The organism is Halostagnicola kamekurae (genome assembly GCF_900116205.1).
Lineage (GTDB): Archaea > Halobacteriota > Halobacteria > Halobacteriales > Natrialbaceae > Halostagnicola > Halostagnicola kamekurae.
Genome location: NZ_FOZS01000002.1, coordinates 108,666 through 221,253, shown reverse-complemented (window position 1 = coordinate 221,253; position 112,588 = coordinate 108,666). Strand labels below are relative to the sequence as shown.

General features: G+C 60.6%; 108 protein-coding genes, 8 tRNA genes, 1 other RNA gene and 1 pseudogene (2 of these 118 only partly in view). 56 read left to right on the top strand and 62 right to left on the bottom strand.

What is annotated here, in order from left to right; genetic code table 11:
* The 5 genes from BM348_RS08940 to BM348_RS08920 form a co-directional block, all read right to left on the bottom strand.
* Positions 1-386, bottom strand: partial view of a helix-turn-helix domain-containing protein gene (locus tag BM348_RS08940; protein ID WP_092904134.1) — the 5' portion only. The gene continues 283 nt to the left of window position 1, outside the view; the window shows 386 of its 669 coding nt (coding positions 1-386); it begins with the start codon at positions 384-386; its stop codon lies off the left edge, out of view.
* Positions 387-482: 96 nt separating this feature from the next.
* On the bottom strand, positions 483-2,441 hold the full coding sequence (locus tag BM348_RS08935) for an AMP-dependent synthetase/ligase (RefSeq protein WP_092904132.1): 1,959 nt from the start codon (positions 2,439-2,441) through the stop codon (positions 483-485).
* 124 nt (positions 2,442-2,565) lie between these two features.
* On the bottom strand, positions 2,566-3,483 hold the full coding sequence (locus BM348_RS08930) for an MBL fold metallo-hydrolase (RefSeq protein ID WP_092904130.1): 918 nt from the start codon (positions 3,481-3,483) through the stop codon (positions 2,566-2,568).
* 105 nt (positions 3,484-3,588) lie between these two features.
* Positions 3,589-4,044: a hypothetical protein gene (locus BM348_RS20615; RefSeq protein WP_139231170.1), complete on the bottom strand. Its 456-nt coding sequence runs from the start codon at positions 4,042-4,044 to the stop codon at positions 3,589-3,591.
* Between the two features lie 486 nt (positions 4,045-4,530).
* Positions 4,531-4,603: transfer RNA gene (locus BM348_RS08920), tRNA-Arg, on the bottom strand.
* A gap of 290 nt (positions 4,604-4,893) precedes the next feature.
* Between BM348_RS08920 and BM348_RS08915 the strand changes: the two genes are divergently transcribed.
* From BM348_RS08915 to BM348_RS08905, 3 genes are all read left to right on the top strand, one after another.
* Positions 4,894-6,342 (top strand): single-stranded DNA binding protein, encoded by a 1,449-nt coding sequence (locus BM348_RS08915; RefSeq protein WP_092904126.1) that lies wholly within the window; start codon positions 4,894-4,896, stop codon positions 6,340-6,342.
* A 64-nt stretch (positions 6,343-6,406) separates the two neighbouring features.
* Positions 6,407-6,838, top strand: coding sequence for a histone family protein (locus BM348_RS08910; protein WP_092904124.1), 432 nt, complete (start codon positions 6,407-6,409; stop codon positions 6,836-6,838).
* 3 nt (positions 6,839-6,841) lie between these two features.
* Positions 6,842-7,855, top strand: a complete 1,014-nt coding sequence (locus BM348_RS08905; protein WP_092904122.1) for a histone deacetylase family protein — start codon at positions 6,842-6,844, stop codon at positions 7,853-7,855.
* Between the two features lie 64 nt (positions 7,856-7,919).
* Here the strand turns inward: BM348_RS08905 and cca are convergent, their stop codons facing one another.
* Positions 7,920-9,383, bottom strand: a complete 1,464-nt coding sequence (cca, locus tag BM348_RS08900) for a CCA tRNA nucleotidyltransferase (RefSeq protein WP_092905492.1) — start codon at positions 9,381-9,383, stop codon at positions 7,920-7,922.
* Between the two features lie 95 nt (positions 9,384-9,478).
* Between cca and BM348_RS08895 the strand changes: the two genes are divergently transcribed.
* Positions 9,479-9,582 (top strand) — tRNA-Asn (locus BM348_RS08895).
* 187 nt (positions 9,583-9,769) lie between these two features.
* Here the strand turns inward: BM348_RS08895 and rnpB are convergent.
* Positions 9,770-10,205, bottom strand: an RNA gene (rnpB, locus tag BM348_RS08890) — RNase P RNA component.
* A 102-nt stretch (positions 10,206-10,307) separates the two neighbouring features.
* Here rnpB and BM348_RS08885 point away from each other — a divergent pair.
* On the top strand, positions 10,308-10,910 hold the full coding sequence (locus tag BM348_RS08885) for a TIGR00296 family protein (RefSeq protein ID WP_092904120.1): 603 nt from the start codon (positions 10,308-10,310) through the stop codon (positions 10,908-10,910).
* A gap of 118 nt (positions 10,911-11,028) precedes the next feature.
* On the opposite strand, the gene BM348_RS08880 is transcribed toward BM348_RS08885, so the two are convergent.
* Both BM348_RS08880 and BM348_RS08875 read right to left on the bottom strand, forming a co-directional pair.
* A complete protein-coding gene (locus tag BM348_RS08880; protein ID WP_092904118.1) occupies positions 11,029-12,186 on the bottom strand; it encodes a nicotinate phosphoribosyltransferase in 1,158 nt (385 codons plus the stop codon).
* Between the two features lie 143 nt (positions 12,187-12,329).
* The gene (locus tag BM348_RS08875; RefSeq protein ID WP_245779424.1) at positions 12,330-13,976 is read right to left on the bottom strand and encodes an Hvo_1808 family surface protein; all 1,647 of its coding nucleotides are present in this window, start codon (positions 13,974-13,976) and stop codon (positions 12,330-12,332) included.
* Positions 13,977-14,125: 149 nt separating this feature from the next.
* Between BM348_RS08875 and BM348_RS08870 the strand changes: the two genes are divergently transcribed.
* On the top strand, positions 14,126-14,701 hold the full coding sequence (locus BM348_RS08870) for a cysteine hydrolase family protein (RefSeq protein ID WP_092904114.1): 576 nt from the start codon (positions 14,126-14,128) through the stop codon (positions 14,699-14,701).
* Between the two features lie 24 nt (positions 14,702-14,725).
* Here BM348_RS08870 and BM348_RS08865 read toward each other — a convergent pair whose 3' ends face one another.
* Entirely contained in the window at positions 14,726-15,643 is a 918-nt protein-coding gene (locus BM348_RS08865; RefSeq protein WP_092904112.1) for a cation diffusion facilitator family transporter, read from the bottom strand.
* A gap of 233 nt (positions 15,644-15,876) precedes the next feature.
* On the opposite strand from BM348_RS08865, the gene BM348_RS08860 reads away from it, so the two are divergent.
* Positions 15,877-16,671, top strand: coding sequence for an NAD+ synthase (locus tag BM348_RS08860; RefSeq protein WP_092904110.1), 795 nt, complete (start codon positions 15,877-15,879; stop codon positions 16,669-16,671).
* Between the two features lie 27 nt (positions 16,672-16,698).
* Here the strand turns inward: BM348_RS08860 and BM348_RS08855 are convergent, their stop codons facing one another.
* The gene (locus BM348_RS08855) at positions 16,699-17,400 is read right to left on the bottom strand and encodes an enoyl-CoA hydratase/isomerase family protein (RefSeq protein ID WP_092904108.1); all 702 of its coding nucleotides are present in this window, start codon (positions 17,398-17,400) and stop codon (positions 16,699-16,701) included.
* A gap of 60 nt (positions 17,401-17,460) precedes the next feature.
* Between BM348_RS08855 and BM348_RS08850 the strand changes: the two genes are divergently transcribed.
* From BM348_RS08850 to BM348_RS08840, 3 genes are all read left to right on the top strand, one after another.
* Positions 17,461-18,126, top strand: a complete 666-nt coding sequence (locus BM348_RS08850; RefSeq protein ID WP_092904106.1) for a DUF7114 family protein — start codon at positions 17,461-17,463, stop codon at positions 18,124-18,126.
* 95 nt (positions 18,127-18,221) lie between these two features.
* Positions 18,222-18,293, top strand: a tRNA-Thr gene (locus BM348_RS08845).
* 198 nt (positions 18,294-18,491) lie between these two features.
* Complete coding sequence (locus tag BM348_RS08840) at positions 18,492-19,397, top strand: universal stress protein (protein ID WP_092904104.1); 906 nt, start codon at positions 18,492-18,494, stop codon at positions 19,395-19,397.
* 189 nt (positions 19,398-19,586) lie between these two features.
* On the opposite strand, the gene BM348_RS08835 is transcribed toward BM348_RS08840, so the two are convergent.
* Complete coding sequence (locus tag BM348_RS08835; RefSeq protein WP_092904102.1) at positions 19,587-20,699, bottom strand: S1C family serine protease; 1,113 nt, start codon at positions 20,697-20,699, stop codon at positions 19,587-19,589.
* Positions 20,700-20,950: 251 nt separating this feature from the next.
* On the opposite strand from BM348_RS08835, the gene BM348_RS08825 reads away from it, so the two are divergent.
* The 3 genes from BM348_RS08825 to BM348_RS08815 all read left to right on the top strand — a co-directional run bounded on the left by BM348_RS08825 (position 20,951) and on the right by BM348_RS08815 (position 24,272).
* Positions 20,951-21,940: a metallophosphoesterase family protein gene (locus tag BM348_RS08825; RefSeq protein WP_092904098.1), complete on the top strand. Its 990-nt coding sequence runs from the start codon at positions 20,951-20,953 to the stop codon at positions 21,938-21,940.
* Positions 21,941-22,070: 130 nt separating this feature from the next.
* On the top strand, positions 22,071-23,795 hold the full coding sequence (locus BM348_RS08820) for a thiamine pyrophosphate-binding protein (protein ID WP_092904096.1): 1,725 nt from the start codon (positions 22,071-22,073) through the stop codon (positions 23,793-23,795).
* 129 nt (positions 23,796-23,924) lie between these two features.
* Positions 23,925-24,272 (top strand): hypothetical protein, encoded by a 348-nt coding sequence (locus BM348_RS08815; protein ID WP_139231169.1) that lies wholly within the window; start codon positions 23,925-23,927, stop codon positions 24,270-24,272.
* 312 nt (positions 24,273-24,584) lie between these two features.
* Here the strand turns inward: BM348_RS08815 and BM348_RS08810 are convergent.
* The 8 genes and pseudogenes from BM348_RS08810 to BM348_RS08775 form a co-directional block, all read right to left on the bottom strand.
* Positions 24,585-25,046: pseudogene (locus BM348_RS08810) on the bottom strand (helix-turn-helix domain-containing protein); the annotation flags it as partial.
* A 681-nt stretch (positions 25,047-25,727) separates the two neighbouring features.
* A complete protein-coding gene (locus tag BM348_RS08805) occupies positions 25,728-26,018 on the bottom strand; it encodes a DUF7563 family protein (RefSeq protein ID WP_245779423.1) in 291 nt (96 codons plus the stop codon).
* Positions 26,019-26,204: 186 nt separating this feature from the next.
* Positions 26,205-26,312, bottom strand: a tRNA-Ile gene (locus BM348_RS08800).
* Between the two features lie 63 nt (positions 26,313-26,375).
* Positions 26,376-27,275 carry a PGF-CTERM sorting domain-containing protein gene (locus tag BM348_RS08795; protein ID WP_245779422.1) on the bottom strand — a complete coding sequence of 300 codons (900 nt, stop codon included), beginning with the start codon at positions 27,273-27,275 and terminating at the stop codon, positions 26,376-26,378.
* Between the two features lie 164 nt (positions 27,276-27,439).
* Entirely contained in the window at positions 27,440-28,342 is a 903-nt protein-coding gene (locus BM348_RS08790) for a DUF7283 family protein (protein ID WP_092904088.1), read from the bottom strand.
* Positions 28,343-28,479: 137 nt separating this feature from the next.
* Complete coding sequence (locus BM348_RS08785; RefSeq protein ID WP_092904086.1) at positions 28,480-30,189, bottom strand: secretion system protein; 1,710 nt, start codon at positions 30,187-30,189, stop codon at positions 28,480-28,482.
* Between the two features lie 4 nt (positions 30,190-30,193).
* On the bottom strand, positions 30,194-32,134 hold the full coding sequence (locus BM348_RS08780) for a type II/IV secretion system ATPase subunit (protein ID WP_092904084.1): 1,941 nt from the start codon (positions 32,132-32,134) through the stop codon (positions 30,194-30,196).
* Positions 32,135-32,232: 98 nt separating this feature from the next.
* Positions 32,233-32,697 carry a DUF7311 family protein gene (locus tag BM348_RS08775; RefSeq protein WP_092904082.1) on the bottom strand — a complete coding sequence of 155 codons (465 nt, stop codon included), beginning with the start codon at positions 32,695-32,697 and terminating at the stop codon, positions 32,233-32,235.
* A gap of 166 nt (positions 32,698-32,863) precedes the next feature.
* On the opposite strand from BM348_RS08775, the gene BM348_RS08770 reads away from it, so the two are divergent.
* The 4 genes from BM348_RS08770 (at position 32,864) to BM348_RS08755 (ending at position 38,808) form a co-directional block, all read left to right on the top strand.
* Positions 32,864-33,916: an ATP-binding protein gene (locus BM348_RS08770; RefSeq protein ID WP_092904080.1), complete on the top strand. Its 1,053-nt coding sequence runs from the start codon at positions 32,864-32,866 to the stop codon at positions 33,914-33,916.
* Between the two features lie 217 nt (positions 33,917-34,133).
* Positions 34,134-34,601, top strand: a complete 468-nt coding sequence (locus tag BM348_RS08765) for a DUF7285 family protein (protein ID WP_092904078.1) — start codon at positions 34,134-34,136, stop codon at positions 34,599-34,601.
* The gene (locus BM348_RS08760) at positions 34,601-35,707 is read left to right on the top strand and encodes a DUF7284 family protein (protein ID WP_092904076.1); all 1,107 of its coding nucleotides are present in this window, start codon (positions 34,601-34,603) and stop codon (positions 35,705-35,707) included. Before BM348_RS08765 ends, BM348_RS08760 begins: the two co-directional genes overlap by 1 nt.
* Positions 35,704-38,808 carry a DUF7286 family protein gene (locus tag BM348_RS08755; RefSeq protein ID WP_092904074.1) on the top strand — a complete coding sequence of 1,035 codons (3,105 nt, stop codon included), beginning with the start codon at positions 35,704-35,706 and terminating at the stop codon, positions 38,806-38,808. Before BM348_RS08760 ends, BM348_RS08755 begins: the two co-directional genes overlap by 4 nt.
* A gap of 52 nt (positions 38,809-38,860) precedes the next feature.
* Here BM348_RS08755 and BM348_RS08750 read toward each other — a convergent pair whose 3' ends face one another.
* Positions 38,861-39,898, bottom strand: a complete 1,038-nt coding sequence (locus BM348_RS08750) for an outer membrane protein assembly factor BamB family protein (RefSeq protein ID WP_175507140.1) — start codon at positions 39,896-39,898, stop codon at positions 38,861-38,863.
* A 402-nt stretch (positions 39,899-40,300) separates the two neighbouring features.
* Between BM348_RS08750 and BM348_RS08745 the strand changes: the two genes are divergently transcribed.
* From BM348_RS08745 to BM348_RS08735, 3 genes are all read left to right on the top strand, one after another.
* A complete protein-coding gene (locus BM348_RS08745) occupies positions 40,301-41,023 on the top strand; it encodes a queuosine precursor transporter (RefSeq protein WP_092904070.1) in 723 nt (240 codons plus the stop codon).
* Positions 41,024-41,095: 72 nt separating this feature from the next.
* Positions 41,096-42,193 carry an aminopeptidase gene (locus BM348_RS08740; protein ID WP_092904068.1) on the top strand — a complete coding sequence of 366 codons (1,098 nt, stop codon included), beginning with the start codon at positions 41,096-41,098 and terminating at the stop codon, positions 42,191-42,193.
* A gap of 453 nt (positions 42,194-42,646) precedes the next feature.
* Positions 42,647-43,261, top strand: coding sequence for a DUF309 domain-containing protein (locus tag BM348_RS08735; RefSeq protein ID WP_092904066.1), 615 nt, complete (start codon positions 42,647-42,649; stop codon positions 43,259-43,261).
* Between the two features lie 91 nt (positions 43,262-43,352).
* On the opposite strand, the gene BM348_RS08730 is transcribed toward BM348_RS08735, so the two are convergent.
* Both BM348_RS08730 and azf read right to left on the bottom strand, forming a co-directional pair.
* Positions 43,353-43,652 (bottom strand): hypothetical protein, encoded by a 300-nt coding sequence (locus BM348_RS08730; protein ID WP_394328090.1) that lies wholly within the window; start codon positions 43,650-43,652, stop codon positions 43,353-43,355.
* Between the two features lie 138 nt (positions 43,653-43,790).
* A complete protein-coding gene (azf, locus tag BM348_RS08725) occupies positions 43,791-44,534 on the bottom strand; it encodes an NAD-dependent glucose-6-phosphate dehydrogenase Azf (protein WP_092904062.1) in 744 nt (247 codons plus the stop codon).
* A gap of 148 nt (positions 44,535-44,682) precedes the next feature.
* On the opposite strand from azf, the gene BM348_RS08720 reads away from it, so the two are divergent.
* Together BM348_RS08720 and BM348_RS08715 are read left to right on the top strand one after the other, a co-directional pair.
* Positions 44,683-45,096 (top strand): dihydroneopterin aldolase family protein, encoded by a 414-nt coding sequence (locus BM348_RS08720; protein ID WP_092904060.1) that lies wholly within the window; start codon positions 44,683-44,685, stop codon positions 45,094-45,096.
* A 175-nt stretch (positions 45,097-45,271) separates the two neighbouring features.
* Positions 45,272-45,673 (top strand): DUF5790 family protein, encoded by a 402-nt coding sequence (locus BM348_RS08715; RefSeq protein WP_092904058.1) that lies wholly within the window; start codon positions 45,272-45,274, stop codon positions 45,671-45,673.
* Positions 45,674-45,679: 6 nt separating this feature from the next.
* Here the strand turns inward: BM348_RS08715 and BM348_RS08710 are convergent, their stop codons facing one another.
* Positions 45,680-46,435, bottom strand: coding sequence for a creatininase family protein (locus tag BM348_RS08710; protein ID WP_092904056.1), 756 nt, complete (start codon positions 46,433-46,435; stop codon positions 45,680-45,682).
* 109 nt (positions 46,436-46,544) lie between these two features.
* Between BM348_RS08710 and BM348_RS08705 the strand changes: the two genes are divergently transcribed.
* Positions 46,545-46,889 (top strand): DUF5789 family protein, encoded by a 345-nt coding sequence (locus BM348_RS08705; RefSeq protein WP_092904054.1) that lies wholly within the window; start codon positions 46,545-46,547, stop codon positions 46,887-46,889.
* A 14-nt stretch (positions 46,890-46,903) separates the two neighbouring features.
* Here BM348_RS08705 and BM348_RS08700 read toward each other — a convergent pair whose 3' ends face one another.
* On the bottom strand, positions 46,904-48,940 hold the full coding sequence (locus tag BM348_RS08700; RefSeq protein ID WP_092904052.1) for an ABC transporter ATP-binding protein: 2,037 nt from the start codon (positions 48,938-48,940) through the stop codon (positions 46,904-46,906).
* 89 nt (positions 48,941-49,029) lie between these two features.
* Entirely contained in the window at positions 49,030-49,521 is a 492-nt protein-coding gene (locus tag BM348_RS08695) for a DUF192 domain-containing protein (RefSeq protein WP_092904050.1), read from the bottom strand.
* Between the two features lie 62 nt (positions 49,522-49,583).
* Between BM348_RS08695 and BM348_RS08690 the strand changes: the two genes are divergently transcribed.
* Positions 49,584-49,657 (top strand) — tRNA-Val (locus BM348_RS08690).
* Positions 49,658-49,968: 311 nt separating this feature from the next.
* Here BM348_RS08690 and BM348_RS08685 read toward each other — a convergent pair.
* Positions 49,969-50,415 (bottom strand): DUF7344 domain-containing protein, encoded by a 447-nt coding sequence (locus BM348_RS08685; RefSeq protein WP_092904048.1) that lies wholly within the window; start codon positions 50,413-50,415, stop codon positions 49,969-49,971.
* 206 nt (positions 50,416-50,621) lie between these two features.
* Between BM348_RS08685 and BM348_RS08680 the strand changes: the two genes are divergently transcribed.
* The 3 genes from BM348_RS08680 (at position 50,622) to BM348_RS08670 (ending at position 52,213) form a co-directional block, all read left to right on the top strand.
* Positions 50,622-50,695: transfer RNA gene (locus BM348_RS08680), tRNA-Phe, on the top strand.
* 238 nt (positions 50,696-50,933) lie between these two features.
* Positions 50,934-51,566, top strand: a complete 633-nt coding sequence (locus tag BM348_RS08675) for a hypothetical protein (protein ID WP_092904046.1) — start codon at positions 50,934-50,936, stop codon at positions 51,564-51,566.
* A 173-nt stretch (positions 51,567-51,739) separates the two neighbouring features.
* Positions 51,740-52,213, top strand: coding sequence for a hypothetical protein (locus tag BM348_RS08670; protein ID WP_092904044.1), 474 nt, complete (start codon positions 51,740-51,742; stop codon positions 52,211-52,213).
* Positions 52,214-52,377: 164 nt separating this feature from the next.
* On the opposite strand, the gene BM348_RS08665 is transcribed toward BM348_RS08670, so the two are convergent.
* From BM348_RS08665 to BM348_RS08650, 4 genes are all read right to left on the bottom strand, one after another.
* Entirely contained in the window at positions 52,378-54,240 is a 1,863-nt protein-coding gene (locus tag BM348_RS08665) for a hypothetical protein (RefSeq protein ID WP_092904042.1), read from the bottom strand.
* A 77-nt stretch (positions 54,241-54,317) separates the two neighbouring features.
* A complete protein-coding gene (locus BM348_RS21825; protein ID WP_245779421.1) occupies positions 54,318-54,956 on the bottom strand; it encodes a hypothetical protein in 639 nt (212 codons plus the stop codon).
* A gap of 151 nt (positions 54,957-55,107) precedes the next feature.
* Entirely contained in the window at positions 55,108-55,305 is a 198-nt protein-coding gene (locus BM348_RS08655) for a hypothetical protein (RefSeq protein WP_139231168.1), read from the bottom strand.
* Positions 55,298-55,723, bottom strand: a complete 426-nt coding sequence (locus tag BM348_RS08650; protein ID WP_139231167.1) for a hypothetical protein — start codon at positions 55,721-55,723, stop codon at positions 55,298-55,300. Before BM348_RS08650 ends, BM348_RS08655 begins: the two co-directional genes overlap by 8 nt.
* A 751-nt stretch (positions 55,724-56,474) precedes the next feature.
* Here BM348_RS08650 and BM348_RS08645 point away from each other — a divergent pair.
* The 4 genes from BM348_RS08645 to BM348_RS08630 all read left to right on the top strand — a co-directional run bounded on the left by BM348_RS08645 (position 56,475) and on the right by BM348_RS08630 (position 60,404).
* On the top strand, positions 56,475-56,738 hold the full coding sequence (locus BM348_RS08645) for a hypothetical protein (protein ID WP_092904035.1): 264 nt from the start codon (positions 56,475-56,477) through the stop codon (positions 56,736-56,738).
* Between the two features lie 76 nt (positions 56,739-56,814).
* Positions 56,815-58,209: a bifunctional DNA primase/polymerase gene (locus BM348_RS08640; protein ID WP_092904033.1), complete on the top strand. Its 1,395-nt coding sequence runs from the start codon at positions 56,815-56,817 to the stop codon at positions 58,207-58,209.
* Between the two features lie 79 nt (positions 58,210-58,288).
* Positions 58,289-58,630, top strand: coding sequence for a hypothetical protein (locus tag BM348_RS08635; protein WP_139231166.1), 342 nt, complete (start codon positions 58,289-58,291; stop codon positions 58,628-58,630).
* Between the two features lie 196 nt (positions 58,631-58,826).
* Positions 58,827-60,404 carry a hypothetical protein gene (locus BM348_RS08630; protein ID WP_092904029.1) on the top strand — a complete coding sequence of 526 codons (1,578 nt, stop codon included), beginning with the start codon at positions 58,827-58,829 and terminating at the stop codon, positions 60,402-60,404.
* Positions 60,405-60,562: 158 nt separating this feature from the next.
* Here the strand turns inward: BM348_RS08630 and BM348_RS08625 are convergent, their stop codons facing one another.
* The 3 genes from BM348_RS08625 to BM348_RS08615 form a co-directional block, all read right to left on the bottom strand.
* Positions 60,563-61,342: a hypothetical protein gene (locus BM348_RS08625; RefSeq protein ID WP_092904027.1), complete on the bottom strand. Its 780-nt coding sequence runs from the start codon at positions 61,340-61,342 to the stop codon at positions 60,563-60,565.
* Positions 61,342-61,989 carry a hypothetical protein gene (locus BM348_RS08620; protein ID WP_092904025.1) on the bottom strand — a complete coding sequence of 216 codons (648 nt, stop codon included), beginning with the start codon at positions 61,987-61,989 and terminating at the stop codon, positions 61,342-61,344. The genes BM348_RS08625 and BM348_RS08620 overlap by 1 nt, the downstream gene beginning before the upstream one ends.
* 68 nt (positions 61,990-62,057) lie before the next feature.
* Complete coding sequence (locus tag BM348_RS08615; protein WP_092904023.1) at positions 62,058-63,083, bottom strand: tyrosine-type recombinase/integrase; 1,026 nt, start codon at positions 63,081-63,083, stop codon at positions 62,058-62,060.
* 414 nt (positions 63,084-63,497) lie between these two features.
* Here BM348_RS08615 and BM348_RS08610 point away from each other — a divergent pair, with 414 nt between their 5' ends.
* From BM348_RS08610 to BM348_RS08590, 5 genes are all read left to right on the top strand, one after another.
* Positions 63,498-64,421, top strand: a complete 924-nt coding sequence (locus BM348_RS08610) for a winged helix-turn-helix domain-containing protein (protein WP_092904021.1) — start codon at positions 63,498-63,500, stop codon at positions 64,419-64,421.
* 199 nt (positions 64,422-64,620) lie between these two features.
* Positions 64,621-65,322, top strand: a complete 702-nt coding sequence (locus tag BM348_RS08605) for a class I SAM-dependent methyltransferase (protein WP_342714160.1) — start codon at positions 64,621-64,623, stop codon at positions 65,320-65,322.
* A gap of 366 nt (positions 65,323-65,688) precedes the next feature.
* Positions 65,689-66,624, top strand: a complete 936-nt coding sequence (locus tag BM348_RS08600) for a CPBP family intramembrane glutamic endopeptidase (RefSeq protein WP_092904019.1) — start codon at positions 65,689-65,691, stop codon at positions 66,622-66,624.
* Entirely contained in the window at positions 66,624-68,324 is a 1,701-nt protein-coding gene (locus BM348_RS08595) for a serine hydrolase domain-containing protein (protein WP_092904017.1), read from the top strand. The genes BM348_RS08600 and BM348_RS08595 overlap by 1 nt, the downstream gene beginning before the upstream one ends.
* Entirely contained in the window at positions 68,321-68,728 is a 408-nt protein-coding gene (locus BM348_RS08590; protein ID WP_092904015.1) for a hypothetical protein, read from the top strand. The genes BM348_RS08595 and BM348_RS08590 overlap by 4 nt, the downstream gene beginning before the upstream one ends.
* Positions 68,729-68,814: 86 nt before the next feature.
* On the opposite strand, the gene BM348_RS08585 is transcribed toward BM348_RS08590, so the two are convergent.
* Together BM348_RS08585 and BM348_RS08580 are read right to left on the bottom strand one after the other, a co-directional pair.
* Positions 68,815-69,075: a hypothetical protein gene (locus tag BM348_RS08585; protein WP_092904013.1), complete on the bottom strand. Its 261-nt coding sequence runs from the start codon at positions 69,073-69,075 to the stop codon at positions 68,815-68,817.
* A complete protein-coding gene (locus BM348_RS08580; protein ID WP_092904011.1) occupies positions 69,068-69,859 on the bottom strand; it encodes an alpha/beta fold hydrolase in 792 nt (263 codons plus the stop codon). The genes BM348_RS08585 and BM348_RS08580 overlap by 8 nt, the downstream gene beginning before the upstream one ends.
* A 174-nt stretch (positions 69,860-70,033) precedes the next feature.
* Between BM348_RS08580 and BM348_RS08575 the strand changes: the two genes are divergently transcribed.
* Both BM348_RS08575 and BM348_RS08570 read left to right on the top strand, forming a co-directional pair.
* The gene (locus BM348_RS08575; RefSeq protein ID WP_092904009.1) at positions 70,034-70,720 is read left to right on the top strand and encodes a helix-turn-helix domain-containing protein; all 687 of its coding nucleotides are present in this window, start codon (positions 70,034-70,036) and stop codon (positions 70,718-70,720) included.
* Positions 70,721-70,810: 90 nt separating this feature from the next.
* Positions 70,811-71,617, top strand: coding sequence for an alpha/beta fold hydrolase (locus BM348_RS08570; RefSeq protein WP_092904007.1), 807 nt, complete (start codon positions 70,811-70,813; stop codon positions 71,615-71,617).
* A gap of 17 nt (positions 71,618-71,634) precedes the next feature.
* Here BM348_RS08570 and BM348_RS08565 read toward each other — a convergent pair whose 3' ends face one another.
* A complete protein-coding gene (locus BM348_RS08565) occupies positions 71,635-72,315 on the bottom strand; it encodes a helix-turn-helix domain-containing protein (protein ID WP_092904005.1) in 681 nt (226 codons plus the stop codon).
* 86 nt (positions 72,316-72,401) lie between these two features.
* On the opposite strand from BM348_RS08565, the gene BM348_RS08560 reads away from it, so the two are divergent.
* The 3 genes from BM348_RS08560 to BM348_RS08550 all read left to right on the top strand — a co-directional run bounded on the left by BM348_RS08560 (position 72,402) and on the right by BM348_RS08550 (position 75,889).
* Positions 72,402-73,751: a cytochrome P450 gene (locus BM348_RS08560; protein ID WP_092904002.1), complete on the top strand. Its 1,350-nt coding sequence runs from the start codon at positions 72,402-72,404 to the stop codon at positions 73,749-73,751.
* Positions 73,748-74,638 (top strand): CPBP family intramembrane glutamic endopeptidase, encoded by an 891-nt coding sequence (locus BM348_RS08555; RefSeq protein WP_092903999.1) that lies wholly within the window; start codon positions 73,748-73,750, stop codon positions 74,636-74,638. Before BM348_RS08560 ends, BM348_RS08555 begins: the two co-directional genes overlap by 4 nt.
* 645 nt (positions 74,639-75,283) lie before the next feature.
* On the top strand, positions 75,284-75,889 hold the full coding sequence (locus BM348_RS08550; RefSeq protein WP_245779420.1) for a hypothetical protein: 606 nt from the start codon (positions 75,284-75,286) through the stop codon (positions 75,887-75,889).
* 480 nt (positions 75,890-76,369) lie between these two features.
* Here BM348_RS08550 and BM348_RS08545 read toward each other — a convergent pair whose 3' ends face one another.
* Positions 76,370-76,942 carry a carboxymuconolactone decarboxylase family protein gene (locus tag BM348_RS08545; protein ID WP_092903997.1) on the bottom strand — a complete coding sequence of 191 codons (573 nt, stop codon included), beginning with the start codon at positions 76,940-76,942 and terminating at the stop codon, positions 76,370-76,372.
* A gap of 491 nt (positions 76,943-77,433) precedes the next feature.
* On the opposite strand from BM348_RS08545, the gene BM348_RS08540 reads away from it, so the two are divergent.
* Both BM348_RS08540 and BM348_RS08535 read left to right on the top strand, forming a co-directional pair.
* Positions 77,434-78,231 carry a DNA-directed RNA polymerase subunit epsilon gene (locus tag BM348_RS08540; RefSeq protein ID WP_092903995.1) on the top strand — a complete coding sequence of 266 codons (798 nt, stop codon included), beginning with the start codon at positions 77,434-77,436 and terminating at the stop codon, positions 78,229-78,231.
* Positions 78,232-78,360: 129 nt separating this feature from the next.
* Positions 78,361-78,987 carry a DsbA family oxidoreductase gene (locus BM348_RS08535; protein WP_092903993.1) on the top strand — a complete coding sequence of 209 codons (627 nt, stop codon included), beginning with the start codon at positions 78,361-78,363 and terminating at the stop codon, positions 78,985-78,987.
* Between the two features lie 48 nt (positions 78,988-79,035).
* Here the strand turns inward: BM348_RS08535 and BM348_RS08530 are convergent, their stop codons facing one another.
* The gene (locus tag BM348_RS08530) at positions 79,036-79,878 is read right to left on the bottom strand and encodes an NAD(+)/NADH kinase (RefSeq protein WP_092903991.1); all 843 of its coding nucleotides are present in this window, start codon (positions 79,876-79,878) and stop codon (positions 79,036-79,038) included.
* Between BM348_RS08530 and BM348_RS20610 the strand changes: the two genes are divergently transcribed.
* The 3 genes from BM348_RS20610 to BM348_RS08520 all read left to right on the top strand — a co-directional run bounded on the left by BM348_RS20610 (position 79,856) and on the right by BM348_RS08520 (position 80,869).
* The gene (locus tag BM348_RS20610) at positions 79,856-80,053 is read left to right on the top strand and encodes a hypothetical protein (protein WP_139231165.1); all 198 of its coding nucleotides are present in this window, start codon (positions 79,856-79,858) and stop codon (positions 80,051-80,053) included. The two genes, BM348_RS08530 and BM348_RS20610, sit on opposite strands and share 23 nt — an antisense overlap.
* Before the next feature lie 51 nt (positions 80,054-80,104).
* Positions 80,105-80,353: an amphi-Trp domain-containing protein gene (locus BM348_RS08525; protein WP_092903988.1), complete on the top strand. Its 249-nt coding sequence runs from the start codon at positions 80,105-80,107 to the stop codon at positions 80,351-80,353.
* Between the two features lie 87 nt (positions 80,354-80,440).
* On the top strand, positions 80,441-80,869 hold the full coding sequence (locus BM348_RS08520; RefSeq protein ID WP_092903985.1) for a universal stress protein: 429 nt from the start codon (positions 80,441-80,443) through the stop codon (positions 80,867-80,869).
* A 16-nt stretch (positions 80,870-80,885) separates the two neighbouring features.
* Here the strand turns inward: BM348_RS08520 and BM348_RS08515 are convergent, their stop codons facing one another.
* Together BM348_RS08515 and BM348_RS08510 are read right to left on the bottom strand one after the other, a co-directional pair.
* The gene (locus tag BM348_RS08515) at positions 80,886-81,539 is read right to left on the bottom strand and encodes an HVO_0476 family zinc finger protein (protein ID WP_092903983.1); all 654 of its coding nucleotides are present in this window, start codon (positions 81,537-81,539) and stop codon (positions 80,886-80,888) included.
* 55 nt (positions 81,540-81,594) lie between these two features.
* Positions 81,595-82,551, bottom strand: a complete 957-nt coding sequence (locus BM348_RS08510) for an aminopeptidase (RefSeq protein WP_092903981.1) — start codon at positions 82,549-82,551, stop codon at positions 81,595-81,597.
* A 181-nt stretch (positions 82,552-82,732) separates the two neighbouring features.
* Here BM348_RS08510 and BM348_RS08505 point away from each other — a divergent pair, with 181 nt between their 5' ends.
* On the top strand, positions 82,733-83,746 hold the full coding sequence (locus BM348_RS08505) for a type II glyceraldehyde-3-phosphate dehydrogenase (RefSeq protein WP_092903979.1): 1,014 nt from the start codon (positions 82,733-82,735) through the stop codon (positions 83,744-83,746).
* Positions 83,747-83,835: 89 nt separating this feature from the next.
* Positions 83,836-84,231 (top strand): Hsp20/alpha crystallin family protein, encoded by a 396-nt coding sequence (locus BM348_RS08500; protein WP_092903977.1) that lies wholly within the window; start codon positions 83,836-83,838, stop codon positions 84,229-84,231.
* A gap of 85 nt (positions 84,232-84,316) precedes the next feature.
* On the opposite strand, the gene BM348_RS08495 is transcribed toward BM348_RS08500, so the two are convergent.
* The 3 genes from BM348_RS08495 to BM348_RS08485 form a co-directional block, all read right to left on the bottom strand.
* A complete protein-coding gene (locus BM348_RS08495; RefSeq protein WP_092905483.1) occupies positions 84,317-85,186 on the bottom strand; it encodes an ATP-grasp domain-containing protein in 870 nt (289 codons plus the stop codon).
* Between the two features lie 167 nt (positions 85,187-85,353).
* Positions 85,354-85,884, bottom strand: coding sequence for a 50S ribosomal protein L16 (locus tag BM348_RS08490; protein ID WP_050050409.1), 531 nt, complete (start codon positions 85,882-85,884; stop codon positions 85,354-85,356).
* 384 nt (positions 85,885-86,268) lie between these two features.
* On the bottom strand, positions 86,269-86,505 hold the full coding sequence (locus BM348_RS08485) for a MarR family transcriptional regulator (RefSeq protein WP_092903975.1): 237 nt from the start codon (positions 86,503-86,505) through the stop codon (positions 86,269-86,271).
* 362 nt (positions 86,506-86,867) lie between these two features.
* On the opposite strand from BM348_RS08485, the gene BM348_RS08480 reads away from it, so the two are divergent.
* Positions 86,868-88,148: a CBS domain-containing protein gene (locus BM348_RS08480; RefSeq protein WP_092903973.1), complete on the top strand. Its 1,281-nt coding sequence runs from the start codon at positions 86,868-86,870 to the stop codon at positions 88,146-88,148.
* 261 nt (positions 88,149-88,409) lie between these two features.
* Here the strand turns inward: BM348_RS08480 and BM348_RS08475 are convergent.
* Positions 88,410-88,482, bottom strand: a tRNA-His gene (locus BM348_RS08475).
* Positions 88,483-88,620: 138 nt separating this feature from the next.
* Here BM348_RS08475 and BM348_RS08470 point away from each other — a divergent pair.
* The gene (locus BM348_RS08470) at positions 88,621-89,076 is read left to right on the top strand and encodes a DUF5814 domain-containing protein (protein ID WP_092903971.1); all 456 of its coding nucleotides are present in this window, start codon (positions 88,621-88,623) and stop codon (positions 89,074-89,076) included.
* 36 nt (positions 89,077-89,112) lie between these two features.
* Here the strand turns inward: BM348_RS08470 and BM348_RS08465 are convergent, their stop codons facing one another.
* The 3 genes from BM348_RS08465 to BM348_RS08455 form a co-directional block, all read right to left on the bottom strand.
* Positions 89,113-89,517: a CopG family transcriptional regulator gene (locus tag BM348_RS08465; protein WP_092903969.1), complete on the bottom strand. Its 405-nt coding sequence runs from the start codon at positions 89,515-89,517 to the stop codon at positions 89,113-89,115.
* Positions 89,518-89,656: 139 nt separating this feature from the next.
* Positions 89,657-90,283: an RPA family protein gene (locus tag BM348_RS08460; protein ID WP_092903967.1), complete on the bottom strand. Its 627-nt coding sequence runs from the start codon at positions 90,281-90,283 to the stop codon at positions 89,657-89,659.
* Position 90,284: 1 nt separating this feature from the next.
* Positions 90,285-91,214: a replication factor A gene (locus BM348_RS08455; protein WP_092903965.1), complete on the bottom strand. Its 930-nt coding sequence runs from the start codon at positions 91,212-91,214 to the stop codon at positions 90,285-90,287.
* Between the two features lie 213 nt (positions 91,215-91,427).
* Here BM348_RS08455 and BM348_RS08450 point away from each other — a divergent pair, with 213 nt between their 5' ends.
* On the top strand, positions 91,428-91,739 hold the full coding sequence (locus BM348_RS08450; protein WP_092903963.1) for a DUF7091 family protein: 312 nt from the start codon (positions 91,428-91,430) through the stop codon (positions 91,737-91,739).
* Positions 91,740-91,880: 141 nt separating this feature from the next.
* On the opposite strand, the gene BM348_RS08445 is transcribed toward BM348_RS08450, so the two are convergent.
* From BM348_RS08445 to BM348_RS08435, 3 genes are all read right to left on the bottom strand, one after another.
* Complete coding sequence (locus BM348_RS08445) at positions 91,881-93,059, bottom strand: MFS transporter (protein WP_245779419.1); 1,179 nt, start codon at positions 93,057-93,059, stop codon at positions 91,881-91,883.
* Between the two features lie 126 nt (positions 93,060-93,185).
* The gene (locus BM348_RS08440) at positions 93,186-93,422 is read right to left on the bottom strand and encodes a CDGSH iron-sulfur domain-containing protein (RefSeq protein WP_092903959.1); all 237 of its coding nucleotides are present in this window, start codon (positions 93,420-93,422) and stop codon (positions 93,186-93,188) included.
* 111 nt (positions 93,423-93,533) lie between these two features.
* Positions 93,534-94,094 carry a hypothetical protein gene (locus BM348_RS08435; protein WP_092903957.1) on the bottom strand — a complete coding sequence of 187 codons (561 nt, stop codon included), beginning with the start codon at positions 94,092-94,094 and terminating at the stop codon, positions 93,534-93,536.
* A 192-nt stretch (positions 94,095-94,286) separates the two neighbouring features.
* Here BM348_RS08435 and BM348_RS08430 point away from each other — a divergent pair, with 192 nt between their 5' ends.
* The gene (locus tag BM348_RS08430; RefSeq protein WP_092903955.1) at positions 94,287-94,574 is read left to right on the top strand and encodes a hypothetical protein; all 288 of its coding nucleotides are present in this window, start codon (positions 94,287-94,289) and stop codon (positions 94,572-94,574) included.
* An 871-nt stretch (positions 94,575-95,445) separates the two neighbouring features.
* Here the strand turns inward: BM348_RS08430 and BM348_RS08420 are convergent.
* Entirely contained in the window at positions 95,446-96,045 is a 600-nt protein-coding gene (locus tag BM348_RS08420; protein ID WP_175507139.1) for a ParB N-terminal domain-containing protein, read from the bottom strand.
* A gap of 484 nt (positions 96,046-96,529) precedes the next feature.
* Here BM348_RS08420 and BM348_RS08415 point away from each other — a divergent pair, with 484 nt between their 5' ends.
* Positions 96,530-97,297 (top strand): sensor domain-containing protein, encoded by a 768-nt coding sequence (locus tag BM348_RS08415; protein ID WP_092903948.1) that lies wholly within the window; start codon positions 96,530-96,532, stop codon positions 97,295-97,297.
* Positions 97,298-98,656: 1,359 nt separating this feature from the next.
* Positions 98,657-99,157, top strand: coding sequence for a hypothetical protein (locus BM348_RS21820; protein ID WP_245779418.1), 501 nt, complete (start codon positions 98,657-98,659; stop codon positions 99,155-99,157).
* Positions 99,158-100,013: 856 nt separating this feature from the next.
* On the opposite strand, the gene BM348_RS08405 is transcribed toward BM348_RS21820, so the two are convergent.
* Positions 100,014-100,086 (bottom strand) — tRNA-Pro (locus BM348_RS08405).
* Positions 100,087-100,169: 83 nt separating this feature from the next.
* Here BM348_RS08405 and BM348_RS08400 point away from each other — a divergent pair.
* The gene (locus BM348_RS08400; protein ID WP_092903946.1) at positions 100,170-100,424 is read left to right on the top strand and encodes a pro-sigmaK processing inhibitor BofA family protein; all 255 of its coding nucleotides are present in this window, start codon (positions 100,170-100,172) and stop codon (positions 100,422-100,424) included.
* A 148-nt stretch (positions 100,425-100,572) separates the two neighbouring features.
* On the opposite strand, the gene BM348_RS08395 is transcribed toward BM348_RS08400, so the two are convergent.
* The 5 genes from BM348_RS08395 to BM348_RS21655 all read right to left on the bottom strand — a co-directional run bounded on the left by BM348_RS08395 (position 100,573) and on the right by BM348_RS21655 (position 107,457).
* Positions 100,573-101,781 (bottom strand): chemotaxis protein CheC, encoded by a 1,209-nt coding sequence (locus BM348_RS08395; RefSeq protein WP_092903944.1) that lies wholly within the window; start codon positions 101,779-101,781, stop codon positions 100,573-100,575.
* Between the two features lie 6 nt (positions 101,782-101,787).
* Complete coding sequence (gene cheY / locus BM348_RS08390) at positions 101,788-102,144, bottom strand: chemotaxis protein CheY (protein WP_049953660.1); 357 nt, start codon at positions 102,142-102,144, stop codon at positions 101,788-101,790.
* Positions 102,145-102,269: 125 nt separating this feature from the next.
* On the bottom strand, positions 102,270-103,943 hold the full coding sequence (locus tag BM348_RS08385; protein ID WP_092903942.1) for a type II/IV secretion system ATPase subunit: 1,674 nt from the start codon (positions 103,941-103,943) through the stop codon (positions 102,270-102,272).
* Between the two features lie 8 nt (positions 103,944-103,951).
* On the bottom strand, positions 103,952-104,710 hold the full coding sequence (locus tag BM348_RS08380) for an ATPase domain-containing protein (protein WP_092903940.1): 759 nt from the start codon (positions 104,708-104,710) through the stop codon (positions 103,952-103,954).
* Positions 104,707-107,457: a FlaD/FlaE family flagellar protein gene (locus BM348_RS21655; RefSeq protein ID WP_245779417.1), complete on the bottom strand. Its 2,751-nt coding sequence runs from the start codon at positions 107,455-107,457 to the stop codon at positions 104,707-104,709. The genes BM348_RS08380 and BM348_RS21655 overlap by 4 nt, the downstream gene beginning before the upstream one ends.
* 469 nt (positions 107,458-107,926) lie before the next feature.
* Between BM348_RS21655 and BM348_RS08370 the strand changes: the two genes are divergently transcribed.
* A complete protein-coding gene (locus tag BM348_RS08370; RefSeq protein WP_092903938.1) occupies positions 107,927-108,556 on the top strand; it encodes a DUF7500 family protein in 630 nt (209 codons plus the stop codon).
* A gap of 436 nt (positions 108,557-108,992) precedes the next feature.
* Here BM348_RS08370 and BM348_RS22195 read toward each other — a convergent pair whose 3' ends face one another.
* The 4 genes from BM348_RS22195 to BM348_RS08350 form a co-directional block, all read right to left on the bottom strand.
* Positions 108,993-109,127, bottom strand: coding sequence for a hypothetical protein (locus tag BM348_RS22195; protein WP_281244684.1), 135 nt, complete (start codon positions 109,125-109,127; stop codon positions 108,993-108,995).
* A gap of 75 nt (positions 109,128-109,202) precedes the next feature.
* Entirely contained in the window at positions 109,203-110,924 is a 1,722-nt protein-coding gene (gene flaJ / locus BM348_RS08360; RefSeq protein WP_092903934.1) for an archaellar assembly protein FlaJ, read from the bottom strand.
* A 134-nt stretch (positions 110,925-111,058) separates the two neighbouring features.
* Complete coding sequence (locus BM348_RS08355) at positions 111,059-112,141, bottom strand: FlaD/FlaE family flagellar protein (RefSeq protein ID WP_092903931.1); 1,083 nt, start codon at positions 112,139-112,141, stop codon at positions 111,059-111,061.
* An 11-nt stretch (positions 112,142-112,152) separates the two neighbouring features.
* On the bottom strand, positions 112,153-112,588 hold the 3' portion of the coding sequence (locus BM348_RS08350; protein ID WP_092903929.1) for a flagellin. It continues 62 nt past the right edge of the window; 436 of the gene's 498 nt are visible here — the last part of the coding sequence; the start codon falls outside the window, past its right edge — the gene reads right to left on this strand; its stop codon occupies positions 112,153-112,155.

Below are 112,588 nucleotides of genomic sequence, written 5' to 3'. Positions count from 1 at the left end.
GCCTGGAACGCCTCGATGCGCTCTTGCTCGCGGAACCTGATCTCGAACGTCCACCCCTCGTCGGTCCCGATTCCCTCGAGGAGAGTCGCACGCGACTCGAGGAGGGCGTCCGCGAGTCCGGGAACCGAGTCGGACCACGTCACCTTGTACAGTCGGCCGTCGTCGAACCGGTCCATCTCGGTCACCGTTTCGACGGCGCGGTCCGACCGAATCCGCGGTTCGATCTCGTCGTAGTTGCCGTCGCTCCAGACGAAAATGAACGGCATGAGCCCGTGATGAGTCGGGACGACGCTCTCGAACTCGATCGCCAGGCCGGGATGCTCCCGAAGGACGGCCCCGAACGAGAACTCCGCGGACGAAATCGTGAACTCGGCGACGAAGGTCATGCCGACGGCGATACAACGGAGTCTGGTAAAACCGTTTCGTCGAAATCAGCGCTCGCGGCGCAACGATTCGCGTACAAACCAGCAAGTGGCGCGTCGTCACCCCGCCGCGTATATCTCGTCGACCCGGTCGTCGAACCGCTCTAAGATGACGCGACGTTTCTTCTTCATCGTCGGCGTGAGCATGTCGTTCTCCTCGGTGAACTCCTGGGGGACCAGTCGGAACTGCTTGATCGTCTCGTGTTTCTCGAAGTTCTCGTTGACGCGGTCGACTTCCTCCCGTACGTACGCTTTCACCCGCTCGTCGCGACACATCGCTTCCGGATCGTCCGGCAAATCAATCCCTTCACGTTCAGCCCACTCGCGAACGTGCGCCGTGTTCGGAACCAGCAGCGCGCCGACGAACTTCTCCCCGTCGCCGACGACCATACACTGTTCGACGACCTCGCTCGCGGCGAAAGCGTCCTCGATCGGCGCGGGCGCGACGTTCTTTCCGGTCGAGAGCACGAGCAACTGCTTCGCGCGCTCGCGGAACTCGAGGTAGTCGTCGGGACGCAGGTGGACGATATCGCCCGTTCGGAACCAGTTCGTGCCGTCCTCGTCCTCGGTGAACGCCCGGTCGGTCGCGCCGGGTCTGTTCCAGTAGCCCTCCGTGACGTTGTCCCCGCTGACGAGCAGTTCGCCGACTTGGCCGCGGTCGTCCTCGAAGGTGTCGTCGTCCGTGACCGATTCGTCGATTTCGATGTCGACGCCGGGGAGTCGCGGTCCGATCGTACCGATCTTCGGCTCCTCCATCGGGTTACAGGAGACGACCGGCGCGGTCTCGGTCAGTCCGTACCCCTCGTAGATCGGGAGTCCCATTCCGTGATAGAGCGTCGCCAGATCGGGCGAGAGGCTTCCGCCGCCGCTGATCAGCATCTCGACTTCGCCGCCGAGTGCCTCCCTGACCGTCGAAAAGACCAGTTTGTCCGCGAGCGAGTGCTTGAGCGAGAGTACCGGCCCCGGCGAATCCGCGTTCTGGTACTCTCGACCGACCTCGGTCGCCCAGTTGAAGATCCGCTCTTTGACCGGCGACTCGCTGGCCTGCTCGCGGATGGCATCGTAGATTTTCTCGTAGACCCGCGGCACGCTCGTCGCGCTCTGTGGCTGGACCAGCCCGAAGTCCTCCTGAAGCGTCTCCGTGTCCTCCGCGTAGGCGACGCAGGAGCCGCTGGCGAACATGAGGAAGTGCCCCGCCGTCCGTTCGAAGACGTGTGCGAGCGGGAGATACGAGACGACGGTCGTCTCCTCGTCGATCGACGGAACGTCCGCGGCTTTGTCCGGACGCGGGCCGTAGCGCTTTCGAACCTGGTTCACGTTCGACCGGAAGTTCCGGTGGGTGAGCTGGACGCCCTTGGGCTGGCCGGTCGTGCCGCTGGTGTAGATCAGGCTCGCCAGATCGTCCATCGCAGGCTCGTCGACCCACTCCTCGTAGGCCTCGAGGTCGAACGCGTCCTCGCCGCGGTCGTGGACCTCGGCGAGGGTCACGATATCGTCGCGGTCGTCGTACCCCTCGAGGCGGTCGATCGAGACGATGAACTCGAGGTCCAGGTCGGCTTCGACCTCGAGGACGCGCTCGAGGAGTCGTTCGTTTTCGACGACGACGCCCGACGCGTCGGGGTCCTCGAGCAGGTAGCGGACCTGATCCGGCGAGGAACTGGTGTAGACGGTCGTGATGACGCCGCCGGCACCGAGCAGGGCGAAGTCCGTCTGGGCCCACTCCATCCGGGTGTTCGAGAAGATGCCGACCCGATCGCCGGTTTCGACGCCGAGATCGCGAAACCCCGCCGCGAGGTTCCGTACGATGGACCGCATTTCCGTGTACGAAATCGGGCGGAATCGCCCGTGATCGGCAGCGGGAAGGACCGACGGAGTGAGCGAGCGATCGTAGATGCCGCCCTTGTACTGCTGGGCCGGCCGGTTTGGGTGGCGCGTTGCGGCGTTTTCGAACATCCGTGCGAGCGTCGTCTCAGCGATTACCTCGTCGTCGTGTTCACGTTCGGCCTCGCGCCAGTTCATGCTCGTATGTCAATAGTTCCCGAACGATAAAACATGTTGAAACGGATCACACACGTTTTCCCGTTTATTCGCCCCGATTTGAACGGATCGCAGGGCCGGGGCACTGCCGTCGCACTCGAAACCGCTACCGGTGATCGAGGTAGCCCAGCACGCCGCGGGTGTTCATCCTCGCTTCGGCTCGCACCGCGCGGTCTCCCCACGGACCGACCGGCACCGCGTTGTCCGCGAAGTACTCGATGACCGCCTCGTCGTCCTCGAGCTCGTCTCGCTTGTCCTCGATCTCCGACACCCACTCCCGTAGCACCTTCGCGTACCGCTCGAGGGCCGCCGACGCGTCGTCGCCGACCGCTCGCGGTCCGAAGTGGGTGTACAGCAGGACGTCCGGGTCGATCGCTTTCAGCGTCTCGACGTCCTCGAGACACTGCTCGAGGTCGAAGTTCGACGGCGGCGAAGTCTCGCGGATCTCGCCGAGTTTCGGCACCCAGATCCCCGCCGCGTCGCCGGTGAACACCGCGTCGTTCGCGGGATCTTCGAAAACCACCTGGTGGGGCGCGTGGCCAGGAGCGGCGTGAACGCGTAGTTCGTGATCCCCCAGGTCGACCACGTCGCCGTCCTCGAGTTCGACGATGCGATCCTCCGGGACCGGCTCCGGATCGGCGTAGAACTCCCACCGATCGCCGACCGCCTGCTTGGTCCCCTCGACCAGCCGGGACGGATCGACGAGGTGGCTCGCGCCGATCGATGGCACGTAGACCTCCGCGTTCGGACACGCTTCGGCGAGCAGCCCCGCACCACCGGCGTGGTCGAGGTGGATGTGCGTGACCGCGATCACCTCGAGGTCCTCGCGGTCGATGCCGATCTCGTCCATCGCCTCGAGGATGCGCTCGTAGTTCGCCCCGACGCCCGTTTCGACGACCGCGGGTCGCTCGCTCTCGAGTACGTAGACCGCGCCGTACTCATCGGTCTCGTACATCCCCGTATCGATGTAGTAGAGATCCGTGCAATCGCCGGCCGTGACTTCCTGCGCGATGCCTGTTTCCATGTCGGAAGCCCCGTCGTGGGATCGAATAAAAGCTGGTATCCCGGTGGACTCGACTGGTATCGGTGGAGCCTGATGGAGCCGTAAGAAAATTCGGTGAGCGCCCCCTTATTTCGTCTCGAGTGACATTTTAGCCACCATCAGAAGGTACGTCACCCCCTCATAGTCCACGAACAGTGTTCCCGATTCGATTTTGTCCTCGGCACCGTCTAATCCGTCGTCGCTGATAGACGCGAGTATTCGGGACTCGTTTTTCCCAAGGTCGTCTTCCATCCCATCGGTATACTCGTCACTTGCCTTTTCGAGTGCCGTAGCAATGGGTTCGTTCTCAGTTATTCCTGCTTCCTTTGGGTCAACTACCTGATTATCATCAGGGGTAGACCCCACAACTGAAACCTGTAAAATGTGACTCGGCGACGGATCGTGTCCGTGCGCCTTATCGTCAGTAGACTCAGGAACCTCGCTCTCTCCAGTGGAAACTTCTTCGTTTCCACCACGTGAAAGACAGCCACTTCCGATCAAAGATGTACAGACACAACCTACGAGGAGGGCTCGACGATTCATGTTTCCCAAGAATGCATTCATGGATAAATATTTTCTCTTATATATTATATTTCCCACCAGCGGCGTGTACAGCGGGCCCGACTATCGGATGCGGTCAAAAGCGGCTGCACACCACTTCTCGCTCGAGCGAAAGCGTTCTATGACACCGTCGTATTTGGAACTATCCTAAAAGTCATCAGTGAAGAAACCGAGCGGAGAGCACAGACAGTATAAAACACTGTCCGGAGATTCGTCGAACCAGTCGCTCGCTTCTCTCGCGGATTGGCGTCGACGGAAACGTCCTGACGGAGTCCAACGCGAACGAAGTGAGCGTTGGGCACGGACGGCGTTTCACGCCGTCCGGAGATTTGAACAGATGAGAGACGGTCCTGCTCACCTCGCTTCGCTCGGTTGTGCGGGCTGCGACTCTCGTGTTCAAATCTCCCTGTATCCGTTTTCCCGAACACGGACGACTCGCTACGCTCGTCGATGTTGTGTTCGGGAAAACGTCCTGACGGAGATTTGAACTCCGGTCCCTGGCTCCGCAAGCCAAGAGGATAGTCCACTACCCTATCAGGACTCAACTCAACGTACCGGTGTTGCAGTTAAAGCCCTTTCGAAAGGAAGCGCTACGAACTGGGGTCCCGAGACCCTCTCCCTCGCTACATCACACCAAGCAACACACTCGCGTCGAACGACGCTCGAGTTTTTATACCAATACGACCGAAAAGCGGCTATGAACGCAGCATCGAACCCCGGAACCGAGCGCTCGAGGCGGCGCGGACGCCACCGCTCGCGACGGGCCGTATCCGCCGTCGAGCGGGCGAATGGACAACGCTTATGCGCGGGCTACGCATGGTTCGGAGTAGAATGAGCGACATCGAGGGGGTTTACGAAGACCTCGAGGCGGACGTCTCGCTCGAGGAGTTTCGCGAGGCCGTCGAAGACAAAGTCGAGCAGATGGGTGGACTCGCGGACGAGGAGACGGCGGCGATGCTCATCGCTCACGAAGTCGGCGAAAGCGAGGTCGGCGGCGTCGCGGACATCGAGCCCGGTATGGAGGAAGCGAAGTTCGTCGCGAAAGTGACGAGCATCGGCGAACTGCGGACGTTCGAGCGCGACGGCGAGGACGAGGACGGCCGCGTCGTCAACGTCGAAGTCGCCGACGAGACCGGCGCCGTCAGAGCCTCGCTGTGGGACGACCACGCCGAGGCCGCGATCGAGCAACTCGAGGAGGGACAGGTACTTCGGATCAAGGGTCGGCCGAAAGAGGGGTTCAGCGGCGTCGAAGTGAGCGTCGACGACTTAGAGCCCGACGACGACACCGAAATCGACGTGCAGGTCTCGGACGTCCACACCGTCGAAAGCCTCTCGCTCGGCATTTCGAACGTCAACCTCGTCGGAAAGGTCCTCGACACCGATTCCGTCCGAACGTTCGACCGTGACGACGGCTCGGAAGGGAAAGTCTCGAATCTCACGCTCGGCGACGAGACCGGGCGCATCCGGGTGACCCTCTGGGACGAGCAGGCCGATCGCGCGACCGAACTCGAGGCGGACGCGACGGTCGAGGTCGTCGACGGCTACGTTCGGGAGCGCGATGGCACCCTCGAACTCCACGTCGGAAATCGCGGCGCGCTCGAGGAAGTCGACGCGGATGTCGAGTACGTCCCAGAAAGCACGCCGATCGAATCGCTCGAGATCGACGATGTCGTCGACATCGCGGGCGTTGTTCGGTCCGCGGATCCGAAGCGGACGTTCGACCGGGACGACGGCTCCGAGGGGCAGGTTCGAAACATCCGCGTGCAGGACGCGACGGGCGACATTCGCGTCGCGCTGTGGGGCGATAAGGCAGACCGCGATATTGGCCCCGGCGACGAGGTCGCGCTCGCGGACGTCGAGATTCAGGACGGCTGGCAGGACGACCTCGAGGCCTCCGCCGGGTGGCGCTCGACGATCACCGTCCTCGACTCCGAGGAGAGTGAGTCGGAGTCGGCCGACTCGTCCGACACCGAATCGGCCGGCCTCTCGTCGTTCGCCGAAGGCGGCGAGGAAAGCGCAGCCGGAGACGGGACGACGAACGCGGACGAACCCGAGACGAGCGAGGGCGCATCGGGCGACGAATCAGCGCTCGCGGAACCGGACGAGGGGGCGGAAACGGAGTTCACGGGCGTCGTCGTGCAGGCGGGAAGCCCGGTCGTTCTCGACGACGGCGACACGACGATGAGCGTCGAAACCAGCGCCGACGTCGGACTCGGCGAAGAAGTCACTGCCCGAGGTGTGATCCGTGACGGCCGCCTCGAGGCGAACGACGTGTTCTGAGCGGCCGAGAGCGCCTCGCGCCGGTACGAAAAGCGTTAAGGGCGTTAACTTCGGGTATGAAAATATGAACGTCGAACTCCCGTTCGCCCCGGTTGATACGATCATCCGGCGGAACGCGGGTGATCTTCGTGTGAGCGCCGACGCGTCGGAAGCACTCGCATTGCGGATTCAAGAACACGGGAGCGAACTCGCGATCGACGCCGCCGAGCGGGCGATCGCGGACGGACGAAAAACACTCATGGCATCCGATTTCGAGGTTGAGACGGTGATCGACAAGGACGATCTCGAGCTGCCGGTCGCGCCGGTCGACCGCATCGCTAGGATCGAGATCGACGACAAATACCGCGTCTCGATGGACGCACGGATCGCACTCGCCGACATCCTCGAGGATTACGCCGACAACGTCGCGCACGCGGCGGCGATCCTCGCTCGCCACGCCGATCGACGGACGATCATCGAATCCGACATCGAGACCTACTTCTCGCTGTTCGAGTGAACGATGCAGTTTGGCTACAGCGAGGACTGTCTCGCACACGACCCCGGTTCGCGTCACCCGGAGACGCCCGACCGCCTCAGGGCGATCCGAGAGCGACTGAAGAAAAAACACGGCGTCGAGTACGTCGAACCGGATCCGGCGACGATCGACACGATCGCCGCAGTTCACGACCGCGAATACATCGAGTCCGTCGACGAATTCTGTGCCGAGGGCGGCGGGAACTGGGATCCCGACACGACCGCCGTCGAAGAGAGTTGGGACGCGATCCGCCGAAGCGCCGGGTCGGCCTGCTGGGCCGCAGACGCCGCCCTCGAGGGCGAAGACGGACGAAAGACGCCGTTCTCGATCGGACGGCCGCCGGGCCATCACGCGGTCGGCGACGACGCGATGGGCTTTTGCTTCGTCAACAACGTCGCCGTCGCAGCCCAGCACGCGATCGATTCGAACGACGACGTCGAGCGCGTAGCGATCGTCGACTGGGACGTCCACCACGGAAACGGAACGCAGGACATCTTCTACGACGACGGCGACGTCTTCTTCGCGTCGATACACGAGGAGGGGCTCTATCCCGGCACCGGCGCAGTCGACGAAATCGGGACTGACGAGGGCAACGGAACGACGATGAATATCCCGATGCCCGCCGGAACCGACGAACTGGGGTATCTGGCGGCGATCGACGGACCGCTCACCGACGCGCTCGAGTCGTTCGATCCGGATCTCCTCCTCATCAGCGCCGGATTCGACGCGCACCGTCACGACCCGATTTCGCGGATTCGCCTGCCGACGGAGGCCTACGCGCTCATGACCGACCGGTTTCGAACGATCGCCGACGAAACCGACGCGGCGCTGGCGTTCGTTCTCGAGGGGGGCTACGGCCTCGAGGTGCTCGCCGACAGCGTCGCGCTTGTCCACGAGACGTTCGACGGCCGAGAGCCGATCGAACCAGAAGGAGCGGTGAGCGACGACGCGGCGTCGGTTATCGAGGACGTACGGGAGGCACACGGGCTGACCGACTGAGGGCTCGAATTTATCGAACTGTTACGCCAGCTTCAAACGGGTCGTTCGTTTCGAAACCGTTCGTTCAGGGCCGCGGATCGTAGTACCGCGCCAGTTCCCGGTCGAACTCGCCGAGCAGTTCGGTAACGTCGTCACCCACGAGAACGTCGTACCCGTCCTCGAGAGCCGTCTCGACGTGTGCGCCTAGTCCCGCCTCGAGCAGTCGCTCGCTCTCGAGAAACGCCGTCGCCGTGGTGAACTCGCGTTCGCGTTCGGTCACGTAGCGGTCGCCGTCGATAAAGGGTCCGTAGGCGTCCGGATCGTCCGCGTAGGCGTCGAAGAAGCCCTCGGCGTGCGATCGGACGTGGACCGGCGGCCCGTCGTGGCGCTCGAGCGCCGGCCGTTCGGTGACCGCGAGTTCGACGAAGACGACGGCGCTGTCGTCGGCGAACGTCGTCGCGCGAAACACGTCGAACCCGCGAGCGTCGAGCTTGCTCGTGATCCCCGACAGGGATTTTCGAAGTTGCGGGTACAGCTGGTCTTCGACGAGGTCCGGCGCGTCGAACCTGACGGCGACCGGCGTCGTTCCGCGGTTCGCCAGGTGAGCGCGGAGTGCGGCGGCGTCCAGCGGCGCGGGTTCGTGGGGTTCGAACAGCGACTCGCGTGGGGACTCGAGAACGTCGCGGGCGTAGTGTTGGAACCGGGCGACGTTGTCGGCCGAGGCGACGGCGGCGACGTTCCGTTCGGGATCGGTGGGGTCGATTACGACGAGCGGGTCGTCGAACTGGACGGGTGCGGTGTCGCTCCCGTCAACACTGGATGAATCCGGTCTCTCCGGATCGAGCCGGACCGGTGGGTTCCAGTCGCTCGCGGCCTCGAGCAGCGGGCGAAAGCCGCCGTACTCGCAGACGAGGAGTTCGGTGAGGTAGCCGCTGAACCCGCGGGTTCTGAGGTCGCTTCCGTAGACGCCGATCCCCTTGCAGAACTGCTTCGTGACCCGAACGTCGGCGGTGATCTCGTCGTCGAGGCGCTCGTTCAGGTACCGGGTGTGAAACGGCGTCCGATCGACCGCGGATCGGATGTCGGTCGCCGACTCGAGTCGAAAACAGGGGACGACATCGACGTCGAAGCCCTCGAACTTCCCTTTCACGTAGGGGTGCTCGGCGAACTCCTCGTGGCCCGAGGGCAACGTTTCGTGGCCGACTTCGAGGCCGTACTCCTCTAACGTCTCCCGGTCGAGGTTGGGCGGAAACCGGACGAAGATATCGATGTCCCGGTCGCCGCTGATCCAGGTGTCGCGTGCGGTCGAGCCCACCTGCAGGACGTCCGCGTCGGGACAGCGGGCCGTGGCTGCGGCATCGGCCCTATCGATGAGCGTCGTCGCGGCCGTCGACAGCGCCTCGCGTTCGGCGTCGTCGGGAATGACTCGCTCGCGAACCCGCGAGACAACGGCCTCGAGACTCGAGTCGGTGGCCGGATCGGCCGGGCCGGACCCGGACTCGAGGGAGTCCGAATCGTCCCTCTCCCGGTCTTCGTCCTCTGCTGTCATCACGACCTGGTACTCGACCACCCCGTGAAAGGGTGTCGAACTCGGTGCAGGCAAAACGAAAGCCCTATCAAATACCCGCCGATACACTAAGATGAGCCGAAGTAGCTCAGTTGGTAGAGCACCTCGCTGTTACGGCGATGCAGGTCATCTGTTCGCCGCAGATACGAGGTTGTCCCAGGTTCGAGTCCTGGCTTTGGCGCTTTTCGATTCTCTCGCGAACCGGTGACCCGACGGGCCGTCGAGCCTGTCGATGCGTTCTCTATCGTCGTAGCCGGCCGCTCGAGCGGTGTTCGACTCGACAAAACGGAACAGCGTCGGCGTTCGCTGACACGAGCCAGTACCACTCGCCGAAACTGAACAGCGCTGGCGCTCGAGTACGAGAAACTGGGTGAGAGGAGTAAGCCCCCTTCTGTTCGTCCCGGCATTCGGCTGAGCGCTCGCGCCGCCCGCCGTGGGCGGTGCGTTCGGGCTACCTGCGGCGCGAACTTGCACCGGTGGGGATTCGCCGTTCCATCGATCCTCGGCCGTCACAGCCGGTCGCATCGAGCGACCCGCGATTTCGAATCGCGTCTAACGGCTGGTGCCCTCTGCGGGTTGACTCCCCTTCCTCTCGGTCGGGTTCGCGCGCATCATCGGTCGGGCCGAGACGTGTCGTTTCTGTTCCAGAGCCAGCGGTCTCCCGCTCCGGATTTGCATCCGGTCACCCGCCCGAACGGTGGGGGGACTTTCCTCGCAGGCGCGACCCGTCCGCGGGGGACGAGCCGCGTTGGACAGCCGACTCGTCGCCGAGTCGACCGCCGCGGCGGCCGGGCTCTCTCTCCCATCTACTATACGAGCAGGCGCCGAATAAGTCCCTCGATTGGTACTATACGGGCGAGCGCTGAATGGAAGCGCTTTAGGGGCTGAACATACATGTGTAGTTGTATGTCCCAGCGACAGGGCGTCGACCTTTCCTACGAAGACGGCGCGCGTGCGGCCGAACTCGCACGAGAAGCCGTCGAATCTTTCGTACGTAACGGTCAACGAGAACATCCAGGCAGCATGCGCGAAGCGTTCTACGAGCGCACGGGCGCGTTCGTCCGCCTCGAGTCGACTCGAGGCCGCGGCAGTCTGCGCGGGTGTGCCGGCGGCTACCGATCGGACGATCAGCTCGGACACGTCATCGTCGACGCGGCCATCGAGGCCGCAAGCGACGACTCGTGTGGCTCCGAGGTGACGCCGTCTGAACTCGACAACCTCACCGTCTCGGTGTGTACCGTCAAGAACGTACTGCTCACCGACGACCCGCTCGCGGATATCGAACTCGGAAGCCACGGCGTCGCCGTCGACGGCGGCGGTAAAAGCGGCTGGCTCTACCCGACCGTCCCCGTCCAGAACGACTGGAGCGAGCGCGAGTACCTCGACCGGGCGTGTCGGAAAGCCCGACTCCCGCCGACGGCGTGGCAGGACGACGACATCGTCGTCACGCTCTTCGAAGGACAGGTCTTCCGCGAGCGCGAGGCCGACGGCAGCGTCGAGCAGGTGTAATCGGCGACTCGATTTCGCGACGATACTCGTCGGTGAGCCGCGGCTTCGTCCGTTCTCAACAGTTCGAATCGCGAAAGCGAACAGAGTTCCGTGAGAACGGCGGTTCTCGATTCCTGCGTTAGCGCGATTCCTCGAATCCAACGGCCGCGGCGTCCGCGAGACAGCGCTCGCTCGCTTCCTCGAGAGTCGGTTCTCTGACAACCTCGCCGTCGCGAACCAATGGTTCGAGCAGCGACTCCGCGTCCGCTGGTGCGTCGCCGTCCGCGAGCGCGACGTGGTGGCCGCCGTCTGCGGTCCGGTAGACGTCTTTCACGCCGGAGAGTTTCCCCCGTTTCGAGACCGGTTCGCCCTCGAGTTCGACGATGTCGAGGCTGAAATCGATCGGTGCCCTGCTCGTGATATGGCTGCCGACGCCGAAGCCATCGGCGACGTCGCGTAGGGTTCGAATCGACGACGGGTCGATGCCGCCGCTGCAAAAGATATCGACGTCTTCGAAGCCTCGAGCGTCGAGTTCCCACCGTATCTCTCGAGCGATATGTCTGAAATCGCCGCGGCGAGAGCCGGTGGTATCGAGGCGAACGCCGTCGAGTCGGTCGCCGAGCGTTTCGGCGGCGAGTAAGCTCTCGCTCTTTTCGTCCCAGAACGTGTCCGTGAGGGCGATCCGAGGGACCGATTCGGGGACCGCCTCGTCGAACGCCCGCCAGGCGTCGGCCTGATTCCCCTCGCCGAAGGCGAACATGAGCGCGTGGGGCATCGTTCCGCTAGCCTCCTGCTCGAGCAGTTCGCCTGCGGCGACGTGCGAGAAGCCGTCGAATCCGGCGAGGATGGCGGCGCGTTCGACCGCCGTCGCGAGCGACGGGTGGACGTGGCGAGCGCCGAACGAGAGCAGGGTCGAATCGGGCGCGGCGCGCCGGGCCTCGAGCGCCGCGGTCGCGAAGCCGCTCGGCTGGGAGAGAAAGCCGAGCAACGTGGTCTCGAGTTCGGCGAACTCGAGGTACGGGCCCTCGATTCTGACGACCGGACCGCCGTCGAAGAGCTGTCCGTCCGGCAAGGCGTCGACGTCGACGGCGCGGCCCTCGAACAGCGTAGCGATATCGGCGATGCCGGTGAGTACCTGAAACTCGCCGGTCGGAAACTGGTCTGCGGTCACTTCGGCGACGACGCGGGGATTCAGCCCCGCGTGCTCGAGGGTCGTCCGCGTCCGATCGAAGTAGGCGTCGGTCGCGGTACCCTCGAGAATCGCCTCCGACGTGACTGTCTCGAACGGGTTCGACATACCCTCGCTTTCCGACGGAGGGCGAAAAAGCTACCCGTCTTCGGGTGCCGGCGGCGGTCGGTACCGCGACTCGGGATGACTGACAAACGACGGCGACTGACACTGGGCCCAGCGTGACAGTCGAGCGGCGACTGGCGCTGGGCTCAGCGTGACAGTCGAGCGGTGAGCGCGGCGACCAGCAGTGCGACGACGGCGACGGCGGAGCCGAACCCGGATATCGGCTCGCCGTCGTTCGCGCTGGAGCCGTCCGGCCCTGCCTCGTCGCCGGCTCCCGAATCTGGCGCAGTTGCGTCCAACTCGAGCGTATCTTCCCCTTCGGGTGCGCTCCCGGCGTCGATTTCGTCGACCGCCTCGACGGAGGGACCGCGGACGATAGTCACGCGCTCGCCATCGTGTTCGAGGTAGTACGCGCCGGGATAGCCGTCTTCGTCCTCGATCGAGAAGGTGTCCCGGTGACCGTCGATGTCTTCCGCGCCGTGTAAGGAGAGCAACTCGAGGTAGCCCTCGAGGAACTGCTCGGCCTCGGTCGTAGACTCCCACTCGGTCTCCCAGACGTAGCCGCTTTCATCGATCGACTCGTCGTCGCCGACGTAGGTGACGAGTTCGTCGCCGGCCCAGCCGTCGGTCACCTCGTGGTCGTAGTCGATGTTCTCGATGGTGCCGGTTGGTCCGTCGGGGAGCAACTCGTCGGGCTCGATAACCGACTCCTCGCCGGCGAGGCCGTCGGCAGCGAACATCGACACCATCGTCGCCTCGCCGAGTGAGTCGTTGGCGACGGCGCCGTCGACCTCGTGTTGGGTCCAGTTCTCGCTCGAGCGATCCTCGACGTCGACGTCGCGCGGCTCGCGCTCTTCGCCGGGACGAATCACCTCAGAAGAGCTCGCTGGCGGGTCATCGTAGGCGCTGTTGAGGGCGTCCCAGTCGCGCGAGTCGCCCTCGCCGAGCACCGCGTCGACGTAGTCGGGGCCGTCGTCGTAGGGGTGGAAAATCGTGAGGTAGAGCCCCCAGTTGGGTTCGGTCTGGTCCCCTTGCGGGTTCGTCGACGGGACGGTACAGGCCCAGTCCTGACTACAGCGCGTTTCGTACCGGTTTTCCACCCAGACGGCGTCGCCTTCGATGAGACCGTTCTTGGCATTGGCCTGATCCTGCGTCTCGCGCTCGTAACTCGTCAGATTGTAGTGTTGATCCTGCAGCGCGTGGACGAGTTCGTGCCCGAGCGTGAGTTCGTCTAAGGCCGGATCGTCCGGGTCCTCCGAGACGATGACGATTTCGTCGGTTTCCGGGTCGTAGTAGCCCGCAACCGAGCCGTCGTAGAACGATTGCTGTTCCTCTACCGCGCTCGTCTCGCGATCGGCCATGAACAGCGCCTCGAGCCGGAGGTTCGACTGGAGACGCTGGTCGGCGGTCGGATCTTCGATCGACGTGTCGTTTTGGGACTGGTACTCCTCCCGAGAGATCACGTCGACCGAAACGTCCTCCTCGAACGTGAGGCCGCGAATCGTCTCGACGCGGGCCATCGACCGGCTGACGACGGCCTCGAGTTCGTCCTCGGAGACGGTCGCGTCGTCGCTGCCGTCGACCGAAAGCTCGTCGTCGTACCAGTAGCCGTCGACGTAGCCCACGGTGCCCTCGGTCGAGGGGTCGGCGGGTCGGTCCCGCGTCGGATCGTCGGCGATCGACAGGAGCGGGAGTCCCGGACCGGCGACGAGCACCGCCAGTACGATCGCCGATGCGAAAACCGCGAGAGCAACACCGCGCGTTCGCGTCCGGTTCATTTCAGCGAGATACACGTCCTTGGCAAGCGGGTGTGAAAAGAACGACGGTCAGTCTCGAGGGCGAGGAGACGCCACGCAGCGAACGCTCAAGGGGATCCAGCGCTTGGCCGTACCCGGCCTGAGAGACCACGAACGCTTTGAGGATCGTTCGCGTAGACTCGCGTATGCACCTCGAGCCAGACAGCACCGCGGTCGTCGTGGTCGACATGCAAAACGGCTTCTGTCACCCCGACGGATCGCTGTACGCACCGGGGAGCGAAACGGTCATCGAACCGATTACCGAACTGGTCTCGCGCGCTCGAACGGCGGGGGCACAGATCGTCTACACGCGCGACATCCACCCGCCCGAGCAGTTCGCGGACGCCCACTACTACGACGAGTTCGAACAGTGGGGCGAACACGTCGTCGAAGGAACGTGGGACGCCGAACTCGTCGACGAACTCGCGGTCGAATCGGACGATCACGTCGTCGAAAAGCACACCTACGACGCGTTCTACCAGACCGAACTCGAGGGCTGGTTAAACGCCCGCGGCATCGACGATTTGGTGCTCTGTGGAACGCTCGCGAACGTCTGCGTTCTGCATACCGGGGGCAGCGCGGGGCTTCGGGACTTTCGGCCGATCATGGTCGAAGACTGCATCGGCGCAATCGAAGCCGACCACCGGGAGTACGCCCTCGAGCACGCCGACTGGCTCTTTGGCGAACTCGTCGAGCGCGAGGATCTCGAGTTCGACGGATAAGCAGCCGTCTCCGTCCTCGGTCCTTCAGGTCCCGTTGGCGTGCCACCGATCCGGCTGATCCTTCCACTCGCCGATTCCCGACGGATCGAGGTGGACGTGCGCGTCCCCGACGTCCTCCAAGTCCCGGAGATCGTCGACGAGCGCCGACTCGATGTCGTGGGCCTCCCGAAACGGCATGTTGCCGTCGACCTCGACGTGGACCTCGACCTCGAGGACGGTGCCGTCGTAGTAGACGGTCAGGTCGTGGACGCCCTCGACGTCGGGATGGGCGCGCAGGGTGTCCGCGATCTGCGCGCGCTGTGTCGGCGTCGCCGCCGCGCCGACGAGATAGTCGAGGTTTTCGCGACCGATGCTGACGCCCTGAGAGATAACGAGGACGCTGACGAGGGCGCCGGCGAGCGGGTCGAGGATCGGAGCACCGAAGAAGACCCCGGCGACGCCCACGAGGGCGGCGATCGAGGTGTAGATGTCGTTGAGACAGTCCACCGCCAGCGCCGTAAGCGCCGTCGATCCGATGTCGGCGTTGACGTACTCCGTGTACCGATAGACGAGGTACATGTCGGCGATGGCGAACGCGAGCGCGCCGAACAAGAGGAGTCGCGCCGCCGGCGGATCGGGATCGAGAAGTCCCTGGGCGGATTCGGAGAGCAACAGCAACCCGAGCAGCGCGATCACCGCGCCGACGAAAATCGCTGTCAGCGGCTCGATCCGCTCGTGGCCGTGCGGGTGGCTGTCGTCCGGCCCGTCGAACGCGGTGCGCCCCCAGACGAGGACGACGACGCTCGCGACCAAATCGGCGACCGAGTGGGCGGCGTCGGCGATCAACGCGACGCTCCCGAAAGCCAGTCCCGCAGCGCCTTCGACGACGATCTTTACGGCGTTGCCGAGAACGTTCGCCCACGAAGCGCGCGCGAACCCGCGTCGATTCGAGTCGCCGTCCATACGAGAATTAGAGCGAGTCTAAACTTGGGTCTTTCCGTTCCGAGCGCGAGCGCGGTACCGTCGGCCAGTCCACGAATACGGGTCATCCGACAGCGGTCTCGCGTATAGAGGGGCAGAGTTCGTCTGGCTTCGTTCGTCCGCTCACGACACGGTTCGTCGTCGAAAATCGGACGATCATACACTTTTTCTCCGCGAGGGCAGCCTATTAAGCGGTACCCGCCATAGACGAACCCATGATCGACCTTCGCTTTTCGGAGGCGGAACTGGCGCGACGGCGCGAACACATCCAGTCGTTCATCCGCGACGCCGTCAACGCCGCCGGAGCCGACGGCGCGGTCCTCGGGCTTTCGGGTGGCATCGACAGCACGACCGTCGCGAACCTCGCCGTCGCGGAACTCGGTGCGAAGCGGGTGCACGGGCTCGTTCTCCCTGCTCGAGTTAGCAGCGAGGAGAACATGAGCGACGCCGAGCGCGTCGCGGTCGATCTGGACATCCCCTACGACGTGATCGAGGTCGAACCGATCGTCGACGCGTTGCTTTCGGCTTACCCCGAGGCCGAGGGCGACCACGTCGCCGTCGGCAACGCGCGAGCGCGGACGCGAGCGGTACTGAACTACCTCGTCGCCAACCACGAGGATCGACTCGTGCTCGGCACCGGCAACCGAAGCGAGGCCGCCGTCGGCTACTTCACGAAGTACGGCGACGGCGCCGTCGACTGCCACCCGATCGGGAACCTCTACAAACAGCAGGTGCGACAGGTCGCGAGCAGCCTCGGCGTGCCGGACGATCTGGTCGAAAAAACGCCCACGGCGGGGCTCTGGGCGGACCAGACCGACGAGTCGGAACTCGGCATCGACTACGATACGCTCGATTCGATTCTGGTAAGCCACATCGACGGCCCGCTCTCGGCGAGGGCGACGAGCCGATTGCTCGAGGTCGACGAGGAGACGGTCGATCGGGTTCGATCGATGTACGAAGCCAGCGAGCACAAGCGGAACGCGCCACCGGCACCCGAACCGCTCGAGTGAACGCCAGTCCGCGGGGGAGCGGTCGGCTTACTCCTCGAGTAGCGCTCGGACGTCCGCCGCGTGGGCCTCGAGCAAGTCGCCGAACGCCTCGGCTTCCGCCCGCTCCTGGGCCGCTCGCTCGCGGTCGTCGCGAATCCGGCGCTTGAGGACGGCGAGCGCGTCGGGAGCGTTGGCGGCCAGTTCCTCGGCGACGGTCCACGGATCAGCCTCGATGCGAGAGAGCAGGCCGACCCGACGGGCCTCTTCGGCGTCGAGTACGCGCCCCGAGAGCGCGAACTCGAGGGCGTCGCCCTCGCCGAGAACTCGTGGGAGTCGAACGGTCCCGCCCCAGGCGCCGAACAGTCCGAACGTGACGCCGGGTTCCCCCAGCGTCGCCGCCGGCGTCCCGACGCGGACGTCACAGGCGAGCGCCAGCTCGAGGCCGCCGCCCCGAACGGGGCCATCGATCCCCGCGACGACGACGCTTTCGGCGTCCTCGAGGGTTCGGGCGACGCGCTGGCCCCGGCGGGCGAACGCCACCGCCCGCTCGCGGTCGAGGTCGGCGACGGCCGAGAGATCGGCGCCCGCACAGAACGCGGGACCCGCCCCCTCGAGGTAGATAACCGGTTCCTCGGCGGCTTTGATCGCTGACTCGAGGTCCTCGAGCGCGTCGGTCGTCAACGCGTTGCGCGCGTCCGGCCTGTCGAAGGTCACACGCCGGATCTGTCCGTCGGATTCGGAGCGAATCATGGCTCGAGTCAGCCGTCCGTTTCCAAAGGTCTTTGGCTGCCCCGTCGTAACCTTCTCTTAATGGATAGGGCCGACAACTGTCGGCGTGCCGCCCGCGATGCAGTCTCGGACGTCGAGCCACCACGGTTGTACGATTTCGTCGAAGAGACGCTCGAAGACGCGTCGATGCTCCCCGGCGTTTTCACGCTCGAGAGCGCCCGCGAACTCGAGCCGGAGAACGACCTCGAGGGGCTCGACCGCCACGCCGCCGGCGTCCAGTTGATCTACGAGGGACTCCGGCTGACGCGAACGCTCGCCCACGAGGATCCGTGGGCCCAACGCGACGGCGAGGAGGGCGAGGGCGGCGACCTCGAGATACTCGCCGCCGACATTCTCGTCGCCCGCGGGTTCTACCTGCTCGCGCGCACCGACGCCGCCGGCAAAGCCGTCAGAACCGTCCAGGAGTTCGGCCGGAACGAGACCAGAGCGGCCGCGGACGGCGACGGCGACACCGTTGGCTCGCTCGAGCGAGACGTCCTCGAACTCGCGGCGCTGGCCGGCGCGTCCGCCGTCGGAACGACGCCCACGCCGGCGCTGCTCGAGACCGCGACGGAGATCGCCGACGCTGCGGGGTCGACGTTCCCACCCGTCGCGGACGTGTTCCCGACACGCGACCTCGAGCCCGCCGATGCGACCCCCGAGGACGGCCACAGCGTCGATCGGGCGACCTCGGCGACGGATTCGTAGTGAGCTGGGGCGTGTGGTGACTCGAGTGAACCGTACCCACGCCCTGCGTCGAATCGAAACGCATAAAGACGGCTCGCATCAACCAGTATATGCGTGCCTGGGTAGCTTAGCGGTAAAGCGCGTCCTTGGTAAGGACGAGAGCCCGGATTCAAATTCCGGCCTAGGCTCTTTCTGCCGCACACGCTTTGTACCCGCGTGGTAGTCGCTACTGGCTACAGAATACATCATGTTCAACGCAGTCAAGATTTCGTATCCCGGCGAGCAGACGCGTGAGTGTATCTATTCATTCAATTAGTTACCCGTTCTCCAAATGTATTTTAAATTTTATAGGAAGCTATTCGGTCGTTCGCCGCGTTCTCTCGAGTATGTCCCAGCCACCAGCGACCAGTCCGGTTCTCGTCGCGGTTGGTGACCCGTCGCACGTCGAGCAACTGGTCCGGACGGCTGGCGATCTCGCCAGAGTCGCGGGCCGCGTCGTCAGGATCGTTTCGGTCACCGTCAAACCGCCCAGTTCGCCGTTCTCGCTGTACACCGACGAGACGATCGTCGAGGAGTATCCCGGGAACAGCCGGGAGATCCTCGAGCGGGCGCTCGAGGTCGCGCCCGACGACGTGGCGGTCGAAAGCGAGGTGGTCGTGGCTCGCTCGGCCGTCGACGGGATCACCACCGCGGTCGCGGAGTCGGAGGCGAGCGCGCTCGTCGTCGGGTGGCGAGACCGCCGCGGTCGGACGGACGCCGTGCTCGGGACGACGGTCGATCAGCTGTTAGAGCGCGTCTCGTGTGATCTGTACGTCGAACGGATCGGCCACGAGGCCGACGGCGTCGACTCGATTCTCCTGCCGGTTGCGGGCGGCCCGCACGTCGAACCGGCCTGTAGAGTGGCGGCCGCCATCGCAGCGCCGAACGATGCGACCGTCTCCGTGCTCTCGGTCGCGCCGACGGACCACGGATCGGGGTCCGCTCGAGAGTACGTCGCCGAGGCGGAACTCGCGCTCGAGAACGCTGGCGGGTCGACCGTTCGAATCGAATCGAAGGTCGAACGGGGGGCGGCGGAAACGGATCCCGCGGACGCGATCGTCGACCGGGCGGCGGCTCACGACGTCCTCGTGTTCGGTGCGACTCGACAGGGCGCGCTCCACCGTCGTCTCGTGGGATCGATCCCGCGGGCGGTCGTCCGACGAACCGATCGGACGATCATCCTCTGTCGGGCCGGCGACGCGGTCGCGGGGCCGATCCTCCGACAGCTCAGGGGGCTCCTGTCGCCGTCGTAACCGGGCTCGAAGGGACACTCGTACCCGCCGCTCGTCTCGTCTTTCCTACTGGTTCCGTCGTTTCCCCAGACTGTCCGTTGCTTTCCCCACCGGCTCTGTCGCTTTCCCCAGACTGTCCGTTGTTTTCCCTCACCAGCTCTGTCGCTTTCCCCAGACTGTCAATCGGTTTCCCACCCGATTCCGTCTCTCTCACGAGTCGTCTCGAGCCGCGAGCGTCACCTCGAGTTCGATCCGCTCGCCGTCTCGAACGACCGTAATGTCGATCGTTTCGCCGGGTGACGTCTCGAGCGCGAGCCGCGCGGAGAGGGCGTCCTGGTTCGGGACCGCCTCGCCCGCTAGCTCGACGATGACGTCGCCGCCGACGGGAACGGCCTCGCCGTCGACGACTGTCGTTCCGTCCGCGGCCTCGAGAACGCCGTCGGCGGGAGAGTCCGGCACCGTTTCGACGACGAGGACGCCGCCCGGTTCGTCGATGTCGTTGGCCTGAGCGATTCGCGGCGACAGCGGAACGACGCTGACTCCGAGGAACGGGTGTTCGTAGGTGCCGTCCTCGATCAGCGCGGGACCGACCCGCTCGAGGAGCGCCGCCGAAATCGCGAGGCCGATGTTCAGCCCGGGTCCGGCCCCCGCCGAGACGACGCCGACGACGTCCGCTCCCTCGAGCGTGACGAGCGGGCCGCCGCTGTTCCCCGGATTGACCGGCGCGTCCGTCTGGATCGCTGCGGGGATGGTAACCCCCGTGGGGCTCGGAAGCGATCGATTGACGCCGCTGACGATGCCGTGGGAGACCGAGGCGTCGAGACCGAGCGGATTGCCGAGCGCGACCACTTGCCGTCCGATCTCGGGGATCGTGTCGGCCACAGTCAAGCTCTCGGCGTACTCGGGCAACCCCTCGGGCTCGAGCACCGCGAGGTCGCTGTAGGGGTCGGTTCCGACGACGCTCGCCGAGCGCCAGTCCTCCTCGACGAACTGCACGTCAAGCTCGTCGGCGGTGGCGACGACGTGCTCGTTCGTCACGATATACTCGTCCTCGTAAACGAACCCGGACCCGATACCGCCCCCCTGCTCGTCTCCCGAAACCCGGACCAGCACTAACCCGTCTCTCGTCTGCTCGTAGAGCGCCGTGTACGGGCTTTCTTCGGTCGCGTCCGCTCCGTCGGTCGGTTGTTGATTACTGTCCTGGCCGCTCGAGGATCCGCCGTCGTCCTGAGCGGCACCGCTCAGGCTGGCGACGCTCCCGGTCGCGACCGCGCTGCCGACCAGTCCCAACACCGTCCGCCGCGTCGTTCGTTGGTTCCGCATAGTCGCCCGTCCACTACGAACGGGTTAAAACGCCGTCCAGCGGGATTGACCGGTTCGACACCTGATTACTCCGCGATCCGGCCACTCGCATCTCGATCGCGTCTCGTTTTTCGGTCGGTACTTGTGTCCTACTCGGATCTCTCGTCTCGATCGATTTTCGTGTCCCGGTCGGCTCTCGCGTCCCGATTCGAGTTTCCACTGCGACGCGCGTGTGAGCTTTACCCGCTTCGAGCCCGTTGTGCAGTTCGCCGATGGATCGACCCCACTCCGGCCAACTGCTTGCACGCCTCGAGCGACCGACGACGCCGACGCCGACGACGCTGGCCGTTCTCTCCGACGTTCACCTCGCGACGGACGCCGCCGGCACGTGGAAGGTGTTCCACCGAACGGAGCGTCACCTTCAAGCCGCGGTTTCTGGGGTGAACGACCGACAAATCGACGGCGTGGTCGTCGCGGGCGATCTCTCGCGCGACGGCACGCCCGAACAGTTCGACCGGTTCGACGAACTCGCCGAGTTCGACCCACCGATGGTCGCGGTGCCCGGCAACCACGACCTGCCGACGGCGTTCGACGATCACCGGTCGGCGTCGATCGCTTCCTTCGAGGAGCGATACACGCCCGGCGGACTGCCGTTTCGAATCCGATTCGGCGGGCTCGAGGTGATCGGACTCAACAGCCACGCCGCCGCCCCGGACGCTCCCGCGAAGACCTGGGACGGACAGGTCAGCGCCGAGCAGCTGATGTGGCTCGACGAGACGCTGGCCGACAGCGACGTCGACGCGACGATCGTCACCGTCCACCACAACCTCCCGGCGACGGGCGACCTGTACGAGCGCTACCGTGCCGAGTTGCCGGTCGGCGGCACGGTTCCCGGCTTTTCGAACCCGGAGCCGCTGGTCGAACTGCTCGCGTCCTACGACGTCCCGCTGGTGGTCACCGGCCACCTGCACTTCCCGGCCATCGAGCGGACCGGCGGCGTGCGCGAACTCACGGTGCCCGCGGTCTCGTCGTTCCCCCATTCTATGCTGCTCCTCGAGATAGACGCGCGCGGAACGGTCGTTCGTTCCGTTCCGCTGACCGACGGCGACGGGATGGTCGAATCGATCGCCCACGGCTACGAAAAGGACCGCGTCCTGCTGTCGGCCGCCCAGCAGGCGACGTTTCCGCTCGTCGACGAACTCGAGTCGGCGCACGACGCCGAGCGGGACCCGCAGCCGACGGATCGCGTGGATCACTCGTAGGCGGAGAGCCGGTCACCTCCCCGCCGAGCACGAGCGCGTGAACGCCGTGGGTCCTCTCGTCGGTGTAGCCCGTCTCGAGCGAATCGACCCCGGCAGAGTTCCTAAGTGATCCGTTCTCGAGACTGTACCTATGCACGTCAGTCGCGCCGTCGTCGATCGGCTGGTCGAAAACGGGATCGACACCGTCTTCGGCATCCCGGGCAAGCAGACGCTCCCGCTGAACGAGGCGATCGACGAACGGGACGATATTCGGTTCGTGATGGCCAGACACGAGACCGCAGTCTCCCAGGAGGCGTGGGGATACGCGGAGGCGAGCGGCGACCCCGCCGCGACCGTCGTCGTCCCTGGCCCCGGGGACATGAACGCGATGAACGGGCTGAAAAACGCGCTCAACGACTGTACGCCTCTGGTTCATTTCGCGGTCGAGACGAGCCCCGAACTCAGGGGCGGCGACCCGATCCACGAGACGCCGCCGGACACCTACGACAACGTCGTCAAAGCGAACGTGCTGGTCGAACGGCCGGAGAGTACCGCGGTCGTCGTCGAGGAGGCCATCGCGACCGCGACGACCCCGCCCTACGGTCCCGTCCGGGTCGGCATCCCGAAACCGTTTCTGCCGAAAGACGTCCCGGTCGCGACGCCCGGCGAGTACACTCGTACCCACCTCGAGAGCGTTTCTCGATCGGATCTCGAGGCCGCAGCGACCGCGCTCGCAGCGAGCGAATCGACGGTCGTCTACGCCGGCGGCGGCGTTCGAACCGCCGACGCGAGCGACGAACTCGACCGCGTCGCCCGCCTCCTCGACGCGCCGATCGTCACCAGCTACAAGGGGAAAGGCGTCGTCCCCGACGATTCGGCGCTCTCGGCGGGAACGCTCTCTGCGAGCGCCCCACCGGAACTTCTCGAGTGTCTCGCGACGGCGGAGGCGGCGCTCGCGGTCGGGACGGACCTCGACGCGGTCGCGACGCGAGCGTGGCAAGTCGAGTTCCCCGAGACGATCGTCCACGTCACGATCGACCCCGCCGACCTCGGGAACGGCTACGAGCCGACGGTGGGAATCGTCGCCGACGCGGCGGAGACGCTTTCGAAACTGGGTGACCTGCTCGAGGAAGGTGACGGAGTCGATGCTAGCGGGGAAACGGCGAGCGACAGCGTCGATGCCGGCGAAGGGATGGCGACCGCGAGCGGCCGCGGACCCGAACGCGCGGCGGCGGTCCGGGCGGCGGCCGACGACCGACTCGAGGAGCTTCGCGGATCGTCCCCACCGCTGACCTCCGTGGGCGTCCTTGAGGCCGTCAGAGCCGCCACTCCGCGAGACGCCATCGTAACCGCCGACGCGGGCGGATTTCGCGTCTGGGGGCTCACGGCGTTCGACGCTTACGGGCCGCGGTCGTACGTCAACCCCGGCTCGTGGGCCTCGATGGGAACGGCTCTCCCCGCCGGGATCGGTGCCCAACTCTCGAACCCGACCGAAGACGTCGTCGTTCTCGTCGGCGACGGCGGACTCATGATGTGCGTGCACGAACTCCACACCGCCGTCGCCGAGGACCTTCCGATCACCGTCGTCGTGGCCCGAAACGAAGATTACGCGCTCATCAGCGAGGAAGCCGGTCGAGCCTATGACCTTGAGGACGGCGCGTACGCCTGGGCCGACGCCCCCATCGATTTCGTCTCGCTCGCGGACAGTTTCGGCATGGCCGGGTGGCGCGCGCGAACGCCCGACGAGATCCGACAGGTGCTCGAAGAAGCGATCGCCGCGGACGAACCGACGCTCCTCGAGGTGCCGACGGATCCGAGGGAACCGCAAGCGGGCGAGTGGATGGCAGAGGTCGACACCGGTTCAGAACAGCGGTAATCGAAACACACCGATCGTCTCCACACGTGCGCGACAGGCATTCCTATGTGTCTACGATGGCACTCCACACGTCTACGATGGCCGATCCACAACGAAACACCGAAAGTGTTTCAGTTGCACGTCGAATCTATGCATCGAAGGTCGTACCTGCGCGGAGTCGTTGCCACTGGGGGAATCGTCAGCCTCGCGGGTTGTACGGAGCTATTGGGTCCGGATCCGTCGATCGAGAACGTCGATGGGGACCAATCGATCTCGGGGGCGTTCTCCGGGACGATGGATATCGAAGTCCTCGTCGAAAACGGCGGTCGCAGCGGTGACGTCCAGATCACGATCACGTTCGAGGACGACGAGGGGACCGTCGTCGGTCGCGAAACCCGTGAGATAACGATAGACTCGAACGAATCCCGCCGCGTGACAGTTTCCGTCGACGTTCCGGGGGACGCCGACGTCTACACCGTCGAAGCCGATGCTGCCTGAACGCGAAGCCTTCGTTCGTACTTCTCTCCCAGTCACTAGTTCCCGTCGAGTAGCTCCTACCAGCACTCAATACGTCCGCTTTACAGGTCGTACACCACAGGCTCGAGGGGGTTTCGCCCGCCCACTATAGAGTGTACACGGTTCAGAATTAGTTGCTCGAGGATTGCATTCGTTCGTTCCCGACCGTTCTCCGACCCGGTGACCGCTGTCGGGTTGGCCAGCGGTCGGAACTCTTCGAAGGCCCTGACTCTCCGTCGATCGTCAGGATGGAGTCCACCTGCCACTACGTCCCGGCCCGTCGTCTGTCGACCGCTCGTCGCTTTTCGGGGCTTCCGTCTCCCGCGCTGGTTCGTATCGGAGCCCCGCCTCTTTCATCAGTCGTCGGCAACTCGGGATCGAATAGGCGACATCGTACCGCTCCTCGAGATGCCGCTGTACGAGGTCGGGATGCCAGGCTGCCGCGTCGTAGTCGGCCGCCGTCGGCGGGTCCTGCAGTGTGCGCTCGAACCGCTCGCGTTGCTCCTCGGTCAGCTTCCGCGGTCGACCGGACCGCCGGCCGTCGGTGACGGCCTGCGCGAGCGAATCCGACTCGAGGCGCTTGAGCCAGCTATAGATCGTCCGCCGCTCGACGTCGTACCACTCGGCTAACTCCGTCTGTGTCACGCCGTTTTTGTACGCGATCGCCGCGAGCAACCGCATCGTCGGTTTCTTCCCCTCGACTTCCTCGAGCGCCCGCTGGAGGTCCTCAAGTGAGAGTTCGTCCAGATGATCCATTGGAACGTCCTACTCGACGTGGGAAGTAAATTCTACGGGTGCTTGGCGACTTCGGATGTTTCCTCTCGTATAACTCACTATATCCACGATTCCGCCGCTCGCCGTCGTCTTTCGACGGGTAGCGTCGATGGGCGCTTTTGGCCTTCGGCTCCTGCGCTCGTTCTTTGTAGGCTGTAAGCGGTCGTCATCCCTCGAGACTGATCGCGCGGTGCTTCGAACCTTCTGATCGTCTCTCGAGCGTCGGCACGGACGTATCCGGTATTGTCGAGGTACTCGAGTTCGGGAACGATTTGGATGACAGCGGCTTCGGCGTTCTCGCTTCCGCGTTTCGCGGAGACTCACACCTGGGAGCTCACTGCGACCCCCTTCGTTTCGCGTAGAACTCTCAGACTGTGAGAAATCCTGATCTGTAGCCGTCTGTAGTGACTGGTATAGTGAACAGGACCAGGACCTGGTAAACGGAAATCGATAACAATATATCCACTAATCGAGATTGCATTGACGAACTGGGTGAACAGTATGACACAGCACAAGCGTATCGTCGGTGTCTGTGAGTGCTGCGGGTCAGTGTATGCCGCAAAAGTGCTCTCGTCGGGACGAATTCGCCCGATTGGACGGGACCAGTGCTCCTGTGGAAGCAAGGGGTTCCAACCGCTCGAGTGATCGGTCCCGTTCGAGGCGTTACCGCTCACCGTTCTCACCTCCGTCAGTCGCGATGGCTCGAGATTCGACGAGCGACCGAACGTTCGATGATAGCTGATCTATCGGAACGCCGAACCGGTCGGGTTGCTCGAGCGGATCGACATCGTCGAGGTCTTCCCCAGCTGCACTCCCTTCGCCGAGTCGGCGAATCGTATCGCAGTCCAGACAGCGGTGAGCGCGGTCGTCGCGATCGGCGTATCCACAACGGGACTCCGGGGTGAGTGACTCTCGGACGTGAGACTGCGCTGTTCGTTTTGATCCGTTCCCCACCGCATCATGCTCGCCACCCCCGTTTTCGGCTTCTAATTTCTCAGGAGGGGGACCACCCGGAACCGGTAGCTGGTTGGTTCAGGTTCAAATACCCGGTTCCTCGAGGTCGAAAAAGGACGTTTCGGGGCGCTTAATTCCCCGGTACCAGCCGAATCGGTATCGGCCACTCTTCGGATTGTTGTCGAGTGGGCCCTGACGGATTCGAACCATCGACCACTCGGTATCCCTCAAACCCGGCACGTTACCGGCGCTTGTTATGAGCCGAGCGCTCTAACCAGACTGAGCTAAGGGCCCTCGTGTCATCGATAACAGGGGGTGAAGTTAACCCTTACTCTTGGCTTGTGATCCGGGACAGCATTACCGACGGCGTCGCACCAGCACGATCGCTACGAGCGCGGCGATAGCGGTCAGGATACCGAAGCCGGGTATCGTCTCGGCGGCAGTGTCACCATCGTCATTATCGTCGGTATCGCCATCGATCGAACTGTTCGTCGAGTCGCCGCTCGAGTCGGTGTTTTCGGGGTCGTCTACATTGCCGTCAGCGTCGTCGAGTTGCAACACGACCACGACCTGTCCGTGGGAGCCGCCCGGGTAGTACGTCCAGCCGCCGCCGGCTTCTTCGTACGATTCGGCGTCATCTATCGGGTCGACGTCCGCGTCCCAGGCTTCGTTTTCCTGTTGGATGTAGCCGACGACGTCGACGTCGTCGGCGTGTTCGCCCGTGACGTTCGCCTCGCCGTATTCGACCGATCCGTCCTCGGGTAGTCCGTGGATTTCCATGCAGTGACTGTCGAGGTAGCCGTCACCCTTTATCAGGTCCGGCGAGTCACCGAACTGGTCGGCATCAAGCGGTCGTTCGTAGTGCTCGGTCAGGGGGTACTCGACCGTGAACGGGTCGGCTGAGGTGTGCCAGTCGAGCGATTCGCCGGTTGGCACTTTGACGGTCGTATTGGGAATGCTCTGGCCGTCGACGACCTCGCCGGCCTCGTTGACCATCGTGACGCAGATCTTTCCGGATCCGTCGCCGAGATACGGACTGCGGTACTTATCGCGCGGGTTGATATAGCTCACCCAGTCGTTCTCCGGGTCGGCCGCCTCGAAATACTCGTCGTCTCGGTCTGGAACCGGTTGCTTGTAGGCTTCTTCTGAAACGTTCTCGGTCGCCGCATCCTGCTGTATGGCCGCCGTACCAGTCGCTGCCGCACTTGGGCCTGCGAACGCGGCAATCCCGCCGATACAGCCGGCTATGATCAGCATACAGGTGGCGATCTGTACTGTCTGTTTCCCTGGTTTCGGGACGTGTATCGTAGACATGCGTAGGGAGGTATGGATCCGCCTCGATCGCGAGGAACGTTTCCACGACAGTTTCGTTCACGATCACCGTTGTAGATATGATGTCGTTACCAGCCGGTAGGCGGCGGTTACGCGTCGACGAGCGTGACGTGATAGCGTCCAGTTCGGTCGTTTTGCTCCACCCACTCCAGATCGTCGGTGGTATCGATACGTCCCTCAGGTTCGTCGCAGACGGCCACTTTCTCGCCGTGATCGGCACGTGTGATCGTTTCGTGACACACGTGCTGCCCGCCGGCTCGCACGTCGATATCGAACGGGTAGTGAATCTGATTGTGCGGGCCATCGTCGGTATGGAGGGAATATCGATGACCTCCCACTCCCTCGTCGACTTTCACGTGTTGTGTTTCGGTTTGTGGCTCGTCTTTGCCCCAGTGCGTCCCCGTCGTGCTAATCGCAATCTGGGTCTCCGTATTGCCCTCGTAGAGGAACTCCATGCTTCGGGTCGTGTCCCCCATCCCCCACTCCTCCGGTTCGACCGAGACGTCGACCGACGGCGACACGACGCCCACCGTTCGAGTTCGTAACTCACTATCCGCCGGAACCCACTCCCCCGAATTGCTCGCGTTGGCAGCCGCGAGATCCTCGAAAAACGCCGTGGTTGCTGCAATGTCAGGATCCTCGAGTTCGTCGCTGTACTCGACCCCGAACGGCGTTCCGGCCGTAACGTTCTCGAGTCGCTCGTTACCCATCACCGGAACCACGGTCCCGTACGCGAGAGTCGCTCGACTCATTCCGTGCTCGTTTCGGAGCGCGACCGTCGGCCCGTGGACTTTCAGCGCAGTCGCGTCGTGTTCGTAGACCGAATTCGCCTCGTAGGTAGCACCCGCGGTGCGTTCGATGGTGTTCGCCGCCTCGGCGGCATCTGGCGGCGGCCCGGTCGGAAGGCCGAGAACGATCCCGGTAACCGCGACGCTGAGGATGCTGAGCGCCAGCCAGACGTACCACGCGTCCGCGGGAGCCTCGAGATCCATACCGGTTCTGGCCGACCGTTCGTACTTAAACTCTCAGGCGACTCGAGTCCGTACGTTCGCGAAAATGCGCTTCGAACGTCTTCTGCGCCGCGAACGCAAGTTTCGGTTTCGTGTGTCAGTTACGCCCCCCGTTCGCGTCAAAACGCGATGTCGATGAGACAGATCGCGAGGAGGTAAATGATCGTCGCGGACGTGAGCGCTCGGCCGACGTGATAGCCGATCAGCGCGCGATCCAGACCGTGTCGAAGCGCCAGCGAAAGCGGAGTCAGTACGAAACACAGCGTGAGCACGAACACGCCGATCGAAAGCGCGAGGGAACTCGGAGCGAACGCCGTCGCGCCGTCGAGGGCGGTCAGGTTCATCTCGGCCATCATCGTCGCCAATCCGACGGTCGAACCGGCCACGAGCGGCCCGAAATAGGCCGCCGTGCTGTCGAGCGTGCTCGTCACCTCCTCGAGATTCCGCCTGGTTTCGCGCTCGAGTTCCTCGAGTTCCTCGAGGTGGTCGGCCATCGAAACGATCGCGCGCCCCGCGGGTCTCCCTTCGTCGGTCGCGAGCGCGAGCAAGGCTGCAGTTCCGTGAGCGCGTGGGCTCGGAATCGACTCGAGCGCACCGTACGTGCCGAAAAACGCTTCCTCGACGCTGACGTGGAGTCGTCGCTGGAGTCCGGCCGCCCGAGCGAACACGTCGCCGGTTTCGTCGGGGACCCGCTCCCCTGCGAGTTCGATGGCCGATTCGACAGATTCGCCTTCGGACACTTGCCGACCGACGAGATAGAGCGCATCGGTGAGGTACCGCTCGACGTCGCGGACGTGGTTCCTCACACGCAAGATCGGGCCATAGACTGCGAGCAATCCGGTTCCGAGACCCAGACCGATACCAGCGATCGGCGCGAGTTCAGGATACCCGACCGCGTTCGCCGCGAGATATGCACTGACTCCGATACAAACGCCACACAGCGATCGGGCCCACAACCGATCGGGCAGGGCCGGATGCGAGCGATCGATTTTCGGCGGCGGAAACGCGACTGGTCGCCGGACGAGTAACCAGAATCCGGCAGCGACGAGTGCACCCGGCAAGACGACGTTGTAGAACAGGACGACCATCCAGATGGTGACGGGAATACCGACCATCGGAATCGAGGGAACGAGCGCGACGACCGCGAGCGGGAGCATGACGCCGAACGCGAACACCCCCGTCGTCGGCCCGCGAATCGCGGCCGTAAACGTTGCCATCTGGTTTCGCGTTCCGTTGAGAACCGCGGCGAGCGCCCGATCGAGCGTCCTCGCTCGTTCGGATTCGGGCGCTTGCTGTGCGGTCGCGAGCAGATGCGCGGATCGCCGAAGCGCCGGAAACCGCTCGTCCCACTCGTCCGCGAACGAGAGCAATCCCGTCCGCGGCGTTCCCATCGAACGATCGATGTGGCCGTCGAGGCTCGCCGCCAGCGGACCGCGCCCCGTCGACGCGGCGAACCGAACCGCGCTCTCGAGTGCCGGCTGGACCTGCATTCGAAGCACTGCGCGCCCGATCAGGTTGGGCGTCTCGCCGAGCGCCTCGGTTCGGCGGAACGCGGCCGCGAGCTTCGGACCAGTGTGGACGACGTGAATGGCGGTTATCGGCACTACCAGCGCGAAAAACCCGACGACCGGCAGTGGAACCGGTGTGACGAACAGCGGAAGCAACAGCGCTACCGAACTGAGGCCAGCACCGTATCCCGCGCGGAGTACCGTGTCGGCCGCGAGGGGCGACTCGATAAACGACAGCGACTCGTCGAGTTCGTCGCTCGCATCGACTCCCCAGGGGTACAGTCTCGCGAGCGCCTCGAGGAGTGGTGAAATCGTGCGCATCGGCCTATACAAGTGGGCGGCCAGCGTAGACCGTTGCAGTCTCTCGAGGGCTCGTTCGTCCGTCAGCGGCCAGTTCGGTGAGTTGTTGCGTTCGCGATTCGATCATGTTTCGAAGGTCCGCGTACGACTCCGCAGGGCCGGTCAACCGCTCGACGAGTCGACTCTCGCCCCGCTCGATTCGACCCGTCGAGACCGCCCGTTCGTCCGCGAGTTCGTACAGCGGCTCGAAGCGGACGTCGTCGCCACTGCCGACGATCTCCTCGATCGCGGCCAACCGGCGCTTCCGGCCGGCGTCGGTGCGGTAGCTCTGGACGGTTACGACCAGATCGGTCGCGCTGAACGAGGACGGCTGGATGCCGAGATCGGACACGACGCGCTCGTACACGGCGGCGCCACTGTCGCCGTGTATCGTTCCCAGAACGGCGTTCGCGTTAGCACCGACTCGCATGGCCTCGTAGAGGACCTGCGCTTCCTCGCCGCGAATTTCGCCGACGACGAGCGCGCCGTCACCGAGACGGAGCGCCGTTCGAAGCGCTTCGACGGGCGTTATTTCCGGGCCGTCTCCGAGCCCGGTTCGGAGCGCTTGCACGTCGCGGCCGACCGTCTGGAGTCGGTCGACCGGCAGTTCGGGCGTGTCTTCGATGACGACGGTTCGCGTTTCCGGCGTCAGTTCGTACAGCAGCGTTCCGAGAAGCGTCGTTTTGCCCGCCCCTCGAGTTCCCGCGATGAGCGTCGCGGCGCTGCGTTCGACAGCGACCGAAAGGAACGCCGCGACCGATGCCGACATCGTTCCGTTCTCGACGAGTGCCGGCAGCGTGAACGTCTCGTCGGCCTGCTTACGAAACGCGAACGCGATTCCGTCCGTGACCGGATCCGTGATCCCGGCGATCCGAACGTCCGCTCCGTTTTCGAGCGCCGCCGTCGCGTCAACCGTCGGCGTGGCTCGAGAGAACGGTCGACCGCTAGTTCGGCGGACGCGAGAGGCAAGCGCCCGCGATCCGCCGGTGGTCAGACGAACGTTCGTCGCCATCGACTCCCCGTCGACTACAACCCGAATCGGGTTCTGCGAGACCGGCGACGTCGCGTAGACGTCGGTAACCCGCGAATCTGCGAACAGGTCCTCGAGGACGCCGTAGCCGCTCGTATGCTTCTCCAAAATATTCGTGAGCCGCGGATCAACCGGGCCGTCGGACACCGATTCGATGGCTCGAGACGGCGCACGGTCGCCGTCGACGTCTCCGTCTGCGATCGCCTCGTAGCCGTCGAGGAGCGTCGCCGTCTTCACGCCGAGCGAAAGGTCGACCAGCTCGAGTTCGTAGAGCGCGACGGCGTCGTCTCTCTCGTAGATCCGTGCGGTCGTTCCCGTCTCGAGCGTTCGGATGTCCCGTAGTCGGGCAGAATCGTCAACAGATCGATCTACGAAATAGTGTGCGATCGGGAGCCCGACGAGCGGGGTCAGGACGTCTTCGTAGCTCTCGACGCCACTCGAAGCCCTGCAAAGTCCGGACTCGACGCCGATGTCGGCCGTCTCGTCGGCGCGTCCGTCAAGTTCGGCTGCGACGGCGAGCGGATCTTCGGCCGCGGCCTCGGCCAGGCGCTCGTCACGAGCGCCGAGGAGTTCGACGAACCGTCCCGCGGCGGCGAGCACGTCGACGCCTCGCGCGGGATACCGGTACTCCAGCCCGTTCGACCGGACGACGATCGATTCCGCGTCGCGATCCGCAAGCGTTTCGACTACCGTTCGTCTGCACTCGTTCGAATCACGGAGGTCGCCCGAACAATCCGCCGCATCGACGTACAGCGTCCGTTCGTCGAACGTCGGCTCGCATCGACAGTCGCTCGCGCTCGCCTGCGATCCCGTTCGAGCGCCTGCGAGTCCCACCGCTTCGGCCAGCGCTCGAGCGGGACGAGTCGACCGAAAACGCAACGTGTCGTGTTTCGACATGGCTCGCTCTCGCTCGGCTTCTGTTTTAAACTCACGGGCAAACGGGTCGATATCGGGCGGACTCGGGATGTGACCATGAGCGATCGAAAGCGGCCATTTCAAGCGCGTTCGATGGTTACTATCGGCTCTCCGTCTGCGTCCGTCTCGAGTCGGAGCACGAGGGTCACGTCGCCGCTCGCGTCGCCGAGCGCCGCACTTTCGTTCGCCCTCGAACCTCTCGAGACGATCGGCACGGCGACCGCTTCGCGGCGTTTCGGTCTTCCCTCGGCCGCGTAGGTAACGATACTCGTCTCGTCGTGGACGCGCTCGATTCGGAGGGTGGCGACGGGAGCGGTCATTATCGACGATTTCGGAAGCGAAAGCGCTACGGTTCGCCGCGGCGGGGGTGCCCCGGCGTGAGACACTTCTTCGCTCTCGAAGAGCGAGACCGCAGCGGTCTCGAGGTCGGCCGTCGCCGCTTCGAGCTGTCGTTCGGTTCGTCGCTCGCTGGCGGCGTCGATCGCCGGGATAGACAGGAGCAACAATCCGACGGTGAGCGTGACTGCGAGTACGTACCTGATCATCCCCGTTTCACGCTCGCTGTCGTTCGTCTCTTGGCTGTCGTTCGTCTCCTCGCTGGTTCACGCCGAGCGATGCTGCTCCTTCGTACATAAACTCGAGTGACTATCGCATCAGTCTGACTGTACAGCGATGCTGTAGTTTATACCGGATACGTCGGCAAACCTCGCTGTGACATTCGTAATCGGCCGCGGCGCGGACGAAGCTGACGGGCCAGTCGGCCACCTCGGACATTACCGCGCCCTCGACGGCAGCGCGGGTGCGCCGTTGTACCTCGATCTGAACGGTCCGCACGCGGCGTTAGTCGTCGGGAAACGCGGTTACGGCAAGTCGTATACGCTCGGCGTTCTTGCAGAGGCACTCGCACAGGCATCCGGCGTCGCCCCCATTCTCATCGATCCCATGGGTGTATTCGACACGCTCGCCGCCTCGCCTGACGACGGGATCTCTGCGTCGGTGCTCGATAATCCCGCCATCGACCCGTCGACGCTCGATCCGCGGTCGTGGTGTGCGCTGGTCGGTCTCGATCCCGAGAGTGGGGCCGGCGGATTACTCTGGCGGGCCGCACAGGAATGTGCGGCGCTCGAGGCGATGCGAGATCGTATCGAGTCGGTCGACGCCCCGCGTTCAGACGTTCGCGCGGCGGTCAATCACCTCGATCTCGCGGCATCGTGGGGTGTATTCGAAAGCGAGGGAATCGGGGAGACAGACCTCTGTGGACCCGAAATAACCGTCATCGACGTTTCCGGCATGGACGGCGCACCGATGAACGCGATCTGTCGCGGCGTCGCCGAAACGCTCTATCGCGCTCGAGTGACGGGCTCGGTCGATCGATTGCCGTGGCTCGTGGTCGACGAAGCTCACACGTTTTTCGACGGCGTGGCCGGGCCCGCACTCGAGGCGATTCTGACGCGCGGGCGGGCACCGGGCGTGAGTTTCGTGGCGGCGACCCAGCGACCGAGCTCCGTCCCCGCGGTCGGGATCTCGCAGTCGGATATCGTCCTTTCCCACCGGCTCACCTCACGGTCGGATCTCGAAGCGCTCGAGCGGGCCCGACCGACGTACATGAACGCGACGATCGAAGAGCGGATGCCCGACGCTCCCGGCGATGTCGTCGTGATAGACGATGCGACGGAGACGACACACGCAGGGCGGGTTCGGGAACGAGAAACCACACACGGTGGAGCCAGCCCGCGTGCGAGTGATGTTTTCGTGGACAGATAACTGTCCGTTATTTCGTGGACAGCTAACCGTCCGTTCTGATTTCTTCACTGGAACTTCCGTCTCGGCTGAGTGGTCCGAACGAGGTTATAGTTTAAGTATAAGTTCGGGACCAACGCCGATATGTCTCGAAACTCCACTGCAGTCGACGGGCGGGGACAGTCTCTTCGCTGTCACCTCGTTCGTTCGCCGCGTCGACTCTCCCGCTCGGGAGGTGAGTATGCTATCTCCACGACCGAATAGGGGACAGACTGAACCGATCGCCGCGCTAATCGCCGTTTCCGCGTTCGCCGTCGGGATCGGAATCTACGGCGCGTACGTGACTGATACGATTCCGGGGACGAGCGAGCGAACACCGGAGCAGACGGCGATCGATCTCGTGTGGACCGACCTCGAGGACGCCGGCGTCTACCTCGCGCACGAGCACCCTCGGAACGTCTCGAGCGAAATCGGACCGGACGCCGTTCCGAACGGAAAGTACAGCCACGTTGCCGTCGAAGTCTACACCGACGGCACTCCGGAAACGGTCGCCGAGGCGCGCTTCGACGATAAGGGCCGCTCCCTCTCGCTCGAGGACGTCGACGACCCACCGAACTCGGCCGGCGTCGCGAGCCGGCGCGTTCCCGTCACGATCGGGTCGAAAGCCGACGTGCGATCCGGGACGCTCACGGTGGAGGTGTGGTCCTGATGTATCGTTCGACTGACCGCGGCGTGAGCACCGTCGTGGATATCACGCTCGCCTTGCTCGTGGTCAGCGCGAGCGTACTGGTGCTCGGATCGGCTCTCTACGGCCCCGACGAGTCACCGCCCGAGGGGCACCCGGAACAGGCCCTCGAGAGCATGAGCGCGACGACGAGCACCGTCGTCTACGACCTCGCCGAGCCGAACGAGACTGGTGTTTCGACGATCGGGAGCGACACCTTCGATCCGCCGGGAAACCGGGATACGACGGTCTCTGACGATCTATACGAAATGACGACATACGGCTCTTCGATCAGTCTGCTGGCGGATGCTGCGCTCGCAAACGTCGGCTTCGACGAGAGCGACTTCTTCGCGTACGGTGCTGTCTACGAAGACGCCGTCGACTCCTCGATCCGAGGGTCACACGTCGGCACTGCAGGGCCGCACATCGGTACTGAAGGATCAGACGGTGGTACTGCAGACAACGTCTACGCGGTCGCAACGTGGACTCCCTACGAGGGGTCGTCGCTCAGCGGAACAGCGACGACGGGTCAACGACCGCCTCCGACCGCCGACGTTTCGAGCGTCAGTACGACGGTCTCGAGTGACGTTCCCGCTCTCGATCCCGAAACACTGGCACGCGAGTTCGAACGCGAGGAAACGAGCGACATCGGAACGCCGCTCGCCGACGACGACGGTGCCGACGGGTACGACGCAGCCGCAACCGTCATCGCCGAAGCGATCGTCGAGGGCTATTTCCCGCTCGAGGAGACCCAGTACGCCCTCGAGTCTTCGCTCACCGAGCGTTCCGTCGCGGTCTACGAGTACAGGCAAGTGGCGGATTCCGTCGGCGTCGACGTCGACGATTACGTCGGCGAACGTGCGCCACACGCGGCGGCGGCAAACGAAACGCTCGTCGGGGAGATCGACTCCGGCGATGGATTGAGCGCTCGGATCGCAGCCGACATGCGAAACGGTCCGATCGGCGGGGAAATTGATCGGATCTGGGCCGAATCGTCGTCCGATACCGTCGTCGACAGGCTCGAGAAAGTCTTTGAACGTATCGTTTCGCCGGAGACAGTCGACGTCACAGTTCAAACGTGGGAGCAATGACCGCCGATCGAGACGACAGTTCGACGGTTTCGATCGACCTCGACGAACGCGGTCGGGTCCCCTTCTCGTTGATCGCCGTCCTCCTTCTGGTCTCGAGCGTGATGATCGTCGCGACGCTCGAAACCCGATCCGAACCGGTCCTCGAACGACAGACCGATCGAGCGATGGACCGGACGCTGGCTGCGACCCAAGGAGAGCTTCGAAGCGCGGTCCTCGAGGCGAGCTATCGGGCCGGAACGGCACCGGTCATCTCCGCGAACGAGAGCGACGTCGATGCGATCGCCGACGCGCCCGATCGGGAGGCCCGGTTCCGAAACTACGTCAAGCTCCTGGTCTACCTCGAGGCAACGGAGACGCTGTCGAACGCCGGTAGTACCGTCGGTTCGGACACCCGAACGAACGTGTCGATACCGCCCGTGACAGCGTCCGGGTCCGGAGCATCGATCGATCCCGACGGGGCGATCGATCGCGTCGCCCTCGACATCGGGCAGTTCGATGACGACACCACAGCTGGAATAGTCAACGCGACGATCGACGGCATCGAGTTTCGCGTGACTCGCGGCGGAACCGAGACGCTCGAGCAAACGCGCTCGATTACGGTGAGCGTCGGTACGCCGGTGTTCGAACTGCACGACCGGCTGACCGAGTACGAAAGCCAGTTGAACGCCGGCTTCTTCGACGAATCGCTCGACTCGAGCGTCGATGGACTCGGACAACATCTCGGTGCGCGTCTGTATCCGTTCGCGTATTTCAAGGCGGGTTGGGATCGCACGCAGCCGACTCGAACGCCCGACCAACACGACTTCGAGGAGGTGATCGACGTCAAGCATACGGAGGTCTTGGCTAACCACGCGATATTCGACGTCCAGAACGATGTCTTCGGGACGCAGGATCCGTACGCCGACAGGACGATGCGACCTGGGTTCGTCTGTATGGCGACCCAAATGGGGAACGACATCGCGAGCGGGAGGCGATCCAATCAGAACGATGGTGAGAACTCACTGGTCGATCCAAATACGAGCGGATTCGGCGTCGACCCAGACGAAGTCGAAAACGAGACGGCGATCGGCGATATCGAAACACAACTCTGTGACGGCGGCGCGGTACAGGAGTGGACCTTCGGCGACACCGCGACGGGAGCGCTCCCCGAAGTGCCGCCACTATCGGAGTTGATCCGCGGTGGACTCGGCGAACTGAGCGTCATGAACGGCTCACAGGAGGTCCCGCTCGGCGACGTTTCACGAGCAGCCTATCTGGAGTACTCCACTGAAGAAGAGATGGATATGATCGAATGGATGGAAGAACAGACCCGCGCGGAGATGGCCGCCGGAAACATTTCACCCAGGACGAGCGGCGACGCCGCCGACCTCCCCGCCGGTTCGGACGAGTACGATCGGAGCGTTCGCGATATCGTGGAGGAACTCTATCAGATCGACCTCGAGCGCGAAACGGACGCGATAGACGTTTCGGGTAGTCTCCCTCCCAGCCGGTCCCCTGACGACCGGGACAATTACACCGAATCTTCGGATTCCACTGTCGTCGATGCCGTCTCAAACGTCCGCGTCGACCACGAAACGTTCGAAAACGGGACCTCGAGCGATCGGACCCTCCACGAGATCGATGTCACGGCCGACCTCGACCTCGAGCGAACCCAGATCTGGGAAGCGGACGATCCGGAGAACACGACGCCGACGACCAGACGTTTCAGCACCGATCGGTCGGTGTCGCTTACGGCACAGATCGATATCGACGGCGCGTACGGATTCTATCGGCAGGGAGCGTACTACGACCATGACGAGTTCCCGGTCGAGGACCGTCCGCTCGACCGCGACTACGAATCAGGGTCTCGAAACGATAGCTGGCGAACTAACTTCGAGAACGGCTTCGAACTGGCGATTACCGAGTTGACGACGGCGGAGTCGCCAGCTCAGGTTTCCGACGATTTCACGGCTGAAATCGAATCGCTCGAGGGTGACGAGATCCCATCGATGGGAGCGCTCGAGGACGATATCGAAACCGACCTAACGAGCGACGAATCGACCTACACCGCAACCCTCGAGGATCTCAAGCCGAACTCGGCGACGGAGCTACTCGAGGAACTCAGAACCGATCTCGAAGACACCCATCGTGACTTCCTCGAGACGCTTGAGGCGGAGCCGTTCGAAGTCGAACGGACGGAACTCCTCGAAACGCCGACGCCGCCATCGCGGGCGATCGACCACGTTCGAACCGAGCACGAGGCCGACTTCGTTTACGACGGATTCGAGGGAGACACCTACGAAAACCCATCGGAAGTAGCCACCGCACAGGTCCGGAAGGCGTACTTCGATCGGATCTACTACTGGCTCGACCTCGTTGCAACCTCCTACGAGGAGCAAGTAGACGAGACGAGCGACTACGTCGACGACGCTGGCAGAAGCGGTACGGAATCGCTCGACGACGTCCTCGCGTTCGCACAGAACGCGATGAACGCGGACGTCTCGTACGAACCGGACGAAATCGACGGCTCGCCGGTGCTCGAGGATGCGCAGTTCGAGGTCACCGGATCGCCGACGTACCTCACCGCCGAGAATATCAGTCAGGACAGGGACCCAGCCATTCGACCGAAAAACGACACGATCACCGACGTCGATGGCGAAACCGAATACGCCTCACTGGCGATCCACACCGACAATCGGGTTGGATGGCCCGGCGTGCCGCTGATTCCGACCCCGCCGTCGTTCTATCTCGCCCAACTCAACAGTTGGAACGTCGACGTTCGTGGCGAGTACGCGCGCTTCGAAGCGAGCGCGACAGTCGGCGACGCCTCGGGCACCGGTCGACTGTCGGTCATCCGCGAACACCGACCGATCGAACTGACGCTCGAGGATGGAAGCAGTATTGCCGTCGGTTCGAACGAACCGATCGACTTCGATAGTTCGACAGAGGTGATCGTGATGATGCCCGGTGGGGTGATGGCGAGCGGTGCAGTTCCATCTGTGGCGGATCCGGGTGTAACCGGAACTGATGGATTGGATGTTTGTTCCTCTACTTGGAATTACGTTGGTCCAGATTTTAAAAAAGGAGAACTGGATGACCTTGCTTGTAGAGATAATAACTAACTACAGCAACAAGACCTGTCCTTAAACTAGCCTATTACAACTACCGTTTAGGCTATTTTATTGCCACAAGCCTATCTCCATAATCATCGGGGAATAACACCATATCTTTCAGAATTGTTGGACCAGCAGGGTTGCCAGTCAACTGAGATTCATACTCCCACTTTTGATTGCCAGTCTTTGAATCGACTGCAATAAGGACAAACCCGCTGGATACACCTCTAGATGCCCATACGTAGAGCGTACTATCTGCGATAGGAGTCCTCCAGTTAATTCTTCCTGCTAAAGGATCCCATTCCCAATCTGATATTCTTTCGCCAGATTCCATATCTACAGCTGGCAGTTCATTTATTAGTAGTGGACAATATACGACGCTATCTGCCACAGAAACTGAAACGGTGAGATTTAGCTCAAACTCATTAATTATTCGCCCTTCACCTGTCTCACCGTCGATTGTAGTTAGCGCCTTCTGATCTCGTGTAATAACTCTCCCATTTGTAACAGGAAATTTAAGCCCGCCATGGCCCCAATTTGACTGTTGAATCTCATAATCCCACATGAAATTCCCTGATTCCATACTATAGCACTCTATCTGGTAATTTTTCTTATTTTGTTGTGTTTTTATGTATATTCTATTCCTGTCTATTGAAAAAGAAACGATGCTCGAGGATACCTCGATAGATTGCACTTCTTCCCCTGATCCGGTATTTACCCCATATACGTGTCTGTCTGATGACCCATATACCACCCCCTGTTTAATTCGGAGATTGGATAGTGGTTCATGACCACTAGCCCAAATTTGATCTCCATTTCCCGGCTTTAAAGCTTCAATTCCTTCGCCTGAGACAAATACCTGAGTGTCAGAAATAGCTGGTGTTTCAAATTCTCCAGTTTGATAGTTCCAAATTGTCTCCCCCTCACTAATATCAACCGCATAGTATGAATCATCTCTCACACCCACATATGCAACTCCGTTTGAAGCGACAGGGGTTGTCGGCTCCCCTTCAAATTTAATAGACCACTCCTCCTCAGGTTTGCTATCCGGTCCGCTGTTCGGAGCAACAGCGGTATTCGCTGCATCGTAGTGCGCCATCGGCCAACTCCCGTATTCGCTAGCGGTTTCCTCGCTGCCCGTCTCACCTCCATCCGCCTCGCTCCCGTCATTCTCGGTATCACTCGCACAGCCAGCGAGCGTCGCGACTCCCGCCGTCGCTCCGACACAGGCCGTCAACCAGCGACGCCGAGTTGATATCTGTCTATCAACCATAATGTTTCTCTAGTTTAACCTATCTAAAATAATCTTTCCGGTTTTGCCGTGCAATTTGAACTCGAGCGGCTGATAGAAGCAGTACTGAAAGCCAGTGAATCGTGTGATGGATCTATCTACTGAATTCGAATCGGCCATCAAAATAGAATATCTCGAGAAGAACTGGCGAATACTCGCGGGCGTCTCGAATAGTATCGCTTACGTACCTCGACTGGATAGCCGACGAGCATGACAACGACTCGAGCCGCGCCGTCGATCGCACATGTGGCGTTGATCGGACTCTTCGTCACCGCACTGACGACTGCGCAAGTGACGGCCTCGAAGATTCTCGCGTTCGAACTCCCGGTTGCGATTCCCCTCGCGGGTGCCGAACTCGTGCTCCCGGGCGCGGCGCTTGCCTATGCGCTTACGTTCCTCGCGAGCGACTGCTACGCCGAACTCTACGGTCGGAAAGCCGCCCAGATCGTCGTCAACGTCGCGTTCGCGATGAACTTCGTCGTCCTGGCACTGGTCTGGTCGACGATCGCCGCTCCGGCCTCGGCGACCACGCCCGTCGGTGCGGGGGAGTTCGCAGCGGTTCTGGGCCCGGCGGCGAACATCGTCGCCGGGAGTCTGATCGCGTATCTCGTGAGCCAAAACTGGGACGTGATCGTTTTCCATTGGATTCGGGAGTACACCGACGGCGAGCGACTCTGGCTACGAAATATCGGATCGACCGCGAGCAGTCAGGCGATCGATACCGTGATCTTCGTCTCGATCGCGTTCGCGATCGCTCCGCTCGTGTTCGGCGTCGGGAACGCGCTCCAGCCCGAGGCCGTGATCGGACTCATGATCGGACAGTACCTCCTCAAGCTGGCGATCGCCGTGGCCGATACGCCGGTGGTCTACGCGATCGTTGCGCTCGCCCGTTCGCGAAGCGATGACGGGCTCGAGGAACCGACTTCTGCGTAATCTGTGCGGTCTCCCCTCGAGAGCGCGTGAACCGATCCGTACGATTTAGTGGTTTCCGACTGACTCGAAGTTATGGACGAACGCGTACGCGAGCACGCGACGGTGCTAGTCGACTGGAGCGCTCGAGTCGAGGCCGGTGACGACGTCGTCGTCTCAGTCGGCCCGGACGCCCACGAGCTGGCGGTTGCAGTCGCCGAAAAGCTCGGCGAACGAGGGGCGAACCTCTGTTCGACCTACAGTTCGGGCGAGATCGAGCGCGCGTATCTTCGGGCGCACGACGACGAGTTCGACGACGGCGGTGGCCACGAACTGGCACTGTTCGAGAACGCGGACGTCTACCTCTCGCTCGGCGGCGGCCGAAATACGAGCGCGACCGCGGACGTTCCCGGCGAAACGCGACGCGCGTACAGGCGCTCACAGCAGGCGGTGCGCGAGGCGCGATTCGACACGCGGTGGGTGTCGACGGTTCATCCCACGCGGTCGCTCGCACAGCAGGCGAACATGTCCTACGAGGCCTACCGGGAGTTCGCCTACGATGCGATCTGTCGCGACTGGGCGTCGCTGGCCGACGAGATGGGCACCCTGAAGGAACTGCTGGACGAGGGCGAGGAGGTTCGACTCGTCTCGAGCGGGACCGATCTCACGATGGGAATCGGCGATCGAACGGCGGTCAACAGCGCGGCGTCGGTCGCCTACGACTCGCACAACCTGCCAAGCGGTGAGGTGTTTACGGCCCCTAAGGAAGTCGAGGGAACGGTGACCTTCGACGTTCCGATGACCCTGCGCGGCGAGACCGTTCGGGACGTTCGCCTCGAGTTTTCGGACGGCGAAGTCGTCGATTACGCCGCCGAACAGGGGGAAGCCGTCGTCGGCGAGATTCTCGAGACCGACGCGGGCGCTCGCCGACTCGGCGAACTCGGGATCGGAATGAACCGCGGTATCGACCGCTACACAGACAACATCCTCTTCGACGAGAAGATGGGCGAGACGGTCCACCTCGCGGTCGGACGGGCCTACGACGCCTGTCTGCCCGAGGGCGAGTCGGGCAATGAATCGGCGGTCCACGTCGACATGATAACCGACGTCAGCGAGGATTCCAGACTCGAGATCGACGGCGAGGTCGTTCAGCGAAACGGTCGATTCCGCTGGGAGGAAGAGTTTTCCGAGTAACGGAACCCCGGATCGGGAGCATTCGAGCGAGTAGCCGCTTCGAATCGATCTATTGTCGACTTCCGCGTCCGATTATGGGGTGTATTATCGAACTGTGTTCGCGATCAACTGTTGACCCTGTCGAGAAACGGCTTCATACTAATGTCTGAAACGCGCCTTCGATCGCACACCGCCCGACCGGTGGCGGCGAGTAACCGGTGGGACGGCGCGCGATCGTCGACTCGTCCCGCGTTCGACAGTTGTCTGCCCGCCCCGCCGGAGGCGGAACGTATCCGGCACTCCCTCATCGATCTCTCGTCGCCGTCTTACTCTCGCTCGCACTTCGTTAGAGACCGGCCGGATCGATTATCGACCGATCCGATGTGCCAACGGGTGGTTCCTTCGGCGTCGCCGCGTCCGATATCGTCCAGTACCGTTATCGGGTTCTGGATCCTCCGGACAGAAGGGAACGCAATGCGCGACGTACTCCGGGCCGGGATGGCCGTTTACAACGCCGGCGAGGTCCATGCGGCACACGACGTCTGGGAAAGTCGCTGGCTCGACCTCGAGTCCGGCACCGACGACGAGCGACTGCTCCACGGCCTGATCCAGTTCACGGCGGCGGTCTATCACGCCCGGAACGGGAACTGGGAAGGGACCATCGGCCTGGCGACGAGTGCGAACTCGTATCTGGCGGAGCTCCCTGAACCGTATCGCGGAGTTTCGCTCGAGCCCGTTCGAACGTTTCTCGAAGCGCTCGCGGCCGATCCGGAACTCGTCGAGCGAAGATCGCCCATCGAGCTCGTCTTCGAGGAGTCCGTACCGAAACTCGACTCTCTCGACCCCGCCGGGCTGGCCGCTGCAGCACCCGTCCTCGCCGCTGAGTGGGGCTACGACGAGGCGACCCTCGAGCAGGCGGGGACCTACGCGCTATCGGATCTCGAGGCCGGTCGGGACGACAGCCGGTTCGTCTCGCTGCTGTACGATTTCGTTCGCGAGGACGAGACCCGCGGGATCGTGTATCGACGCCTCTCCGGGCACGTCGAGCGCCGGGCGGCGAGAGAATCCGACGTCGAGGGCCTGTTTTAACGAAGCTTCGCCCCACGGCGCTCGAGGTCGTTTCTCGCTGGCCGCTCTCACTCGAGTCGTCGAGCGCAACTCGATACTTTGATCGCCCGCCTCACTCGTCCGTTTCCCCTTCCATCCACCGACACGTCTCCGCGAGCAGGTCACGCAGCGTCCGCGCGTCCTCGAGGGTGAGTTCGACGTCAGCGTGACCCGTGGCGTGGTCGCCGGCCATCGCGTCGATCGTGACCAGCAGGGCTCCGTCATCGGTGGGTTTGACGCTGATATCCGCACGGTCGGGATACTCGCGGGGACCGCCGATCTCGAGGTCGTACTCGCCTCGCGTGACGCCGAACTGGACGCGACCGGGATTCGTGAGGTCGAACGAGTCGGTTGCATCGCCGTCGTCGTTCATGCTCGCGGATTCGCGGTCTCGAGACATAGATCTACGCGTCGATCGGACGCACTGAAATCCAAAATCGCGCGCGATTGCCGGTGGCTCGTCGTCGAATCGCGACTCCTGTTCCGACCGCACTCGTCTGGGTCCGGGCGCTTAGTCGTGGTCGGCCGAGTTGTCCTGTGGTTCGTAGTCGAGGACCTCTCGAGCGCGCTCGAGGGAGTAGTACTTTCGGTCGTTGTCGGAGATGCCGTAGACGATCTCGTAGCCGTAGTCAGCCTGGATGCACCGATCGAAGAGGTGTGCACAGTCGCGGTAGGAAAGCCACATCGCCTGCCCGCGCTCGTAGTCGATCGGTGGGTGGTCTTTCGTGAGGTTGCCGATCCGAACCGAGACGACCGAGAGGTCGTGTTCGTCGTGATAGTACCGGCCGAGGATTTCGCCGGTCGCTTTCGAGACGCCGTAGAGGTTCGTCGGGCGGGGCAGTTCCGTCCCGTCGAGGAGGAATTCGTCGTTCGATCGGTACATATCGGGCGTGCGCTCGTCGGTTTCGTAGGCCCCGACGGCGTGGTTCGACGAGGCGAAGACGACCTTCTCGACGCCGGTCTCGACGGCGGCTTCGTACACCGTTCGCGCTCCATCGATGTTGTTCGTCAGGACGCTGTTCCAGGGTGCCTCGGGACGTGGGTCGCCGGCCAGGTGGACGACGACGTCGATCCCGTCCATCGCCTCGCGGACCGCCTCGTCGTCGGTGATGTCGGCGACGACGAACTCCCCCGGGAGATCCTCGGTCGGCGGGTCGCGATCGAGCAAGCGCCACTCGTACGCGTCGGCGAGGTCGCCCAGGACTGCCTGTCCGACACGCCCGGACGCCCCCGTTAACAGGACGGACTGTGCCATTCGTTTGGTGTGAAACACAGCGTCGATAAGTACCATGCGATTCTGCTTTCGGCGATATCTTAGTTTCCCAACTTCTGTGTCGCTGCGGCCGACCGTTCGCCCCGTCCCTATCGGAACGTCCTTGCGCCCGGCCCTCGAGTCACATCGTATGACCGCAGCAGACGACCCCGACTCGAGCGGAGACGGGCCCTCGAGTACGGGGCCGGAGGATAGAGCGCCGACCGACCCCGAGGCCGCCTGTTTCGAGGCGGGTATCAAGTTCGGGACGCTGTACCACCAGTTCGCTGGGACGCCGGTGTCGCTCGACAGCGCGCCGAGTCTCGCGCGGGCGATGGAGGACTCGATCGAGAACCAGCCCCACTGTCGGTCGGTCTCCGTCGACGTTCAGACCGACGCGCTCGAGGCTGCGCTGACCGAGTCGACGGCAGACTACACCGAACTGACGGGCCGATTCCTCGAGGTCGAAATCGTCGTCGACTACGAGGGCTGTACGGTCGTGACCCGCATGGAGATGGAAGACGGCTATCCGCTGATGGCCATCGAATCGGTCCGGGAGCGCTGACGCCCGCGAATACTGCGACGCTCACTGTAACGACCCGGGCCCTGCCCGACCGCGAAGGGATACGACGTTCGTTTCGAAACACCCGGGCTATTTCGTCGCTACCGGATTTCTCTCCTCCGATTTCACTTTCACTTTCGGGCTACCTTTTAACCCCGGTGGCCGCAAACGTGGTGCTATGAGCCAAGCCTCGCTCGACGACGACGAACTGTTCGGCGAAGCCGCGACCGAAATGCGCGACGACGTCGAAGCCTCTCTCGCGGACGCCTGGGACGCCCTGCCCGACGCCGACGACGTCTGGGAGAGCGACGCCGACAACGTCCTCGGCGCGCTCAACGGGCTCAAGTCCGCCCTCGACGCCGGCGACGCGGAGGACCACCTTCGTGACGCCAAAAAATGGTTCACGATGGGCCAGCGCGCGGACGCCTTCGACGACGCCGACGACCTCGAGGAGGAAATCGAAGAACTCGAAGCGACGATCGACGACATCTCCGAGGCTGGCGAGCAGGTCGGCGAGCTCACGTCGACGATACCCGCTCTGCGGAGCACGCTCGAGAGCGCGGACGAATCCGACGACTGAGAGCGGTTAGTCCGTCGATGGGTCCGGCCTGTTTTCCGGACGGTCCACGTCCCGTTTCTCGACTCCCTCCAGCAGGCGTGCGAGGCTCGTTCCCGCCAGTTCCAGTAGCTCTTCGCCCAGTTGCTCGTCACCCTCACCAGGGTCTCCGACGACGCCGTTTTCGGTGAACTCCGCCGAATCGTGCGCGAGATTCACGTGACTCACCCACTCGCCCCACGAGTCGGCGGCGGCGTCTCTGGCTTCCTCGAGTTGGTCCTCCCGGACCAGTTCGGGTGCGACGTGGGATAGGAGCGCTGTCTCGAGGGGCCCGCCGTGGCCCATCTCGCTCGCGTGCTCGCCGACCGCCTCGAACCAGGTGAACGAGACGGTGTAGGCGTCTTCGGTGCGCGAAATATCGGCCGCGACCTCCCGCAGCGCGTCGACGTTCCCACCGTGACCGTTGACGAAGACGATACGATCGAAGCCGTGCGCAGCGAGGCTCGTCGCCGACTCGCGGACGTAGGCTCGGAACGTGTCCGGCGAGACCCACATCGTGCCCGAAAACTGCCGGTGTTCTTCAGCGATACCCACCGGAATAGCCGGTGCGAGGACGACCTCCCCGTCGAAGCGCTCGAGACCCGCTCGGGCGACCGACTCAGCAGTGATAACATCGGTCCCGAGCGGCGCGTGCGGGCCGTGTTGTTCCGTGCTTCCGACCGGGATGATCGCGAGATCCGTCTCGCAGCCGGCGAGGTCCGTCCAGGTGGCCGACCTGAGTTCCATGCTCGTCTCGAGGAGCGGCTCTCCCTTGTATGCACTGCACACGTTGCTCGCTCGACATCCGCGTCGGCAGGCCAAAACGGTTTCCGGCTGTGTGGCGTAGATTCTATCTATGGCCGACGAGAACCGCGAACTCGGCGTCGAACTGGGCGAACTCGGCGACCGGCTCCGAAACTACGAGTACCCCGCCAGCCAGGACGAACTCCTCGAGGATCACGGCGACGCGGAACTCGAGATGGGCGAGGAAACCGCGACGCTCGAGGAAGTCATCGGGCCGCTCAACGAAGACGAGTACGAGTCCTACGAGGCGGTCGAACAGGCGATCATGAACATGGTCGGCGACGAGGCGATCGGGCGCAAGAACTACAGCGATCGAACGCCGCCCGCGCCGGGCGAGGACCGCCAGGATGAGGGCGCGCCGGACCAGGACGACCAGGAAGGACAGGAATCGTTCTAATACGGGACGCGACGTCAGTCGTCCGTGTTTCGCGCCTGCGTTCGGGCCGTCCGACGCTGGGCGCGCTCGATGAACTCCTGCGGTAGCTCGTCGATTTCGCCGGCCTGCACGCCCCAGAGGTGCGCGTAGAGGCCGTCGTTCTCGAGGAGCTCGTCGTGGGAGCCGCGCTCGACGATGCGTCCGCCCTCGAGGACGGCGATCGTGTCGGCGTCTTTGATCGTCGAGAGTCGGTGTGCGATGGCGAACGTCGTTCGGTCTTCGGTGAGGTCGTCGATCGAGCGCTGGATGAGCATCTCGGTCTCGGTGTCAACGTCGCTCGTCGCTTCGTCTAAAATCAGGATGTCCGGGTCTTTGAGCACCGCGCGGGCGATAGCGACCCGCTGGCGCTGGCCGCCCGAGAGCTTGACGCCTCGTTCGCCGACCATCGTGTCGTAGCCGTCGGGCAAGTTCTGGATGAACTCGTGGGCTTCCGCGGCTTTGGCGGCCTCGACGATCTCGCTGCGCTCGGCGTCGAACGTCCCATAGGTGATGTTTTCCTCGACGGTTCCGTAGAAGAGGTACGACTCCTGGCCGACGTAGCCGAGCGATCTCCGCAGGCTCGGGAGCGACACCTCGCTCACGTCCTGTCCGTCGATCCGTATCTCGCCGTCGTCGACGTCGTAGAGCCGAAGCAGGAGTTTGAGGACGGTCGACTTGCCGGCTCCCGTCGGGCCGACCAGCGCGAGCGTCTCCCCGCCCTCGACCTCGAAGCTGATATCGTCGATGATCAGTTCGGACTCCTCGGCCGGGTGATCCGCTTCGACCGAATCGTCCGCTGCCGTCGGTGCCGTCTCTCGCTGTCGATCCGTCTCGTCCGAGTCCCGCGATTCGTATCCCTCGTAGCTGAACGAGACCGAATCGTACTCGACGCGCCCCGCTTGGACCTCGAGATCGTCGGCCCCCTCTTCGCGGTCGATTCGGCCCGTCTCGTCCATGAGACCGAAGATCCGCTCGCTCGAGGCTTCGGCCCGCTGGTACATATTGATCACCTGCCCGAACTGGGCCATCGGCCAGACGAGCTGTTGGGTGTACATGATGAACGCGACGAAGACCCCGATCTCGAGGCCTCCCGTGAACGGCCCCGGTGGAGCTCCCTGGAGCACCCAATAGCCGCCGACGGCGAACGTCAGGACGAACCCGATCCCGGAGATGAGCTGCAACGCGGGAAAGAACTTGATCCGGAGGTTGATGGCCTCCCAGTTCGTGTCGAAGTACTTCTTCGAGACGTCCTCGACGCGGCCCGACTCGAACCGTTCGGTGTTCGAGGACTTGATCACCTGAATGCCGCCGAGGTTGTTCTCGAGTCTCGAGTTTACCTTCCCGACGCTCGAGCGAACAGCCGCGTACTTGGGCTGGATCTTCTTGACGAAGACGTAGGTAAAGCCGCCGATGAGCGGCACGGGCGCGAGCGAGACCAGCGCCAGTTGCGGGTTGAGCCAGAGCAACAACGCGCTGATTCCGACGACCATCACGACGAGCCTGAACGCCGAGTTGAGCCCCTCGTTGAGAAAGCGCTCGAGCTGGTTGACGTCGTTCGAGAGGACCGACATCATCTCGCCGGTCTGCTTGTCCGAGAAGAACTCCATATCGAGGCGTTGCATCTTGTCGTAGGTCGCGGTTCGAACGTCGTGTTGAATGTCCTGCGAGAAGGCGTTGAACCCCCAGTTCCGGATCCAGTGGAAGATCGACCCCAGCGCGAACGAGCCGGCGATGGCGATGGCGACGAACCAGAACTGGCTCTCCGGGGTCGTCGGGAGCCAGGCCTCGGGCAGGACGACCAGCGGGATTTGCTCGGCGAACGCGGCGTCCCCGAAGATGGCGTCGATGGCGACCGCGAGCAAGAGCGCGGGCAGGAGGTCGAGCGCCCGCGCGAGGATGCTCGAGACGATCCCCACGGTCACCGAAAACCAGTACGGGCGTCCGAACTCGAAGAGGAGCCGTCGCATCGGGTTCTCGATGTTCTCCCGTTGGGCTTCGAAGGGGTCGTCCTCGTCCCAGTCGACGCTGCTCATTGCATTCGCTCAGTGGTCCGCCGCCAATAAGCGTTACCGACGAATCGAAATAGGGAGCGGCGAGACGGTTCATATCTGGCGGGTTTCGGTTACTCGTACTCGATACTAACTTCGTCGCCGGCGTCGATTCCGCGTTCGTCGGCGTACCCGCTTCGAACCTCGAGCACCCACTTCGCCCGGTCCGAATACTCGAGGTCGGTGCCGTCTTCGCCGGCGTCGGGCGCTCGAGCTTCCCGGACCGCCGTCACCTCGCCGTCGTCGTCGATGAAGATGATGTCGATGGCGAAGTCCATGTCGCGCATCACGTAGGTTCGTTCGCCCTCGCCGTCGTGGACGAACAGCATTCCCTCGTCGCCCTCGAGCGACTCGTGGTTGCTCAGCCCGGTGTAGCGTTCCGACCAGGTGTCTGCGACCTCGGCGTCGACGGTCGCCCGCGGGTCGCCGTCGGTGGCGGTGACAGTTACTGTCGCGTGATCCGCGCTCCATGGAGTCGGGAACAGCCCGACCTGCACGAGAACAAAGCCGACGACAATCGCAAGTGCGACTACCAGCAGCAGGCGCGACGCACGGTCCGTGTCCATTATCGATAGGTGCGCAACGAGAAAGTAAAGGTTATTCGCACGGACCGGCTTCGATCAGGTACGGGCTCGTGGTCTAGCTGGTTATGACGCGGCCTTTACAAGGCCGAGGTCGGTGGTTCGAACCCGCCCGAGCCCACTATTGCTGTCGCGAACAATTCGTGAGCGACAGCGATGTGATGCGAGCGGCGGGTTCGAAGGAGACGAGTCGCGCGCAGCGTAGCGAGCATGTCTCGGCGTAGTTCGAACTCGCCCGAGTCCACCTCTAAGTTTACAACCTCTCGACCCGCTCGTATTGAGATCAGTCTTGGCTGCGTGCTCGAGCGAGAGCGAAAAGCCAAGTCTGCACCCTGTGGGGATCAGCGATAGATTACTGCGTCCCAGCACAGAAATCGGACTAGCGGAAGGAGTTAGCTACGTCCGGTTCCGCATAGAAAACGGTCCGCGACGTCAGTGCTTGAGTTTGGCGACGTTCTCTCGAATCTGGGTGATGAGTCCGTCCCCGGGCTCGGACTGGAGTGCTGTGTTCAGCGTCGAGTTCTCTGGTTCGTCTTTGACGACGAGTCGGAGGTACGGCTCGAGTTGCTCGAAATTATCATCGAGAACGACCGTGTGGTTGCTTTCGTCGTGGTCGACGACACCCGCGTCGTCGAGTTTCGGCACGTGACACTGCACGGAGGAGACGTACACGCTTTTGTACTGCTTTTTCGCGACGTCTTCTGGCGGACAGTCGTGTTCCCAGCCGGCGACCTGTTCGGCGATTCTCGAGAGTTCGATCGGATCTTCGTGCCCGCGGAGCGCGTAGAGAAGGTACCGTCGTCGCCGGTTTGCCAGCAGCTCGAGAATCGTGTTCGCTGACAGGTCAGTGCCCTCCTGATTCTTGGTAAGGCCCTCCATAACAAGATATTACCACCCGGTCCGGAAAAGGGTGTCTTGAATATCTATAAATCCGACAGACGGCGATGTGTTCGATGCTGACTCGAGAGCGTAACCAGTGACTACTGGTAGACAGGACGACCACGGGAGGGCGTCGGATGTCGGGACCTACCACGCCCGCCCGGATTCGAAATCCTTTTTTGTACCATCGACGGAGTGTGAGTCGAGCCGCCTTAGCTCAGACTGGGAGAGCACTCGACTGAAGATCGAGCTGTCCCCGGTTCAAATCCGGGAGGCGGCATGGCTTTTTCACTCGCGCCAGATTCACTGGACGAGAACGCCGTATGGTGATTTTATCCCGATTTCCCGGATTAGATTTCATTATGATTCAGCTCGCGCCCCAACGCCTTCGGGCACTTCAGCCTACATTTGAAACGGAGCGCGCTTAGACCTTAGCGTAGTAGATGAGTCGTGTCGTGGTTCCGAAATCGGGGCTACTTGAGGGGAGGTACTATGATGGTCGGTTCATCATTCGACATATGGTCGAAACTTACCTACTGAAATCACTCAAGAGGATTCACGATGACTGCGAGCGCGCACTTCGTGATGACAACTATAGAGTCAATACGTCACTTGCAGAACGATTCAACGAGGTACTTGAAGAGGTCAAAGACGAATATCCGGATAATCAGAGGATTCAAGATATTTCCGAGGCCGAAGGGATTTCTGTAGGCACAAACCTTCATAGAGGGAGTGAAGCCGCTCTGAATACCATACAGGAAATCAAACTGGAAACACTCAAAATCGCAGACACACTCGATTTGGATACTGACGACTTTGAAGATATATCTTCAAGTGGAGAATTTGCAGTTATCAACGTCCAACAGGGCCAATCTCAGGAACAGGCTCAGACCCAAGTCCAGCGCGTAACGGTCGAGAATATTTTTGAGGATATTGATGGTATGATGACTTCGCCTGAAGAGAAAGAGGAACTCCGAGACCTCGTACAGAAGTTTGAGGATGAACTAGAAAGCGACGAGACAGACGCCTCTCGGCTGAGGCAGATAATCGCTAAAGCCCGAGAATACAGTGATGATATCGCGAGAAAACTGATTATGATGGCTACGGAGAGAGGTGTCTACATCCTGCTTGGGATGAGCCTCCTAAATTGAGAGAGTCATCATCCAGCTATCCATCTCGCTCCCCTTCGCTCCTCTCAGGCGATTCTAGAACTATCGAGCAGAAGACGATTGCTCTCTATTGAATCGGCTCCTCGCCGCGCTTAGTGAATCTCAATCCATTGGATGGAACAACATATTAAAACCGCCTCTTTCTGTGTTTATCCATGGTTCTCGATTCGCAGATGGGGCCTCTCATTATTGCCACTGCTACATTCATTGGGGCCTTGGTCGGGTCTCTAACTCAGTTCTTCATTAGAAGGCGAGAACAGTCCGAAAGGCGAAACAAAGTGCGGAAAGCAATCAAGAATGAAGTCGAAGCGATGGAGTGGTTAGATAGGGAGGATGCTTTCGGAATAGGTGCCCTTCCTAAAACGGATATCGAGGGACTGATTTCTCGACAGATGTACGAGGCGCAAGCTAAAGACATCGGTTTACTCGCAGAGGAAGAGATTGAGAAGATAGTCACATTCTATACCTTTCTATCGAGTACAAAAGTCCTCATTTTGGGGTATCAGGAGGAATGGGGTTCGTTGCATGATGCAGATGAGAAAGCAAAGAGAGACAAGATTGAAGCTCATTTGGATAACCTCCATGAAATGAGGGAAGAATTGGTAAGCGAATTGGATAATCGAATCTGAGTTCTATTAGCGGCCCCTATACTGCGCTATTTTATTGATATCTCTTACCACTTAGAATCTTCACTGACCCAACCTCGCCAGTCTTCGAACATATTGCTTTCTGACTATCGACCATCCAGAACCGAAAAGGAGAACGCGTTTAGACCTTTGCGTGCGGGAGCGTACTATTCTCTAAAGATTCCCACATAGAGGGTATCGATGGTCCCCCAGATAGTCTCTCCTCCAAAGAAGACTTTGTACCCAACCTTCGATTCTCTCTCTTCTGGGGCTAACTCTTGTTCAGTAACTTCAGAAAGGCCCTGAATACCATCTTCCTCGATTATCTCTATGATTTCTTGGGCGGAATAGGACGAGGGGGCTGGTTCAGATTTGAGAACCTCACCTGGTTCTCCACGAGTTTTTTCGATACCATCCCCCTGCATCTCAACGCACCCATCTATCAGTCCAAGGTCCAAGCGTTGCTCTGGGTCTATATCCTCGACTTCAACCTGTTCCTGAGGCTCATCCCATATTTCGGCAATAATCTTGGTACTAAGCGTTTCTTCACCTGCTTCCTTAAACTCGCTAAGAACTTCTTCTGCAGTATCTCTATCTAAATCCTCATTCTGATACTCTTCAAAGACATTGTAATGTTCATCAGAGTAGGCTAATGGAAATGGTATCCGTGTTTGGTTAGCCAATTCAATCCTCTTAACAAACTCTAAGAACTCCCGGTCCTCTGGTTGGGGTAGTTGAATCCCCTCGAATGAATCTTCAAGTGACTCAGTGAAAACCTCTCCATCAGGGAACTTGAATTCAATATCGGAAATGTCGTCTCGATTCTGGATATCGAGTAATTCAAGATACTTGGAGACACTCAGCCGGCCTGGGTCGACTGAAAAGTTGAACTGCCCCCTTCCTAGCTCACGAAGGCTATCGGTTTCCTCAAACTGGAGAGAAACCTCAATTGGATAGTCAGGGGTAGGTTCTGTCGCATACTCAATCTCAAAGTGGAGGGTGCTTCCTGAGAGAGACCAAGATGCTACGAGTTCAACGCTTAACCCCTCCTCAAGTTCGAATTCGGAGACCATCTCTGGGACATCTTTTTTAGGGACGATTATCGTACCATCTGTGTTCTGGATAGAGAAATAGGATATTGTCTCCCCACCTCCACTGGCACCAGCCCTATAGAAATCAACAGAGACCCTGTCTCCTTGACTAATAGTTGTGATTTCGTAGGCATGCGTATAGAGCTGATTCACCCGGTCAGCAATATCAAGAGACCAACGCTCAAGGAAGGAAGAAGGTAGCGTCAGGATGTAAGGATTACCACCGGTATCTCCGCTTTCTTTGCAGAGAAAGGATGCGTAGGTGTCCTCAGTCTCCAAATCTTGTGGTTCCGTCTGCTCACTGTCTACTGTAAATCGAGGGGAAGGATTGACCATAACTCTATTCCCATGTTTAACGGCGTTGTACGCTTCTTTGAAATTAAGATAGAACGTAGCAATAGCCTCTAATTCGGCTTCAATATACGAAATTGAACCCTCAATATATTCACTTAGTTCTTCTTCCGACGGTCTCTCAGAAGATTCATCGGGGGGCTGAATACGCCCATCTTGCATCTGTTGATATCCAAATTGTTCGCTAATCCATTCAGTTGCATTCAACTGGCAGTCTTGGTCATCTAAATAGCTGTCAAGAGTATGATTTTGACAGGCTTTGAAGAATGGAACCAAATTGCTTGCGCTCGTTCGAATCAACGATTCAATAAAACTCTCGTCACTTACTGCTTGTGCTCTTAGGTATGTCCCAAATTCTTCAATATATTGGATGGTAGCACGGAATAAGTCCACGGCAGCATAAACCTCTGCAGCCGTCTGGTTTTCTTCCGGTACTGCTTCTAGTCCTGAATCAACAGAGGCAGAGAGTTTCAGGATATGAGCATACGCTACTTCTGGGTCATGCCTCTCGCGAATTGCTTCTTCAGGGTCTTGGGGACCGGTTTCCGTGTTAAACTCTGTTCGCTCAAAAAATCCTGACCCGGACATTATCGTCACTTACCAACACAGTTTGATATGCTTATTCATATTCTGGTCAAGGTTCTCCGAAGTCTCAAATCGGCCTATTACTTGCGTCCCTCGACCCAACTCCGCCAAGATTCGAGCGCATCCGCTTTCTGAGTCTCTGGGTCATCCAGAACGCCGACTTCCTTGAGCATCCTGAATATCGTCTTGTCGCGTTTGCGAATCTCATCAAGGAGGGCGGCTTCCTTCTCGTGGCTTCCGTGTTCCGTCATGATGGTCTCGGTCAATCCGGAGACGTTCTCGACGTAATCGCTGGCCTTACTGACGATGTGGAGTTCGATAGCGATTCGCCGGGTCATCACTCTATCGAGATAATCGACGTCTCCCGAACGCGCTCGAATTCGGTCCTGAATCGAAGCGGAGACATCCCGGACATACTCCTTCTGCTCTCGCGGGAGGGATTGGAAGTAGTGATGGGGGTCGGCGTTCAGGGCGTGAGTCTGAGCGTTCTGGTTTCCCTTCGGCGCTCCAGTCGAGGCTCCTCCATGGTACTTACAACGCCCTTCACCGAGATGGTCCGTTCCCTTCCCGGCCGTAGCGTTGCAGTATCCAGCGAAAACGGTCCCCTCACTCTCGTCGTCCCGTTCGACTTTCTTCCCGTTGCATTGCTCGTCTGGCTCGATTCTCGGAACCTCGTCAGGTTCGTTGCCGAGGTACTGCTCTTCTTGCTCGATGGTCATGGTCTATGGAGTTGATGTTCGTTGTGAGGGGTGAGGGAGGGCGTTAGAGCGTTGAGCATCTCTTCCCCACCATTCGGGAGGGGGATGGCTACGGGGAATCTACGAATCAAATCGTCCCTGCTGTTCTCCATCTGAAACATGGGGGAATCCTCTACCACCAGATATGGGTATCTCCGACTGGCTTCCCTGAGGGGCGTGGGGATTCATCCAGTAGCTCGAACGCCTCTTCGATACTGACTCCGAGTTCTTCGGCGACTTCCTCGGTCGAGACGGCGGGATTGGTGACGGACTTCTCCATCTTCACGACTGTATCTGCATCCTCGGGCGTCACTTCCTGAGCGTCACTCATCGTTTCCCCCATGGTCCCAGCCACCGACGGGAACTTCCTCGGGATTGGCGTCTTTACTGTTCGTCCGACGACCTCCCTGAATCTGGAGTTCCTCCTCCACGGTCAGACCCTCGCGGGAAGCCCGAGAGATTTCAGCCGCGCTCATGTCATCGTTGAGTCGTGGGTCTCTACCTGGTTCGACTCGTTCCCTCTCGACTGTCGCGGTATGAGGGGAATCGCTCTCGGTGAATCCAGACACCGGAATTTCGACTTCCTCCGTCACCGTATTCGGCCCCGACCCTCGGCTGGCGTTCGTCCGAGACTGGTCCGAGTCGAAGAGTTCCGAGACGACCTCCTCGTTGAACCGCTCCTGTAGCACTTTCTTGAGTTCCTCACGAGCCTTCTGCTTCATCGAATCACTGGGTATAGCTTTGCTCATACTCAGGATTATGGCAAACAAGTTAAACAACATTCCGCCGGAGATGGCCTCAAACGGGAGAAAGAGGACGCCTCTCTACGATTTGGGACGGACTCAATCCGAGGAAGCTTCCCCTCTCAGACTGTACTACGCAACCTCCAGCGGTTCCGAGAATTCTCCTTCTGTCGATGAGAGTTCTTTGGGTTCAGCGTCTCCTCGGCGCAGAAACTCATTATGCACCCGACTGGAATGAGTTCGGAGTGGGGTCTCTTCGAGGAAAACCTTCTCACAGGATGGGCAGGGCCATATCTCACCGGGCATATCCGAATCTTCGACTCTGGGGCGAGATAAACAGTCCATGCTCTAAGAGGAGCGAGAGGCGCGCTCTCATCGATTTGTCGAAGAGATGGCCCTTTCCGTTGCCCAACCCCCCTCGATTCACTCTCTGCTTGCCCTCGCAGCGAGAACTGGCGCTGGATGGATTCCGGGACCGTCTATTGGGAGCCTTGTTGATTTCGACCACATATCCCACAATTTCCCGTACCAGTCCATCGTGCATTTTTGCTGAACCTCCGGACGAGAATATACGACTAGAGCGGGCTTCTTCATATACCTCTGCCTGAGTAGGAGATGGTATGATTCTCTGACCTTCCCGGCCCACTTCGATAAATCTCGATACTCACGTCTTCTATTGCGTACTAACGACTTCTGAGCCAAAGAGTCGAACTTGTGTTTGCCAGCAGTTATGACAGTTCGGAGGCCAATCGAATATATGGCGAAAGAACAGACAGAGGTTACGACAATCGGCGTTCAGAAAGACACACATCGAGAACTGAAGGAAGCCAAGCCCGAGGGTGAAACCTGGTCCCGCTTCCTGCAACGAGCCGTCAATTCCCTCGATTCAGACAAGGCTTTCACGGATGGGCAGGAGGAGCGCATCAACGAACTAATCCACGGGGCTGTCGAGGAGCGCTTCGACGAGGACATGTACGGGGAAATGGTAGATGAGGCGCTAGACGATATCCTCGACAAGTAGGTCTGGACAATGAGAGGGATTGAATCCGGGGGCGTGGACCCCCGAACTATGGGTAACGAGGGAGACGCCGAAGGAGATGACCTTCGACATGAGAAAATCAGACTCCAACAGAGAAAATAGTTCCGCGCCGAGAAGCCCCGAAGACGTTCTTAGCAAGGACTTCAGAAGAGGTGGTACTTGCAACCATGAGAATCCGGTCTGCACTTGCTATACATCAGATAGCGAAAGAGCCGCTCTCCTCAAAGAATATATTGGCACCCTGACGGAGAACGGATGGCGGGGCGTTCAATTGATGCCTCTCGATGGGGAGGGGAAGCGCCCGATTATTTCAGGACGTTGCCGGCTGGACTCCGATGAGGCAAAATCACTCTTGGTCGATGCCGAGGACGCAATCCAACTTATCGAGCAAGACGGAGAACGAGGATTTTGCCTCTACGCTGGAAAACCGGAACATGGGACGAGTGGGCTGGTCTTCACCGACCATGATGACCCCGACCTATTCCCTGCCGATTCCGATACGCTCACAGTCATTTCCGGCTCAGGGAGGGGATATCACCAAACCTTCGAGAATGGGGGAGACGTTCAGAACGCAAAGGGGAAGGAAGAATTGAATGGTGCTGGGGAGATTCGAGCCGAGAACCAGTATGTAGTCCTCCCCGGTTCGATTCACCCCTCTGGTGGAATATATCACGTCGAATCGAATCCAGGTATCGGGAAGCTCGAATCCGGTGACCTCCCTCAGGAACTCCTTCCGAGTAACGAGACATCGAATTCCGAACCTATCGAACTCGATACCGAAGTCCCTGACTCCCTCGGAGACATTGAGGCAAACTTCAACGTCGAGAAGCGATATCAGACGATGCTCAATTCAATGGTCTCGGAAACCATTGAGGCAGTCATCGAAGGGAACCTCAGTAAAACCAGGTTCGAAAACGACCGTCACCAAGCGGAGGGATGGTTCGCTGAACAGGTTGGGTTCTATATGGAGAGGAACAGGGAGGTCATTGAACAGGTTCTCACAACCATCTTCAATCGAAATCCGGAGACAGACGCCCACGCTGACGACCCAGACAAGAGTAGCGAGCGGAAATTCCTACGGGATGACCATCACCGAGAACAAATCCTCGATTACGCTACCTCGAAAGACACCGAATACGACCCCGGACTGGGAATTACGAAATACACCCGAGAGGAACGGCCAGAGGTCAGTTATCCAGTCATCGACCGAGTACAGGATGCCCTCAGCGACTTGGTTCTTGCTCGGAAAGGGGAGATAGTCGAACATCCACGGGTTGACCGTAAGGAGACGCAGGTCTATGAAGCACTCAGAAAGATGCAGGACTCCGATGACGTACCCTTAAACGTGAAATCCATCAAGGATGGTCGTAAACGATACTACTACCTCGAAAGCCATGCAATACTGATTCCTGAGGACCGCCGCGAGGAACTCGGTATTGAGGTGGGGATATGATGGTCCTCTTTATCTCCTCCCTCTTTTGTAGTGAGAGGGCCGAATTAGTTAGAAAAACTGATAAAATGGGGTGGAATTCATGAGTGAGACCGAGAACCAGGACAAACTCGAACGCATCCGGAAAGCCCGAGAGGGAGAAGAGAATTCGACCGACCCTCCGGATACCTTCACTTGCCCCATCGAGGGATGCTCTCGTACTGTTATCGGTTCGCCCGACGCCCTTCGGAGTCATGTCCGGCAATCTGGCGAGGAGAGCCATCGCCATAGAACGCTGGATAGCGCGCTTAAAACCGAGCTTGATGAGGTGGCATATCACGCGGAGTGGGGGCCGGGACTTCGAGAGGGGTCCGAAGAGCCGGATTCGATATACGCCGATTACGAAGGGGACTGGGTACCAGGCGCTCCTACCGTCGAATCGTAGCCGAGTTCTCTTTGCTCCTCAGCGCCATCCTCAGGGGCACTTATGGAGATTCGATATTTCGTGTTACCACCCGATAGCAATCGCCTCTCAGTGGTAAAGAGAAGCGAGAATCGATTTCAGAGAAGGAGAAAATGTCCATTGCGAACTCAGAATAGCGTGAGATTGAAGATACGACAGACTAACGATATACTATCAAATGTCGTACGACCAACTAAGGGCCACTTGGGCCGGTCTGAAAAGTGCGTACGGCTTTGCCGCAAATAAGTATCTTCTGAGTGGCCTCCTTCATAATTTCCAGCAGGGTCGAGAAACCTATCTAGTAGATGAGGTTCAGGAGCGGAATGCGGTTGTCTCCATGCTCAATGACTTCGAGGAAATAGTAATCGATGAACTCGAACTTCTCAATGAGGGATTTGCTCAGGAAAAAGAAGAGCTGGCCTCGGAGATAATTGAGCAAGTCGAGCCAGTCAAGCACGAAGTCTACCCCTTTGCGTCATCATATCTATTTCAGGATTTCCCCTCGGTAAACGAAGACCTTCCAGTGCCAGAAAATGCAGTAGGGGGCTCTGAGGTGGTGCGAAAGCGAGAGAAAACATTCCTCTGTATGGTTTTGGCTAGAGAGCAAGTTCGACTGACGGATAGAAGGGGTTCATGGAATGGGGAGTCAAGAGCCGACCTCCGCCAGCGATTACGCCGAGAAATGGGTGAATTTGAATTCGGTTCCCCCAGCAAACATGAGCTTCGATTCCTCTCTACATTTGAGACGCTGAATCTTGCAATCCGAGAAGGGAACAGAACGGATAGAAAATCCCTCTTTACAGGAGAGCCAGATGAGCCAGAGAAGGTCTATCGAGATTTTGTCCACACGTTTCTCCCGTTCTTAGACTATCCTGATTATGATGTCGAGGAGAAGTCAGAGCAAGAACGATTGCGCTCAAAGGTAATCCAGATAGTTCGGCAGGGAGAACTCAACACCGCTGCAGCAGGGAGAAATATTCTACAAGTAATTAGGGAGGAAGAGGAGCGAATCCTTCGCGAGCATTCTACTGAGAAGGGTTTCACTGTATTCTCCCAAAATTGGCACGGAGAGAAATCAACAGACCAATTCAAAAACCAGATAGAAAGGAAGTTCCAGTACCACGTTGCAACGAAAGGGAAACAATACTCATACAGTAAACCGAAATTCGAAGGTCAGGAACCACTCTATCTCACTAAACATACCATATTTACTGAGAAGGAGTACTCGGATGCAGAGGACTTCTATAACAGGGCATTAGAGAGTCTCATTCCAGAGGGCCACTTTGTAGCAGTTATTGAAACTTCGAACACTCGCCCATACTACCCTCAGTCTGAAAACGAGCTTCTTGAGTCGGCCAAGAATCCAGAATATCTTGAAGGGGCTATTGAAGGAATCAAGTTCTTCGAAACCTCAAGTCCTCCTGAGGACGTAATTTCCATTGCATTGGATAATCTAGTTGGTGAGGAGATTGAGGTCAAGGAAATGCTTCGTAGTCTCCGGATTGACGTACTGATTCCGGGGCTCTCTCAGGATGAGGAGCGCGTTTTGAGAGATAACCGAGAACGGATTGAGAAGGAATTTGAAGTCAAAGACATCTTCGATTGGCGAAAAAAGAACCCGGACGACGTTGGAGGATATCTCTACTATCTTGATGAGGAAACGGAGAACTCGGAAGGTGACTGGAAGGAAAATGCAGAGGGACTAGTCGAAACTTCTGAAGAGTGGTTCAGAGCGACGGAAACCGTCCGTAATTAAATCCGGAAGTGGTTCCGCTTCTATTAGTCACTCAGCGCTCTCCTCTGCGGTGCTTATACAAATCCGATATTCCTGTTACCAGCAAAGCCGAATCGCCTCTGAGTGGCGAGGAGGAGCGAGAAGAGCGAGGGAAGAGAGGCGCTCCCTCAGCAATCGGGCTACTCATCATATTCATCCGCAATCCGCGCACCACGTAGAACCTCATAAAGAATCTCGGCAATTCTCGTAGCGTCACCACTCCAGTCTTCAATTTCCTCATCGGTAAAGTCGACTCGAATGGCGTGTGCGCCAGAGTTCCCCTCCTCCTTGAGGTCCCGCAAATCATCGACTGTAGAACGCTCTAATTCCCGTGCGTACTGTCGAAGAGTCGGTACGCCTTCCCGGAGATTCGTAAGGAGGTCATCGAAGGAATAGTGGCGGTTGTTCTCTTGGTCATAGAACATCTCGTTATCTTCTCCTGCATAGTGAGTCTTGAGAATCTGAAAGACCATGTCCTCGAAGAACTTCCGGGTGAGGACCATGGTAGCATCATAGAGACGATATCGATAGGCCTCATTTATATCCGCTACCAGCCGCTCATAGCGGTCATCGCCGTTCTCAAACCCATCTATATCGAGGAAAAGGTCCTCTTCACCTCGGGGGTTATCGAGGGCCTCATCATCTAACCGGGTCTCGACTTCTTCCTCTCCGAAGTGGGTTAATCGATATCCATCGTTCTCCGTGTCAGTAATCCAGTCGCTTCCTCTCAATCTCGAAAAGTACGTCGAAATGCTTGAGGAAGAGATAGAAGACCGGGAACGCTGAATCAATTCTTTAACATCTCCCTGAGTTACTTCGTCTTGCGCCTGTTCGGTCTCAAAATAATATATGACCAATCCGACCTGCTCCTTCTGTCCTGCGCCGTCCTCGAAATGTTCCAAAAATCTGTCGAACTCCATTACTCAGAGTCGTCTTCGAGCAAGTCTCTCAAAAGGGAATACGCTTCCCTTTCACCAGGTCCTCGAAGTTGGATGGTTGCTGACGAACCTTGTCCTTTCTGTTTGAAATAACTCTTCTCCCATGCCCGGTACGTATTACTTGTAGAGATATCCATCATCGAGAAGACGTTCTTGATGTCAGAAGTTTTCATCTTCTCCTTACCGTAGCACTTGTTCCAGATAAGGAGAAGTAGCAATGCAGTATTCCGTTGCCTTTCAACCACGCTGTCACCCAAGCGCTCCACATCATCAACCAATACCATCGGGAGTTCGTCATCCTCAACGGAGACATAGACCAACTCCTCCAATTCATCGATAGATGTCCCCACTCTTTGAGCAATAGAGGATAGGGGGCTATCCTCGGCTGAAGACGCTACTGATTCATCGGGAGGGGAAGACGCATCGTTGGACCCCTGATTCCAGTCGTCGATACCAGATTGCTCTTCCTCTATTTGCGGTTCGGCTTCGAATTCAACCTCATCAAATAACTGTCCGTTCTCTTCGAGGAATTCCACGAAGCCGACGAGACTCTCCTCTATCTCCTCTCTATCCTCTCCGGCGAATTCCGCATTCAGAGGTCCATGGTCAAGCGTAATTGTGATTTCCATACGATATGCTACTACTGCTCATCATGTCGTCATATTTCTTACGCCGAGAAAATGTAAGGTGAGGCCGTTTAGATTCCGTTGATGTAGTCGCGTCTCTGTTCCACCTTCACCTCCTCATCTCGTTTGTCGTAGTGCTTATCCAGAACGTCCTGCCCCACGTTCATCCTATCTGAGACGACCTTTTCCGGCACATCCTCGGTCAGGAAGTGGGTAATTGAGCCTCGCCGGATATCGTGAGGGGAGACGTTGACCGGGCACTTGCTATATCCTCCGTATTCAGCGGCTTCACAGTCATCAGGGTCGCGTCCTTTCGGGCAGTCAGCGTAGTAGCAAGGCCGAGTCACCATGTAGACTGCATCCCGAATGCTTGACCGATTCATCCTCCCGTTCCGGCTCGTGAGAAGCGGCTCCCGGCCATAGTCATCCTCGACTTCGTGGCGGTGATTATCCTGCCAGTCTTCGATAGCCCGGCAGACTTCGGCGTTCAGAGCGATGATTCGCTCCCCTTCCTTCCCGTTCTTGAGAGGAGTTTCGGCCTCCGGACGATGCCGGATAATCAGTCGCTCGTTCTCCTCGTCGTAGTCATCGATATCCAGCGCGTGCAAGGCCCCCAGTCGAATTCCAGTATGCCATAGAATCTCCATGATGACGTGGGGTCGAGAGGCGTACTCGAACTTCCGCTGGTATTCGATGAGCGCCTTCGCTTGGTCGGTATCGAGGATGCTCTCGCTCTGCTCATCGTTCTTATCGAGACTCGGCATCAGAGCCTCGAACTTCTCATGGAGGTCCGTCTCGACTGCATCGATGGACCCACACCAGCGAATGAAAATCCGGAGGGCGTCGAGTTGACCCTCAAGCGAGATTGGCTTCAAATCGCCGTCATCCCTTCTCCAAGTCTTGTACCTCTGCAAGTCCCGACCGGAGAGGGAGTTTATGTTCTCAATTCCCTCGACGTCCTTGCACCATCGGATGAAGTGCTTGAGCCGATAGTGGTAGCCGTCGAGCGTACTTTGCGAGACCTCGTTCTTCCGCGCGTCGAGGTACATCTCCTTCGCCTCAACAGGTGAGATGGGTTCGAGTTCGTTCTTCGTCATAGGGTTCACCGAAGCGCCCCCATGAGCGTGGAGTGGAGCTGTCCCCGGTCCCGCGAGCGGAGCGAGCGGGGCTACGGAAGGCGAGCGCAGCGAAGCCTTCCGGAAGTTCAAATCCGGGAGGCGGCATTAGACTCAGAGTTCAAATACCTGCGGTGCTGTGCGGGCGAGAATTCCGGGATTTTCTCGCGGCCTATTCGTCGAACTTGACCCGCGACTTTCTTCGTCACTGTGCAGATCATCGTCCGCGTGCCAGCTGAGAAGAGACTGCTCACGAGTTCCGCGGGACAGAGAGTTACGTAGTTAATAGAGATACCCAGTTACTGCTGTGCCCATCGGAGGGCCATCTCTTACCCGAGGGTACGGCGACTAGAGGTTTCAATAACGCTGCTGAACTGGGAGTAAATACGAAAGACAATGACAGAGGATCGTTCGGCTACGGATATTTTTCGCCTTCTCGCTGACGACACACGGGTTGATATTCTTCGCGCTGTCGCTGTTGCACAGTATGAGCTCGAAGGGGTCGGGTCAGGGGCTGCTGAACTTGCCTTTTCCGAGATTTACGACCACGTTGATGTGGAGAACACGTCCAAGCTGTCGTACCACCTCGGAGAACTAACAGGGGCCTATCTCCGGAAAAGCGACGATGGGTACTCGCTTTCACACGCTGGTGAGCGCATCGTTCGATTCATCCTGTCAGGAAATTACGAGCAACCGGAGTCGTTCGGGCCTGAACCGGTCGATGGAATGTGCGTCTTCTGTGGCGAGGGGGCGCTGGAAGCGAAGCTCTCGCATCAGTTTTTCCGCATCGACTGTACGGCCTGTGAGCAACAGGTTACGGGGCAACCGATCACGCCCGCACAGGTCAGGACGCGGGACGGCGAGTCGCTCGTGCAGAGCGTCAAGTTACGCAGTGCGGAGGATGCCAGGCAGATCCGGCGGGGGATGTGTCCGGAGTGCGGAGCGCAGCTGTCTGCCGACGTAGTTGCGGTGCCCGAAAGTCCGTTGCCTGATGCTGATTCGTTCGTGGTGACGAGTACTTGTGAGGAGTGTCTCCGGGAGTACAACAGCCCGTTGACCTACAGCGTCGTCTACCACCCGGCGTCGATTGCCTTCCATTGGGATCGTGGAGTCGATGTGACGGCGCGGGGTATCTGGGAGTTTCACGAACACGTCTATGAAGGCCGCTGGACGTCTGAACAGACGGCGTCTGATCCTGAGGAGTACAAAGTCGTATTGCGCTATGGGGACGATGCAGTTCGACTCTATCTTGATTCGGCTGCGATGGTGGTGCGGACGGAGCGCGTGCGAGGCGAGAGCGGTGAGTTTCGACAATCCTGACAGTATCTTTACGAAAGCGGCGTTGAGCAGACGATGGGGCTGGTCGGGGAGTTCTCTGATTATCGGCGTTAAGGGTGTATTATCGTGGTTTCCTACTCAACTCGGGTTTTGAATCAGATCCGATAAATTATCAAATACCCAATAGTTTTATTGCTGTTGCTGGTCCGACCCATAATCGCGGTCAACGGAGGTCCAACACGTGCAATCGAGCAATTCCCACGACGCGACAGGCCAGCAGCATCGAACACACAACGAGAATATCGACCAACAGCAATCAGCACGAAGGCGCTCGAAATCGGCCGACGAGATTGCCGACGCGTATGCAGATGTCGCCGACAAACTCGCACGGTGGCGACGGCTCGACCGGCTCTTTGCCGGTCGGTATCGTCGCCGCCAGTTCGAGCACGCGAACGGCCGAGTGCTGGATGTCGCCTGTGGTACCGGGCGGAATTTCCGCTACCTTCCATCGTCGAGCGAAGTCGTCGGCATCGACATCAGCGCCGAGATGCTCGCCCACGCCCGCAGTGAGCTCGACAGGCTCGAACTGGACGGGGCTGTCCATCAGATGGACGCCCAGGCACTCGACTTCCCCGACGACAGCTTCGATACCGTCATCTCGTCGTTCTCCACGTGCACATTCCCCAACCCGATTGCCGCGCTCCACGAGATGGAACGAGTCTGCACCCCCGACGGCGAGATCCTGCTGCTCGAACACAGACGCAGCGACGCCGCTCCACTTGCCTGGCTCCAGGACTGGCGCGCCGAGTCCCACTACGAGAAGAACGGCTGCCGGCTGAACCACGAGCCGCTGGAAACCGTCGAACAAGCCGGGCTCCCGGTCGAGAACGCAACGACAGCGTTCCTTGGTCTCGTCACCACCATCGACGCCACCCCCAGGTGAACATCCAATGAACGCACACACGACCCACCACTCGCTCACGCATCGACGCAACAACCACCACGTCACAATCCACGAAACCACCATGTCCGTCCCACACCTGACTCATCGCTACCCTGACTCAGACGAGACGTTACATCAGAATTCGGCCGCCATGCCGGGGGTGACGTATGTCTAGTGGGCTCTGGTGAATCGCCATAGGGCGTTGGGTTGGACCTACATAGTGGCACTGTGAATGAGTCCAATCGTTTCGCCAGCAGAGATTCGGGGGAAACTGAAGCCAGAATTGTCCAAGAGTAGTGCATCGAGCACCTGATATAGAGTTGAAAGTCGCCGGAGTCTAGCGATTCACCAGAGCCGTCTAGTGTAATGTCCAGCCTTCGGTCGCTCGTCTGGGGCCAGCAACACGGCCGCGTCCGCGCCATCTGGCGGGTACTCATTCCCGTCCTTGCTGGCTTCCTCGCGTTACGCCTCACAGGCGTAGCCGCGCTCACGTTCGACCTGAACCGCGGTGAAATGATGGTGGTTGCATTCGGCGGGACCACCCTCGTGATGCTGGGCGTCATCGGTATCTCTGCGCGGTATCTCGACCACCGTCCACTCCGCGAGTACGGCTATCGTTTGTCCGGTGACTGTTGGCGGAAGTTCGTCGTCGGCACCGGACTCGGAGTCCTCATAGTTGCGATGACTGTCGTCATCGCGCACTCCACCGATTCCCTGCGAGTGACCAGCGGGACACTCGTCCCGGACGCGGCACTATTTGGGTGGCTGCTCGTCTTCTTCGCCGGGTTCGTCGGCGTCGCGTTCTACGAGGAGTTTATCTACCGCGGCTCGTTCATCACGAACGCGGTCGAGGGGCTCACAGCCCGCGATATCAGTCGCCCCGTCGCAACCGGCGTCGCCTTGGTCGCAAGCACACTCGCGTTCGCACTTATCCACCTTCCTGGGGCAATCGTCGCGGACGCCAACGTCGGACTTGTCGTCGTGAAGACCGGACTACTCGGTGGCCTGTTCGGCGTTGCGTACCTCCGTACCGAGGAGCTTGCGCTCCCGATGGGCCTGCATCTCGGTGTGAATTACGCGCTTATGAACATCTTCGGCATCGGTGCCGCAGAAACCCCCGGCGTCCCGAGCTTGCTCACAGTCGAACACACCGCGACAGGTCTGTGGAGCGCATCTCGCGGTATTCCGCTCTTCGTAGCGATCCTCGCCGGATACGTAATCGTACTCCTGTGGACACGCTGGCGAAACCGCGGCCGTACCGCCCAGCAACGCAACCACCTCACTCACAGCCCTTCCGACTAATGACACGACCACGACTCTCCACAACGGACGATGGCACGGATAGAGCCACGAGACGGTCGTTCCTCGCTGGTCTCGGCAGCGTTGGATTCGTCGCTATCGGAACCGCAACCGGTCGAACGAGCGCCGCGACAGACTCTCAGAGCATCGACTCACAGCCAGGCGAGGGCCCATTCACGGACGCGGACGAACTCGAAGCATTCGTCGATGATGTGATGGCCGAACGGATCGGGACGATGACTCCCGGAGCTACTGTCGCCATCGTCTCGGGAGACGCACCCATTCTCACAAAAGGATACGGCGCTGCCGACGTTGATACTGATGTTCCGGTTCGAGCCGACGAGACGGTGTTTAGAGTCGGGTCAGTCGGCAAGCTCCTGACTTACACCGCCGTCATGCAGGGTGTCGAACAGGGCGTCCTTGACCTCGACACCGACGTCAACTCGTATCTCGGCGACTCTGCTGTCACAGTTTCGGCTACGTACGACGATCCGGTGACGCTCCGGCATCTCGGCACTCACACCGCCGGATTCGAATCCACGCTCGATCCCGACATTGTCGCCGACCCAGATGCTCTCGACTCGTTGGAGGCGTTACTCACCGACCAGCAGCCTTCGCGCATCCGCCCGCCTGGTGAGCTTGTCGGATACTCCAACTACGGTGCAGCGCTCGCCGGCCACGTCGTCGCCAAAGCCAACGACACGACGTTCGAGGAGTACGTTCAGTCGGAACTCTTCGAGCCGCTCGATATGACGCACAGCACATTCGCCCAGCCAGTTCCGGACGACCAGCCTGGCGACATCGCTGCACCACACGTCCGCGACGGTGAGTCGTTCCTGGTCGCCGACGACGTATACATCAATATGCGTCCTGCGGGCTCGCTGAGCGCGACATCAACGGATATGGCCACATTCATGCGTGCACACCTCGACGACGGCGCAGTCGGCGACAGACGGGTCCTTGACGCGGACACCGCCAAGGCGATGCACAGCCGCCACCACGTCCGTCACCCGGCAGTCACGAATTGGCGGTACGGGTTCCATGAGTACGGTGACCCCGACGCCAACCTCATCGGCCACTCGGGTGCGACGGTCAACTTCACGAGCTATCTACTGCTCGCCCCAGACCACGATGTCGGAATCTTCGTCGCCTTCAACAGCAACCCGATTGAGGGTCCGAAAGCGGTCGTTGATGAGATCGTCGCGGAGTACGAACTCCAGCAAGCACCGACTACACCGACACCAACTTCGAGATCGGGCGGTCAGGAGCGCGCCGAAACCGTTGCCGGCGAGTACAGTCTCACGTATCTTCCGCAGAGCGGGCCGCTACAAGTCGTCGATCTGCTCGAACACCTGACCGTCGAGCCCGCAGCCAACGGCCGCCTGCGCACGACAACTCTCGAAGGAGACGCCCGACAGTGGGTTGAGACTGAACCGTACGTGTACGAGGAGGTTGGCGGTCACGATGTCCTCGCCTTCGAGGTCACAGATGGCGAGGTAGACGTACTGAACATAAACAGCGAACCGACCGGCGTCTACCAGCCCGTTCCGTTCCACGAACGCCAACTCCTCACCGGAGGTGTTCTCGGGACGGCACTATCGGGCTTCGGTCTCTCGCTCGTCGGCTGGGGCGGACACAGCGCTTGGCGGCAGTGGAAGCAGTATCGCACCGACGAGGGATCCGACATGGAGGACTCCGAATGACAGATCAGCACGTCTCTCAACAACGAACCGAACAGCAGCACGAGTACGACGAGCGAAGCGGGTTCACATACGGGGTTAAACGCCGACTGACGAGCGCGTCGTGGCTCGCCCGCGCGGCAAGCGTCGGCCTGAGTAGCGTCTCGATTGGGTTCGTCATGCTCTTCATGTTCGTCTTGGAGACCGGCGGCGACCTCACGCTCTTCACGCGACCGCTACCGATGCAGATCGCACTCACGCTCCCGTATCTCATCGGTGCCCTCACGCTCGGTACAACTGTCGGTGCCATGCTGGCATGGCGGTACCGCTACTGGTCACTCACCACACGCATCCACCAGACAGTACTGGCACTGCTGGGTCTCGCGTTCAGTTGGCAGCTCTCGACACTAGGATTTCTCGGGCTGTAGCCATACTGAGAACACGGTTTCACTTCCGCAGTTAATCCCCCAGTCGAAATTACGAGATATTACTGTCGCTATCATCAATTGCACTCCTAGTCGTAGTTGTGCCAGTAACTGATAGCTCGATACAACGAGAACAGAAGGGCGTTGAGAAGGCCCGTGAGTGCAACAACTGCACCTAGCTGTGGACCAGACGTTTCGAACAGACCTCCTGTCCCACCAATCGAACTCACACCGTACTCGAAAGCGATCCCGATAACGACCCACGTGAGGAGGATTGCGGCAATAGAAATCCCGTCAACGACGTATCTCCACACGGGATGTTTCCCGGAGATTGCGGGTGACTCAGACATTAAGAAATGCCTCCGCTTCTGCTGAAATCCGTTCCGGTGCTTCGCTTGGACCGCTGTGACTGACACTATCGAATTCGACAAGGCGGCTGTGCGGTAGCGTCTCGTGAACGCCGCGAGCGCTCTCGCGGAGGAAATCTGGTCCGCCAGTGCCCGTCATCACGAGGACCGGCGCTTGGACATCGAGAACAGCAGGTAGCTGGTACTGTTCGACGGCACGATTCATCCGGACGACCTCTTCGGCGAGCTTCACGCAGTCCGGCCAGACCGGCCACTCGGCCAACCACGCATCGAGGTCGTCGATCCCGTCGGGGTGGAGGACCTGTTCGATGTAGCGTTTCACTGCCTCTCGTCGCTCACCGTCCTCTATGAGCGTCGCCATCCGGTCAGCGAGATCGGCCTCCTTTCGGTAGCTATCGGGGAGGACCGCCGGTTCGTACGCGAGGACTGCTTCGACTGCTGCATCCGCCGCGGCCTCAACTGCCGTCAGCGCGCCGTAAGAGTGGCCGAACAGGATCGGATCGCCGTCAACGGCATCGGCGAGCGCCCGCACGTACTGTACCTCACGGCCCAGTACCTCGTCAGCGCTCGTCTTTGCTGGGTTATCAAGGCAGGTGCCGAATCCCGGTCGCTGCGGGATCACAGCCCCATACTCCTCAAAGTGAGGCAGAATCGGATTCCAGTACTGGCGGGGGGCCATCCCGCCGTGGAGGAAGATCAGTGGCTGTCCGTCACCATGTCGTTCATACGCTATCTCGGGGCCTTCTATAGACTGTGTTGTCACCATGTGGTTCTGTGTTCGAGGACGACGAGGCTAAGCCGCACTCTCAGTCATTCGACCATTTATAAATCGCGGGAAGAGTATACGAGATACCAAAGAGTGGCACAGTAATACTCGAAGAGATTCCCCTCGCCATCGAGTCTTCAACACCTCCGCTAACAATGGCATCAACTATCCCGTATGAGGCTTGTCGCTGAATTCAAGATCTGCTGCGACGCGCTTCCGCTCGTCGAGGTAGCAGCGACAGTGCCCGAGGCGACGCTGATCCTTGAACTGCAGTTCAACCACGGGGAACGACCCCTGTTTCTCGTCACCGTGACAGACGGTTCCGACCAAGTGGTTGCGAACGCGTTTTCCGACGCCTATGATGTCGGTGAATGGACGCTCGTCGGAGAGGCCGGTGACACGCGTCGTTACCAAGTGATGCCAGCACTCAGCTTCGAGGAACAACTCGGCGGTCAGATAAACGACCTTGCGGGCCTTGAGGCGCTCGCCACGGCGGACGCGATCATCGAGCAGATCGAGGTATTACCGGACGGCTGGCGACAAACCGGGTGGTTTGCCGACCGAGAAGCGTTCAACGAGTTCTCGGCGTTCTGGCAACAGAACGCCGATTTCAGATTGTATCGTCTCACTCGTGATGGGGAGTCTAAACCACCTGGCGATGGGTTAACCAATCATCAGCAGGAGGCGCTCCGGACGGCGTACGAGATGGGTCATTTCGACATCCCGCGACGGGCGTCACTAGAAGAAGTCGCTACAGAGCTGGATATCTCTGCCTCATCGCTCTCTGAGCGGTTGCGTCGCGCGGAGACGCAACTCATCGAGGAGACGGTGGCGACGACGTGGCCGCCTCTCCCCGATTGAACCACTCTGCACCGGAACAGGCCCCACTTAAATGGCCGGACGGTTGAGAGATAGCGGTTCCCCAGTCCCGCCCGAACGAAGAGACGTACAATGCAGACGGTCACGTCAGCAGATGGCACCAGTATCGCGTTCGAACGACACGGAGAGGGACCGCCGTTAATCCTCCTTCACGGTGGATCCGCACCTCAGTATTGGAAGCCGGTGGTTCCTCGGTTCGCCGAAGACTATACCGTCATCATTCCCCATCGACGCGGTGTTGGGGAAAGCGGCGACTCTGAGGAGTACAGCCTTGCCCGCGGAGTTGAGGATATCCGTGCGGTCATCGATGCAGTGGACGAAACCCCGATTCTATTCGGGCACTCGTTCGGCGGTCTCTTGGCGGTCGAGACCGCCCGAACTGCACCAGTCGAGAAACTCGTCGCGTACGAACCGGCCGTTCTCGTCGGTGAGTATAGACAACAAGCCGATCTCGCGTCACAGATGCAGGCGCGAATCGATGACGGGGACCGCCGACAGGCAATGAAGTTCTACATCCGCGAAGTTATGCACGGTGGCGACATCGATGATCTCGACGAGTGGCTCGCAGAGTGGCCGCCGTGGCCAGACATCGTCGCTCTGACCGAAAACATCGCGCGGATCACCCGCGCCATCGAACAGTACCGCCTCCCCGACTCGCTAGACATCGACGCACCAGCACTCCTACTGACCGGAACCGAGGGCCCGCCCCACCTTCGAGACGGCATCCGTGCAGTTGACGAAGCCCTCTCGGACAGCCGGTTCGTCGAGTTCGAAGGCGTCGGTCACGGCGGGCCGACAGAAGCCCTTGATCGCGTCATAGCCGAGGTTCGCGCCTTCATCGACGGTAAGGAGGCACCCGCTCCGGAGGGTAGCGACTAACACCGAATTACCCTGCATCATTTCGTAGTTGAACGATCTTCGTAGAGCGATACAAGCCGCGCCTCTGCTTTTCGCAGATGGTCTGCGGCGGTACTTTTCGAACAACCTACCTCATCGGCAACTTCTCGAACGCTCGCTTGGCGCGGGATTTCGTAGTACCCGAGGTCCCGTGCAACGTCAAGCACCTCTTCTTGTCGGTCGGTCAACGCTGTGACTTGTGACTCCCTGTACGCGTCGTATTCCCCGAGGCGGTTGACCGACACAGAGAGATGTTCGGGGAGATTTGCGACCAACCCCTGGAGGGCCTCTTGTTCGCCAGCGATCTCGAAGAGCATCTCACCATCGGTGCCGTATTCGATTGGTGGAACGATGAGCAGTTCAGTATCGGTGAGGAGAGCACGTAGGCGACTGGCGAACCCATGTGCAGACTCTCGAATGTAGACGTAGAAACTGCGGTCATTGACTGGCGTCACGTCGTACTCTTGGATGGTTTCGACGCCATCGAGAGCCACGAGGTACTCCTTATGTCCCTTCTCAATGTTTCCGACGACGTGGAGCAAGGTGGTGACATACTCGGGATTCGAGAAGTTCCAGTGCCGTAGGTGCGCTCGTTGAATCGAGTCTTGTTCGACGAGAAACTGGTGCATCGGGTGTCGCGCCTCGGGCGGGAAGCGAATCTGTAACTGGAGGTATCGCATTGGCAGGGACTGTCGTTCAGAGATAGTAAAAAGGGGTGGACCTGTCCGACAGAACACCGGAGTCCGAGTGTCGAAAATGAGTTCATATGAGCTCGGATGTGACCTACCCACCCGGTCCGCGTGGACTCCCAGTTATCGGCAACACCGTCGATCTGAGCAGAGACATCTTCGCGTTTTTCGAAGAGCTACGCGACGAGCACGGTCGCGTCGCAAGTTACGAAGTGTTTGGGACGGACGCGTGCATGATTGCCCATCCTGATGCCGTCCAGCAGGTGCTCCTCGACGATCACGACGCATTCGAGAAAGGCGAGGTGTTGACGCGAAACCTCGCCGACGCAATGGGCGAAGGACTGTTCGTGACTGGTGGCGAACAGTGGCAGAACCAACGGACACAGGTTCAACCAGCCTTCTACCGGAACAGGTTGAACACGTACGTCCCCGAAATGCGTACCACTGCGGAAGAGACGGTTGAACAGTGGCGTGACGGGATGGTTGTTGACGTGAACCACTGGATGACCAAGACGACGATGGACGTGCTTGGCCGGACGCTGTTCGGTGTTGACGTGACCGAGAACCCGGTTGTCTCGGAGGCATCGGACGCAATCCTCGCCCGGTTCGATACGAGCCGGTTCTGGTCCTTCCTCCCGGACCGCCTTCCGACACCAACGAATCGACGATACAGACGGAAACTCGACGACCTCCAGACCTTTGTTGATGAACTGGCTCAACAGCGTCGTCAGCACCCGCCCGAGAACCGCGGTGATGATCTGCTATCAATCCTCGTGGGGTTCCTCGAAGCGAGCGAACTGACACAGGAAGAACTCCGTGACAATATGGTCACGTTCCTCTTTGCCGGACACGAGACGACGGCGCTCGGACTGACGTACACGTTACTCTGTCTTGCCCAGCACCCAGAGGAGCAAGCTGCCCTCCGAGAAGAAATCGACACCGTCTGTGGTGAAGCGGTGGCCGCCGAGGACCTCCCGGAACTCGAACAGACTGAACGAGTCATCGACGAGGCACTGCGCCTCTACCCGCCAGTGTATATGTTCTTCCGTGAAGCGACGAGGGACGTGGAACTGGAGGGGTACCACATTCCAGAAGGTACGACCCTCGTCTTGCCGCAGTGGGCTGTCCACCGTGACCCAGCGTGGTGGGACGATCCAAAGGCGTTCTGTCCGGATCGGTTCGCGGGCGACACCGATCACCCGGAGTACGCGCATTTCCCATTCGGTGGTGGCCCTCGGCACTGCATCGGCATGCGATTCGCGCGTATGGAAATGAAGACCGTTCTCGCAACGATTCTCAGCGAGTATACGTTCGAACTCGCCTCGAAGCCGAATCCCGACCTGGTCGCCAGTACAAACCTTAAGCCCGGTGAGCCAATCGAGATTGAACTCCACGAACGTGACGACACCGAGGAAGTAGTCCAATGACCGAGAACAGGCTCGCGTTTCAGGGTGGGTGGCGGACAGTGGTCGGATTCGCTGTGGCGTTCGCCCTCGTGACTGCGATCTGGGTCCCACTGAATTCGGCGGTTACTAATCTGTCGGCGTGGGCTACGTTGGCGACTGACCTCGGCAAATTCGCTGTGATCCTCGGATGCGTCTGGATACTCCTACAGATTGACGGGACTCGATTTACCGCATTAGGTCTCTCACGCCGGCATCTCTTCACCGCACTCGCTGCGTTTAGCGGGATCTGGGTGGCGATGAATGTGCTTGGAATCGGACTTGCCGTCGCTACCGGGAATGACTGGGCTGTAAGTATGATCTGGCATCTCCCCGACGAACACCCCGCAATCCAGCAGTATGGGCCCCTGCCGGCGACGTGGTTGGTATTCATTCTGCTCAACTTCCTCGTCATCGGACTCGTCGAGGAAGTCGCGTTCCGGGGGCACTTCCAGTCGAAGATGATCGCCTTGCTCGGCGACGACACTCGGTTGCACATTGCTCTCGGGATCGGTGCGACGACCATCGCGTTCGGCGCGATGCACACCCCCTCAGCGATAGTTGCCGGGAGGTCACTCGGCGGAGTCGTCAGTGCAGCGCTTGCTCCCACCCTCACCGCGGTTCTTTTTGGGGTCTTCTACGAATTGACTCACAACGTCTACTTCGTTGCGCTGTTGCACGGCTTCGGCAACACTTGGCCAATTGTGGTTGAGTGGACGAACTGGTCGGGGAATGCGCTCATCGCCTTCTGGATCGGCACTACCTGTATCTACCTCGGCGTGACGCTCGCATACCGGTATTGGATGAATGATTACGATTCGGGAAAGACGATCAAAAGAAATGGTGCCTCCAGTCCAACACCGGGTGAGTAGATCTCCCGTACTGTGTTGGCTAACCAGCTATGACTAAAGTAGCAGAGGTCGTTGGCTCGCGTCAACTTCTAATCTTGCTTATGGGCGTCTGTCTGATCCTTAACGGTAGCTGGACTCATGGGTATCTTCTGAACAGCAGAGCAGCTGCCGCCCACCGCTGTAGTGTTAATTCTCTCGTTCCATCCTTTCGAAGATGCCGTGCCGAGAGGCGGCATTTTTGTAACGAACAATACGGCGAGCGAAGCGAGCAGGTTCTCGGGCGTAGTTCACAAGCCGGGGGGGTGGCATCCCTTTTCGATGGGTTCTCGATCGCTACGTTCGCTGCGGGAATCTCTCGGTCGGGAAAATCAGGTAAAAACACCTCGACACTCCCATCGGTCGCGTCGAATGAAATCGCACCTCACTTCGCTCGCCGCGGTACGCTAACGCTTCTGAACCGCGTCGGCAAAAAGCTTATGTGGAAATAAACGGGTTAGGTTTTTGATGAGAAGGCGCGCTTTCCTCACGACGTTTACAGGCTCGGCCCTACTGCTTTCTGCTGGCTGTATCTCGAACTCGTCACAATCTCAAGATTCGAGTGACTCCTCATCATCGACTACAACTCATTCTTGTGATGCTGTTGAGATCACCCGAGCGTCCGTATCCGTGGAATACGGGTGTGGTACCGGTCAAATCAGGTCAGGGAGTGTAGAGGGACAAGCAGGGGACTGCAACGCGGAACTAATCCTCGAGATCGTCGACGAGAACGAAACGATCGAGGAAGTTGCCTTCGAAACCAATAACGGTAGGTGGTCGGTCGGTTTCGGCGAGGGACCGGGACAAGTACGGACGATTCCCAGTTCAGGCGACAAGCGTGCACGGATTCGTGGCCCGGATGGGGAGATTCTCGCCTCGGAGAAACTCACCGTTTCTCACTACCTGGATTCACCAGACATCGATGTTTGGCGGCCTGAGTTCGATCCTGAGACAGTGACTGTCGGCGAGGACGTCACGGTGGTATTCAGTATTGCAACGTTCGGTGCTGAGACGTCATTCACTGCCGCACTCCTGGTCGACGGCGAAGCGGTAGAAACTCGCGACGGAACGGTTGACAGTGGCGCAGACTGTCAAGTTGCTAGCGGCCCGGAGTACGAGTTCAGTTACGCCTTCGAGGAACCGGGTGAGCACGAACTGGCGGGCAGAATCACCGTCGACGGTTCGTCAAAGGGAGGTCACACTAGGTCGATTGGAACGGTGACCGTCACCCAGTGAGTCAGGACACAATAGGTTCAAATCTAGGAAGCGGCACTTCTCGAGGCGAACTATTCCGGGAGCCGCGAATGTGAACCTCGAGTCGCCAGAAGACGCGGTCCGAGAACGACAATTCCGACTGTTCGTCTACAGAGATACAGTGAGAGTGCCTGGGGGCTTGTCCTCGAGGTACTTCACAGATGACTCGTCAAGAGCGCACTCGAGTACTGGCCCAATACCGATGACATAGAGCCGCCGTTCGGTGTCACTGGTCAGTTTCGACAGCACTCGAGCCATCGACCCGAGAGCGTTCAGACGAACCAGTCGCTCGAGGGAAGTAGCGCACGGAAGATGGGGATACGCCGGCAGGAAAGCATTCGAGCACTGCAATGATGATGTGGCTTCCTGCCGTGTTTTTCGTGAGGGACTCGAGACGTATAGCAGTAGTGCCAAATTACGTTGGGACTGGGGTGCCATCACACCTGACCGACGCCGACCCGGCTACAGGTTCTCGAGGTCCCAGCCGACGAACGGGGACTCGGGTTCGACTTCGAGCGCCTCGAGGACGCGTGCGAGGCCGAGATAATTGCCTGCGAGCGCGCCGATGCCGAGGACGACCTCGTCGGAATAGTGATCGGTTAGCTGTGCGTGAGTCGTGTCGTCGACGGTCCCCTCGACGAACTGCTCGACGTACTCGACCAGAACGCTGTGATTCGCCTCGAGTGCGTCGTGGCGACCGCGTGAGACGGCGAGGATATCTTCGACCGGGACGCCTTCGTCGAGAGCGATCCGGACGTGTTGGTGCCACTCGTAGGCCGAGTCAGTTCGTGCCGCGGTCGTCAGGATGACGAGCTCTCGCTCGTGTGGAGTTAGCCCGCTCTGGTGCCAAAGGGTCGAGAGGTAGTCGCGAAAGCCCTCGAGGAGGGCGAGATTGTGTGCCAGCGTTCGATAGACGTTCAGTCGTCCGCCCGAGAGCGAGTGGTCGTCGCTGCCGGCTGCGTCCGAGGCGGTCTCGAGCAGCGATCGTTTCTCGGCCGGCACCTCGTCGGGGTCGACGGGATCGAGTCGCGCCATACCGAGTAAAGCCGGACACGGGACAAATACGCGCGGGTCGAGTATGCGGACCGACTCGAATTTGGCTCGAGAACGACGCGTTCCACACCGTGGAGCCGACCCGGATTCCTTTAAGTGCTTCTCGTCACAAGGTATAGATACGAACGGCAGTTCACTTCTCGCGATCGATCCCAGTACTTTCTCGCAGTCGGCCACAGTGTTTGATCTCGATATCCTCGAGTGAATACATCGTTTCGAGTACCTCGAAACTCACCTCCCTTCTCGAGACTCCGAAGGGGGCGGGGAACGTACTCGCCGCTCGGTTATCCTTTAAGTGCTTCTCGTCACAAGGTAAAGATACGAGGAGCTTTTCGCCGATATCGGTCCGCGAGCGGTTGCACTCCGCATCTCCGTCGCCCGTCTAAAGCTATCAGTGTCACGTGCAGTTTCGGTAACAGCTTCGCCGATTCGAGCGAGGGTTTTTCCCTCTCTACGTATGAGCCACGAACGAGATGCACGACGGTGACGCCGGAACGCGCCTCGAGCGAGCCGGGACCGGAGAGCACGCGCCGCGACGCCGCCTCGAGAGCCGCGCAGGTGCGGGATCGGTCTCTCGAGCGGCGCTGCAGCGAGACGCGTCCGTGCGCCAGTGGGGCGTCGTGACGCCGAGTGCGACTGTCATCGGCCGCGCGGAATCACCCGAGGCGGAGCTCTCGGATCGCGTTCGCCGACTGCACGACGAGCAACACGGCGCGACGCCCGGCTACGCCGAACGCGCCCACCGCCTCGACCGCCTCCGGACGACCCAGGCGCTGTGTAACGCACTCGAGGTGACGCCGTGGCAGCGCGACCTCGCGCTCGGCGTGATGGACGAGATCGACCTGACGGCGTTCGGCAGCCAGCGAGCCATCCCGACGGTCGCACTGGTCGTCATCCGCCACGTCGTCGACCGCGACCGACAGGCGTATTTCGGACTGGACGACGTCGACGCGGCGTCGCTATCGCCCGACCGGATGGAGGAGCTCTTCGGTCAGTACCGGGCTCACGATATCACCGACGAACCGACCTTCGAACGGCTCGCGGCCGAACACGGTCTGGATACGACCAGCCTCAACCGGCTTCGGCGAGTCCTCGAGGAGCAACTCGAGGACGAACTTCCGGCCTATGGCAGGAATCCGTGGCGGGACCCGAACCTGCCGGCGACGACGGGGACCGACTCGGCCGAGCCGAGCGAGTCGACTGGATCCGAAGATACCGCAGAGCCCGGCGACGCCGTCGGGACGAGCGAGTCCGACGCCGACGATAGCTGACTCGGTCTCCGTCACCGCATTCGTTGTGACTGGTTCGCGGACGATCTCCGATCTGCCCGCTCGAGGACGACCCGTGACCGGAGTTTCCGGGAGCTATCGACTTTTCCGTGACGGTCCGTTAGGACGGCCATGAGCGAGACAGCGGACCAGTTGACCGTCTACTCCGACTACGTCTGTCCGTTTTGTTACCTCGGGCGGGCGTCGCTCGAACAGTATCGCGAGCGCCGCGAGGAACCGCTCGAACTCGAGTGGCATCCGTTCGACCTCCGTCGGGACAAGCGCAATCCCGACGGGTCGATCGATCACTCGGCCGATGACGGCAAGGACGACGACTACTTCGAGCAGGCGAGACAGAACGTCAGGCGCCTGCAAGCGGAGTACGACGTCGAGATGGAACAGGAACTCGCGACCGAGGTCGACTCGCTGCCGGCGCAGATGGCCTCGTGGTACGTCCAGACCGAGTATCCCGAGCGGTGGGAGGCGTTCGATCGGGCAGTCTTCGACGCGCTCTGGACTGACGGGCGCGACATCGGCGATGCGGACGTTCTCGCGGACCTCGCGACGAGCGTCGACCTTCCACCGGAAGAAATCAGGGCCGCGACCGAGGACGACGGCCTCCGGACCGAACTCGAGGACGCGTTCGATCGCGCCTCCCGCCAGCGGATTACGGGCGTTCCGACGTTCGTCGCTGACGGGACCGCGGCCAGCGGGGCGCTCCCGCCGGATCACCTCCAACGGCTCGTCGAGCAGTCCTAACTCGTTTTCAGCGGTTCAGAGAAATCACCCGCACCGCCCGGCGGAATCTCATTCGAGTTTCTCGAGCGCCTCGAAGAAGTTCACCGGCGGCCCGGCGAGCGTCACGGGGTCGTCAGCGGTGGTCACCGTTACCGACGCTGGCGGCTCGAGTCGCTGTCTGTTGCGGCCGTCGCTGATCGCGTAGGCCGTCTCGGCGTCGCGAACGGCGAGCGTGAGTTCGCTCGTGTGATCGATCACGAGCGGCGGCATCGGATCGGTCGCGGCCATCTGCGTGACGATAAGGGAGTCGACTGCGGGGTGCACCAGCGGGCCCCCTTCGCTCAAGTTGTAGGCGGTCGACCCGGTCGGCGTCGCGACGAGGACGCCGTCCGAATGGCTCTCGGCGTACCGCTGGCCGTCGACGAGGATCTCGATCGTTGCGCCGCCCCCGCTCCCGCGTTTCGGCCCGTGGACCACCACTTCGTTGAGCGCCGGCTCGAGCGTCCAGCCCTCGCCGCGCGCCCGGAGTCGCTTTACGGCTCGGCCGCCGATCGAGCCGGTTGCGCGGCGTTCGGCGATCAGCGACGTCACCGCCTCGAGTGCGTTCTCCGGGGTGACGGCGTTGAGAAAGCCGACCTCGCCGAGATTGACGCCGACGATCGGCGCGTTACCGGCCTCGCGGGCGACGAACAGGAACGTCCCGTCGCCGCCGATGCTCACGACTAAATCGAACTCGTTCATGCGCTCGACGGGAACGCAGCGCTTCCCGAGCGCGTCGCCCGTCTCGTCGTCGACGACCGCCGCGACGCCCTCGCGCTCGAGCGCGTCGACCAATCGGGTCGCCAGCGACTGCGCTCGGTCGTTGTTTCGCTGGGCGACGATCCCGACCGTGAGCTCCTCCTCGGCGTCCATCGTCGCCGGCTACCCGCCCCGTCGCCAAAAACCCACTCGTTCCGCGCCGGATCGAGTCGGAAGCGACGACGCCGGCGCTGATCGGCTGTCGCTCTCGTTTCCGATCGGCGACCAGTCGCGTGCGACGCCGGTGATCGTCGGCGGGACGCCACCGGCGGCTGTAATCGGTTGTTAGCGACGTGTTCGCGGCCCATACTTTTGCGGGGTCGATCCCATATGCTGGCGCATGGCCCAACGAACGACGGCCGATCAGACGATGTCACGAACGGAACTCGGCGCATACCTCGCCGAACTCGCCGACGAGTTCGACCGCGGGGGCGAGGATATCGACGTGGGCGTCGGAAACAAGACGGTGACGTTGCACCCGCCGGACGACGTCTCCGTTTCGATCGACGTCGTCGAGCAGTCCTCGATGCTCCGCGGACAGCGCGAGACCGTCGACGTCAAACTCAGCTGGAAACCCGACCGCCAGTAGGCCTTCGAGTCCCGTCGAACCGCTCGAGACGGACACTGCCGCCCGGAGTGGGAAGTTCTTTTTCCCCTCGCACCAGAGGTCCACCTAATGTACGAGTCGATTCTCTTTCCCACCGACGGCACCGATCACAGCGCGACCGTCGCCGACCACGCCGTCGACATCGCCGAGACGCGAAACGCGTCGCTGCACGTGCTTTCGGTCGTGGACGATCGGGCCTTTCTGGTCCTCGACGACGACCGCGTCGAGGGCGTTCGCGCCGATCTCGAGGAAAACGCGCTCGAGGCGGCCGATCGAGCGGCGACCCACGCCACCGATCACGGCATCGAGACCGAGACGGCCATCCAGACGGGCAACCCCGCCGAGTGCATTCTCGAGTACGCCGATGCACATGGAATCGACCTCGTCGTCATGGGAACCAGCGGCGACGACTACGAGAACAACGTCGTCGGGAGCGTCTCCCAGCGCGTCGTCAGGTCGGCCTCCGTTCCCGTTCTGACGATCGGGCCGGACGCCTGAGAAGTGCGATGGCGCGTTACCACGCCGACCAGGCGGTCGTCGTCTCGTCGTAGGCGTAGACGCGCTGTGCGTCCTTCGCGAGGACGACGTCGCCCTCGAGTTCATTTCGGTCGCGCTCGTAGCCCGTCGCGTCGTCCCGAACCACGAAGGCGTCGATCTCGAACTCGTCGTCGCCGAAGGTCTCGACCGTCCCGACCTCGAACTCGTAGTCGCCGGGGACGTAGACCGTGATGCTTCGACTCTCGTCGTGCGTGCCGTCCTGCGGGTGGACCGTGACGTCGACGGAAACGTTGTCGACTTCGCGCGTCCAGACGGTTTCGACGTCCTGGGCCGGCGCGGCCTCGCGCCGGCGCTGCTCGTCGAGTTCGATGCTGGTCACGCGAACCGTCGAGAGCACCTCGTCGGTCTCGAGGATGAACTCGTCGCCCGTCTCGATGGTCTCGTCTTCGGGGGTCGTGACGTTCGCGGTGAAGGACTCGCCGTCCTGTGAGACGACGACGTCGAGGGTGACTTCGCGCTCCGGTTCCGGTTGGATCTTGTGGACGTGGCTGCACTCGCTACAGCGGACGGTGATGCTTCCGCCGCCCGGCGAGAGCACCTCGTGGACCGTCTCGAGGTCCGGAGAACACGAGGGGCAGGTCGTCGGAACCCGGTCGGGTATATCGCTCATACCCGGCGTAAGCGCCACTGCCCTAAAAGGTGCGTGAACCTGATCGTGACTCTCCTCAGCGCGATTCTCCCGCGGGGAGGTCGACCTCGACGCCGTCGGCGAACACCGTCGGCTCGCGGATGATCCCGTCCAGGTGAATCGGCGCGTCGACGTCGCCGCCGATGCCCGCGTCGTCTCCGATCGCGATGTGGACCGTGCCGCCGGCTTTCTCGTCTAACAACACGGAGCCGACCAATTCGGTGACGGCGACGTTCGTCCCGATCCCCAGTTCCGCGAGGTTGTACGCCGCGTCGCCGACTTCCGTTGTGGCGTCTTCAACCGTCGACCGAATCTCGTCGTCGGAGATGTCCGTCACGAGGCCGTCCTCGACCTCGAAGGTCAGCGTCCGGCCGTCCTCGAGCAACCCGTGGGGCATCATCGTGCCGTCGACGACGAACGTTCCCTCGGCCGTTTCGGGGCTGACGAACACCTCTCCGGCGGGGAGGTTCGACATCGCACCGGCCTCGTGGACGATGCCGGTATCCGAGCGAAAGTCCCGGTCGCCGATTCCGAACGTGATGTCGGTTCCCGCCGCGGCCGTCACCCGGATCTCGTCCGCGCCGTCGACCTGCTCGCGGATGGCCTCACAGCGGGTGGCTATCTCGTCGTAATCTGCCTCGAGACCGGTGGCGAACACTTCCTCGGTGATCCCCGGCAGCGTCGCGACTCGAGCGCCGGCCTCGTTCGCGTCGGTCCGCGCTCGCGTGTGACTCAAGCTCTTCGTCGTCGGAGCCAGAACGACGTCGGCTCCCGCCATCGCCGCTGCGACGGGTTCGGGCGGCTCCTCGCCGTGGGTGTCTCCCGGCGGATACCGGACGAACGCGACATCGTCGGTCCGCTCGAGCGCGGCCTCGTAGAGCGCGTTCGCGATCGGTTCGCGGTTGCTGTCCGTGACGATTACGCAAGACTCGTCGGCCCGGACGTCGAGACACTGTCGGATCGCCGTTTCGGCAGGCGTTCGAAGGTCTGTCATACCTCTGGATGCGTGTAGTACGCCGAAAGGTCTTGCTCTCCCGGCGCTCGAGACGCCTCGAGTTCGCGGACGACTCGAACTGGCAGCCCCCTATGACAGCTCGAGTACAAACTCTGAGGCGAGTAAAAACCGGCGGAGAAGGCTCGAAACGATTATCCGCGTCCGTAATGGAGTCGGGAGTATGATACAGGTCGCGATCAACGGTTACGGGACGATCGGCAAACGCGTCGCAGACGCCGTTCGGGAACAGCCCGATATGGAGGTACTCGGTGTCGCGAAAACGCGCCCGAACTTCGAGGCCGAAACCGCCGTCGAGAAGGGGTATCCGCTCTACGCCGCGATCGAGGAGCGAGCCGACCGCTTCGCCGAGGCGGGCCTCGAGATAGCCGGCCCGGTCGAGGACCTCGTCGCGAACGCCGACGTCGTCGTCGACGCGACGCCGTCGGGAATTGGCGCCGAGAACAAGTCTCTCTACGAGGAGTACGACACGCCGGCGCTCTACCAGGGCGGCGAGGACGCCGAGCTGGTGGACGTGAGCTTCAACGCGCGCTCGAACTTCGAGGCCGCGACGGGCGCCCAGCACGTCCGGGTCGTCTCCTGTAACACGACCGGCCTCTCTCGAGTCATCGCGCCGCTTCAGGAGGCCTACGGCGTTGAGAAGGTCCGCGCGACGCTGGTTCGTCGCGGGGGCGATCCCGGCCAGACATCTCGCGGCCCGATCAACGACATCCTCCCGGACCCGGTGACGATCCCGTCCCACCACGGCCCCGACGTCGAGACGATCTTCCCGGACCTCGACATCGATACGCTCGGGATGAAGGTGCCCGCCACCCTGATGCACATGCACAGCCTGAACGTCACGCTCGAGGAGGCCGTCGACGCGGCCGAGATCCGCGACCGCTTCGCCGACGAGTCGCGTCTGTTCTTGATCCCCGAGTCGATGTCGATCGACGGCAGCGGGAAGCTAAAGGAGTACGCCCACGACGTGGGACGACCGCGGGGCGACCTCTGGGAGAACTGCATCTGGGAAGAGTCGATCTCGACCGTCGGCCGGGACTGTTATCTCTTTCAGGGCATCCACCAGGAGTCGGACGTCGTCCCCGAAAACGTCGACGCGATCCGTGCGGTCCTCGGCGCGTCGGATGCGACCGACAGTATCGCGACGACGAACGAGCATCTGGGAATCGGCTTCTAGCTCAGTTCGGCCGATCCCGTTTTGAATTCGACCGCAGAACGATTCGGACCGACAGAAAGTTTTTGCCACGTGCCCTACTAGAGTCGTTCATGCGCCGAGATGATCGCGACGAACCCTTCGACGATCTCTTTCGTGAAATCGAGCGGATGATGAACGAAATGATGAACGGCGGCGACGTCGACTTCGACTCCGCCGGCTCCGTCGAGAACGGCTTCGGCACCGATACCCACATCGACGTTCACGAGACCGACGACGAACTCCGAGTCATCGCCGACCTCCCGGGCGTCGAAAAGAACAACATCGACCTCGAGTGCGACGGCAAATCCCTCACGATCTCCGCCCAGAGCCAGCACCGACAGTACGACGAGCGCGTCTCGCTGCCACAGCGGGTCAACGAACACACCGCCGAGGCCACCTACAACAACGGCGTTCTCGAGGTCGTCTTCGAATCGGCCGAGAAGTCCTCCGACATATCCCTCGAATAAGCGCACGCCGAGCCGATCCCGATCTCGCCCGGGTTTCCGGTCGAACAGCGGTTTCTTCTTGTGGATTTTCACCCGGTCCGATCGGCTACTCCGCTCTCGAGCGTATCGCCTCGGCGAGTCGGTCGTAAAAGCCTGATTCGTACTTCGTCTCGTCGTCGATCGTCGGGCGGGCGTTCGTCTCGTTGACGACGACGCGGTCGCCGCTCACGAGCAGGTCGACGCCGAGGAACGGAATCTCGAGTTCCCCCGCGACCGACTCGGCGAGTTCTCGCAGCGGCTTCGGCAGGTCGACGCCGGTCGCGGTCGCACCGCGGTGGACGTTGTGCTTCCACTGGCCTCGCGCCGCGGCGTCCTCCGGAAGCGTTCGTTCGACCGCCCCGACGTACTCCCCCTCCAGCATCATGACCCGATAGTCGACCGCCTCCGGCAGGTACTCCTGGACGAGAAACGACTGGTCGGCGGTGGCCCGATAATCGTGTACCAGCGAGAGGTAGTCACAGATTCCGAGGAACGAGTCGAGATCGTGGGCCTTCGCGACGCCGACGCCCCGCGTCGTCGAGTTGGGTTTGACGACCACCGGCGGCTCGAACCGCTCGAAGACGGCGATCAGTTCGGACTCGCTCACGTCGTTCGAGACGTACACCGAATCGGGTATCGGAAGGTCCGCCCGCTCAAGTCGGGCGAGCACCTCGGCCTTGTTCCGCGAGGTCAACACCGTCTCGTGGTCGTTGAGCCACGGGATATCGAGCAACGCATCGGCCACCCCACCTTCCATGAGCCGGCCGGGATAGACGAAGCCGACGTCGTACTCCTCCGGGGACCACGGCGCGTCCGAACCCAGCGGAACCACGCGCTCGCGAACGGGAACGTGCTGGACCGCAATCCCCCGCTCGGAGAGGGGCTCTCGCATTCGCTGGAACGTCTCCTGATCATTTGCGACCGCGAGATCGATCATACTCGAGTGTGGGGGGCCGAGACAAAAAACGGTAGAGTATTCGGCCGGGAGTTCGGCTCGCGCGCCGATCAGCAGTGGCGACTCGAGCACTCACGAACCGACGGACGGCGTCGATCCGATAGCCGGCGCTCTGCTCGAGAGAGCGCGAAAAACGGTCGGGTCGGGCCTTATGCGATCAGTTCTTCTTCGCCGCGCTCGACGACGACGCGACACGGCGGCGAGATCTTATTGTAGGACCGCCGGAGCGCGTCCTTCGCGAACTCGGCGTCCTCGACGTCACACCAGATCGTGAAGATGCGCTCGCCCTGCTGGATTCGGGCGGCCGTGCCGACGATCTTGCCGAACGCCTGGCGCATTCCGTCGGAGACACGGTCTGCACCGGCGCCGGTCGCCTGCTTGTTCTCCCGGATGACGTGGTGGGGGAACTTTCGCAGGATCATCTTGTACTGGTTCTCGCCCGCGTTTTTCAGCATGTGGCGGTTCGCCGACAGTCGGGAGGCCTCGAGCGATCCGTGGCGGATCTGGCACTCTTCTTCGGTCTGCAGGCTGATCTGAACTGGGTAGTCCTCGGGTTCGGCCGCGACGTCTCCCATCTTGTGCTGTGCGATTTTCGAGCCCGGAATGCCGGTGATGTACTCTCGGCGGGTGTAGGCCGGCTTATCGATCTTCCGGTACATAGAGGCGGGTTTCTCTGACATGGTTGTAGTTACTTACAAAAACGGAGTGCTACCGCGCGGATAAAGGCTTCGAACCCGTCGCCACCGTCGTCTGCGTCGTGCCCGCGATAAAAGCGGATCGACCACCGTTAGTGCCGGTCGTGAAAACTCGAGCGGCAGTTGATCGGCGACGGCAATCGATTGGGGCGGCAACTGGTCGGTGACGGCAATCGGTCGGAGTCAGCAACCGATCTAGAACGGAAACCCGTCGGTTACAGCCAGATATGTGAACCGCCTCGGGGTCAAGTGGTTCGAGAATCGGAGATTCTCGTCATCACGGAAATCTCCGATTTCCGTACGACCCCGAGGCACCCGGCCTGCTCCGCCTGTAGACGACATCGGACTGGCCAGGTCTCGAGGCCAGGCTCAGTGAACGGTAACGTACTCGTCGCCGGTCTTCTCGATCAATCCCTGCGTCGAAAGCGATTTGGTAACGCTCAGTGCGGCCATCTGCTTCATCGAGAGCGCGTCGCTCACCTCGCGGATCGTCGCACCCGCTGTCGCGTCGAGGTAGAGGTAGACCAGCTTCGCCTGCGCCGAGTTCAGCTCAGTCGGTAACGCGGCTCGGTTGGTGGCGGTCGTCGTGGTGAGTTGGGCTGTCATTGGTCTGAACACATCGACCACGATCTCACGTATAACTCTATGGGAGGACGGATGCATATTGGCTAGTAGATAATAGTGTGATTATATGCATTGGTATTGGTCACCTGACTCGGACGGTGACGGTTTCGAAACGGCGACCATCTCTCGAGTGGTCTCCATCTCGAGTGCACCGTTCGACCGATGCTCGAGAACTCCGTCCAGCACTTCACGAGCACGACACCTGCGAGGCAGTCACGCCGCAGTAGTCACCGAGAGAACGCCACAGAATCATTGGTGAAACGGCTGCCTATTCGCCGGCGTGACTCGGAACAACGCCGCGTTTCGGCGGCGTGTTTAAGGTTCTTCCGCCGATATATGCGGGTATGTGGAAGAGCTTCCGTATCGGATCGCTGTTTGGGATCCCTATCAAACTCGATCTGACGTTTCTGCTGGTTTTGCCCTTCTTCGCGTATCTCATCGGCGTCCAGATCGGGATGGTCGCGGACCTACTCAACGACCTGCTCGGGGCCGGCATCGATACGGCGGCGGTCTCCGGCGGCCCGATGCCGCTGGTGCTCGGATTCGCGGCGGCGATCGGATTGTTTATCGGCGTCGTGCTCCACGAACTCGGCCACTCGCTGACCGCCCGGCGGTACGGGTTCCCGATCGATTCGATCACGCTCTGGCTGCTCGGCGGGGTCGCGTCGTTCACGGAGATGCCCGAAGATTGGAAACAGGAACTGGCCATTTCGATCGCCGGCCCCATCGTCTCGGTGCTCGTCGGCGCGCTCTCCTACGGCCTCTTTCTCCTCACGCCAGCTAGCGTCGACGGGGCGCTGTTCGTCTTCGGCTACCTCGCGGTTCTCAACGTCGCGCTCGCGGGGTTCAACATGCTCCCCGCGTTCCCGATGGACGGCGGCCGCGTGCTCCGGGCGCTGTTGGCTCGAAACCAGCCCTACGCGAAGGCAACCCAGCAGGCGGCGAGCATCGGAAAGTTCTTCGCGGTGTTGATGGGGTTGTTCGGACTGCTCGTGACGTTCAACATCATCCTCATCGGCGTCGCCTTCTTCATCTACATCGCCGCCTCCGGCGAGTCCCAGCAGGTGACCATGAAAGCCGCGTTTCAGGACGTTACCGTCGGCGACATCATGACGCCCGCTCGAGACCTTCACACGGTCGCTCCCGATACCAGCGTCGAGGAACTCATCCAGCGGATGTTCTCCGAGCGACACACAGGTTATCCGGTGCTCGACAACGGACACCTCGTCGGCCTCGTCACGCTCTCGGATGCACAGGAAGTCAAACCCGTCGAACGCGACGCGTTTACCGTCTCGGACGTGATGACGACGGACCTCCAGACGATCGATGCGAACTCCGACGCGATGACCGCGATCGAACGGATGCAATCCGAACGCATCGGACGGCTACTCGTCGTCGATGGAGACGATTCGATGACCCGCCCGGACGCGTCCATCCAGGACGAGGCCGTCTACGACGACGGCGGTTTCGACGATCCAGTTCTCGAGGACGCCGGCGGTTCCGGAACCGAAGAACCCGGCGACCTTGTCGGACTGATCTCGAGAACCGACATGATGACCGCGCTGAACATCGTCCAGCAGAGCGGCGAAGTCAATCACTCCTCGCAGTCACAGCCGTTGGACTGACTACCGAACGAACTGCGCTAGCGACGTGGCCCGTTGGCGTTTCCTACGCGACCGATATCGGTTTTGTTGACTCCCGTAATCGATCGTTGCGCAACTGATACGGTTCGATTCTCTTCGTCGGACTTGCCGCTCCTCCGAGTGTCGTCGTGAAAAAGGTCCAGGTGCGAGAATTGAACCCGACTGCGAGACTCGCTACGCTCATCTCGCGTGATTCAATCTCTCCGTCGGATTTTTCGCTCCTCCGAGTGTCGTCGCGAAAAGGTCCAGGTGCGAGAATTGAACCCGCGTCTCAGCCTCCACAAGGCTGAAGGATAGTCCACTACCCCAACCCGGACACGCGTACTTCTATGTAATCGCGGAGTACCTGAAATACGTTACGCTCTCGAGGACGCCGTGTCACGGTGTGTCGGTCCGCTCGAGGAGCCGCTTCCGAGCCGCTTTTGACGCTCGCTCGCTTACTGGCGGCCAACGCGTGGCCATCACCGACAAAATATACGTCAAGAACCATCGGCAGTTGAGCTCGCAACTCGAGACGAACATCCCGAAAGGCGCGTTCAAAGGTGCGACGCTCGACGTGCTCTTTCAGGGCAACGGCCTCGAGAAGCTAGACGAGGCCACCAGAGAGCGGGTCCTCGATTTCGCGAGCGACTTTCTTGACTGCAACTGTGACACCAATCCCTACTGTGGCTGTCCGGAACGGAAGTTCATCCGCTATCTCCTCGAGTTGCGCGCCCAGGGGTTAGGGCCGGACGCCATCGTCGACGTGATGAGCGACGACTACATGCTGTATGCCTACTCCGGCGACGTCCTCTCCTTTCTCGACAGCGGCATTCGAACGCTCGAGGCCGCAGAAGGCCTAGCTCGAGTCGACGGACACGGTGAGAAACGCGACGAGATTCGGCAGGTCAAAGACGATCTCGCGAGATAACTGGCGCGATTTGGGCGACGTACCGATCGGGAGCGGTTACCGCAACGGGTACTGCTCGTCGTCCTCGTCGAGGTCGTCGAGCAACAACACTTCGTCTTCTTCCCCTTCGAGGCGACTCCGAAGCTCCGAAACGTACGATTTGTGCTCCTCGAGTTGCTCGCGAAGGTGCTCGGCCTCGAGCTCGAGGCGCTCGTGTTCGCGCACGAAGCTCTTTGGCACCTCGACGGTCGGCGGATAGGTCGGCTCGCCGTCGTCGCTCGTTCGACTGGCGAGTTCGGACTCGGGGACCACCTCGACCTGTCCGTCGTGTTCGACCAGCAGGTCGACGTAATCGCGGAACACGGCGGACAACGAGATGTCACGCTCCGCGGCGATGTCCTGTAGCGCTTCGAACGCGTCCTCGTTCACCCGGAACGAGATCGTCTTGTTCTTGTTGCCCATTGGTACCGATACCGTCTTCGACTTACTTAACGATTTGTCAGACGCTCCGACGGCGAGCATCGCCGTAATTCGGGCAGTAGACGACTTCTCTGCGAAAAATGTGTGAAACTGACGGGTGGATGGACTCTCGGGTCGACGATCAGGCCGTCGCCTCGAGATCCTCGAGGCTCTCTAAGGCCAGAATTACGTCGCGACGGTAGTTCTCGACCGGCGAGTCGTACCGTTCGCGAGCCATCTGGGCGTACTCGTTGCCGGGTGCCGTCGAACCGCTTTCGGGAGCCTCCTGTTCGGCTTCCCACTCCTCGAAGGCCTCGATCCGATCGATGGTGCGTTCGGCGGTTTCGACGACCCACCGGTTGCGGGTCGCGTCGTCGACGATCGAGATCGACTCCGGTCGAACGGAGACGTTGACGGAACCGTCTTCGGTCTCGTACGTTCGCGGCTTGCCGACGATCGCGACGTACGCCGGCGGCTCCGTGTCCCGCAGGACGGCGGCTGCTTCGGGCTGGTACTGGCCGGCGTAGACGAAAAAGGTCCCCGTCGGATCGACGACGCGGCCGCGCCAGTACTCGCTCTCGTCGCCGACGTCTTCGGTTTCGGTGAGCGTGCCGACGATGAACGCGCGGTTCGCGCGGTCGCCCGTCGGGAGCAACGCGTAGTTCGGCGCGCGCTCGTCGTCGCTTTCTTTGAATGTGTACGTCGAATCGTTGAATTCGGAGGCGAAGACGCGACGTGCGACTTCGCGGGTGAGTTCTGCCTGAGACATGTTACATCGACCTCGCTTTGATCAACAGCTGTTCGGCGTCGACCGGTCCGTCGAGTTCCTCGACGTCGTCCGCGAGGACGTACCGCCCGAAGGTCGGCCCCTCGATGCGGTAGTAGGTCCCGATGATCTTCTCGCGGATCTCGTCGGCGACGACCGTGGTATCGAGCGCATCCATCGCCATCTCCTTGCCCTCCTCTAGGCTGATGCCGGTCAGCGATTCGGTCGCCTCGGCGTCGAAGATGACCTCGTGGGCGTCGATCCCGTCGTCGACGACGCCCTTGATGCGGAGGTCGAACTCGCCTTCGACCTCGCCGTGTTCGTTACAGCGTCCGTTCTGGAGGACGCGCGTGCAGTCTTCCTCCGGACAGCGCTTGATGAGGCCGCTGCCGCTTTGCATGTCGACGAGCGCGCCTTCGATCTCGGAGGTGTCGTCGCCGACCTCGATGTCGTCCTCGAGTTCCTCGACGACGGTCGTGCTGTTGAGTTTGACCGAGTACCGACCCTGGTACTCGTCGGTGACGACGTTTCGCAGTTCGTAGACGCCGCCTTCCTCGAGCGACGGCAGCTCGGATTTGGCCCACTTGGTGAACTTGATCGTCCCCGTCGGATCACCGAGTAGTCCCACCTGCGCGACGGAGTCGCTTCGGGGGTCCCAGAGTTCGATGACCTTCGCGGTGATGTCGACCCACTGCTCTTCTTCCTCGATGTCCTCGACGTTGACGGCCTCGCTGCCGCCGCGCGCAATGTCCTCGCGCTCGAGGCCCGCCTCCTCGAGGTAGTGGTTCGTGACGCTCCGACGACCTTCGTCGACGGGCACTTTGTACTCGTCGACGAGCGTCGTCAGGCGCTCCTCGACGTCGTCGACCGTGATGTCGAGATGATCTGAAAACTGGTCGTGTATGTCTTCGGCGTGTTGTCGTACGTCGCTCATGGTGTCTCGCCTCCTCCTGTGTATCAATGGGAGGCATACTGACGTTCGCTCCCGATACTATTTAAACTGCCGCCACCGGAGCGAAAGTGATCAACTGCGATTGTGCGGCGTTCAAGCTGGTTTTCGATTCCACGACTTTGCTCGTCGCTCGCGGAAAGCAGTCCGCGACGGCGACGAACCTATGTGGCCGGCGCTCGAATCTGTTTCAGAGCCATGTCAGACGGGCGTCGTCTCGAGCGGTTCGTTCGGACGAAACTCCGACGAGCGGGCGAGCAGTACGAAGGGTTGCGTCGATCGACCGGTGAGCAACTCGAGGAGGCCCGAACGGCCTACGAGGGGGCAAAGCACGCCCGCTCGCTGCCGACCGACGAGGCGGGTCGCGCGAAGATCGTCTGTCGGCGCTACGCCGAACAGCGGGCGGCGAAACTCGACGACGAGTTTCGTCCGGCGTGTTACGAGCACGGGCATCCGGATTGTGAGGGGTGCGTCGAGGACGTTCGATCGGGTCGGATCGAGACCTGGTAAGGAGACGCCGTCGGCTGTGGCTGTCGGTGGCGATGGAGTTTGGGCGAGTGGACTTGGAATCAGGGGGCGAGTGGAGGCCGGACTCGACGGCGTTCGAGTCAGATCTCGAGGATGATGGGGGCAGGTCCGGCGGCGATAGGATCAGGACCCGACGGCGATGGCCCAGATTGCGCCGAGAAGTGCGAACACGGTGAGGAGGATGACCGCCGTGTAAGAGCCCGTCGAGTCGACGATCGCGGTCCCGACCGGCGGTGCGACCAGCGAGAACGTGCCGATCGCCACGTTGAAAATTCCGATGACCGCCGTATCTTTCGTCCGGCTGTAGGTCCGCATCAGGACGGGAATGTAAAGCGTCGCCGACCCACCGAGGCCGATCCCGAGACAGAAGACCGACAGCGCGGTCGAGATCGAGTGGGAAGGGACCAGCAGCGCCCCGCCGATGGCTGCGCTCCCGAGTGACGCGATGAACGTTCGCCGGTAGCCGACGGTGTCGGCGACGAATCCGCTTGCGAGTCTCGAGATTATGCTAAAGCCGCCGACGAATCCGAACGCGAGCGACGCGCCTGCTGCGGTCATTCCGCGGGCGGTAAACAGGTCGATCGCGTATGCCGTGAGCAACTGGTACCACGCAAACGAGAGACCGACGCCGACGAACAGCAGTCGGAACGTCCGGGTTCCGGCCAGCCCGCGCACCCACTCGAGGATCTCGCCGGCCGAGGCCGTCGACCGCTCGGCCCAGTCGGGCCGCCGACAGGTGACGCCGGCGACGAGGAACGCGACCGCGGTGATCGACAGGACGACGAAAAAACCGTTCCGAACGCCGCTGGCGTCGATCGCGTACTGCCACGCCGGCGGCAAGACGAACAGACCCAGCCCGTTACCGGCGAAAATGAGGCCGGTCGCGGTGCCGCGATTGGCGTCGAACCATCTGGGGACGATAGACGCGAGGACGACGAACACCGTCCCGAGCGCCAGGCCGAGCGCCCCGAAGACGACGAGGAGACCGGCGTATCCCTCGACGACGTACAGCGACGGGGCCAAAAGTCCCGAAATCGCCGCACAGACGAGTAAAATCGTCCGGGACGGGACTCGAGCACCGAAGACGCCGACGACGCCGGCGCCGATGTAGAACGCGAAGAGCATGGTCGCGAAGACGGTCGAAAGCGCCAGCGGTTCGACGCCGAACGCGTCGCTGAACGGCGTCATGAAGACGCCGTAGGAGAAGGCGGTTCCGAACGTGAATACCATTGCCAGCGCGCCGGTAGCGGCCACGAGCCAACTTCGGCGTCCGTCGGGCGATTCCCCGCTCGAGCGACTCACACTCGAGTGTTATCGTTGCGAAGAGAAAGTGTTCTGATCTCGCCCGATCGACCCGCGTTCGTCGGCGGGCGGGTACGATCGCCTCCCCGACGTGATCGACTCGACTGTTCGAGGGTCTGTCGGCACTCACTCCGAGTCGTTGTCGCGGACGACCCGGTCGACGACCGCTCGAGTGCCGTCCTCGTCGTAGACGTACCGCTTGTCCGGCGCTTCGTCTCTGGTCTTTCGGTGGCTCCCATCGCAGAACGGAAACGTTTCGGCGAGGCCGCACTGACAGATCGCGACGTCGCCTTTCTGCTCGTCGAGGTCGTCCGCGTCGAGTTTTCGCGGGCCGTTCGCCTCGAGTTCCACGAGTCGTGACATAGTCTGGACTCGGCGCTGGATCACCGAAAGCCCAGCGGAAAATACGCCGGTATCAGTTCGGTCGGCGGGCCGTCGTCGGTCGCCGCCGACGATTGGCGTGCGACCCGTCGATCACTGCGTGGCGGCGATTCCGCCGATCGAACCGAAGACGAGCGGGAACATCGCCCCCGCGAGCAAGATTGCGGTCGCCGTCTCCGGCTGTGCGCTACCGAAGGAGCCGTCGACGGCGAAGACGAACGCACCCGTCGCTGCGAGCGGAAGGTAGCCGACGACGACAGTCGCACCGGCTTTCACGCCGTCCTCGAGGGACGCTTCCGGGCCGAGGGCACGTCGTCCGACGAGATATCCCGCAGCGACGAGTACGAGCATGGGAACGACGTGATAGAGGACTTGCGGAATCCCCGTTTCCGCCTGCGCGAACATCGTCGTCGTGGTGTCCAGTCCGATGACGTTCACCTCGAGGTCGACGAAGTGGCTGTTGAACCACAGCATGCCGGCGGCCTCGAACGCGTTCTCCGAGACGAGCTCGGCGATGCCCGCCAAGTCGAACTCGAGGTCTCCCTGCAAGAGCACTATCGACACGAGATAGCTGGCGACGAACGCGATCGCGCCGTAGATTCCGCCCTGTACCACCGGGACGTTCTCGAGTGATCCGTTCGTACGCGTTGCCATGCCCGGTGGATTCTATCAGGAGTATATATGCTTGGTGGCCGAACTGGAGTCTCTCACGTGACATCCTCTCATGCGCTGAGGCTTCGCCATGATTCGGTGACCGAGTTCGTTCAACGCGACCGTGTCCCTCAACCTCGATCGATCGCCTCGCTGGAGAGGGGGGCTTAATTACTCCACTGCAATACTACCGCTATGGACGTAGATCCAGCGGTTCTCAAAGCGTACATCGACCACTTTCTGCCACGCGAGGTAGTCGGCCCAGTCGTCGTCGTCTTCTCGTTAGAAGGCGTCATCAACGGGATCTTTAACCTATACGTTCCACAGGAGCACGCGACCGTCGGATGGGGGGTCGTCTTCGTGCTCGCCCTCGCCGTCGTCGCCTACTGGGGTACCGTCGACGATGAAGCGGTCGAAGAGCTGCACGACCGCCTCGATGAGATCGAAGACGAAGAGGTGCAAACCGATTCCGAAACGTCGTGACGGACTTCGTCGGAACGAGAACGTCGGAACCGGCGATAAACCGACACGTCAGTCGAAAGTCGATACTTGCGCCCATTCAGAGTGTACGCATTCGTCGCTCACGAACTTGCTCGTGACAGAAGTGAGTGGGTCGCCCGGATTTCAGCCTCATTGCCCTTCACCTTCCTCGTTACCGAATGTAAGTTGATCCAAGTATGGCCGGCGTCGTTCACGCATTTCTTCCATTTTTGTTGGTTGATCATAGTGTCGAAGGAGAACCTCGACGGAAGTGTTCACTCGCTCTGGGACTCGCTCCGGTGGGATACGACGATTGAGTTGCCACGTAATCGATCCCGTTCGCACTTGGTGGGGGCTTCGTGAAGACGGGCACTTGCTCGCCGACGAGTAATCAAGGTAGTCACACGTCTCCGGATCGTTCCCGTGCGGGCATCGAGAATGCAAACACGGGACCGTAGCAAGGTACATCCAAGCGCGGAGAGCGTTCGTCAATCCCCGTCCCAATTGACTCGTTAAGAGCGGGCGATGTCCGAAGTCATCGAATTCCTCGAGTCGATGTTTTCGGAGATATGCATCCACGATGTCACAGACCTTCTCCGGGATCCCAACGATTCGCTCACCGTCAGTACCATTCTTGAGTGGCGTTTCTCCAGTAGGACGATGGATGAACTCAAGACACTGTTCGTCTCGGTTGTAGTCCTCGATATCGAGTCCGCGAAGTGCACCAAGACGCGCACCAGTATATTTACATTACACCCGTGAAGGGTGTTTCCCGCTCGAGTTACTCTACACGGTAGAATAGATATCTGTGTCGTGATTGTCGTCTACGAATACCTTGCCTCCATGGGAGGAAAACCGGAACGAACGTCTCTCCTCAAGAAGATTGCCGGTCGATCATATGTTCTCGTGGTTGAATTCGCTGGCCGGTGGTAGCCGTTGGCCGACGTACTCCCTGGGTTGTGCGGCTGCTCGAGAGACCTTCTTCCAACATTTCATCTGTAGAGTCATCCTCGCTATCCTCTGAGTCTTGATCGCGGTGAGCAAGTTCATACAGCTCCTTTGCTTCCTCATCCGTACACTGGATTACTTCAAAAGGATGCTTCTGTAGCCCAACGCGCTTCATCGCAGCGACCCTCTTGTGCCCATTGACAAGTTCGTACTGCTGACTCGGATCAAACCGGGGATGATCCTTCTCTAGCTTTCGAGCAACCGGGAATGAGCCGGTGTATCCATTTCGGTAAGCGAGTCGCATATGATAGTCACGAGGTATGATTTTGGCTTCATAGTGGGGTGAATTAGCAACCCTCTCAGGATTAAGCTCTTGAATTTCCTTATGACTCTCAAGTTGAATAATCTCGTCTACGATACGAACGAACACTGAACCTACTTTCTGTCCTTCCGTGAGTTCGCGACAGTTATGCATAATCACACTCCCACGGTTATGGTGGACCATTTCGACGTAACCTTCGTACACCTTTTCGTTCTCTCCATGGACAACACAGCGAGAGCCCTGAAACGTCCAATCGAGCCGATCGTTGAATGGGTTGTGACCATTACTCATGCTAAATATACTCTCGTCGGTTACGTTCTCACTTTAGGGCTATAAATTACCCGAGATACATTCCCGAACACTACCTATATACGGTCAATCTGGTCTCGAAGTTGATGCGCTTTGAGAAAAACAGAATCTATGGAGTGGTGCTAATTTTGTTGTTACGGTTACAACAGAACGATGATGTATGCGACGATCGGTTCGGGTTCTATCAGAGTTCAGATTATATTTCTCGAGAAAAAACAAAGTAGGGTTCGAACACACCTACCGTATCGCCGTCCCGTGTTTTTCTAAATCAGTCCTCACTGCACCAAACTCCAAATAAGTGCAGTAACCCCGGAATTTGCCCCGATGTTAACAGTAGTTGGTAGCACGGTTTTTTTATTCAGAGTTCTCCGTGAAACCCATGGTAAGTACAGAGCGCGTAGTCAGTATAGTGGTCTCGTTGCCGGCGAGCGGTCTTAAAATGTCGATAGAAATATACTGTGTGCCAACCAGAATCCACCTAAAGATGCCCTCCCACTCGACTGAATTCACACCGGATTCGGGCCATAAACGGCTTTGGTCCCCAGTTACCGACCCACAGACGTACCGTAACGTCGCCTTCCTCCTATTGCGTCTCCCGCTTGGTGTCGGGTACTTCACCGTCTTTCTGACCGGACTCGCTATCGGTGTCGCACTGACGCCAGTACTCGTTGGTATCCCAGTACTCGGTTTCGTGCTCGGTCTGACCGACTACGCCAGCACATTCGAAGCCAAGGTTATCAGCCGACTACTCGGGATAGAGGTTGGTCACACCTTGGTCCATGATCCGACCACGGAGCCGCTTGTTTCGTACATAAAGACGATATTGACCGATCCACAGTCGTATCTACTGGTCGGATACTTCCTGGTCTCCCTGTTCGTCGGCATCGGCACGTTCCTGTTTGTGGTCGTAGTAGCGAGCCTCGGGATGGCGCTGATCGTGGCACCACTCGTGTACCCTCTACCGTTCACACAGTATGAGATTCCTCTATTCGACTCGGGAGCTGGTCCCATCGTCATCAACACCTTGCCGGAGGCAGTGGTTGCTTCACTGGTCGGACTCGCAGTTCTATTGGTCGGTTTCCACGGTTCGAATTTGCTGGCGACCGCCCACGGCAGAGTCACTGCCTTTCTATTGGCCAACCAATAGACGGTTTTCCTCCTCTAAATATATCCGTCCCACGATATAGTGCTGTGCGCTGTTACCGCGGGAGATTTGCATACGTAGCCACCGATCGCCCGTTTCAGGTTCGAACTGAATAAAGAAATCGTACTACTATCTACTGTTAACCAACGGGTTCGAAGCGCCGTCTAGAAAAGTTGGTTAAGATGTGACTCGAGGGCGTCGACGGGAACAGTAGTCCACGAAAAGATCAGTTGCCGTCGTCACCAGGACGATCGTCAAGCGGGGTCAGCGTGTCGGACTTATTCATCAACTACAGTCGCCTCCTCCGGTGGGGCGATCCCGAGGTCGTTGGCACCCTACTCGATCTCCGGGAAAAGATTTGGTCTAAGAAGGTAGGTCCAACGACGGTGTGGATGCATCCTCGAGTTATGCCCGACCCTGATCGGGATACGTCAGCCGAGAATGTCCCCGACCGGATTCACGGTGATGTGTATCGCGTCTCTCGAGGGAGGGGACGGGACACACTCGGTTCTTTCACCAATTCTCTGTGTACCATCCGATGAGTTTTGCGCCGTGGCATACTGACACAATTCTTGTTTCAGAAGCCTTCTGACGAGTATATCACGGACATTAGGCCACTCCAATTGAGGGGTGGGTTGACTACCTCTTTCTGTAGAATGGGGGGCTCTCGAGACTTGTACTGTGTGATCTGGTTCTTCAATAGATAGTCCGAACCCTACCGCTTACAGGAAACCACAAGACTGCATAGGAGTTACTGTCTTTTGCTCTGTGGCAAACGTTTATTGATATACTCTACTGCTCTCATGGAGACGTTTAGACATGGGTATTCGGCATGGGTCACATAGCCCCTTCAACGAGGAAAGACGTGGTCCGCGTGGAACCACACCTATAACAAACTATAGCATTGAGTTCAGGGTGTAGTTGACTTACCAGGGGAGGAAGATACTGATGACCGTAACGACAATCCCTGCAATGTACCATCAAGGGCAAGAGATTGGGGCTATGTAGGCATCAAAGGCGAACAATACGCTGACCGCGAGCGCTTGCTTTCGATTCGAGTCTGCCATTTGAGCTTGCCCCTCTGTGGCTCAGTTTGAGTTGCTAAATAATCGCTGTGTGTTCGACCGTTTGGAGGTTAACTCAAAGGATTGTTTTAGCTTACACAAGATACCTTATCCCAGTCATCAAAAGGCATGATTGATGCGACGTAGAAAAATCCTGAACGCTGGCACAGCCGCTCTCGGTGTGGCTCTCGCCGGTCACATGGGCGTGTCGCAAAGTAAATCATCAGATGAAAATAAGGAACTCCACTCCGGTCCGAATCAGGACCCGAGGGACGGCAATCCAGATCTAGATCCCACGGTGCCGACGACCGTGCAGAACGGTTCGTTCGAGTGCGGCCTCGACAGCTGGATGATCGGTAAGGATCTCCCCGAGGAGCCGGGTGACTCGTCTGATAAGATCGACCACAGCGTGAAGACGGTCACTCGGAAAGCCTCCGACGGGTGCGCCTCAGTCGAGTTCTACCTCGACGGGAGCGCCGACGACGGGACGATCTGGGTCGCCCAGACAGTCGATCTCTCGGACGCTGATTCAGTGCTCTTCGACGTGTACAACGAACAGAAGTCGTTCAACATCCTCACGCAGGTCGCGTTCTACGCCGGATCGAAGGAGTCGGATGAACTCGTCGAAACGGATTTCGACCGGAGCAACGATGTCGAGGCCCATTCCGGCTGGAAGACGTTTCGCTACGATGTGAGCGACATTGACGGGGCCGCGACCGTCGCAGTCGGGATGAACATTGTCTGGGAAACGGGCGTGAAACACATGTACGACAACATAAGGCTCCAAACGTCTGAGTGACGAAATCGGAAGTGCCATGCCTACCTAGGTGAGGCAATGATCTCAATTGAGATCCCCATCTGGTCGTCAATGGAACTGTTGCTCTTTTTCCAAACCACCGCGTGAACAGGACGAGTTTTCGCTCATCATTTTGGTTGTCAAACTGGAAGTTTTGATTGGTACACTGCTCACAGTGGCGGTTGATAACCTTTTCAAATGGCTCTTCAACAATGTGTATTTCGATGAACGCAAACGGATCAGCGTCCCCTTCGGTGTAGGGCTCAGATGTTTTCTGAAGGACGAAGCCAACACCGTCAATATCAGGGACCATACTGGCCCATTCCTTTGCTTTGGTGAACGAGGTCCAATTGGCAGGGAGTGACCACGAATAACGGGCGTCTGCCTCCAGATCGATATCTGTGTGATTCCGGTCAGACCATGGCGCAAACGCCTTCTTCGTATCGTCGATGTACTTCCAGCATACCCACTGATCGACATCCTTCAGTTGTTCAGGGAATACGGTCGTTGGAGCCCCGAACGTGCTACTTGTATCGGACTCACTGGATTCGGTGGCTTCCTCTGCCTCTGAGTTGGACGATTCGGCGTCCGAAGAGGGAATACAGCTCTCACAGAGGTAGTTGTTCCCGAATTTGTGACCTGCCGGCCCACCACACTGGAAGCATTCGGCAGAGGTCACGGCGAACACCTCCCGTCATCGAGTGCAGGTCAAGACTGAGATATCCTGAATGTAGCACCCGCAGAACTCGCAAACTGGCGGGTCCAGTTTGACGGTGAGACTCACTGCGACCACCCCGTAACAGGTAGCCGAAATCCTGTTGCAGTGCTAACTGTTTTAGCGAAAACCCGTATAAGAGGATGGGATCGCCCGGATTTGAACCGGGGTCACGGGCACCCAAGGCCCGAAGTATACCAAGCTAACCCACGATCCCGTACTCACTGTTTCGGGTAAACGGGTTAAAGGGTTTCGTTCCGCGAGCGAACGATTTTCCCACCTCGTCACGAAATACCACTCATGGTAACCGGACTCGAGATACTCCTTCTGGCGCTGGTACTCGCAGCCATCGTCGGCGCGTCGCGTGTCATCCAAGCCGTGCGGCCGTTTATCGTCAACGCGATCGTCGGCCTGATCGCCCTCTTTCTCGCCCAGGCCGTGTTCGACATTTCGGTGGCTATCACACCCATCGCGCTGTTGGTCGTGGCCCTCGGCGGGCTTCCCGGTTCGATACTGGTTATCCTCCTGTCGGTCCTCGAGATCGCGTTCGTTTAAAGCGAGGCAACCCCTTCCGAAGGATGGACCGCCTCGGCCTGTTCCGTCTGTAGAACCGGACTCGAGTGGGAGACAGACTCGAGTCAAAGAAGGAATCGGTTCGCACCGATGGAGCGACGAGCGGTACGTTCGAAAACGGCGATATCGCCTAGAACAGATCGTTCGGATCGGCTTCCGTGTTCCCGGAGTTCTCGACGAGGATTTCGTCGAGCGCTTCCTCGAGTTCGTCCCGACGTGGCAGGGCGAGCATCTGGCAGGTGAACACCCGGTCGCTGTCCGTTTCGATGCTCGAGTCGAGCAAGAACGCGTGGTCGTCGGTCTGGGCGATCTGGGCGATGATCGGGCTCATGATCGACGAGCCGATGTCGGCGACGAACTTCGGCGGCGAGTGTTTGATCTCCGCGTTCAACACGTTCGCCCAGCCGTCGATGAAGCCGCTGGTCATGATGTTGCCAAGTTCCTGCAGGGCCCCCTGTTCCATCTCGCCCCACTCGCCTTCGGTCTCCATCGGCACGAGCGAGTCGACGACCGCCCGACCTGAGGGCTGGTCGAAGAGGATCACCAGATACCCCCCGAGTTTCCCCTCGAACTCCATGACGGTCCCGACGTAGCGTTTGGTGCCGACCTCCGCCGGAATGTCCTCGAGCGGAACGAGACTCAGCCGGCTGATGTTGACGCTCGTCTCGATGCCCGTCATCGAGGTGATGTTAGCCGCGGATTTCTCCGCGCCCTCTTTGGTCATCTCGTTGAATACCTCGAGTTTCTCGAAGGAGATGCTCGTGTCGGCCTGGGGCTCGAGGGCGGTCTCGAGGGAGGTCTGGTCGGGAACGAGCAGGATGCGAAAGTCGACGGGTTCGTTGACGCCGCCGCGGGAGGCCTCGACGCGGCTGCGGAAGACGAGCAAGTGACTGTCGCCCTCCGTCGCCGAACGCGGGAGGACTTCCGTCCCGGTTCCTTCGATGTAGGTCGGCGGCGAACTCTTGATCTTCGTGTTGAGGTGGTTGGCCCAGCCGTCGATGAAACCGCTGGTCATGATGTTGCCGACCTCCTTGATGCTGCTCTTTTTCATCTCGGGGTCGTCGGCCGGGACGAGCACGTCCGTCACCGCGGTTCGGGCCTGTTCGTCGAACGCGAGGACCGTCTCTCCGCGGATCTCGCCCGACAGGTCGATGCTGACGCCCGCGTACTCGTTGCCGATGAACTCGTACTGCAGATCGGACGGCGACATCAGCGAAACGTCGGTCACCTCGACGCGGGTGCTAATGCCCGTCAGTTGCGACAGTGACTTGACGGCCGACTGCGCGCCGTCGTGAGCGAGTTTGTTGTACGTCTCCAGCGCTCGAATATCGATTTCCATGGGAGATTACCCGGCCGTGATGCTGTTTACTTCCTCGAGTACGCTCTCTTTCTGGAACGGCTTCGTGATGTAGCCGTCCGCCCCGGCCTTGATCGAGTCTTTCATCTGCTCGGCCTGCTCGACGCTCGTACACATCACGACCGTCGCGTCCGGATCGAGGTCGGTGATCTCGTCGGTCGCCTCGATCCCGTCTTTGATCGGCATGACGATGTCCATGAAGGCGATGTCAGGTTGCTCCTGTTGGTACAACTCGACCGCCTCGACGCCGTTTTCGGCCTCCCCAACGATGTTGTGTTCTTCCTCGAGAATTTCTCGAAGCAGATCCCGCATAAATCCGGAATCGTCCGTGATTAGTACGTCCATAAGCGGTTCGACACACTCAGTTTACTTAATAAGATTGGCCGTTTCGCTCGCCCGTTCAGCGAGCGGGCGAGAGAACGGCTGGGACGAACGGCTCGCGACGAAGCGACGGGCATTTATCTGCCTGTTCAGTCCGGCCGCGTAATGTGGAAGGGAAGCCCTTCGACGCCGTCGCGCTGGAACTGGTCGATCGTCGAGTTGACCTCGTGGTACTCGAGGATGTTCTCCTGGATCATCCGCTCGATGATGTCAGAGCGGAACTGCAGGTCGTCGTAGATGTCTCGCGTGTCCGCGTACCCGAGCAGCGTCGCGATCTGTTCTTCGAGCACGTAGGAGTTGTTCATCCCCTGGAAGATGATCTCGTCCTCGACGGGATCCCAGTAGAACACCTGCCGAGTGACGACGCCGTCCATCTGATCGGAGTAGCCCTCGATCTCTTGAACGCTCGTGACCCGTCGCAGGACGTCGTCGCCCTGTTTCACCCGGTTCTGGAACAGCGCCACGTCGGCGTTGTCCATGAACGTCTCGGGAACGTTGATCGGGTCCCCAGTAAAGCGCTGGATCATCGAGACGATGTCGCTCGCGTGGAAGGTGAGCATAACAGGGTGGCCGGTCTGGGCCGCCTGGAACGCCATCCGTCCCTCCTCACCGCGGACCTCACCCACGACGATGTATTCCGGACGAGACCGCAGCGCCGCCTCGACCAGGTTGAACATGTCGACGTCGGCGCTGTCCTCGCTGCGGCTCTCTCGAGTCAATAGCTGCTGCCAGGTGTCGTGGGGCGGCAACACCTCGGCCGTGTCCTCCGCGGTGTAAATCTTCGAGTCCCGCGGGATGAACGACATGATCGAGTTCAGCGTCGTCGTCTTCCCCGACGCCGTCTCGCCGACGACGAACACCGTCCGCTCGTTCTCGAGACAGAGCCACAGGTACGCCGCGAGTTCGGGCGACAGGGTCCCCCAGTTCGTAATCTGGGTGACCGACAGGGGCACCTCGTCGCCCTGACGGATGGTGAGACTCGGTCCCTTCACGCTCACGTCGTCGCTGTAAATCACGTTCAGACGCGAGCCGTCCGGCAGCGTCGAGTCGATGATCGGTTCCGCGTCGGTCATCGGGTTCCCGATCCGCTCGCCCATGTTGCTCAGCCAGCTATCGAACTCCTCCTGCGTGCCGAAGTCGACGGTCGTCTCGACCATGCCGTAGGTGCCGTGATCGACGTAACACTCGTTGGGGCCGATCACGTGAATGTCCTCGTTGGCCGGGTCGCGCATGACCGGCTCGAGCGGACCGAGGCCGACGATATCACGGTTCAATCGGTAGCGAATGTTCTCGTAGGTTTCCTGAGGTATCTCCTGTATCCCCGGGTGGAACCGGACTTTCAACCGATCGATGATGTTGTTCAGTTCGTCGCCCTTGATGTGGGTCGATTCCTGAAGCAACTCCTCGATTTGGTCGTCGTACTCGGCGTCGTTTTCTGGCGCTGACTTGCTCGTACTCCGGCGCAACAGCGAGTCTTTGACCGTCTGGAAGACCTCCTGCTCTTCTTCCGAAAGCGTCGGTTCGACGGTGAAATACTGCATCTTCGCCCCAACATCGCCGTAAATGTGGCTGAAAATTGGACCGCCGACAGGGTACAACACGTTCGGGTGATCCGTCTCGTACTCGGCAGAGGGCTCGTCGATCAGAATCGGAAACTCGCCAGTGATCTGGCGGAACTTCTTCAGGTGATTTCGGAGGTGTGGCCGCCGGGCGGCGAGTTCTCGTAACTCGTCCGACGGCTTCGGTGTTCCCAGCTCTGTCATTGCGGGAGTTAGGCGACGCTCCGGTTTTCGATCACGATTCCCGTGCCGGACCGAACCGAGTACCCGATCCGATCACCGACCTGTTCGCCCATCCCCGCAAAGCGCTTGATGAACAACTGTCGACGGATATCGTTGCCCACCTCGATCATCTCGAGTTCGATGAAGACGTCGGCGATAGACCGGAAGGGACCGATCGCCTCCTCACCGACGGTCGAGGGGTCGACGGTCAGCACGACGACTTTCCCCTGCGAGATGATGTCTCGGAGAAAGGAGATGATCTCGAGTGCGGCCTGGCGTTCCTCGTTCTGTCTGACGAGCGCTTCGAACTTCGGATCGTTCCGCAAGATCGCGTCGAACGTGTCGATGATCACGACGTCGGCCGTCCAGATCGTCTCCTCGTCCATCAGATCCGTCAGCAGATCCTGTCGGTTCTGCTCGTCGTCGCTCGCAGACAACACGCTCCCGCTGTCTAAGTCGCCGTGGAGAAACAGCATGTTCTCGAACAAGAGGTGTTCCTCGACGTTGTAGTTCAGCGAGTGCATCTGCTTGACAAAGCCCTGCACCTCGAGTTCCGTCGAGAGAAAGGAGACCGACTTGCCGGTCTCACAGAGGCCGTAGGCGAACCGCTGGGAGATCGCGCTCTTGCCGGCACCGTAGTCGCCCTCCATGAGCACGATGCTCCCGGTCGGAATGCCGCCACCGAGTTCCTTGTTCAACCGGTCCCGGTCGTCGAGGCCGATCGAAAATATATTATTCATTTGACTCATTCGTCTTCACCCTCCGTCTCCTCGTCGACGACGACGCCGTCGCGCTCCTCGAGCATCACGTCGCGGTGGGTCTCCCAGGAGCCGTGGGCGCTACTCGAGGAGTCAGCCGCGTCGTCCCACATCGCCTGTCCGCCGTCGGTGTCGACGCCCTGTGGCGTAGCGTCCGACGCGTTTCCAGCGTGCGGCTCGCTCTCCGATTCGGACGCCTCAGGGCCGTTTCCCGATTCGTTCGATGGAGCCCAGAACCCGTCGTCCTGTCCGGAATCGTCGCCTCCATCGTTCCATATCGCATCGTCGCCGGTCGAATCGTCGGCCGACCCGCCCCACAGGTCGTCCGGATCGTCGTCTCCGTCGTCGTCCGACTCGACGAGCCAGTCTATGTCTTCGTCGGTATCGTCACGTTCTGGCACGTCCTCACCACCTATCGACTCGTCTCCGTCCTCGCCGTCGGTCGACGCCGAGTCCGTCTCGGCCGAAACCCAATCGACGCCCTGCTGGGTCGACTCGGAGTCGTCGGCCGAATCGTCCTGTGATCTGGGTTCGAGGTTGTCGGCCGGAGCGTCCTGCGGGGTTGGTTCGGGGGTTTCCCAAGCGAAATCCCCGGACGCTTGCTCGTCCTCGGACTCGGATTCGTTCGGGCGGGCAGCGTCGATCGGTTCCGGGTCGACCGGCTCTGCACCAATCGAGCCCGAGTCGGTCGGTTCCCCGCTTGCCGCATCCGCTTCCAGCGCGTCCGCCGCCCGACCGTCGTCGGCCAGCGTCTCGTCGCTGCGCTCCTCTCGCTCGAGTTCGGCAGTTGAAGCCTCGCCGTCGAATTCGGCGGCCGGGTCCGCGCCGGCGACCGTTGGTTCGGCGGTCGCCGATTCGGCGGCGTCGGCCGCCGTCGTCTCGGCAGTAACTGCGGCCGCGGCGACCGCCCGTTCGTCCGTCTCGGCCGACTCGAGGGAGTCGTCGGTCTCCGAGTCCGTGGTGTGCTCGAGACCCTCGGACTGCCCCGCGATCGGTTCGACGTCGTCGGTCGCATCCTCGCGCTCGAGTGTGAAATCATCGTCCGAACGGTCCGCATCGGATTGAGTCGCTCCATCGGCCGAACTGGTCTGCTCACCGCGCGAGTCGGGTTCGTCGTCGGCCGAGGATCGGTCTGGTTCAGCGTCGACGATCAGGCCGTTCGAGGATGGATCGAACGACCCGTCCTCGCCACCGACGCCGACGTAACTCACGAACGTCAGTTCCGTTCCGGTACCGTCCGATTCGCCTTCCTCGGTCGCCGGCGACATCTGATTCGAAGCCCCACCCTCGCTCGAGCCTGCCACGCCGGTCGGGGGCGTCGACTCGGCTTCGGCGACAGGCGAGTCGGCCTCGTCGTCGGCGTCGGCTTCCGCGTCCGCCATTCGTTTCTCGATCGCCTCGGCGTCAAGTTCGGTCTCGAGTCGACTCGTCGGGATACCTTCCTCGCGTACCCACTCGCCGAACGTGCGTCGTTTCTTCTTCGGCGAGGCGGCCTGACTGATCCACCACAGGCTTCGACGGTGGTCGATACCGAGCGAGGAGTTGGGCTGTGGATCCTCGAGATCCGGGCCGCCGCCGAAGCCGTTGAGCATCGTCTGCAAGTACTCCTCGACGGGGTCGTCGACCCAGCGGATCGAGCCGTAGAACCGAACCGTCTCCGCGGCGCCGTCGAGGCCGACCTCCTCGACGAGGTAGTCCAACCACTCCATGACGAGAAATTCGGTGTCGTACTCGGAGGGGAGCGACTCGAGGTACGGTCTACCGCCGTCGTTCCAAGCGCTCTCGAGGCCGTCAGCGGACGACGAGTCGACGGATTGGTCGGTCGTCGACTCGTCCGGTTCGAAGACATCGGACGCGGTCGTCGCCCCCTGATCCGAATCGCTATTGTCGTCCGCGCCCGCGAGGTCGTCGTCTAATTCGTCTGTCTGATCGCTCTCTTCGTCCCACTCAGCCGAACCCGACTCGTATTCGTCTTTGAGTTCGTCGAACGAAAGGTCACCGCCGCCGACCTCGTCGTCCGAGTCGGTTTCGTCGCCGAAGTCGTCGTCTGCATCGGCGAATTCGTCACCGAAGTCGTCCTCCGTGTCGTCTTCGATCACGTCTTCGTCGAGGAATTCCTCTGCGTCCGCCGACGAGATATCCTCGTCGACATCGGCTTCCTCCTCGTCATCGCCGTCGAATAGGCTGTTGCCACCGAAATTACCGCTTCCCTGTGCGCCTTGAGCGCCGTCGTCGAACGAATCGTTCAGCGAATCGTCCTCCACGAAGGGGTTTACCCCCTGTGTCACCATCTCGTAGACTTCTAGCAGTTTCCGAATGTTCTCTTCGATGTCCTCGAGTGACTCGCTGATCTTCTCGTTCTCGCTTTGAACGGTGTTGACCGTCGAAGCGAGCGATCCGACGTCGTTTTCCATCTCCTCGACCCGCGCTTCGATCTCGCTCGAGGCCCCGTCGTCGCCGCCGTCGTCCATCTCGTCGAAGGACATCTCGCCCCCCATCGCATCGTCGCCGCCCATCATGTCGTCGCCGCCCATCATGTCGTCTCCGCCCATCATGTCGTCTCCGCCCATCATATCGTCGCCGCCCATCGAATTGCCACCGTCGAGTAAGTCATCGCCGCCGCCCATGCCGCCGCCGTCCATTCCGCCACCGGAATTCGAGTCGGGCATCAGTCCGCCGCCGTTCGATTCGCCGGAGAGCCCACCGCTCGAACTGCTCGAGAGGCTATCGTCGCCCATCAGGTCGTCACCACCCCCCGAGCTATCGTCGTTGCCGCCACCGAGCATATCACCTATTTTAGATAGCATAACCAATTCATCCCTCAAACGGGTGTTTGTGTCCCTCGTCGCCCCAGCGGACTGGTTCGTCTGCGGCGGAGGTCGTCATCTCCGTTGTGCTCAACGACGAGAGTACCCATATGGTATGTAACTATGAACGTATGTATTAAGGTATTGTGGCCGCCGACATTCGATCGTATTGAATGATCTTATCCCCGTTATAGAGGGTTTAGAGACGGATTTAGCCGATACCACTATCAGGAGTGTGACGTTCGTTCCACAGTTATTTTACAGAATTTAGCAGCGGATTGACCGTGACAGACCGCATCGGTACGGACGTCTCGAAATCGTTATTTTTCGATTCACAGACTCTCAGCGTGGGCGAAGGTTTCTTTCTCCCTCGGGTCGAAAGAGTGGATAGGGATGGGCCATGACAGACGGTAACCCCGACAATCCGAAAGACAACGCAGACGTTCCGCCCGTACTCCCCGAGGAGCAACAGCCGTCCGCCGACGCCGGCGGCGTTCTCTCGCCCGACGACCTCGACATCTCCGAGAGCCCCTATGTCGCGGAAATCTCCGACGGGCGATACGTCGTCTCGCCCGATAAGAGCCCGCCGAACGTCGCCCAGCAGGAGTCGCTGGCGACGCAATCGCAGTCGGGGGAACCGTCCCGCGCTCGCGATGGTCGAGGCGATCCCGCCGGGCGGGCGGACGCGGGCGAGCGGATCCAAAGCCCTGAGGCCGCACGAAGCGTCCTCGCCGACGAACTCGAGCGTCTCGAGTCTCGATACGCGGTCGATCTCATCGCCCAGTTCGACGGGAATACGATCCGACAGCGAACCGCCTCCGACGACGTCGTCGGGACGTTCGACAACCTCGTGCTCTGGTACGCCCAGAGCGTATCACAGAACACGCCGACGACCCGCGCGATTTCGCTGTTGCTCTCTCGGTCCGAGTTCAACGCGCCGTTGACCGAGAACCGCCTTCGGCGCACGATCGGGAAACACGGTCTCGGCGAATCGGACACGATCGGCGACTTGCTCGAGCAACTCGAGTGAGCCGCCGCGTCGGGATTGATCTGGGAGTTCTCTAGGCCCGCGACTCCGTTGCGACGATTCTGACGGAACTGAGCGGGAGCCACGGGTGTGCTCGAGAGTGTCGGGTCCTCCGGGCTGACGGGCAGCTCAGCCGACGACGCGGCGATACCCGGTCCAGAGGAGCAATACCACACCGAAAAGCGTGAAGACCATAGCACCGGCAGTGACGGTCGTTTGCACGCCAGACAGAAGCGGAACGGGTGTGTACCGACCGAGGACGAAAGGGATGACGGCGAGAGCCCACAGGACCACCAACCCGGACCCGACCAGCGAGAGGCGAACCTAACGTTCATGGTTCGAGCGTGAATCCGAACGACAGTCATTGTGACGGTTTATAGACAAGAGCGCGACGACATCGTCCGAGAGACACGGTCGTGGGCGACCGTTCCGCCTGCACTCACCCGCCGTTTATCAGGATAACCGCCGCCATAAACAGCGATAGGACGATCGCGTATCCGAACAGGAGCAGGCCGCTGTGTATCGATTCGACCGCGCGCGAGTCCGTTCCGAAAGAGCGTGGAGGTCGCCTCATTCGTACCGTCCTTTCGGTGTGAGCATTATTGGTCTTCCGGCCGCAGACATCGTCCGGCCGTACACACCGTCCAGGTCACATATCGACCGAAATGAGTGTCTCGACCAGCCGTCGAGTGAGCTCGCCGGTGACCCCGCCGATCCAGAGCAACGCCGTGAAATGAAGGTAGGAGTTACCGAAGTGACCGCCATCGGCGACCCGAAGCACGAGCGACGAAATGAACGCGTTGAATATCAACACCAGAACCATCAGGAATCGGAGGACGGGAACGTTATAGTGGCCGGTGTGGATCAGCGATCCCGCGGCGATTTGACCGCCCGTATCGATGTCGAATCCCGATAGCATAACGGCCAGTTCCAACCCGATGAACAGCGCGAACATCGCGGCGACAGAGATTCCGTATACAACGCCGATAAGCGTCGTTACCTTCTGCTTTCGCTGTTCTCGAAGATTGAGGATCGCGTTCATGTTGGTGCTAATGAGCCCGCCGAGTCGCTTCGGTCCGCCGCCCATCTCGCGGCCGACCAGATACATGTTGCTGAACTTCTGGATCAGGAACGAACTCGCCTCGCCGGTGAAGTACCGCCAAGACTTCTCGGTGCTCAATCGCATATTTAGCCGGCGATAGAGGTTGTCGATGTCCTCGGTCAGTGGCCCGAAGTTCTTCGCGCGGAGGCTCTCAAGCACCTCGCTGGTCGTGGCCTGTTTCGCGCTCTCGGTTGTCCCGAGGGCCCGGATGAAGTTCGGGAACTCCTGATCCCGCTCGAAGGTCTTTTTCTCCTCATACCAAAACACCGCGCCGGGAATAAACATCGGGGTGGTCGCTACTGGCATGTACAACAAAAGCGGGATCGAATGCACCGGAAACAGCGGCGGGAGCAGCCCGAAAAACACCAGCATCATCGCGACCACAAACAGGAGACTCAACGCAAAGCCAACGATCGTCGAGACGAGCATCCGTTGTTTCGTCGTCGTCCGGTAGCCGTCTTCTAAGTACCAGATCGGATCGCTCGGGACGACCGCCTGAATCACGAAGAAAAAGCCGACTTGCACGAAGATGAACAGGACGATGACGAGGCTTACGGTCATCGTCGGGTTTGTCCCCGACAGCAAGGGGAGGACGATAGCGAACACCAGCGCGAACGTCATCGAAATAAGCATCGAAAGGTACAGATCCTTGATGACGTCGAGGTTGTTCAGCGACTGTTTGTACACCGTCGAATACTTCTCGATCAGCACCTCCTGTTCCTCGAGCAGGAACTTATCCAGTTCCTGACCGGCCTCGAGTGTGTAGGCTAATCGCTCGAAAAGGTCGGTGACGGACTCGCTGGGGACTTCCTTCGCGCGCCGCCGACATGCGTCGCCGAGGCTCAGGTGCCAGACGTCGACCAAATCGACGATTCGCTGAATCTCGTCGGCCAGCTCCCCGTACTGATCCTCGGCTGCGAGTTGTCGAAACACTTCCATCCGGTCGATGTTGGTCGTCGACAGGACGGTCATGTGGATCACGAGCAGGTGAAATCGCTTTTCCATCTCGATCCGGCGGTTGTCGATTGCAAGCCGCGGGTAGCCGATGGCCGTCGCGAGGATCAACAGACCAAGAACAGGCAGCAACAACCGGACGATCAGGGGTACATTTACGACGACGGCGACGACGACCGTCACGAGGAAAAGCAGGAAGGCGGGGAACAAAACCCCAAAGATGTAGTACTTCGCGGGGAGTTCCATCTCGTCGTACGAACGGATAATAGAGTCGCCGAGGGTGGCTGCTGCCGCCGTGTTGTCTGCGATTCCCATGATGTCTGCAACCCCTTCGGGGGCCGGTCAGTTCGGTCGTTCAGCGATCGTCGCCGGGGAGACCGACGCCCCCACTCGATTTCGTTCGACGTTCGATACGTGTCCGCGCGCCGTATACAAAATTTCTGGCCGGCCTACTGGCCCGGAATCGGCAGCGCGTCTTCGGGTGTCGAATCGACCAGTAGTTCGGGTGCCTGCTCTGGTGTCGCAATCCAGGCGATATACTGCAAGCTTCGCTTGTGCTCGTCAGTCTCGAGGACCGATCGCGGTTCGGGATCCGTTGCCAGTTCGGTCGCTGGTTGCGAATCATCACCGAAGCCGTTGAGCATCGATTGGAGGTAGGTCTCGACCGGGGCGGAGATCCACCCGACCGATTCGTAGTACGCGAGCGTCTGGGCCGCGCCGGAGACGCCGACCGTCTCGACGAGGAAGTCGAGCCACTCGATCGTCATCAACTCGGCGTCGTTTCGCGATGGCTGAGTGGCGAGATACGGCGGATCGCCGACTTCGCCGTTCTCGCCGAGCGCGAGCGCGTCGACGGCCGACCGATCCGGTTCGTCGGAACCCACATCGTCGCTGGCAGCGAGATCACCGTCCGCGGTATCGTCGTCGAGCTCGAGTGGCACCGTCGTTTCCTCGTCGACCGACTCGTCCTCGAACGCGTCATCCGGATCAGCGCCGAACTCGTCGTCTTCGATACCGTCCTCGAACGATCCATCGTCGTCGAACTCGTCGCCGAACGTCTCGTCGTCCTCGTCGTCTGCGATCTCGTCGTCGAGGAACTCGTCCGCTTCGGCATCGACGAGATCGTCATCGATCGCCTCGCCGAGGTCGTCATCGTCGTCGGTGAAGATGCCGCCATCAGTGTCGAAGGCGTTGCCGATCTCCTGATCGGCTGCAAAGGGATTGACGCCTTCAGTGACAATCTCATAGAGGTCGACGAGTTTGTCGACGTTGCGCTCGACAGTCGAGATCGAGTCGCTTATCCGCTCGTTCTCGCTGCGAACGGTCTCGACCTGGTTCTCGAGGGAGTCGACCTCCTTTTCGATCTCGTCGAGTTTGTAGGTGATCTCCATCTCCGAGTCTTCGTCCTCGTCCTCGGCAAACATCGCGTCGTCGCCCATCAACCCCTCGTCGGCACCACCCATCAGGTCGTCGCCGCTTTGCGTGTCCGATTCGTCTTCGCCACCGCCGAGTCCGCCGAAGTTCAGTACCATGCGTGTTTCACCTAGTTCGAGCCGCCGTCGACGTAGAAGTCGATGCTGTCCTCGTTGTCGTTCGCGATGACCGTCACGGTCGTATCGCCCGTGGCCTCGAGGTTGTTGGCCGCTCCCACGTTGATTCGGAGCGCGACCACATCACCCGTCTGCCAGGTGCTACTTTCGCCATACAGGTGTTCGAGTTCGATATAGTCGTGGGAGACGTACTGGCCGTCTAGTAACACGTCGACCGACGAGTGATGAACTTCGAGATGCTCCTTGCCCACGTTCTTGACATAGACCGTGACGGCCTCGTCGCCAGCTGTCGGATCGTAGATTGCCTCGGAGTGGCCGGCGTCACTAACGATGTCGATATCGGTTCCGATCTCCGCCGCAGTCGCCGACCCCTGGGTTTCGATCGCCTCGCTCAAATCGTTGACCTCGAGAACCACCGTCCCCGCGATG

Bases quoted from the DNA above. Each gene is read 5' to 3' on its own strand.
- azf (WP_092904062.1), bottom strand. From the start codon at position 44,534: ATGGCACAGTCCGTCCTGTTAACGGGGGCGTCCGGGCGTGTCGGACAG.
- BM348_RS08545 (WP_092903997.1), bottom strand. From the start codon at position 76,942: ATGGCGCGACTCGATCCCGTCGACCCCGACGAGGTGCCGGCCGAGAAA.
- BM348_RS08775 (WP_092904082.1), bottom strand. From the start codon at position 32,697: ATGATCAGGTACGTACTCGCAGTCACGCTCACCGTCGGATTGTTGCTC.
- BM348_RS08670 (WP_092904044.1), top strand. From the start codon at position 51,740: ATGGTTCTCGATTCGCAGATGGGGCCTCTCATTATTGCCACTGCTACA.
- BM348_RS08510 (WP_092903981.1), bottom strand. From the start codon at position 82,551: ATGACAGACCTTCGAACGCCTGCCGAAACGGCGATCCGACAGTGTCTC.
- BM348_RS08715 (WP_092904058.1), top strand. From the start codon at position 45,272: ATGAGCCAAGCCTCGCTCGACGACGACGAACTGTTCGGCGAAGCCGCG.
- BM348_RS08435 (WP_092903957.1), bottom strand. From the start codon at position 94,094: ATGGCAACGCGTACGAACGGATCACTCGAGAACGTCCCGGTGGTACAG.
- BM348_RS08720 (WP_092904060.1), top strand. From the start codon at position 44,683: ATGACCGCAGCAGACGACCCCGACTCGAGCGGAGACGGGCCCTCGAGT.
- BM348_RS08835 (WP_092904102.1), bottom strand. From the start codon at position 20,699: ATGCGGAACCAACGAACGACGCGGCGGACGGTGTTGGGACTGGTCGGC.
- BM348_RS08540 (WP_092903995.1), top strand. From the start codon at position 77,434: ATGCACGACGGTGACGCCGGAACGCGCCTCGAGCGAGCCGGGACCGGA.
- BM348_RS22195 (WP_281244684.1), bottom strand. From the start codon at position 109,127: ATGAGGCGACCTCCACGCTCTTTCGGAACGGACTCGCGCGCGGTCGAA.
- BM348_RS08735 (WP_092904066.1), top strand. From the start codon at position 42,647: ATGCGCGACGTACTCCGGGCCGGGATGGCCGTTTACAACGCCGGCGAG.
- BM348_RS08645 (WP_092904035.1), top strand. From the start codon at position 56,475: ATGGCGAAAGAACAGACAGAGGTTACGACAATCGGCGTTCAGAAAGAC.
- BM348_RS08625 (WP_092904027.1), bottom strand. From the start codon at position 61,342: ATGGAGTTCGACAGATTTTTGGAACATTTCGAGGACGGCGCAGGACAG.
- BM348_RS08685 (WP_092904048.1), bottom strand. From the start codon at position 50,415: ATGGAGGGCCTTACCAAGAATCAGGAGGGCACTGACCTGTCAGCGAAC.
- BM348_RS08840 (WP_092904104.1), top strand. From the start codon at position 18,492: ATGTCCCAGCCACCAGCGACCAGTCCGGTTCTCGTCGCGGTTGGTGAC.
- BM348_RS08630 (WP_092904029.1), top strand. From the start codon at position 58,827: ATGTCGTACGACCAACTAAGGGCCACTTGGGCCGGTCTGAAAAGTGCG.
- BM348_RS08495 (WP_092905483.1), bottom strand. From the start codon at position 85,186: ATGATCGATCTCGCGGTCGCAAATGATCAGGAGACGTTCCAGCGAATG.
- BM348_RS08620 (WP_092904025.1), bottom strand. From the start codon at position 61,989: ATGGAAATCACAATTACGCTTGACCATGGACCTCTGAATGCGGAATTC.
- BM348_RS08675 (WP_092904046.1), top strand. From the start codon at position 50,934: ATGGTCGAAACTTACCTACTGAAATCACTCAAGAGGATTCACGATGAC.
- BM348_RS08480 (WP_092903973.1), top strand. From the start codon at position 86,868: ATGTGGAAGAGCTTCCGTATCGGATCGCTGTTTGGGATCCCTATCAAA.
- BM348_RS08780 (WP_092904084.1), bottom strand. From the start codon at position 32,134: ATGTCGAAACACGACACGTTGCGTTTTCGGTCGACTCGTCCCGCTCGA.
- BM348_RS08790 (WP_092904088.1), bottom strand. From the start codon at position 28,342: ATGGATCTCGAGGCTCCCGCGGACGCGTGGTACGTCTGGCTGGCGCTC.
- BM348_RS08565 (WP_092904005.1), bottom strand. From the start codon at position 72,315: ATGCGATACCTCCAGTTACAGATTCGCTTCCCGCCCGAGGCGCGACAC.
- BM348_RS08885 (WP_092904120.1), top strand. From the start codon at position 10,308: ATGTCCCAGCGACAGGGCGTCGACCTTTCCTACGAAGACGGCGCGCGT.
- BM348_RS08575 (WP_092904009.1), top strand. From the start codon at position 70,034: ATGAGGCTTGTCGCTGAATTCAAGATCTGCTGCGACGCGCTTCCGCTC.
- flaJ (WP_092903934.1), bottom strand. From the start codon at position 110,924: ATGGGAATCGCAGACAACACGGCGGCAGCAGCCACCCTCGGCGACTCT.
- BM348_RS08635 (WP_139231166.1), top strand. From the start codon at position 58,289: ATGAGTGAGACCGAGAACCAGGACAAACTCGAACGCATCCGGAAAGCC.
- BM348_RS08905 (WP_092904122.1), top strand. From the start codon at position 6,842: ATGCAGTTTGGCTACAGCGAGGACTGTCTCGCACACGACCCCGGTTCG.
- BM348_RS08370 (WP_092903938.1), top strand. From the start codon at position 107,927: ATGACAGACGGTAACCCCGACAATCCGAAAGACAACGCAGACGTTCCG.
- BM348_RS08440 (WP_092903959.1), bottom strand. From the start codon at position 93,422: ATGTCACGACTCGTGGAACTCGAGGCGAACGGCCCGCGAAAACTCGAC.
- BM348_RS08915 (WP_092904126.1), top strand. From the start codon at position 4,894: ATGAGCGACATCGAGGGGGTTTACGAAGACCTCGAGGCGGACGTCTCG.
- BM348_RS08610 (WP_092904021.1), top strand. From the start codon at position 63,498: ATGACAGAGGATCGTTCGGCTACGGATATTTTTCGCCTTCTCGCTGAC.
- BM348_RS08580 (WP_092904011.1), bottom strand. From the start codon at position 69,859: ATGGTGACAACACAGTCTATAGAAGGCCCCGAGATAGCGTATGAACGA.
- BM348_RS08380 (WP_092903940.1), bottom strand. From the start codon at position 104,710: ATGAGTCAAATGAATAATATATTTTCGATCGGCCTCGACGACCGGGAC.
- BM348_RS08930 (WP_092904130.1), bottom strand. From the start codon at position 3,483: ATGGAAACAGGCATCGCGCAGGAAGTCACGGCCGGCGATTGCACGGAT.
- BM348_RS08705 (WP_092904054.1), top strand. From the start codon at position 46,545: ATGGCCGACGAGAACCGCGAACTCGGCGTCGAACTGGGCGAACTCGGC.
- BM348_RS08385 (WP_092903942.1), bottom strand. From the start codon at position 103,943: ATGACAGAGCTGGGAACACCGAAGCCGTCGGACGAGTTACGAGAACTC.
- BM348_RS08860 (WP_092904110.1), top strand. From the start codon at position 15,877: ATGATCGACCTTCGCTTTTCGGAGGCGGAACTGGCGCGACGGCGCGAA.
- BM348_RS08450 (WP_092903963.1), top strand. From the start codon at position 91,428: ATGTCAGACGGGCGTCGTCTCGAGCGGTTCGTTCGGACGAAACTCCGA.
- BM348_RS08765 (WP_092904078.1), top strand. From the start codon at position 34,134: ATGCTATCTCCACGACCGAATAGGGGACAGACTGAACCGATCGCCGCG.
- BM348_RS08535 (WP_092903993.1), top strand. From the start codon at position 78,361: ATGAGCGAGACAGCGGACCAGTTGACCGTCTACTCCGACTACGTCTGT.
- BM348_RS08515 (WP_092903983.1), bottom strand. From the start codon at position 81,539: ATGAGCGATATACCCGACCGGGTTCCGACGACCTGCCCCTCGTGTTCT.
- BM348_RS20615 (WP_139231170.1), bottom strand. From the start codon at position 4,044: ATGAATCGTCGAGCCCTCCTCGTAGGTTGTGTCTGTACATCTTTGATC.
- BM348_RS08785 (WP_092904086.1), bottom strand. From the start codon at position 30,189: ATGCGCACGATTTCACCACTCCTCGAGGCGCTCGCGAGACTGTACCCC.
- BM348_RS08815 (WP_139231169.1), top strand. From the start codon at position 23,925: ATGCATCGAAGGTCGTACCTGCGCGGAGTCGTTGCCACTGGGGGAATC.
- BM348_RS08850 (WP_092904106.1), top strand. From the start codon at position 17,461: ATGGATAGGGCCGACAACTGTCGGCGTGCCGCCCGCGATGCAGTCTCG.
- BM348_RS08745 (WP_092904070.1), top strand. From the start codon at position 40,301: ATGACAACGACTCGAGCCGCGCCGTCGATCGCACATGTGGCGTTGATC.
- BM348_RS08465 (WP_092903969.1), bottom strand. From the start codon at position 89,517: ATGGGCAACAAGAACAAGACGATCTCGTTCCGGGTGAACGAGGACGCG.
- cca (WP_092905492.1), bottom strand. From the start codon at position 9,383: ATGACAGCAGAGGACGAAGACCGGGAGAGGGACGATTCGGACTCCCTC.
- BM348_RS08730 (WP_394328090.1), bottom strand. From the start codon at position 43,652: ATGAACGACGACGGCGATGCAACCGACTCGTTCGACCTCACGAATCCC.
- BM348_RS08750 (WP_175507140.1), bottom strand. From the start codon at position 39,898: ATGGCGCACTACGATGCAGCGAATACCGCTGTTGCTCCGAACAGCGGA.
- BM348_RS08825 (WP_092904098.1), top strand. From the start codon at position 20,951: ATGGATCGACCCCACTCCGGCCAACTGCTTGCACGCCTCGAGCGACCG.
- BM348_RS08400 (WP_092903946.1), top strand. From the start codon at position 100,170: ATGGTAACCGGACTCGAGATACTCCTTCTGGCGCTGGTACTCGCAGCC.
- BM348_RS08415 (WP_092903948.1), top strand. From the start codon at position 96,530: ATGGTAAGTACAGAGCGCGTAGTCAGTATAGTGGTCTCGTTGCCGGCG.
- BM348_RS08910 (WP_092904124.1), top strand. From the start codon at position 6,407: ATGAACGTCGAACTCCCGTTCGCCCCGGTTGATACGATCATCCGGCGG.
- BM348_RS08395 (WP_092903944.1), bottom strand. From the start codon at position 101,781: ATGGAAATCGATATTCGAGCGCTGGAGACGTACAACAAACTCGCTCAC.
- BM348_RS08555 (WP_092903999.1), top strand. From the start codon at position 73,748: ATGACCGAGAACAGGCTCGCGTTTCAGGGTGGGTGGCGGACAGTGGTC.
- BM348_RS08530 (WP_092903991.1), bottom strand. From the start codon at position 79,878: ATGGACGCCGAGGAGGAGCTCACGGTCGGGATCGTCGCCCAGCGAAAC.
- BM348_RS08525 (WP_092903988.1), top strand. From the start codon at position 80,105: ATGGCCCAACGAACGACGGCCGATCAGACGATGTCACGAACGGAACTC.
- BM348_RS08585 (WP_092904013.1), bottom strand. From the start codon at position 69,075: ATGTCTGAGTCACCCGCAATCTCCGGGAAACATCCCGTGTGGAGATAC.
- BM348_RS08700 (WP_092904052.1), bottom strand. From the start codon at position 48,940: ATGAGCAGCGTCGACTGGGACGAGGACGACCCCTTCGAAGCCCAACGG.
- BM348_RS08500 (WP_092903977.1), top strand. From the start codon at position 83,836: ATGCGCCGAGATGATCGCGACGAACCCTTCGACGATCTCTTTCGTGAA.
- BM348_RS08740 (WP_092904068.1), top strand. From the start codon at position 41,096: ATGGACGAACGCGTACGCGAGCACGCGACGGTGCTAGTCGACTGGAGC.
- BM348_RS08485 (WP_092903975.1), bottom strand. From the start codon at position 86,505: ATGACAGCCCAACTCACCACGACGACCGCCACCAACCGAGCCGCGTTA.
- BM348_RS08460 (WP_092903967.1), bottom strand. From the start codon at position 90,283: ATGTCTCAGGCAGAACTCACCCGCGAAGTCGCACGTCGCGTCTTCGCC.
- BM348_RS08650 (WP_139231167.1), bottom strand. From the start codon at position 55,723: ATGAGCAAAGCTATACCCAGTGATTCGATGAAGCAGAAGGCTCGTGAG.
- BM348_RS08615 (WP_092904023.1), bottom strand. From the start codon at position 63,083: ATGACGAAGAACGAACTCGAACCCATCTCACCTGTTGAGGCGAAGGAG.
- BM348_RS08490 (WP_050050409.1), bottom strand. From the start codon at position 85,884: ATGTCAGAGAAACCCGCCTCTATGTACCGGAAGATCGATAAGCCGGCC.
- BM348_RS08795 (WP_245779422.1), bottom strand. From the start codon at position 27,275: ATGCTGATCATAGCCGGCTGTATCGGCGGGATTGCCGCGTTCGCAGGC.
- BM348_RS08520 (WP_092903985.1), top strand. From the start codon at position 80,441: ATGTACGAGTCGATTCTCTTTCCCACCGACGGCACCGATCACAGCGCG.
- BM348_RS08855 (WP_092904108.1), bottom strand. From the start codon at position 17,400: ATGATTCGCTCCGAATCCGACGGACAGATCCGGCGTGTGACCTTCGAC.
- BM348_RS08590 (WP_092904015.1), top strand. From the start codon at position 68,321: ATGACAGATCAGCACGTCTCTCAACAACGAACCGAACAGCAGCACGAG.
- BM348_RS08505 (WP_092903979.1), top strand. From the start codon at position 82,733: ATGATACAGGTCGCGATCAACGGTTACGGGACGATCGGCAAACGCGTC.
- BM348_RS21825 (WP_245779421.1), bottom strand. From the start codon at position 54,956: ATGACCATCGAGCAAGAAGAGCAGTACCTCGGCAACGAACCTGACGAG.
- BM348_RS08760 (WP_092904076.1), top strand. From the start codon at position 34,601: ATGTATCGTTCGACTGACCGCGGCGTGAGCACCGTCGTGGATATCACG.
- BM348_RS08640 (WP_092904033.1), top strand. From the start codon at position 56,815: ATGACCTTCGACATGAGAAAATCAGACTCCAACAGAGAAAATAGTTCC.
- BM348_RS08455 (WP_092903965.1), bottom strand. From the start codon at position 91,214: ATGAGCGACGTACGACAACACGCCGAAGACATACACGACCAGTTTTCA.
- BM348_RS08755 (WP_092904074.1), top strand. From the start codon at position 35,704: ATGACCGCCGATCGAGACGACAGTTCGACGGTTTCGATCGACCTCGAC.
- BM348_RS08570 (WP_092904007.1), top strand. From the start codon at position 70,811: ATGCAGACGGTCACGTCAGCAGATGGCACCAGTATCGCGTTCGAACGA.
- BM348_RS08600 (WP_092904019.1), top strand. From the start codon at position 65,689: ATGTCCAGCCTTCGGTCGCTCGTCTGGGGCCAGCAACACGGCCGCGTC.
- BM348_RS08695 (WP_092904050.1), bottom strand. From the start codon at position 49,521: ATGGACACGGACCGTGCGTCGCGCCTGCTGCTGGTAGTCGCACTTGCG.
- BM348_RS08355 (WP_092903931.1), bottom strand. From the start codon at position 112,141: ATGGTACTGAACTTCGGCGGACTCGGCGGTGGCGAAGACGAATCGGAC.
- BM348_RS08710 (WP_092904056.1), bottom strand. From the start codon at position 46,435: ATGGAACTCAGGTCGGCCACCTGGACGGACCTCGCCGGCTGCGAGACG.
- BM348_RS08880 (WP_092904118.1), bottom strand. From the start codon at position 12,186: ATGTCGAACCCGTTCGAGACAGTCACGTCGGAGGCGATTCTCGAGGGT.
- BM348_RS08560 (WP_092904002.1), top strand. From the start codon at position 72,402: ATGAGCTCGGATGTGACCTACCCACCCGGTCCGCGTGGACTCCCAGTT.
- BM348_RS08665 (WP_092904042.1), bottom strand. From the start codon at position 54,240: ATGTCCGGGTCAGGATTTTTTGAGCGAACAGAGTTTAACACGGAAACC.
- BM348_RS08935 (WP_092904132.1), bottom strand. From the start codon at position 2,441: ATGAACTGGCGCGAGGCCGAACGTGAACACGACGACGAGGTAATCGCT.
- BM348_RS21655 (WP_245779417.1), bottom strand. From the start codon at position 107,457: ATGGGCGACGATAGCCTCTCGAGCAGTTCGAGCGGTGGGCTCTCCGGC.
- BM348_RS08655 (WP_139231168.1), bottom strand. From the start codon at position 55,305: ATGAGTGACGCTCAGGAAGTGACGCCCGAGGATGCAGATACAGTCGTG.
- BM348_RS08865 (WP_092904112.1), bottom strand. From the start codon at position 15,643: ATGGACGGCGACTCGAATCGACGCGGGTTCGCGCGCGCTTCGTGGGCG.
- BM348_RS08820 (WP_092904096.1), top strand. From the start codon at position 22,071: ATGCACGTCAGTCGCGCCGTCGTCGATCGGCTGGTCGAAAACGGGATC.
- cheY (WP_049953660.1), bottom strand. From the start codon at position 102,144: ATGGACGTACTAATCACGGACGATTCCGGATTTATGCGGGATCTGCTT.
- BM348_RS08430 (WP_092903955.1), top strand. From the start codon at position 94,287: ATGGACGTAGATCCAGCGGTTCTCAAAGCGTACATCGACCACTTTCTG.
- BM348_RS08870 (WP_092904114.1), top strand. From the start codon at position 14,126: ATGCACCTCGAGCCAGACAGCACCGCGGTCGTCGTGGTCGACATGCAA.
- BM348_RS08595 (WP_092904017.1), top strand. From the start codon at position 66,624: ATGACACGACCACGACTCTCCACAACGGACGATGGCACGGATAGAGCC.